Here is a 112,824-nt window from a genome sequence, read left to right as displayed (position 1 = left end):
CGATCGCGATGGTGGCGGCCACCGTGGTGCGATCGCCATCCAGCGCCGAGCATTGGACAAGCGAAACACCGAGGCGAGTGCCGGGCGCTTCGAGGTTCGCCACAAAGCTCAGCACGTTGGGAAACGCCCCTTCGACGTTCACCTGGAACGGGTAGCGCTCAATGCGCGATTCTTGCACCGACCGTTGCGGCCGGAACGACTTGAGGTTGAGGCCCTGCGAGGTGGCGGCCGTCTTCACTTCGGTAAGCACGGCGGGGCCGATCTCGGCCTCATTTTCAGTCCACAGTTGGCTTGAGACAAACGCCGATTCGGCGCTCAGTTGCTCCTTCGCCTGCTTGGCCTCATCGGTGAGCTCGACGAGCTGCTTTTGCTTGGCCGCCGGGTTGAGGGGCGACTTCGGCTTCGGCACGAAAAAGTCCAGCGCGGCAATGGTGGCCAAGAGCGCGAGGCAAACCCCAATCATGATGTTCCAGCCCTTCATGCCTTTGGCTTCGACGCCGCCCCCTTCTTCATGGTCTTAAGCGGCTCCTGCGGAGTATTCCCTACTGCGCGAGCCGTAATTGAGAAATTCACAATATCTTTATCTTCCACCTTCGAGCGGTTCGTGAAGACGAGCTTCACATCGCGCAATCGGTCGCTCGTGTTGAGCGCGTCGAGATACGCGGTGACCGCGTCTTCCGAGAGCGACGAGCCGCGAATCTGCATCGGCTTTCCGCGATCAAACGCCACGCCGATGACCCACGCGTCTTGCGGCACCATGTTGGTGACGAGCGTCAATACGTCGCCGACGGGTTGCGCCGGCATCAAAATCTGTCGCGTGCGATCGGCCAGAGTCTTCGCCTTGTCGGCGTCGGACCGGGCGTTGTCGCGAATCTTGCGCAGCTTGGCGCTCTCGGCCCGCCACTTCGCATCCTTTTTGTCCACCGCGGCTTGCGCATCACTGCGATCGAGGAACGCGAGTGCACCGGTGACCACGACCGCGGCCGCCATTAGCGCGGCGAGTCGTCCACGACCGGACGAAACCTTCGCTTCGCGGGCGGCGATTTCGCCGGGAGCTTGCATGCCCACGCCGAGCGTGCCTCGTTGAGCGAGCGCCTGCGCTGAAGTCTGAGTTGTGCGATGCGGCGTGTCGAGTTCGAGATTGCCCGCCGCAATGACTGGCACCGCTTCAACGCCCGCCGCGGCGAGCGTCATCGAAATTTCTTGGGCGAGCCCGGCGGCATCGAGTTCACGGGTCACGACGCGCGAGTACAGCAGCGCGCCATGATGAATCACGTCGATGCCGAATCCCGACTCGGCGGGTTCAACCACCACCGCGTCGTTCAGATTCAAGCCCTGCGCAATAAGGAGCGATCCCAGCGCCACCGGCACCAGACTTTCCACGCGGGACCCGGCGGGGAGAGACTCCCGCACGAGGTCCAGCGTTTCTTGCGGGGCCCCGAAAACGCTGGTCAGACGACCGTCGAGGGTTTGGTGCGAGCTTGCCAGCAGATCGAAGGCGTATCCGCCTTCGCTGGCCGGGAAAATTTTGCCGAGTTGCACTTGCACAATGCCGCGCACTTCGTTTTTGCTGGCCGCGGGCAAAGGCACCGCCTTGACAAACACGCTGCGGCGAGCAAGGGCGACCGTGAGCGGCCCGCGTACTCCCGCGCGCTCCAGCGCGGCGGCTGGGTTCTCGTCCGATACGGCGCTCCCCGCCTTGGTTTGAACAATGGCGGCTTGCGGGCTCCAGACGAGGACAGGGTTGATTTCGCGGCTCATGAATTCGTGATCAGTTCTATGTCGGCGCCAGTCTCGGCATCCCATTGCCAGCGGTTGGCTACGTCGTCTTGCGAGACAGTTTCGTAGCGCACCACTTGCGGCCCTTGGTCCGTGAGATTTACGAGAACCTCGCGCTCAATCGTTCCAGTTTGATACCGCGCTTGAATTCGCAATAAGAAACTACGAGAGTTGAGGTTGACTCGGTCGACCACATCGGCGAGAATCTGCGGCGTCATGCCCGGCAATTCGGCGATCTCTCCCATTCGCGTCATGCCTGCTTCTTGAAGACTCAGAACTCCGGCTGAAAGGTCAGACGTAAAGTTTGGCAGCGTGTTCAGTACTGCCTCACTTGCGGTGTTAAGATTTGTGCGACCACTGTAAGTCGCGGCATTGCCCACCGTAAAGCGATCCAACAATTGAGCCGCCGCGGCGACGGTCATTCCCGGCACCTCCATCACGTCGCCCATGGTCTGAAACTGCTGCCGCTGGTTGAAAATCTGGGTCGCGAGCGGCAGGTTTTGAATGACCTGGTTGATCGCCTGGGCGTTCTGGACTTGCGCAAGATTTTGGAGCGTGGCACCTTCGGGCTGAACTGGCTCCGAGGTCGCCCCGACGCTCAGCATGTCGGCCAAAATCGGCAGCTGCGTGGTGTCACCCGAGATCAGTTCGGCAGCCGCATCTTGGAGCGGCTCATACAGCGTCGCGGGGGTAAAGCCCTTCACCAAGAGCAATTCGTTGACCGTGCGGAACGGCTCCACCGCGGCGTTATAGGGGTTGGTCAGGGTGTTGTAATATTCGTCCTTGGCGCCCTGCGCGCGGGGTGCCTGGCCGGCTTCTCGCCAGTCGAGCAGCGCATCGGAAAGGTCTTCCGTGATGCCGAGCTTTTCCAACTCCTCCACCGTGATCGAGTTCAGGTCAAGCCGCGAGGACGCGTCCACGATTTCGAGCCGGAACGAGCCGGTGCCGACGATGAAATTGTCGTTGCCGCCGCTACCGAGCAAGGCCCAGTCATCGGCCAAGGTCGTGGCCGACCCCGCTTCAATCAGGTCAATCTCGGCCATGGCTCGGGCCACCGCCGATTCGTAGATCCCTTCGGCGCGCGCGAAGTCCACGCGGTTTTGGCGCGCGGCGAACACCGCTCGCTGCCGAACGGCGATGCCACCGAGCACGGCGAGCAGACCGGCCATGCCGATGAGCGCCACGATATAGACGACGCCGCGACGCTTCATGCGCCCTCCGTCGAGGTGGTTTCCGCCGGGTTATCGGTGGTCACGTCACTACTGGGAAGTCGGACCACGAACGAGTAGGTGTTCTGCGGATCGTTGACCAGTGTGTAGCTCACACGGATGGCGCTCGGCAGCCGCTTGGTGCCCGCCGTGGTCGTGTCCCAGGTTGCGGTCCACTGGAGGCCGTCCCAAAATTCAAAGCCGGTGCTCAGCACGTTGTCGGAAAACACTTCCTCCAGGCCGCCCTGAGTGTGGTCGCCGTCGCTCGGCGTTTGGGTGCGGAGGAATAAGCCCTCGCGCTGACCGGAGTCGCCGGTGGCCACCGGGCTGATCGTGTATTCGCTGATGCCGCCCTGCGGACGGTACGTCTCGTTGGCGGTTTCGAAGTCGTCGGTGCTGGCCAGGAACGCGCCGGGCAGGCGCGGAGAGTACGCCGTAAAGGTGAGCGTATCCGGCAGTTCGCCGAGGTCGCTGGCCGGGTTGGTCACCAAGGTGTCGCCTTTCGTTTCGGCGACCATATAGGTGCGCAGGTCGTCTTGGTCGGTGGAGACTGCGGCGGATTCGAGCAGCTGCGTCACACGATCTTCAAAATCGAGACGTCGCTGGAGTTGGCGGCCCTGCTCGGCGCCGAGCGTTTCGTTGCGGGTGCCGATGCTGATGGCGAAGCTAAGCGCAGCCATGAGGACCATCATGATGGCGACCACCACGATGGTCTCCACAAGAGTAATCCCGGCGCGCAGACGCATTAGTTCGTCGCCTCCGTGGTCACCGTAGGCGCAAACGCCATTTGGTCGAGCGTCGCGACGTCTTGGCCACTCGCGTCCTGAACGGTCAGCCGCAGATTGACCATGGACTCCACTTGCGCCGGTTCGCTGGTGAGGCTCCAACGCAGATTGGGCACGCCTTCCGCCGAGAAATCGCCATCCACCGGCGCGTTATTGTAATCCTGAGTCGCCACGAGTTCGCGCATTTTGCGAGTGGCGAGCACGAGTTCTTGCTCGCGGGCGCGGCCCTGCGCCTCGCTACGGTTGAGCTGAGCCATTCCGCCCAAAATCGCCGAAAGTCCGATGCCGACAAACGCGGTTGCCACCATTGCTTCCACCAAGCTAAATCCTTTGCGCTTAGCCACTGCGTACCTCCAAATCTCCCGCCGACCACGTCTCGCCTTCGCCGGTTTCGGGCGCATCGCTCGCCACAAAGTCAGCGCGGCCTTGCTTGTCCACGCGGAGGGCGCGCGGACTTCCGTCAGATTCGAAGGTCAGCGTGCCGCCATCGGAGCTACCGTCCGGGTAGTAGCTAATGACAAATCCGTCGGTCGTCTCTGTCGTCGCCTGACGAGTGGCGCTACTTAACGATACGTTGTCCGGAAGGGTCAAGGTCCGCACCGCCTGACCTTCCTCCTCCTCGGTGACGCCCGAGCGGAGCACCACGCTCTCGCCCTCCACGGTAAGGCGCAGGGTCGTGCGTTGTCGCACGGCAAGTTCGCGGCTTTCGCTGGCCAAGGCTTGCGCACGGGCGTAGAACTGACGCAGGTCCGCGCCCGTTTTCCAGCGGCCCACCGCCGGAGCAACCGCCCCGGTGATCACCGCAATAATCACAACGACCACCGACAGCTCAAGGAGCGTGAAGGCGGCGCGGCGACTATTCGCCTTCGACGATGTCACTGGCGTTGCCTTCTCCGCCCTCCGCTCCATCTTGGCCGAAGCTCATCAGCAGGTAGCTGTCGTCGCCGGCCGAGCCCGGATATTCGTACTCATATTCAAATCCCCACGGATCAAGCGGGATGGATTTGGTCGTGTACGGGCCACGGTAGCCAGTGGCGTCCGACGGCGCGGACCGCAACGATTCGAGGCCTTCTTCGGTGGTCGGGTAACGTCCCACGTCGAGTCGGAACTGACTGAGCGCGGACGAGAGCGCCGAAAGGTCACTGAGGGCCTTGGCGCGCTTGGCGTCGTCGGTTCGGCCCACAACGCGCGGCACGATCATCGCCGCGAGAATGGCGAGAATGAGGATAACGACGAGGAGTTCGATCAGGGTGAAGCCTCGGCGACGGTTACGGAATGAGTTCAACTTCATAGGATTACTTGACGAGATTTTGTGCTTGGAAGATGGGGAGCGCAATACTGAGCACCACAAAGCCGACGAACGCGCCCATGAGCACGAGGATGAGCGGCTCAATTTTGGCGACTAGGTTACGGAGGCCGACTTCGACCTCAAAATCGAGACTGGTGGCTACGCGGTTGAGAACCGCGGGCAAGTCACCGGTTTCCTCACCAATGGCAACCATATGGTGAAGAACGGGAGGAAACTCGTTGCTGTCGCGCATGGCCTGGTGAATGCGCTTGCCCTCGCGGACATCGTTGGCGACCTGCTCGCTGGTGACCTGGAACAGGCGATTTCCGCTGGCCAAACCGCTCAGGCGCAGGGCCTCAAGGATCGGAACGCCACCGAAGAGCAAGGTGCCGAGGATGCGCGCATACCGCGAAACCACCGCCTTGCCCACCACTTTGCCGATGATCGGCGCGCGCATGAGGAATCGGTCACGAGAGATCGCGCCGGCTTCGGTGGCGAACCACCCGCGCAGAATCAACACAATCGCGACCAACGCACCAAAGGCAACCAAGCCGTTCTTGGTGAGGAAGTCGGCGGTCGAGAGCAAGATCTTCGTCGAAAGCGGCAGGTCGTTGCCGAGGTCCTTGAAGATGCCGATCATGCGGGGCACGACAAACAGGATGAGGAAGAACACGACCCCGATTGCCGCGATTAAGAGAATGGTCGGGTAGATCAGCGCCGAGCTGATTTGGCTTCGGCGAGCGACTTCGGTTTCCTGCAGATCGGCGAGGCGGGTGGCGACCTCGGGAAACTGGCCGCTGGCTTCACCCGCGCGCAGAGTCTCGGTGTACTGCAACGGAAAGACCTTGGGATATTTGGCGAGCGCGGCCGAGATCGGCAAACCCGTGCGAACATCGGCGAGCGCCTGCTCCGAAATTTCGATGAGCTGCCCGGATTCGCTTTGCTCAGCAACCACCTGCAGCACGCGGTCGAGCGGGAGCCCGGCGGCGGCAAGGTCGGCCATGCGGCGTGTGAACAGCGCGACTTCTTGGCGGGAAGCTTTCTTCGTGTTCCGGACGACCGCGGTGGCCGCCTGCGGCTTGATCTCCAGGACGTAGGTGCCTTGCGCCGAAAGCTGAGCGATCGCCGCTTCCTGATCGGCGGCGTCGAGGAATCCGGTTCGCTTTTTGCCCGTCGGTTCGAGCGCGGTGTAGGCAAACGACTGCATGCGTTAGAAGTCCTCGCGCTGGCTCACGCGCATCACCTCGGCGGGGGTCGTTTTGCCTTCGAGCACGATGCGCTTTCCGTCGGCCAGAAGCGTGATCATGCCTTGATTTTGAACCGCGTGGTCGCGAATGATGCTGCTGGAAGAGCGATCCACCGTCATCCGGCGCACGGGCTCGTCTACCAGCAGAAGTTCGTAGATGCCTTGGCGACCTTTGAAACCGCTCCCTTGGCACTTGTCGCAACCGACACCGGCGACGACCTGCGCGTGCTGAAACTCTTCGCGTGTCACGCCAATTGCCTGCATTGCGTCCTCATCCCACTCGGTCGGCGCGGAACAGAACGGGCAGTTGCGGCGCACGAGTCGTTGGGCGACCACGGCCAGCAGCGAACTCGCGACCAGGAACGGCTCCACGCCCATGTCGATAAGGCGAGTGATGGCGCCCGCCGCGTCGTTGGTGTGCAGGGTGCTAAAGACCAAGTGGCCCGTGAGCGAGGCGTGAATCGCGATTTCGGCGGTTTCCACGTCCCGGATTTCACCAACCATGATGACGTCGGGGTCTTGTCGGACGATGGAGCGAAGGCCGCTGGCGAACGACAATCCGATGTTACTGCGCACCTGAATCTGACCGATGCCCGAGATTTGATACTCGACCGGATCTTCGATGGTCAGGATGTTTTTGGTCGGCGAATAGACTTCCTGCAGGCTCGCGTAAAGCGTGGTGGACTTCCCCGCCCCGGTCGGGCCGGTGCTGAGGATGATGCCGTAGGGCATGCTGATTGCCTTACTGTAACGAGCAAAGGTTGGTGCGCTGAAGCCAAGATCGGGCAAGCTGAGCATCGCCGTACCCTTGTCCAGAATCCGCATGACGCAGCGTTCGCCGAACACGGTCGGCACAATGCTCACCCGGATATCGACGCTGCGGCCCGCGAGGTTCAGCTTGATGCGGCCATCTTGCGGAAGGCGGCGTTCGGCGATGTTCATTTCGCCAAGAATCTTGATGCGCGAGATCAGCGCGGCGTGCATGCGCTTGGGCGGCTTCATCACGTCGCGGAGCATGCCATCAACGCGGTACCGAACCTTCATCTGCTTTTCGTAAGGCTCAACGTGAATGTCGCTTGCGCCATCGCGCACGGCTTGCGCGAAGATGAGGTTGACCATTTGGACAACCGACGATTCGCCGGCCAAACGCTGAAGGTCAGCGAGGTCAACGGTTTCGTCAATCTCGGTGACGCCCGCGCCTTCCTCAGCAGGGAGGTCAGCGAGCATGGATTCGAGATAACGCTCTTCGATCCGGTCGCGCAGCACCTGCGGTTCGGCGAGCACGGCGCGGGTGGACAAACCCGTGATGACAGCGAGTTCATCGACCGCGGAGAGCGATTCGATATTGCCGATCGCGACCACGAGCTCGTCGCCGTTGCGGAAGAGTGGCAGCGCTTGACGCTGAATCGCGAAGTCGCCGGGGGCCAGGGACACCACCGCCGGATCGAGCTTCGTTTCGGCTAGATCAACGGTTGGCAACAAAGAGGAAAGGGGTCCTGGCATGGAAATCTCAAGGAGGGTTTACGAAACAGATGACACTTTGTTCACCCAGCCCGCAATTCTCTACTCGGAATTTTAGCCGCTTTACGCCCGAACCTAAGTGAATCCAAAAAAACGGAGCCCCATGTTGGGCTCCGTTTATGGTTTGAGCTAAGCCAGGCTTAGGGAATGTATTCGCTGGCCGCGTCGAAGTTCGCCGCGATCTGCGTGTAGTCGGCAATGTCCACCACGCCGTCGCCAGTGATGTCGGCTTGGCTCGGCTTAAATCCATCGCCGCCGGCCGTGTTCCAGTCAGGATCACTGCTGCTCGCGTCGAACTTGGCGGCGAGGATCGTGTAATCGCCGATGTCAATAACGGCATCACCGTTGATGTTGCCGTTCAGCAAATTGACGTTGCCGAGGCTGGTGCCGCTCACCGTCGGAGTGACGCTTTGCATCCAGCGGTTCAGCGTGGAGTCGCCAACGATGACCACCGAACCCGAGGCCGGAATGGTCGTGCCGAACTCGAAATTGCCACTCGCATCCACCTTAAACGGAAGGGAGTCGGTCAGAACCCCGGCGCTATCAAAGATTTGAGCGGTGAATGTTTCGGTCGTGATGTCGCCAGCGTAGCCGCTGACGGCCAGCGTGCCCGTGAACTTCGGCAATTCAGTTACGACGACGTTATCCACGATCGCGTACTGCTTTTCGGGGGCACCAGCGACGCCGCCAAACGGATCATCGTAGCCGAACCAAACCTTGCCGTCCGTCGAAAGAATCGACGAACCGCTCAGCATCGGAGTACCGTTCATGCGCCAATAGATAACGCCATTGTTCACGATAAGATCCACGCGCGACCAGTTGCCGCTCGGTGCGCCAATGAACTCATATCCATTTACAGCCGAGAAGACCGATTGGCAAATCGGGTTCGAGACGTCGAGTCCACCCAGTTGAGTGGTGCCGCGGTAGTTCCGCATATCCGTGCCGTTAATACCGCCGTCGCCTACGTAAGTGATCCAGTTGCCGTCGCCAGCGGTGGAGCGGTTGTAATAACCGAACGGTCCGGCGCTGCCGAGTCGACTGACACCCGCATTGAACGCTTCAGTGGTGCCAACTCCAGTCGGAGCATCGCACTTCATATAGCAATCGAGCGAAAGCTTGTAGTACTTGGTCGAGACTTCAATGGGGGTACCGCTTGCGCTCAAGATCAGATTGATCCCTTGGGTGCCGGCGACCAAGTCATTCTTGTTGGCGCGGAGCATGATGCCCGTGGTTGCGCCGCCGCCCGAGATGGGACGCGGAGCTTCGGGGATGCTGATGCTCACCGGGTTGCCGAGCGAGTCGTTCAGCGTAAAGCTACCGTAGTTGACAACTTCGGCCGAGGCGTCCGGATTTTGGACGACGGTGTAGGCCGAGAGGCTCTCGCAAGGATCGGCAAAAATTTGTGCGTTTGTGACGACTGTCAGCGCGCTCAAGCCAGCCATGAGCGCAAATCGCGAATTTAACTTCATTGTTCTCCTCAAAAATCGCAAAGTGCGACGAGTTAAATATACACGTGATCCCCGGAAATGGGGATCACGTGATGCTAACCTAGCAAAACTGCTGGCCTTAGACGTCGAACTTGATTCCTTGCGCCAGAGCCGGCTTCTCCGTGCCGAAGTAGGTAGTGCTGGTTTGGCGGCGCATGTACGCCTTCCACGAGTCCGAGCCCGATTCGCGTCCGCCGCCGGTTTCCTTTTCCCCGCCGAAAGCACCGCCGATTTCCGCGCCGCTGGTGCCGATGTTCACGTTCGCGATCCCGCAATCGGAGTGCCGCTTGAAGTACTCGGCTTCGCGGACGTCGGTGGTCATGATCGCCGAGCTCAGCCCTTGCGGAACCGCGTTGTGCGCCTCCATCACCTGCGCCAAATCATCGTAAGGCATCACATAGGTCAACGGCGCAAAGGTCTCGTGATGCATGGGGTCGGCTTGCTCGTTCAGCTTCACCAACGCCGGATGCACGTAGACGCCGTCGCCCACGACCTTCAATCGCTGACCGCCCACGATCTCGCTGGCGTGGGGTTTGATAGCTTCCATCGCCGCGGCCATCGCGTCGTAAGCCATCTCGTCGATGAGCGGCCCAACCAACGTGCCGGCCTCCAGCGGATTGCCAATTTTGCTTTCGCCGATTTGCAGGAGCGCGCTCTTCAGTGTCTCGAACACCTTCTCGAAAATGCTGCGGTGAACGAACACGCGCCGCGTGGACGTGCAGCGTTGTCCCGCCGTCCCGACCGCACCAAACAGAATGCTGGGCACGGCGACCGCGAGATCCGCGCTCGGCGTGACGATGATCGCATTGTTGCCGCCGAGTTCTAGGAGTGAGCGACCAAACCGCGCGGCCACCTTTTGACCGACCGCCTTGCCCATGCGCGTGCTTCCGGTGGCGCTAATGAGCGGGATGCGCGCGTCTTCCACCATTTGGTTACCTTCCGCCATCGCGCCGATGATGATCTGGTTGAGATGCTTGGGTGCCTTCGGAAAGTCCCGGACAACTTCTTCGAAAAGGGCTTGGCAAGCAAGCGCGGTGAGCGGCGTCTTTTCGCTCGGCTTCCACAGGCACGAGTCGCCGCAAACAAAGGCGAGGGCGGCGTTCCAACTCCACACCGCGACCGGGAAATTGAACGCGCTGATGATGCCAACCGGGCCGAGCGGCAACCAGTTTTCCTGCATCACGTGGTTCGGGCGCTCGCTGGCAATGGTGAGGCCGTAGAGCTGCCGGGAAATGCCCACCGCGAAGTCGCAGATGTCAATCATCTCTTGGACTTCGCCGCGCCCTTCTTCCAGAATCTTGCCGCACTCGAGCGTGACCAACTGGGCGAGTTCTTCCTTCTTTTCGCGGAGCTTCTCGCCGTACAAACGAACCAGTTCGCCGCGAATCGGGCCGGGAACTTCGCGCCACGCCTTGAACGCGGCGACGCTGTTCTCAACCATTTGGTTAATTTCCGCTTCCGAGTGCTTGCGGAGCGAGGCAAGCTCGCTGCCATCCACGGGCGTGGTGACCACGATGTCGGAACCTCGGTAAGCGTCGAGATTGGGGATGAGTTGGGCCAACAGCGCGGCGGAATTCATCCCCCTAGTTTACTTGAGCGCCGCTTCGAGGTCGTCAATCAGGTCTTGAGCGTTCTCAATGCCAACGCTCAAGCGGATGAGCGTGGCCGGGATTCCCGCCTCAATTCGCTGCTCCTCTGTCATGGTCGCGTGGGACATTTTGGCCGGATAGCCGATCAGCGACTCGATTCCGCCGAGGCTCTCGGCGAGCAGAAACACCTTCGTGCTCTCGCAGAATCGGCGCACGTCTTGATAATCGCCCTTAATCTCAAAGCTCATCATCGCGCCGAAGCTCGTCATTTGCCGCTTGGCGAGTTCGTGATCCGGGTGCGAGGGCAGTCCCGGGAAGTGGACCCTGGCCACCTTGGGGTGCTGCGCCAAGAACTCGGCGACTAACTGCGCGTTTTCGCAGTGCTGACGCATCCGCACGCCGAGCGTCTTTACGCCGCGCAGGGTGAGCCAACAATCGAACGGGCTGGGCACGCTGCCCACCATCTTGTTCCACTCGAACATCGCGTAGCCAAGCTCATCGCTGGAGGTCACGACCGCGCCCCCGATGATGTCGCTATGGCCGCTGATGTACTTGGTGGTCGAGTGGACCACCAGGTCAATGCCAAGCTTCAGCGGATTCTGCAGCGCGGGCGAGGCGAACGTGTTGTCAAACACCGTAATGAGGCCGAGCTTCTTAGCCTCGGCGACAAGGGCCGCAATGTCCATCACCCGCATGGTCGGGTTGGTCGGCGATTCAAAAATCACCATCTTGGTGTTCGGCCGGGCCGCCGCGCGCAGCGAAGCGGGGTCGCCAGCGTCGAAGTGGCTCACCTCGATGCCTTGGTTGGGCATCATTTTTTCGCCGACGCGGAACGTGCCGCCATAAATATCGGTGGCCATCAGCAAGTGGTCACCCTGCTTGAGCAACCCAAAGCACGCAACGATTGCCGCCATGCCGCTTCCAAACAGGGTGCAGTGCTTGCCTTCTTCGAGCGAGGCGATTACCTTTTCGAGGGTTTCGCGGTTCGGGTTTTGACAGCGCGTGTAGTCAATCGGAGGAATGTCCTCCAGGCTGCGCCAGGCGAATGTTGAGGTCTGATAAATCGGTTGGGTGACGGCGAGATAGTCCTGGTCGAGCTCCTGCCCCACGCGGATCGCCTTAGTTTCGAATCGCATGGCTCATTCTACCGCAAAACATTATTAGGCAACATGACTTTCAATCGCCATGTTGCCTAATTTTATTCTGCCTTACGGCTGGTAGAGGTCGCCAAGACGGATCGTTCCGCCCGGCGCGAAGTACGAGGTTTGGTTACTGCCCGTGACCGTGGCCGAGTACACCTCATTTCCCTTGGTGTAGAAAATCATGTTCGTCACGTCGAACGTCGCATCGCCTTCAAAGTCAGTCGTGTTCGCGACTGTGGTGAGTCCCGTCGCATCCGCGTTGAGCACGGCCAAATTGCTATCGCCGGTCAGCGCCGTTTGCGCGACCACCTTGGCGCCGTCATCGCTCCAGCGACCGTTGTAGTAGTTGGCTCCGGCCGAGGTGATAAACGTCGGCGCGCCACCAATGTAGTTCACCCGCGCGAGCTGGGCAAAGCCGGTGACGTTGTAGGTGATCAGGAATTGGGCCGAGTTATCGTCGCAGTCAATGGAGGAAATTCCGGCGCCGAAGTTGCCGTTGAACACCGACTCCAGCGAGGTGCCGGTGGTGGTGAGCTTGTGCACCACATTGCCATTGTTGGCCGCGAGAATGCGGGTGCCATTGAGTTGCCAGTCGCCAAACTTGTAGCCGGTCAGGTTGGTGTAGCTACCGGTGACGGTGCTCCCCACAACGAGCACGCCGTTGATGGTCGCCAGGAACTTGGTTCCGTCCGGGCTGATGCGGATGTGCTGAGGATTAATCAGGCTACTACCCAGAATCGTGGTTGCGCCCGTGTCGATGCTGTAGCGCAGCAACGTGTTGTTGTTCTGGACGAACAACATAAACGGTCCGGCCGGGAGAGTGCCGCCGGCGCCTCCGCCGCCACAACCCGCTGTCAAAAGACCCACACCGAGGGCCAGGGCAAATCCAAAAGTCGACTTCATTGCACTTTCTTTGACGGCTGTTCTTGCTCCAAGGTTGGCAAAACCGACAAAATTAAGCACCGTACGGAACCCAAATGTTCTTGAGCTGGGTTGCTCGGCGCAAGATTTCGCCACTGGGGGCTTTGGTCCAATCGAGCGAATGACCATGCAGACACCACGTTTGCTTGAGGTTGCTCACGCTCATCTGCTCGACCTGCTCGCAGATTTCGGCGTCGGCGAAGCACCAAAGGGCATCCACACCGGCGTGACCGGCCAGGTCGGGCACCAGCTCATCGATCTGCCCCGTCACGATGTTCAGCACGCCGGAGGGAATGTCCGAAGCCTCAATCACGCGCATCATTTCCATCGCGGCGAGCGGGTTGTGCCGACTCGGGATCACGACCACCGCGTTGCCCATCGCCAGGTTTGCCGCCACCGAGCTCACAAATCCGAGCAACGGCTGCGCGTCTTCGCACACCACGCCCACCACGCCGAGCACCTCGGGGCGGGTGTACGTGACGGCGCGCAGAGGCACCGGGTGGACCGTGCCCTCGTGCTTATCCGCCCATCCGGCGAACAGCAACGCCGCGTCGATGGCCTTCGTCACTTCGTCACCGGAACCACCGCGGTCCGTGAGCGCGGTCTCAAGAGCGGCGCGATTCGCCTCCATGTTCTCCGCGAGGAAGTACAGAATCTGCGACCGGAGGTAACCGGTTTGGGCGCCCCAAGCCGGAGCCGCAGTGGCCGCGGCTTCGACCGCGTTGCGAATGTCCTTGCGGTTGCCGCGCGACACCTCGACGACTCCGCCCGAAGCAACCGGCAGTGAGATTGAATAACCGCCGTCGGGACGCGCTTGCTTGCCGCCGATGAACAGCTTGTGCGTGCGGTCGAGCGCGCCGTTGCTGGGCGACTCCTTGATCTCGGCGAGATTGCCTGCAGGCAGATAGGGCGCGCGCCACCGGAGATATTCGAACATCCCCTCGCGACCGCTCTCGCGACCGAAGCCGCTTTCGCGATAACCGCCGAAACCCGCGTTCGCATCGAACTGGTTGGTGCAGTTGACCCACACCGTGCCGGCCTTGATCTGCGCCGCGATATCGTGCGCCACGTCGAGGTTTTGCGTCCACACCGAACTGGCCAACCCGTAAACGGTGTTGTTTGCCAAAGCCACCGCTTCGGCGGGAGTGCGGAACGTCATGGCCACCAGCACGGGGCCAAAGATTTCAACTTGCGCCACCGTCGAACTCGGCTCGACATCGGTCAGCAGGGTCGGCGGGTAGAACCAGCCGCCTTCGGGGAACTTGCACTTCGGCTGGAAGCACTTCGCGCCTTCCTTCACGCCGGTGCCCACCAGCTCGGTGATGCGGGCCAGTTGAGTCGCGTCCACAATTGCGCCGATATCCACCGCCTTATCGAGCGGATCACCGACGCGTAGCGATTCCATGCGACGACGCAGCTTTTTGTAGAAGCGATCGGCGATGCTTTCCTGCACCAGCAACCGCGAACCAGCGCAGCAGACCTGGCCCTGGTTAAACCAGATCGCATCCACAATGCCTTCAATGGCGCTGTCCACGTCCGCGTCTTCGAACACGATAAACGGTGACTTTCCGCCGAGTTCTAGCGAGAGCTTTTTGCCCGTGCCTGCCGTGACGCGCCGCAGAATACGACCAACCTCGGTGCTGCCCGTAAAGGCAATCTTGTCGATACCCTCGTGCGCCACCATCGCCTTGCCGGTCTCGCCATCGCCCGTGATGATGTTGACCACGCCCGCCGGGACACCGACTTGATGGCAAATTTCGGCGAACAACAATGCGCTCAGCGAAGTGAATTCCGCCGGCTTGAGAATGACCGCGTTGCCCGCCGCCAGGGCCGGGGCGATCTTCCAACTCAGCATCAGCAGCGGGAAATTCCACGGGATAATCTGCCCGCAAACCCCCACGTTTTCGTACTCGGGAAACTCGGTTTCGATGAGCCGCGCCCAACCCGCGTGATAGTAAAAGTGTCGCGCGACCAAGGGAATGTCAATGTCGCGGGTCTCGCGGATCGGCTTGCCGTTGTCGAGCGATTCGAGGACGGCGAATAGCCGTGAGTGCTTTTGAATCTGTCGCGCCAACGCGTAGAGCACGCGGCTTCGACCCGCGGGGCCGAGTTTGGTCCAGGCTTTGAGCCCTTCCCGAGCGGCCTTCACGGCTTCGTCCACTTGCGCGCTGGAGCCCTGACCGATCTGCGCGAGTTCCTTGCCGGTGCTCGGGCAGATGCTGGCGAAATGAGATTCGGCGGGGACCCACTTTCCACCCAAGTAGTGGCCGAACTTTCGCCCGTGCTTATCCAGCCATTCGTTGGCAAAGTTCGCCGCTTCCGGCGCGGGACCGTAGTCCATGGAATCGAGAATTTCGCCAACTTGGCTCATGCCGTTAGTATACGGCGGTCGCGCAATGGAATAAACTCCGCGTACGGCATGCGTGACACTTTCGATGCGTTCGAGAATACTGGCCCCGGATTGCTGAGTGGCCTCCGCCCCGCGAGCACCCGCAGTTTGCCGAGTTTGCGCAAGGCCGTGGCCGAAATGGCCTCACACTACGCCAGCGAAGGCGGCCCGATTTCGATCAAGGTCTGCACCAACTGTTTTAGCATCGCCAGTGGGGTCGAGCCGACCCGTGAGCGCTTTGCGCTGCTGGGGCCGATTATCGAGTTGATGGATGCGCGGCGCGCTTATGGCGTCCGCACCGACGTGACGTTCATCACCTTCAGCCAGCATCGCGCGGCGGAGATCATGCACCGCATTCCCGAGCTCATGCTCGACGAGGAGATTTTCCGGTTTGGCAACGTGTGCGGCGAAGAGCTTCACGACCGGGTGCACCTGGTGGCCCACACGTGGGCAATGAGCAACCAGATTTTGCAGGCGCTCGTCGAGGAATCCGCTGGCTCTCCGGAGCTCGGGACCGTGCGACATCTGGTCTACGACGGCACGATGATGGGCATGTACGCGCAGATTGAAAATGAGGCGCACTTTACGCCATTCATCCCGGGCGTGGCCGACTACGATTGCCCTTGCGTGTATCTGTATCGGCGCGATCCGCTGTTTGAGCGGCTGAGTTTTGGCTTTGACAAAATGCTGATGCCGCCGCAGATGCCTGAGTACTACGCCCTTTGCGATGCGGTGACTCTGGAACGCCTGTTGTTGGAACACGCTCCTCGCGAAGAGGCGTGACATGGCGCTGCGCATTGCGGTCTTTTCAGACTCCTACACGCCGATTCTCAATGGCGTAAGCATTAGCATTCGCGACCAAGTCCGCGAACTTCGTAACCAGGGTCACTCGGTGCATGTGTTCACGTCGGGCGCGCCGGGCTACCAGGAGCCCGACCCAAACTGCCACCGGTTTTTTGCGTTAGAAACTCCGTGGACGCGCGACTATCCGCTGGCGATGCCGCCGTTCTACCCGATGCTGTCGCGGTTTCGACGCCAGCGCTTCGACTTGATCCACACACATACGCCCTTTACCATGGGGTTTGTGGGCTTGCGCTGGGCGCAAAGCCACGGCCTGCCGATTGTGAGCACGTATCACACTTTGTACGATAAGTACGCGCACTATATTCCCTATTTTCCGAAACGCTATATTCGTTATAAGTGCGCAAAACACACGAACTTTTACTACAGTCACGTCAATCATGTCATTACGCCCAGCGACGCCTCGGCGCGCTGGCTTCAGCGACATAGTGTAACGACGCCGATCACGGTGATCGCGACCGCGACCGCGCCGACGCAGAACCTGGAACGCGCGGCCGTCCGCCGGCAGTTGAGCATCGGCGACAGCGCCAAGGTACTTCTCTATGTGGGCCGCATCGCCCGGGAAAAGAACATCGAAACTCTCTTGGCCGCGGTGGCGATCGCCATGCAATCCGAACCCCAAGCGATGCTCGTCATGGTCGGCGATGGGCCCTTCCGCGAGGCCGCGCGACGCCTGGCCGGCGATTTGGGCATTGGGGACCGGGTTCGCTTCGAAGGTTTCGTCGCTCGCGACCAGGTAGATCGCTATTACGCGATGGCCGACGTGTTTGCGTTTGCCAGCGTCACCGAAACCCAAGGCCTCGTGGTGAGTGAGGCGATGGCTTATGGCTTACCCGCGATAGTCGCGCAAGGCGGCGGCGCGGGCGCCGCAGTTCAGCAAGGTGTCAATGGTTTCTTAGTGCGCAACCAAACTGAGGAAATCGCCGAGGCCCTTCAGTTATTGCTCAAGGACGAGGAAACTCGGGCTGAGCTGGCCGCTGGTGCCCTCGCGACTTCCGGCCAATACGATAGCCGCGCCATGATTGAGCAAGTTTTAGGCGTTTACGATCAGGTACTGAGTTCGCACACCGCGCAACGCACGCCGGTGTCCGCCGGATAGATTAGGAGTACCAAGTGTCGCGGCCCTCGCAAGCCTTGGTTCATGGTTTTCTCTACGTCTTCGGGCCGAATCTCCAGCCCGCCGGCGATCTTCACCGCATCCACCAAACGACCGGATTCGCGCACCCAAGCGCGCAAGGACTTGCGGTCGAAAGGAGCATCGTTCAGCACACGAAAGCTACTCCGCACCCACGCACTGGGCACCGGTTCGGCAGAAGTGACGTAGGTCCGGGTCGCCCAGAGAGACTGGAACCCGAGCTGCCCGGCCAAACCCAGCCGCGCCGCCGCGACATCAAGCTGGCCGATCCAGCCCAGAGCGGGTGACGCCACCGCCAGGGCGCCTTCGCGCTGAAGCCGTAGTTCGCTGTCTTCGGACAAGCAAACCGCCCACACCCCGGGTTCAGAAGCCGCGCCAAAGAGCGCCAGAACCTCGCGACATTCGTGGCGGTAGCTCACCACTTCGACAGCGGTTGCGCCCAGCGCTAGCACGTCGTCCACGTCCGCGCCGGGCCACAGCTTCATCACCAACCGCGGGCGTCCGGCGGCGAGCTCGGCCACCAAGCGCGGGTTCGGAAGGCCATCCTCCAGGCGCGCCGCGCGCTTGCCGCCAGACCGACGGGCGGGATCGGCGAACAGGCTCACCCCGGGTTGAGACGCGGCCACCTCAAGTCCGTCGCCGCAGATCACTTCAACTGCCGACCCCGCAAAGTTCGCGGCGAGTCGCTCGGCCCGAGCGGGGTCGAGTTCAACCCCCACGCTGCGACCGCGCTGGGCGATCGCCCGCAAGTCCACTCCCGCCCCTGCCGTCAGGTCAACCACGGGCTCACCCACCAGAAACTTGGATGCGTGATAACGGGCCAGCCGCGGGTGCGTGGCCATCTGCATCGTGTCGGCGTCCCAGAGCCACTCGTGCGCAAAATCGAACCGCGCCGCCGCTCGCTGCCGCAGTTGCCGTTGCTCTACCGCCGCCCGAACCACGTCCGCCGACCACCGCTCGCCCCACCGCAAAAGCGCCTTGGGAGTGGCCGCCTCGTCGCCGATCGCCGCGAGGCACGCAAAAAATTCGGCGGAGAGATGTGACATTAGTAGTGAATCTGGTGCCAGATACCGTCTATTATTTTGGTAAACAATTCGAAATGGAATGCCCCAAGTGCCATTATCGCCTCGCGCAGGCTAGCCGTTTTTGCCCCAACTGCGGTCACGGCCTCGCCGCGGCCGTCGCTCCCAAAGCGGCGGTCCCGGTAGCGCAAGCCGCGCCCGTGCCGGGTGCTTTTGTGCCGCGCAAGCAGCCGCTTTGGCCCCTCGTCCTCGGGTTCTTGCTCATTGGTGCCGGCTCGCTGTTCTTTGCGTTTCGCAGTGGATTACTCAAGGTGCCGGGCGAACCAGTCAAGCCAAAAGTGTTGCTTGCCGACGGCACCGCAAACACGGGCGAATTGCTGAAAGCCGACGGCACCGCAAACTCGGGCCAACTCCTCCGCACTGAGGGCACGGCGCCGCAAGCCGAGTTGCTCCGGGTTTACGGAACGCCACCGGCCAGCAACCTCACGCAAACCCAAGCCGAGAAGATTTCCATGCCCGCCGACGTGCTGGCCTACCTGCAACATGTCGAGCGCATCGAGGGCATGCGCGTAAAGATGTCGCGCAAACAGCTGAGCGAGGCGCTCATTATGTTCACTGAAATGAGCGGTCTGCGCGGCGGCATTGATGCCGTCCGCGACCTCGCTGACCCCGACGCTCCGACGCCCGATCCGGAAGACGCGCCTTCCAAAAAGGTGGGGCGCAGCGCCGAAGACAAGCGTCGCGATTGGCGAACTCTCGAAGAACAGTTTTTGGCGGTGAACCCGCCAGCCGAGTGCGTAACCCTGCGCAACGAATATCAGACTGCGCTCCATGAGACCGGCACCATGATCAGCGAGATTCTGGACGCCATCGAGCAAGCCAGCGAAAGTCCGGAGGCCGCGCTCACCGCCCTGCAAGGCATGCAAAACACCAGCGGTGGCCGCATTGATGTAAAGGCTCGCGCGGCGGATGGAACCGTCGCCGCGATCTGCCGCAAGTATCTCACCGACAAGTGGTTTAGCATCACCGGCGATGTCGGCGGCGGCAGCATGGTGGGCCTCGGAATCGGCGGACACTAATCGCGGGAATGGCTGACCTCGAACGCGAATCTGAGCAGTGGGTCGCCCGGTTCGCGCCGCTGATCCTCAACGACAAACCGCTGAGCGCGGAGCAACTACGCGCCCGGCTGGATTCGATTGAACAACTGAGAGTTAGCGGCAAGCAGCTTTGGTCGCAAGTTGAGGCGTCGCCCGACGTGCGCGAAGAACTCAAAACAACGCTGATGTCCGCGCTTGAGCAGTTGCCGAGCATCCGCTACGACTTGCTCGACGCGCTCGAGAACCAGCGGCAAGGACATCCGCTGAATCTCGACAAGCTCCAGGACACCCTCGCCGAGCGGGAGGCCCGTCAGGAAATGGAAGTGGCGACTTCGGTCGTGCCGAACGTTTACACGGCGGAGACCAGTTTTGGGAAAACCTCGTCGGTGTTTGGATGGCTTTTCACCCTGTTCGTGGCCGCCTTTGTCATGTTTCGATCCTGCAGCGACGAAGCGTCGGCGGCCCAAAAACTGCCGACCAATGAAATGATTCCCGTTTGGTTTGCGGTGCTGATTGTCATCGCGCTCCTTGTGCTGGCCGCCCAAACGTGGCGGGGCTGCGTGAACGAAGAGGTTAGGATTGAGGATAACACGCTGTACATTCGCCGATACTTTGGCCTTTACGACAGCACAAAGCAGTATAAACTTGGCCCTGATTCAAGGGTTGTGGATATCAGTTTTCAACAAGGTCATGAGACGGTGAATGCGCTCCGCATCACCGTGGCGAACGGCTCGGTGGTGAAGTTTGCGCACTACGCCACGAGCATCAGTCGGCGAATCGAGATCATGAACGAGATGAATAATCACATTACTCATCCGGCCATTTAACGCTCATGGATCAAAACCTCGAACGCGAATCTGAGCAGTGGATTGCCCGGTTTGCGCCGCTGATCCTCAACGACAAACCGCTGAGCGGCGACCAACTTCGCGCTCGGTTGGATTCGATTGAGCAATTGAGAACAAGCGGGAGTCAACTTTGGTCGCAAGTTGAGGCGTCACCCGACGTTCGTGAAGAACTCAAAACAACGCTCATGTCCGCGCTTGAGCAGTTGCCCAGCATCCGCTACGACTTGCTCGACGCCATGGAAAATCTGCGCCAGGGGCGGCCTCTCAACCTCAACCAGGTGCAGGATACGCTCGCTGACCGCGAGGCACGGCAAGAGATGCGACTAAGCACGTCGGTGGTGCCTAAGACCTTGCGAATCAAAACCGAAAACGCCGCGCCGGAGCGGGTGGGCGGCGCGTTCCTCGGCATCTCGATGATGATCGGCATTGCCTTCCTTGTTCGGTGGGAGTTATTCCTCCGCGCCGGTGCCACCGCGCCCACCAGTTTCATCTTGGTCGGTTGCAGCATCCTGGCGTTTGTCGGCGCGTGGGCCATGGTGCGTACGTCGCTGGACAAGTGCCAAAACGAGGAGGTCTATCTCGACGGCCAGCGGCTAACGATTCACCGCTACTTTGGACCGTTCGACACACGCCGAACCTACACGCTTGCCGAGGGGGCAAAGGTGTCCGAGATCAACTACCGCGATAGCGAGCGGCGACGCCTCCACGCGCTTGTGGTCAATGACGCAAATGGAGCCGAAATTCGGTTTGGCAGCAACCAAAACATCGTGGATCGTCGCATGCAAATCATCGAGGAGATGAACAATTACCTCTCGCATCAACAACCTTAACTAGGGACCGCAAAAATACTGTTGCAGAATCGCGTCGCTTCCCCTATAATCAAGGCATGAGGAAAGCCCTTTTTTGCTCTGTTTTTGTCAGCGCTCTTGCTAGCCAGTCGTTTGCCTACTTCCAAGACTTCCAAGCCGGGGGTGCCTTGCCCGAGTGGTCCTCAGTCAGCTACCTCGATGGCAACTCCGTCACCCGCGCCGGAGTGCGCACGCTCGGCCGCTTTGCCGACAACGCGTCCACCACGCTGACCCTCACCGGTCTCAGCGCGGGCGCCTACACGCTCAGTTTCCGCCTGTATACGATCGGCAGTTGGGACGGCCAAGGCCCGCTTGCTGGCCCGGATATCTTCGGCGTGAAGCAAGATGGCGTGACCTTCTTCCAAGAAACCTTCAACAACGTTTCGACCAACGGCGGCTCCGTGCCTTATGAGCCTTACACGTCGCAGGGTCAAAGCTTCGGTGGCCAAGGCGCACCGGTTGGCACCTACCTAGCGCGAACCGGGATGACCGGTTTCAACGGACTTGATCTGGGGCAGTTTAGCTGGGACGTTGACGCGAAGGACACATACTACGACCTGACGTTCAACCTCAACCTCAGTTCGTCCACGTTGGCGCTCAACTTCTTCGGCAACAATCTGCAAGACGCGACCGACGAATCTTGGTCGCTCGACAATGTCCGCGTGACCGCCGTGCCCGAACCGGGTTCGCTGGCCGCGTTGGCCGCTGGCGCCTTGCTCCTCGCTCGCAAGCGCCGAGCCTGAGACAGGCACAAAAAGGCCCCGCGGAAACTCCGCGGGGCTTTTTTGGTAGGTTAGCTCGCCAGAAGCTGGCGCAGCACGTACTGCAGAATTCCGCCGTGCAGGTAGTACTCCACTTCCTTCGGGGTGTCAATGCGGCAGGTCACTTGGAACTCCTTGCCGTCGGCGCGTACGGTCAACGTTTTGCCACCCGCGAAGTTGCTCGCGACGGCGTCGCCAAGCCCGACGAGTTCGAAGACTTCCTGGCCCGTGAGACCGAGCGATTCGACATTTTCGCCCGCCGCAAACTGCAGCGGCAACACGCCCATTCCCACCAGATTCGAACGGTGAATCCGCTCAAAGCTCTCGGCGATGACCATCTTGATGCCTTGCAGGTGCGGACCCTTGGCGGCCCAGTCGCGACTTGAGCCGGAGCCATATTCCTTGCCCGCCAGCACCACGGTGCCGACGTTCTGCGCCCGATACTTCATCGCCGCGTCGTAGATGCTCATCACTTCGCCGGTCGGAAGATAGGTGGTCACGCCGCCTTCCGTGCCTGGCGCCAGCTGATTCTTAATGCGGATGTTGGCGAACGTTCCTCGCACCATCACTTCGTGATTCCCACGGCGCGAACCGTAGGAGTTGAACAGGTGGGCCGGCACGTCGCGCTCGGTGAGATACGCCCCCGCCGGGCTGGTCGCCTTGATGCTTCCCGCCGGAGAAATGTGGTCGGTCGTAATCGAATCGCCGAGAATCGCCAGGCATCGCAGACCGGTGAGTTCGCTCACGCGGGTCGGCGCTTCCTTCTCCATGTCGTCAAAGTAGGGGGCTTGCTTCACGTAGGTGGAGCTATCCGACCAGTTGAACCGTTCGCCGCCCGTCACTTGGATGTTTTGCCAAGCCTCGTCGCCGGCGAAAACGCCTTCGTAGGTGCGCTGGAACATCTCGCGATTGATGCTCGCCTGGATGACGTCGGCCACCTCTTGCTGGGTCGGCCAAATGTCCTTAAGGTAAACCGAGTTGCCGTCGGCGTCGGTGCCCAGCGGCTCCTTCGTGAGGTCCGTGTAAATGCTGCCCGCGAACGCATAGGCAACAACGAGCGGCGGCGACATGAGGTAGTTCGCCTTGACGTCGGCGTTCACCCGGCCTTCAAAATTGCGGTTGCCCGAGAGCACGCTCGCCACCGCAAGGCTGTGGTCGTTGACTTCCTTGCTGATGGCTTCGGGCAGCGGGCCCGAGTTGCCGATACAGGTGGTGCAGCCGTAGCCGACCACGTTGAACCCCACCGCGTTGAGATCTTCCAACAGGCCGCTGTGCGTCAGGTACTCCGTGACGACCTTACTGCCGGGGGCGAGTGACGTCTTGACCCAGCTCTTGGGCTTGAGGCCACGAGCGTTCGCCTTGCGAGCGACCAAGCCCGCCGCGACCATCACGCTGGGGTTGCTCGTGTTGGTGCAGCTGGTAATCGCGGCGATGACGATGCTGCCATGGCTGAGCTTGCTGGGGTCGCCGCCAACCTCCGGAAACGCCGCTCGGAAGCTGCTCGGCGTATCGGCCAGGACAATACGGTCTTGCGGACGCTTGGGTCCGGCCACGCTGGGCACAACCGAAGCGAGATCGAGCTCAAGATAGCTACTGAAATCCGGCTCGGCGTAGCCGGGCTCGTGGAACAGGCCCTGAAGGCGGAAGTAATCCTCGGTGGCTTGAATCAGGCTTTCGTCTCGACCCGAAACCCGCAGATAGCGCAGCGTCTCCTTGTCCACGGGGAAGAAGCCGCAGGTCGCGCCGTATTCCGGCGCCATGTTGGCGATCGTCGCGCGGTCGGCCAGAGGCATGTTGGCGATCCCGGCGCCGTAGAATTCGACAAACTTACCAACCACGCCGTGCTTGCGCAGCATTTCGGTCACGGTCAACACCAGGTCGGTGGCGGTGACGCCTTCGCGGAGCGCGCCCGTGAGCTTGAAGCCCACCACTTGTGGCAACAGCATCGAGCTCGGTTGACCGAGCATTGCGGCTTCGGCCTCGATGCCGCCGACGCCCCAGCCAAGCACGCCGAGACCGTTGATCATGGTCGTGTGACTGTCCGTCCCGACGAGCGTGTCGGGGTAGGCGACGCCGTCCTTGTTCACAAAAACGACCCGGGCCAGAAATTCGAGATTGACCTGGTGGACGATGCCCGTGTTGGGCGGCACCACCTTAAAATTGTCGAACGCCGTTTGACCCCAGCGCAAGAACTCGTATCGCTCTTGGTTGCGCTGAAACTCGAGGTCGCGGTTGATTTGCAGAGCGGCATCGCTCCCGTACGCGTCCACCTGCACCGAGTGGTCAATGACGAGCTCGACCGGCTGCAGCGGGTTGATCTTCGCCGGGTCGCCACCGAAACGCGCCATCGCGTCGCGCATGCTCGCGAGGTCCACCACGCACGGCACGCCCGTGAAGTCCTGCAGCAGTACCCGGGCGGGGGTGAAGGCGATTTCCTTACTGGGTTCGGCTTTGGCGTCCCACTTCAGCACGCTTTCGATGTCGGTCTTCGTCACGCTCACGCCGTCTTCGGTGCGGAGGAGCATCTCCAGCAGAATCCGCATCGTCACCGGCAGGCGGCTCAGGTTGTGACCCTGCTCTTTCAGCTTGGCTAGCGAGTAGATGGTGGCGGTGGATTCGCCGGACCGAAACGAAGTTTGGGTGCCGAAGCTATTCATATTGACCAGTATACCGGTCGCTCGTTTAGCCTCAAACAAAGTGAAAGGCAACCGGAAAGGAGAAACCGGTTGCCATTTCGAGAGGTTGATGAGGAAGAACTATGAGCTTCTGATAAGGACAACAAGGCGGCTGCGGAAACAGTTCCCGACGCGCTAACTTTTTTGTAAACCGGCCTGCGCCAGTTCAATTGCGCGCAGCGATGCGCGGGCTTTGTTGAGGGTTTCCTCATACTCCTTAGTCGGGTCGGAATCGTAAACCACGCCCGCGCCCGCTTGCACGTAGGCGTATCCGTCCTTGATCACGATTGTCCGCAGAATGATCGCGAGGTCCACCTCGCCTGAGCGCGAGAACACGCCCGCCGCGCCCGCGTAGAGGCCGCGCCGATTCGGCTCCAACTCATCGATAATCTGCATGGCGCGCACCTTGGGCGCGCCCGAAACCGTGCCCGCCGGGAACGTCGCGCGCACAAGATCGAATGCGTCGAGCCCCGGTTGCAATTGCCCCCGGACGTCGCTGACGATGTGCATCACGTGGCTGTACCGCTCGATGACCATGAGGTCGTGCGGACGCACCGTCCCGGGCACGCACACTCGGCCCAGGTCGTTCCGGCCCAGGTCAATGAGCATCACGTGCTCGGCGCGCTCTTTTTCGTCGGCGAGAAGTTCTTCGGCCAGGCGATCATCTTCGGCTTCGCTCGCCCCTCGCCACCGCGTCCCGGCGATGGGCCGTACTCGAGCTTCGTCGCCGTTGAGACTCACCAAGATTTCGGGCGACGCTCCGACCAGGTCGAAGTCGCCAAACCGCATGAGGAACATGTACGGCGAGGGATTGAGGCTACGGAGCGCGCGATAGGCCGTGAGCGGGTGAGCATCCAGCTTTGTCCGCAAGCGCTGGCTGGGCACCATTTGCACGCCGTCGCCCGCGGCAATGTACTCCTTGATCGTGCGGACCGCGGCCTCAAAGTCGGCCTGCTGCACGTTGCTTTCGACCGGATGCGAGGGGTAGCGACCCTCCGGCAGCGGCGGCAACGGTTGCGCGAGCTTGGCTTCGATGCTCTGAATCTGGGCCGTGGCTGTCTCGTAGCCCTCGGCGGTAGGGTCGGCCAGCACGATCACGCGGATGAGGTTCTTGGCGTGATCGAACACCACCACCTGCGAGGTGAGCATCATCGCGAGATCGTCAAGATTGAGATCGTCGGTCGGGCCGGGGCCAAGGTCTTCCAGGTACCGCACAAAGTCGTAGCTGAGCACACCCACCGCACCACCGACAAACTTGGGCAGACCCGGCACATGCTCCACGCTCTCGCCGAGATGCTGCTTCAGAAAGTGCAACGGGTCCTGACCCTCGGGGAGGGTCTCCGATGACCCGCCTTCGATGCGGGCCTGACCGCCGCGCACTCGCGCCACGGCCTTCGGCGCGACGCCGATCATGGAGTAGCGGCTCACCTGTTCGCCGCCGGTGACCGATTCCAAAAGGAAGCTGTGGGTCTCGCCCTGCGCCAGTTTCCAATACACGCTGAGCGGCGTTTCGACATCGGCGAGAAGGTCCTGAACCAGCGGAATCGGCTTGCCCGCCGCGGCTAAGCGGAGAAAGTTTTCGCGGTCCAAGTTCACCGCCTCATTATGGCGAACGCGTCACAATAGCCGACATGAGCATCGCCGCCCGCCTTCGCGCCACGCACGAACGGATGGCGGCAGCCTGCGAGTCGGTGGGCCGGGACCCCGCAGATGTCACGCTCATCGCGGTGAGCAAGACGTTTCCGGTGGCCGCCATCCAAGCGGCGTACGACGCGGGCCATCGCGATTTTGGCGAGAGTCGCTGGCAGGAGCTAGAGCCCAAGGCGGCGCAGCTTCCCGCCGATATCCGATGGCACTTTATCGGCAAGGCGCAAAGCAACAAGATTCGCCGAATTGCCGAGGTCTGTACGCTGATCCACTCGCTGGAGAGCGAGTCCCAAATCTTAGAATTATCCAAGCGCGACGAGCCGACTAACGTGCTTTTGCAGGTGAATATCGCTCAAGAGCCACAAAAAAGTGGAATTTTTCCCGAGGCCCTTGACACCGTTATAAATACCGTGCTAACTTACGATCACGTTCGGCTAAGAGGGCTGATGACCATCGGACCCGCTCAAGCAGAACCGGAGCAGATGAGGAACCACTTTCGCAAGATGCGAAAACTCCTTGAACAGTGCCCGGGAAAGTGGTTGAGTTTGGGAATGAGTGGAGACTACGAGATGGCGATCCAGGAAGGATCTACACACATCCGAGTCGGTTCAGCAATCTTCGGCGATCGTTAGGGTCTAAGGAAGGACATGGCAATCATGGAAGAACGCGCATACGTCATCGACGAAGAAGAGGAACGTACAGGATTTTTCTCTAAATTCTCATCATTTTTTAACCGCGGTTCCGTCGTAGAAGATATCGAGGAAAACGACGTGCCTCACACCGCTCCCCGACTTCGCATCACCGAAGCACCGCAATACACCGTTGTGGTTCGTCGCCAAGTCGTGTCGTTTAACGATGCCGTGGCCGCGGCGGACGGACTGAAGCAAGGTCGCCAACAGATTCTCAATCTGTGTGCCGCCGATGCCCCCACCCGCGAAAAGATCAAGGACTTTATGGCCGGCGTGAACTACGCCCAAGAAGGCCACTGGGAAGAAGTCGGGGAGAACATTTACCTTCTCGCTCCGCGCTTCGCCCAAGTCGACTGCGTGCCGGCAACTCCGCGCATGCAAGCAAAGCTTAACTGACCTCTCCTCTCGAACAAAAAGCAACAGCACAGATGAAGTTCCCCATCCGCAAGGGTGGGGATTTTTTTGGATCGCGTAGTATGAGTTGATGGACGCCCCCTTGCCCACCGAAAAGCACTTGAAACGCCGCAAGTTATGGCGGCGGTTGGGCATGCTGTTAGGCGGAATTCTCTTGGGCCTTTACGGCGCGTTTTTGTGGCAACCCTACGAGTTTGACTTGATCAAGCGCAAACTCCCGGCGAACAATCCGCCGGTCTCGCCGGATGTCGATCGCTTGTTTGCTAAGGACACTAAGGTGCTGCTGATTACGGCTCACCCCGACGACTCGGAATACTACATCGGGAGTTTCCTCACCAAACTCGGCGAGACGGCCAAGATTCACCAGGTCATCATTTCCGACGGCGATAAGGGTTACTACGGCCCGCTGACCAACGCCGCGGAGAATCGTGTAACCCGCCGCCTCGAAGCGCAGAACGCCAGCAAAGCCTGGCGTGGGCAAGGAGTGGAATTCCTGGGCCGGCCCGATGCTCGCATCACGGTGGACGACGCCACCATCGCCGCGGTGAAGCAGGCGATTGAGCGACTGCAGCCGGACTACATCCTTGCGTTTGACTCGGATTACCCACCGCGCCTGAGCCACCGCGATCACCGTCGGGCGGGCGTGATTTCCATGGCCGCGGCCCGAGCGACGGGCCGTCCGATGTGGTGCCTGCTGTTCAGCACGATGGCACCCAACTACGGGTTCGACTCCAGCGAGTTGTGGCCGCAAAAGCAAAAGCTGCTGGCGATCCATGCCAGTCAATTCGGCACGAAATTGGATCGCATCGTCCAGTCGGTCGGCGATCAGGGCCGCAGCACCGGCAAACGATTCGGCGTGGCGATGGCCGAAGGCTTTCGCTGCGTCCAGCTGAAGTAGCCGCTACATCCGGTACATGCTGAATCCCGCTTCGGGAATCTCGAGATTTTGCGCGGCTTCGATGCCCATGGCCAACACGCGGCGCGTATCCACGGGGTCGATAATGCCGTCGTCCCACAGGCGCGCCGTCGCAAAGTAAGCGCTCGATTCGTCCTCGTACTTCTTGAGCGTCGGAGCGCGGAACTCGGCTTGTTGGTCGGGCGACATACTCTCGCCCTTGGCTTCCATTTGATCCATTTTCACCGTCAGCAACACGTTGGCCGCCTGCTCGCCGCCCATCACGCTGATGCGCCCGTTAGGCCACATCCAGAGTTGGCGAGGCTGATATGCCCGCCCACACATCCCGTAGTTCCCCGCTCCGTACGACCCGTTGATGATGACCGTGAACTTCGGCACATTGGCCGTTGAGACCGCCGTCACCAGCTTCGCGCCGTGCTTGGCAATGCCTTCGTTCTCGTACTTTTTGCCGACCATAAACCCGGTGATGTTCTGCAAAAACACAATCGGGATGCGGCGTTGGCAGCAAAGCTCGATGAAGTGCGCGCCCTTCTGCGCGGACTCGCTGAAGAGGATTCCGTCGTTCGCCAACACGCCCGCAAGGTGGCCATGAAACCGGGCGAAACCGCAGATGAGCGTCTTGCCGTAGTTGGCCTTGAACTCCTGAAACTTGCTGCCATCCACAACCCGAGCCAGCACCTCGCGCATCTGCATCGGGTGCTTGCTGTCGCTCGGCACGAGGCTGTAGAGGTCCTCGACCGGAAACATCGGGTCTTCCGCCGGATAAGGCTCGCGCGCGTCGCGCTTTTCGCCGAGCGTTTCGATGATATTGCGGATGATCTCCAGCGCGTGCTCGTCATCCTCGGCCAGGTGATCGGCCACGCCACTCACTCCGGTGTGAACGACCGCGCCGCCGAGGTCTTCAGCACTCACCACTTCCCCGGTCGCCGCCTTCACCAAGGGCGGTCCGCCCAAAAAGATCGTCCCTTGGCCGCGGACAATAACGGTTTCGTCGCTCATCGCGGGCACATAAGCACCGCCCGCGGTGCACGAGCCCATTACGGCCGCAATCTGCGGAATCTTGCGCGCGGCCATTTGAGCTTGGTTGTAAAAAATCCGGCCGAAGTGGTCGCGGTCGGGAAACACTTCGCTTTGCAACGGCAGAAACGCGCCGCCCGAATCCACCAGGTAGATGCAAGGCAGATGGTTTTCGAGGGCGATTTCCTGGGCGCGAAGGTGCTTCTTCACCGTCATCGGGAAGTAGGTTCCGCCCTTCACGGTGGCGTCGTTGGCCACCACCACGCACTCGCGGCCATGCACCCGGGCGATGCCCGTGACAACCCCGGCGCCCGGCGCGTCCCCGCCGTACATGTCCTCGGCGGCCAAGGTGGAGAACTCCAGGAACGATGCCCCTTCATCAAGAAGCCGCTCGATTCGCTCGCGGGCCGTGAGCTTGCCGCGCTTCTTGTGCTTGGCCAGCGCCTCCTCGCCGCCGCCCGCCATCGCCCGGGCCATCCGTTGCCGATACTCGGCCATGATGGCGTCCATGCGCTCGCGGTTGACACGAAAGTCCTCGTCGTTGAGGTTGACCTGCGAAGAGATCGGTTCCATTACAGCCGAGATTGTACTACCCGCCGACTCGGTGGTAGGCTTTCGGCATGAACCCCCAGGCCGCGTTGCTCTCTTTGTACGAGCGAATATTGCTGACCTTCCCCGCCATGGTCGGGGCGCTTAGCGAGACCACCTACTCGACAAGCCCGGGCGGAGTGGCCCGCGTTCCCCGCGACATCGTGTACGAATGCGCGGCGATTAATCGCCGGGCGTTCACTCGAGTCTGCAAAACCGAGCTTGCGCCTCCGCCCGAGGGTTCGCCGTGGGCCATTGCGCCCGAAGGTTACGGCGACAAGGCCGCCGGCATCGCCGACTTCCGTGCGTCGCTGCAGCCGATGATCGAGCTCATTCGTGCCACCGAAGACTTCGGCGTGGACGTGGAGATTCCGGGGCAGGACAAGCCCGATTCACTCTACGAATATTTGCAGTTCATTGCGGTGCACAACCTCTATCACATGGGCCAATTTGCGGTGTATCAATCGCTGGCCGGCGACAACGAGATGCACTGGGGATGACAAAAACACGCCTCGAGGCCTTTTCCGATGGCGTGCTCGCCATCGTCATCACGATCATGGTGCTGGAGCTCAAGGAGCCCGGCGGGGCCGAACTCAAGGATCTCTCGCACTCCTTGCCGACCCTGTTTTCGTACTTGCTTGGCTTCATTTACGTGGGAATCTATTGGAACAATCACCACCACCTGATGCAAGCGGTGAAGTCGGTGAACGGGCGCGTGCTCTGGGCCAACATGCATCTGCTGTTTTGGCTCAGCCTGTTCCCGTTTATGACCGCCTGGGTCAATGCCGAAGGACTGAACCACCGCGGTCCCGTGATCGCCTACGGAATGGTGTTGCTGATGGCCGGCGTGGCGTACTGGATTCTCACTCATGCCCTGATTTGCCATCACGGACGCGGCTCGGTGCTCCACGAGGCAATTGGCGATGACGTGAAAGGCCGAGTGTCGCTCTTGATCTACGCGGTCGGAATCGGCGCGTCGGTGTGGCAGCCAATCGTGGGGATTGCCCTCTACATTGGCGTCGCGCTCATGTGGCTCGTGCCCGACAGACGACTGGAGCGAGCGCTCCACGACGCGACCGGCAAAGATTAGCGAATCCGGTTGAGCATGTCGCTAATCGCGCGGGCCGTGAACTCGACGTAGCTGAGGTTGCGATTGTAGTTGAGGCGCGTCGGGCCGACCACGGCGACGGTGCCCGCCTCGTCGTCGCCCACGAAAAAACTGCGCCGTATGATGGTGAACGGCTGCAAGCGCTGGTCGGCGTTTTCGCTGCCGATCGTCACCTCGTGCGCCGAGTCGCCGAGCTGCTGATAGAAGCCTTCGTCATCTTGCAGCGCTTGCACGAGCAACGGGAAGAGCCGCTCGTCGCGTTGAAGCTCCGGTTGCCCCATGAGGAACTCGCTGCCCTCAGTGAGAAGCGCGCCCTTGGTGAGGTCTTTGGCGATCGTGCGAATCTGACTCAGAACCGTGGCGAGCGGTCCCACGCCGGGCGCGGCACTCTTAAGGGCCATCACCTCGCGCAGCGTCTTGCCGCTCACGAGTTCGCTCACCAAATGGTTGCATTCGCCAATTTGCTCCAGAGTGGTTCCCGCGGGAAGCTCGACCATGCGGTTTTCGACGTGCCCGTTGCTGAGCATGAGCACCAGCAGCGCCGAGCCCGGGCCAAGCGCGGAGATCACCGCGTGCCGAACTTTGATTTTGGTGTTGCGGCTAATCGTGGCTCCGCTCAGGAGCATCGTCGAGCGGCTCAGCAGGCGAATCGTGTCGCGCAGAACGGTTTGTAGGACGTCACCATCGCGAGTGACCTTGCGCATTTTCGCGTGGTCGTCGGCGCCCACGTCTTGCGGCTGCCGCATGAAATCCACAAAGTAGCGGTACCCGCGGTCGCTGGGAATGCGGCCCGCGCTGGTGTGGGGTTTGGCCAGATAACCCAACTCGCTGAGGTCGGCAAACTCATTGCGGACCGTGGCCGAGCTCACGTTCAGGTTGTACTTGTTCAGCACCGTCTCGCTCGCCACTGGTTCGGTTGAATCGATGTACTCCACCACAACCGCGCCGAGGATCATCTTCTTTCGGGGGCTAAGCTCGTCCATCGCTACTATTCTAACGTAGCAAGTTGCTCGCCAGTGCGAACACTTCCTTGGCTTGCGTCCGTCGAAATGGTATGAAGCTGCTCTCCGCTTCGGCGTTTCTAGTCTTGTTGGGCTCCGTGGGTTTCGCGCAAACGCCACCGCCAATGCCAATTTGGGCGCGAGTTCCTTCGGCAAGCGGATCGTTTATCGTTCGGCTCCCGCAACTCGTTGTTTCCGAAGCCGCGAACCTCGATGATATCCAGACAGACCTGGCGAGCATCCGCACGCTTAGCGGAAAGCAGTACGCCTACGACTTGCTTACGGGCCAACAGACCGAGATTCCTCCCGATTTCTATCTCATCGGATACTCGCGAAATTCCAAAACGCTTTTCCTTTACGACCGTGAAATGAACTACTATTCGCGGGCCTGGTCGGCAAGTGCCGCCGCTAAGTTGGCTCCCCCCGCCGACATGCCCGATAATCAGACTCAGTTCTTGATGAGCGAAGACCAGCTGATCGCCCAATCGTTTAAGAAACAAACCGCCCGCGCTTGGAGCCCCTCTGGGTGGGTCAACTACACCATGCCCATGTTGGAGAGGCCAAAGCCGGGCCCTTTAAGCGTGGTTTTCGCACCGGCGTTCGAAGGCGAGAAAAATGACCTTATCGGCAATGTCTTGCAACTCTCGACTTCGCCCGAATCCCCCGGCGCGGTCGTCGCGAGCGGCGTGATCTCGGCCATGATTTCCAGTGATGGAAAGCGACTGATCTACATGTCGCAAGCCCACGTGTTTAGCTGCGATATCAATCGACTTACGCCTGAAGAAGAAGCTGCGATGGCCAACGCCGCGGCCAAAACCAAGGCGATGTCAGACGCCAAGCAATCCGCGCTTGCCCTCCTGATTTTCCTGAGCGATAACGATGATCTGTTACCGGAGAATTTTCAGCTCAGTCAGGTTGGCCCGTACATCAGGGACCTGTCAATCCTCAATGGCTTCACGTTCACGTACAGGGGACCACGTAATTTCCTAACGATCGAAAATCCGGCGGAGACCGAACTAGGCTTTATGCCCGGCCCCGGTGGCCGCGCAGTGGCATTCGCAGACGGGCACGTGAAGTGGTTCCCCGACAAGAAGTAGCGCGCCCGGTTTCGCAACCTTAAGGGGGTCTGGTATCCTGACTCTCCGGTGAAGGCGTACTTGGTGCTGGGCACGGGCGAGGTCTTTGAAGGGGTTTCCTTCGGCGGCCAGCAAGAAACCGTTGGCGAGGTCGTGTTCAACACCGGCATGACCGGCTACCAAGAAATCCTCACCGACCCTAGCTACGCCGGGCAAATCGTCAACTTCACCTACCCGCTCATCGGCAACTACGGCATCAACGAAGACGACTTCGAATCCGATCGTCTGCAGCCGAGCGGGGTTATCGTCCGCGAAATCTGCGAGCAACCCAGCAACTGGCGCTCGAACAAAAGTATGAGCACGCTCATGGCGGAGCGCAATCTCACCGGCATCGCTGGCATTGATACCCGCGCCATCACTTTGGCCATCCGCGAGCGCGGCGCTACCATGGGCATGATCACGCCGGAGCCCGAAGGCGCGGTGGCTCGATTGCAAGGCGCACAGGCTTACCAAGACCGCGAGTACGTGCGGACTGTCACCACCAAAGTGCCGTACTCTTGGGGCTCCGTCGGACGAGAGAGCATCAGCGAATGGCAAGAGGGCCCGGCCAAGGCGCGCATCATCGCCATCGACTGCGGCCTTAAATACAACATACTCCGCCGGTTCGCCGCGCTCGGCGTGAAGACCCTCGTGGTTCCTGCGCTCACGCCCGCGGATGAGATTTTGGAGTGGAACCCCGATGCGGTATTGCTCAGCCCCGGCCCGGGCGACCCGGCCCGCCTCAACGACGTCATCGAAACCGTGCGCAGCCTCATCGGTCGCAAACCGCTGTTCGGCATTTGCCTCGGCAATCAGCTGCTATGTCATGCCGTCGGCGGAAGCACCTACAAAATGAAGTTTGGGCACCGTGGCAGTAATCACCCGGTGAAAGACCTCCTTGACGGCACGGTTACGATCACCTCGCAGAACCACGGATTTGCGGTGGACCCCGACTCGCTCGCCGGCACCGGCGCGGAGATCACCCAGGTGAACCTGAACGACGGGACGGTGGAAGGCATTCGGCTGGTCAACGAACGCGCCAGCAGCATCCAATATCACCCCGAGGCCGCGCCCGGACCCTGGGATTCGCGCAAGTATTTTCAGCAATTTATCGACAGCATCGGCTGACGGTGGAAAAGACACAAACTTCCACGTAGTTTCGCGGGTGCCTTTGAGGGATACTGTAATTCCGTAGCTGGATCGCTGGTGCTCTGGTTCAACCACGGAGAAAAAATGACAATAAAAGAAGCTGTGCAGTTCGTGCACGACAACGAAGCTCGTCTCGTCGACATTCGATTCACGGACCTCTTCGGTCAATGGCAGCACTTCACCATCGCGGCGACCGATTTCACTGAAGACACCTTTGAAGAAGGATTGGGCTTCGATGGATCGAGCATCCGCGGGTTCCAAGCGATCAACGAATCGGACATGCTGCTGATTCCGGAAGCCGACACCATCTTCATGGATCCGTTCGCCGAGCACCCCACCGCGGTCATCATCTGCAACATCGAAGACCCGATCACCCGCGAGCCTTACAGCCGCGATCCGCGCTACGTCGCCAAAAAGGCCGAGCAGTATCTGCGCACAACTGGCATCGCCGACACCGCCTTCTTCGGCCCCGAAGCCGAATTCTTCCTGTTCAGCAAGATGCGCTACGCCAACGAATCGCACGGTTCGTTCTTCGAAGTGGACAGCCCCGAAGCCTATTGGAACTCGGGCGAAGAGGACAGCATTGGCTTTACGCACCGCCCGAAGGGTGGCTACTATCCGTGTGCACCGAGCGACAAATACCAAGATGTGCGCAGCGAAATGATGCTCACGCTCCTGGACCTCGGCATCCATACCGAAATGCACCACCACGAGGTCGGCGCGGCCGGCCAAATGGAAATCGACATGCGCTTCGACACGCTGCTCACCATGGCCGATCGGATGCAGATGTACAAGTACGTCATCAAGAACGTGGCCTACAATTACGGCCTCGCAGCGACCTTTATGCCGAAGCCGGTCTTTGGCGATAACGGCTCGGGCATGCACATTCACATGTCGCTTTGGAAGAACGGCGACACGCTGATGTACGACGACGCGGGTTACGGCGGACTCAGCGACACCGCGCGCTGGTATGTGGGCGGCATCCTCAAGCATGCTCCCGCCTTGCTCGCCATCTGCGCGCCGACGACCAACTCGTACCGACGCCTGGTGCCGGGTTACGAAGCGCCGATCAACCTGATGTACTCCAGCCGCAACCGCAGCGCGTGCGTCCGCATTCCGGTGCAGAGCAAATCGCGCAAGGCCAAGCGTATCGAGTTCCGCGCTCCGGACCCCATGGCCAACCCGTACCTGGCGTTTGCCGCGTGCATGATGGCTGGCATTGACGGGATTCAGAACAAGATTGAGCCGCCGAAGCCGATGGACAAGGACCTGTACGAACTGCCCGCCGCCGAGAAGAAGAACATCGCCCAAACCCCGGGTTCGCTTCGACTCACGCTGGACGCGCTGAAGAACGATCACGACTTCCTGCTGAAGGGCGACGTGTTCACCAAGGACCTTATCGAAACCTATATCGAGTACAAGCTCAAGGTCGAGTGCGATGCGATGGACCTGCGTCCGCACCCGTACGAGTTCTATCTCTACAGCGACAACTAAGCGCAAGCTCTTCACAAACCACGAGTTCGGCGGCCAATACCCGCCGAACTTTTCTGTGCCCGCCGTAATTCTAAAAATGTTGCGAACAATCTTTGGCAGTGTTTAGGATTCGGTCCTAACGGGGTCCCGATTCCGGGCCGCAAACCAGGCTTTTGCCCCCCATGGCGGCAAAATAGTCGTCATACAACTCGGAGCTGGAAGGTTTGACACCTCTCCCCGTACAACCCGAAGGCTCCACTTGTTGACCTTGTTATCAGCACATCATGAGGAGCTAATGGCGGCCCTTACCCTCTCCGAGACGTCAGCGGCTCCTTGTGAATTGTTAAGATTTAGACAGAAATTAGGGACGCAATAACGATATTGTGGTACGAGATTAGTGGGCCGGAGTTCCGATTCACTCTCCCCTTAATCGGATTTCGGCTCAAATTGCGCTATTCAGCGCATTTGTGCCAACTTTGACCCCATGCGCTAAAATTTTCAACTAAGATATTCGTTGAATGGGCTAAAACTCAATAGGGCCCGAGGTCGACTCTCTCCCCTTGTTGACCAGGGTCCTACATAAAAAATTGAAGTTGCATCTTGCGAACATTGTTGCAAAGAATGTTAGTGAACATTTCGGAAGATCATAACGTTGTTAAGCGTTAGCCTTTTTTTGTTCGGGCAAGTCCCAAAGTTTTAGAATTCTCTGCCAATTCCCGGTCAAAAAACGGCAATACTGAAAGTGGACCTGATGTTGGCGCTCTCTCCCCTTGCTGACTAGGGTCCGCTTTTTGTTAGCCCGCAGGGTGGATGTACCGGCGCGGCACCCGGCTCATGATACGGGTGATGACCTCGTGCGAATTGGTCTCCAACTGAGCCGCGAGCTCGGGCACCAAGATTGACTTCCCCAAGAGTTCGGCGTCATCGCCGACTTCTGCCGCCACATCGGTGACGTCCACCAGGATCTGGTCCATGCAAACCAGCCCGAGGACCGCGCATCGCGCTCCACCGACCAGCACCGCCCCGGTGTTGCTGAGCCCCCGCGGATAGCCGTCGCCGTAACCAACGCCGAGCGTCGCGATCCGGGTGTTCCGATCGAGTTGCCGCGTGCTGCCGTAGCTCACCCAAGTCCCGGCGGGACGAGTCCGGATTCCCATAATGCGCGCCTTCCAGGTCATCACCGGAACGAGCGGCTGGGCCACTTCCAGCCCGTACGGATTGATGCCGTACGCCGCGATACCGACGCGAACCAGTTGCTGCCGAGCGGCAGGAAATCGAATCGTCCCCGCGCTATTCGCCTCGTGAATCACGCGAAAATGAATGCCCTGCGAGCGGCACACATCGAGCACCGCCTGAAACTTGCGCATCTGCCCCGCCGTACGCTCGGGGTCGTTCGCGGAGTCGGCAAAGTGCGTGCTGATACCCTCCAGGTCGATCCCTTCGGTGCGGCTGATGGCGATCGCGAGGTCACTCGCTTCGACCGGAGTCGCGCCGAACCGGCTAATCCCGGTGTCCACCTTCAAGTGAACGTGCGCCTTGGTGTCCTGGCGGAGGGCCGCCTCGCTGAGGGCGTCCACCACGAGCATGTCTTCCACCTGCACGCGCAAGCGGTAGAACACAGCCTGCTCGGCCTCAATGGGCAAGATCGGGCTAAGCACCAGCAGCGGAGCTTCGATGCCCGCGTCGCGTAGCGCGATGCCTTCTTGCACGGTGGCGACGCAAAGCCAGTCCACCCCGTTTTGAATGGCGAACCGCCCGACTGGCACCAGTCCGTGGCCGTACGCGTCGGCCTTGGCGACCAAGCCGAGTTTGTGGTCGGCCCCAATGGTCTGTCGAATCACCGCCACGTTATGGCGCAGGGCGGCCAAGTCAACTTCCATCCAGGTGCGGGGATACGGCTTCACGAGCGAACCCCTATTATGACTGCGCCAACAGCTCGGACAACGAATTTGCTCCGCGCTGCTTCATCACGTCGAGAATGTCGAGCAGGATTCGGGGACACGTGCCCGGCCCGCCGTACACCCAGCCCGTGTAAAGCTGCACCAGGCTTGCGCCCGCGCCCAGGCGATTCAGCACGTCGGCCGCCGAAAAGATTCCGCCCACGCCGATGATCGGCAGGTCCGTGTGTTGCCGCGCTTGCTCCAAGACTTGCTGGGCGAAGTCACGGAGCGGGCGTCCGCTCAGGCCACCCGCCTCGCCGGGGTCGCGACTCAGCAGGTCGCGGCGAATCGTCGTGTTGCTGAGAATGAGTCCGGCGAACCCCAGCGAGCGCGCGGATTCACAGATTTCCTTGATTTCGGGCGCGTCTAAATCGGGCGCAAGTTTGAGCAAGATCGGTCGCCGGATGTCGCTGGCCGAGTGCATCGCCTCGACGATCGCGCGCAGCACGCCGATGTCTTGCAGCGAGCGCAATCCCGGCGTGTTCGGCGAACTCACATTCACCGTCACGTAGTCGGCGTGCGAGGCCAGGGCCGCGTAACCGCGGGCGTAATCGCTCGGCGCATCCGCCTCGATGGTCGCTTTGTTCTTGCCGAGATTGATGCCCAGCGGCAGTTTGCCGCGACCCGTCGCCAACCGCCGCGCCATCGCCTCCGCGCCCTCGTTGTTGAAGCCAAACCGGTTGATCACTGCCTGCTCTTCGGGAATGCGGAACAAGCGCGGTTGCGGGTTTCCGGGCTGCGCGAGCGGGGTGACGGTGCCGATTTCCACGTGCCCGAATCCGAGCTGGTGCCAATGGTTGACGGCCACCCCGTTCTTGTCCATCCCGGCGGCCAACCCGAGCGGATTCGCAAAGTCGAGACCCAGGACCGAAACCCGCAGCCGCGGGTCCGAAACTAACTTTGTGCGGACCAGCCCCTGCGCTACGGCGGCAAGCCCCATGTTGTGCGCCCGCTCAGCATCGAGGCGAAACAGAACCGGCCGCAAAAGTTTTTCGTACATGGGCGAACTCTAGTATGGGCAAAAGGGGTTACATGAGACATGCGACGGTTTGCGATTCTTGTTTCTTGTGGGTGCGTCGGCGCCTCGGCCTCGGCCTGTTGCGCCGTCGGCACAGTCGCCGACGATATTCGCTTTGCCAATCAGCGGAACATCATCATCTGGGACCCGGCCACCAAAACCGAGCACTTCATTCGCCGTGCAAGGTTCTCAACCGGCGAGTCCGAATTCGGGTTTATCGCGCCGACGCCGACCGTGCCCGAGCTTGGAGAAGCCAAGGAGGAGGCATTCGAAGTGGGGCCGCTGGCCATCAATGCGTACCATGCCGCCTTGAGGAATGCCGAACTGCTTCCGCGAATCAGTTGCTCCAAATCAGAAGATCTTGCGGCTGCGGGCGAGGCGAAAGGCGTTGAGATTCTGCAGGAGCAAGATGTGAGCGGTTACCGCGCGACCACCCTGCGGGCTCGCGATGCCAACGCCTTTCGCAACTGGCTGGCCAAACACAAGTTCGTCACCGACGACTCGATTGAAACCTGGATTCAGTTTTACGTGAAGAAGGATTGGGTGTTCACGGCGTTTATCGTCAAGGGCGACGGCGAAGCCGCGGCGACGATTCCGGTGCGCATGTCTTTTAAGACCGATCGCCCGTTCGCTCCCTTTTACGTCCCCAAGGTAAACCAGTCGGAGGCAGGCGGCGGTCTCGCCGTGCACTTCTATGGCCCGGGAGCCTACAAGTCAAACATCGAGGGCGCGACATACCCGTTGCAAACCAGCTCGATCAACGCGCTTCGCCTCCACACTGGCGTCAGCGACGTGCCCAAGAACCTGGCGCTTACGACGTTCGGAACCGGCGACTTTCCGAGCCGAACGGCGAAGGACGACCTGTACTTCGATCGAAGCGGCGACGCCCCTCGCTGGCCGGTCAACTATAATCCCGCAAAGCCCTACGTGGCCGGTGCGATCGTGGGTCTTGTGGCCTACCGAGCGATCCGCCGACGCCGCACGCCAAAAATTTAGGAACAATCACCGGCCCCCAACTGTCGCAGAGTCATTGATTTTTGAGGCATCTGCCTTATACTTTGCCGGAGAGTTTGAGGAAACGATGGTTTTGAAGAAATTGGTGTTGGTGGCCGCGGCGACGTTGGCCCTGTCCGTGGGGGCGTTGGCCGGGGTTGCCTCGGGGGAGAAGGATCCTGCCGCGCCCCGCTATGCTCCCGGCAAACTGATGGTCAAGTACGCGCCGGGCATGCTGCAACAAGCCCGCGTCAACAATCTGCAGATCGCGCAAGAACTGAGCATCGCGGTGCCCGGCGCGACCTTCCGCAACCAGCTTGGCAAGTCCGACTGGGCGCTTTGGACGTACGACGAGCGGATTGATCCGCTGGTCGCTGCTCGCCTGATGGCGAAGCAAGAAGGCGTCATCTTCTGTGAACCCTCGCATGAGGTCCGCGCGCTGCTCACCACGCCGAACGATGGCGACTGGGGCGCGACTGAGGACGACGAGGAGTGCTACCTCATTCTCGATCCCGACGAACAGTTTGACCCGTTCAATCGCCTGTGGGCACTCGACGATGTGCAGGCCTTCACCGGCTGGACGCACTGGCCCAATCAGTGGTACACCGCGGCCAATAAGCCGCAAGATGCGCCGCTCATCGCCGTCATCGACTCGGGCGCAGACATGAACCACCCCGACTTCATCAACGCGGGCGGTTCGACCTCAAACGTCACCGGCGGCGGGCAGATCAACCACGCGCTTTCGCATCGCTTCCGCTTCGGCACGATTGACACCGCGAATCCCGACCCGGATGACGAAAACGGCCACGGCACCCACGTGCTGGGTACGGCACTCGCGGCGGGCAACAACGGCTCGTTCAACGGTCACGGCCACATCGGCACCGGCTACGGCTGCCAAGGCATGGTGCTCAACGTCATTGAGGGCAACGGCTCCGGCAACGACGCCGACGTCGCGGCGGCGATGTATTACGCGGCCGACCAAGGCGCGGACGTGATCAATCTGAGCCTCGGCACGCAAAGCTTCGCCTACTCGCTGCAAGACGCGGTGACTTACTGCCTGCAAAAAGGCACCCTTGTGGTGGCGGCCTGCAACGAATCCGGTTCGCCAAGCGGCACCTTGCCACCGATCTACCCCGCCGCGTGTTCGGGCGCTTTTGCGGTTACTGCTGCAGGACCTCTGGGCAACGTCCCGACCTCTTATACGACCGCGGGCGAATACTTTGACATGGCCGCTCCGGGTGGAGACCTCGCCGCCGACAGCTACGCCAACTTCCTACTCGTGTTTGTCTGGAGCACGATGCCGCGCGGCGAGTTTGCGCTGCAGAGCCAAACCTATATCCCGACGATCAAGAACGATTACAGCCAGATCATCGGAACGAGCATGGCCACCCCCCACGTCAGCGGCGCGGCAGGCATGTGGCTCGGCAAGGCGGGTCTGCGGCAAACCAGCGGGTTCACCAGCTTCCGCACGATGAACGAGCTGCACCGAACGGCCCTCACCGACACCTTCGCCAACCCGAACGGCACCTGGGATGCGGGTATGGGGTTTGGATTCCTGGATATGGAAGCCTTGCTCGGCGGCAACGCGACCAAGACACCTGTTGGCGGCACCATGGAGGGCATTGTCTACAGCAACGGCATCGCCGCGAGCAACGCCCAAGTTGTCGCTCGAAAGGGCGCGGCCACGATTAGCACCACCGCGGATACGCGCGGCCAGTATCGGTTTGCTCTGCTTCAGCCGGGCACCTGGACGGTGACCGCTACCACCCAAAACGGCACGAAGGTCCGCAAGGTCGAAGTGGTCGCGGGCCAAGAAACTCCGGGCGTGGACTTCCGCGCCGGAACGAGCTACGATACAACTGCCCCGGTACTCGCCCGCCTGCAACTCGCCTCGGCCCCTTCAGCCAGCACGGTGACGCTGCGTCACTGGGCGTTGGACACCGAAACGGGCGTTGACAAGCTGATTGTGCGCATCGGTACCACGCCGGGCGCGAGCAACACCAAGGCCGACACCGAGCTCACCTGGACCGGCGACACATTCGCCGTGACCGGGCTCAGTTTGAGCGCGGGCACCACGTACTATCTGCGCGCCACCTACACCAATGGCGCAAATCTCTCGACCGCGCGGATTATCCCGTTCACCACCGGCGGCACGATGCGCACGGTCAGCGGCACGGTGACCCTGAACAACTGGCTCAAGACGCGAAACCAACGCCTCGGTTGGGCGGAATTCCGCAACCCGACCACGGGCGCGGTGCTCGCCCAACACCCGCTCATCATCGATCGTCTCGGTCGTTACACGATCCAAACGAACCTCGCGGGCAACCTCGATATCGCGATCAAGACCAGTCACTGGCTGAGCAAGCGGCGCAATATCGGCACCACGAGCAATGCGGTGAACCAGAACGTGAGCCTGACCAACGGCGACTGCAATGAAGACAACATCGTGGACATCGCGGACTACTCGATTCTGGCCACGGCGTTCGACTCGCAGCCCGATTCGCCGAACTGGGACGAGCGCGCCGACCTCAATGGCGACGACATCGTAGACATCGCCGACTACAATCTGCTGGCCTCGGCTTTCGACCTGGCCGGAGAATAAGCGAGTCGCCCTAAAGCGGCTGGACGACGGCGCGACGCGCTTGCTCGACCAGCCGCTTGGCGATTTTTTCGGTCAGCGATTTTGGGCGCCACGTCGGCGTGCGCTTGGGTCCGGCGATCTCAAAGTACAGTCCGGCGGCCGCCAAAAACGACCCCGCTTCGCTCGCATGGTTGCCGTCCTCGGCCCATAGGGCGAGGTCCTTAAACTCGGCCAGCACGGGCTTCCACGCCTGATTCAGGCGACTGACCGGAATGTCCGTCGCGTCCGACGTGGCGCGGTATTCGCTGAGAATCCATTGCGATTCGTCCCAGCCCCGGCGAGGCCATTCGGCGAAGAACACCACCTGCTCGGCGTTGACCTTGGCTAGTTTGCCGATCGTCACCGCGCCCGCGTGGTCGTAGCGGTACTTGTGCGAGCTGCTAAGCTTGAGACCCTGAAGAACGATGGCGCGCCACTTGCGCGACTTGACCAAGCCCTGGATTCCAGTGTGCGACCCAAATGACTCCAGATATTCCAACCCGCGCGACTCAACGAGCACGGTTCGCTTGGAGCCATCTGACTCGAGCAGTCGCCGAAGCATGCCCGGCAGGTCGTTGCTCATGGTGTGCGAGTTGCCGAGCATGAGAATCGGCAGCGGGGCGAAAAGCGTGGCAAGAATCATGGCTCAGTTTCGATGGGTGGCGGTCCGGTCACGCGCTTGGTCGCAAAAGGAACCAGCAACACACCCACCAACCAGCTACCCAAGATGGAGTAGTTGAAATCGCGATAGGTTCGGCTGAGTTCGGCGTAGCTCGTCACTACCGGACTTGGGTACTGCGGCGGCGCGGCCATGGCGTTGTCGCGGTTGCGAATGGCGTTGGCCACGTCCTGGGGAATCATGTCGGGGACGGTCATGCCGCGTCGCCGCAATTCGCGTTGCTCGCTTTCCATTTGGTAGAGCATGTCGCTGGTGATTCCGCGGTAGCGCATGGGCACCTTTTCGGCGAGTTGGCGGGCATTCTCCCGCCGCTGGCTCTCGACAACGGCCGTTCGCTGATAGTCGTCGCGCATGGACTTTTGCATGAGATCCTGCGCTTGCCAAATGATCAGTAACACCAACAAGACTTCTGGCCCCAGGCTCATCGCGACTTTACGGTACGGTCGTCGTAGCCAACTGGCTTGCACTGCCCCGCCGACCAACGCCACGACAAATGCGGACGCCAAACCGAGCGCGACGAAGATCAACACGGTCATCGCGTTCATCGCGGCGTCGCCGCCCTTGGTGAATGTGGCGAAGATCAACAGCAGCATGGCGATGCCGCTTAGCGCCAGAACGCCGTATGAAATGACCTGTCCCGCCTTTGACACTGAGGTCCAAAATCGACGGCGCAACCCAAACCCAATGGCCGCGACAAGCACGCCGATGACGACGCCGACCAGGTTCATTTTTGCAGGCCTTTGCGCAGGTCCTCAATCGGTGATTGATCGTTCACGAGCAAGCCCGAGAGCGGTCGATCGAGATCCAAAATGGTGTACACAACTCCACTGACGAGTACGGCGGTGAGAATGGTACTCAGCCCCAGCCGGCGTCCATGGATGCCCGAGCTCAGCCCGAGCAGCACATGCCCTAGCCCGGCGGAAAAGAACAGCAAGATGTAAATCGTGGTCGGCACCCGATTGCGGCGGTTTGCCACCCGCTCGCCGTGAAGGTCAATCAGGTCGTTCATCGCCGAAACAAACTGTCCCGTGGGCACCGGCTCTGGTCGCAGCTTTTCGGCGGCGACCACGGTTTTCCAAAGACTGCGTTGCAAGCGCACAAACTCGGCTTCCATGTCCTTGGCGTCGGCGGCATTGTGGCTCCGACCAAACCGCGAGCAAACCATGATGTAGCTCTCCAAGTCCGTTCGCGCTCGCTCATTCAACGGCGACGGCAACATTTCGGCGCGCAACAACGCGGTGCCAATGGCATTCGCCTCGCGGACCACGAGCTTTTGCCGCGCCTCGAAACGCCCGGCGGCGAGGGCAAACGTAAAGCCCAAAAGCAGCGCCATAAGGCCGAGCATTGCGCCCAAAACGTTGCTGAGGTGCGACTTTTGGTCGGCTTCGTCGCCCGGCTTCTGGCGCTCGTAATGGCCCGAGAGCATGCCGACGAACGCGCAGACGAGCAGAAATCCGCCCAGGCCCAGCGCCACCGTCAGCGGCTCCGCGTCGTACAGCCAACTCAGATAAATCACCCAAATAGCATACGCCTTTGCGAGGGGGCCGGGTAACATTCCTTGTCCCGCACGCGCTCCCGCGCGATTTTCCGCGAGACTAGGTTTCGAGCGATGACGAAGTACATCTTTGTAACGGGCGGGGTTGTAAGCTCCATTGGCAAAGGCATTGCCACCGCAAGCCTCGGACGGCTCTTGCGGAATCGCGGATTCTCGGTGGCGCCCGTCAAGCTCGACCCGTACCTCAACGTGGACGCCGGGACGATGAACCCGTATCAGCATGGCGAAGTCTTTGTCACCGAAGATGGCGCGGAAACCGACCTCGACTTGGGCCACTACGAGCGGTTTATGGACGTCGCTTGTTCGGAAGGCTCCAGCATCACCGCGGGCAAAGTCTATCGGGGCGTGATCGAGCGCGAGCGTCGCGGCGACTACCTCGGCGGAACCGTGCAAGTCATCCCGCATATCACCAACGAGATCAAAGATCGCATCAAGGCGATTGCCCAACAGCAAGAGGCGGACATCGTCATTGCCGAAGTCGGCGGCACCGTCGGCGACATCGAGAGCCTGCCGTTTATGGAGGCCATCCGCCAAATGCGCAAGGACGTCGGCGTGGAGAACACGATGTACGTGCACGTGACGCTGGTGCCGACGATCGGCCCGTGGGGCGAAATCAAGACCAAGCCCACCCAACACAGCGTCATCAACCTCCGCGAAATCGGGATCAGCCCCGACGTGCTGATTTGCCGCACCGAAGAGCCGCTGCCTTCCGACGTGAAGGACAAGATCAGCCACTTCTGCGACGTGCCGATTGAGGCCGTCATTGACTCGCTGACCGTGCAAACGATTTACGAAGTGCCGATCAAGTACGAGGAAGTTGGCCTCGGCCAGCTCGTGTGCGATCGCCTGAACCTGGAGCAGCGCGCGAACAGCTTGGCCGAATGGCGCAAGATGGTGGACACCCTGAAAAACCCGACCGACACGGTGCGCATCGGCATGGTCGGCAAGTACACCGACAACGGCGACGCCTACAAATCCATCGGTGAATCGCTTATCCACGCCGGAATTCCGCACGAGTGCAAGGTGGAAATCGAGTGGATCGAAAGCGACCTCTTTGAGCAGATTGAAGACCCCGTTTCCTTGGTCAAAAACCTCGACGGGCTCGTCGTAGGTCCGGGCTTTGGCTCGCGCGGCATCGAAGGCAAAATCGCCGCCGTGAAATACGCCCGCGAAAACGGTTTGCCGTTCCTCGGCATTTGCCTTGGCATGCAGATGGCGGTCATCGAGTTTGCCCGCAACGTGTGCAGCATGAAGGGCGCGAACTCGGAGGAAATGGATCCCGAGACCCGCTACCCGGTGGTGCACCTGTTACCCGATCAGCATGGCGTGACCACCAAAGGCGGCACCATGCGTCTGGGCAGCTTCCCTTGCCACGTCACGGTTGGCACTCTCGCCCACAAGCTGTACGGCTCCACCCGCATCACCGACCGGCATCGTCACCGCTACGAGCTTAATAACGAGTTCCGCGAGGACCTCATCGAAAAGGGCTTGGTGATGTGCGGCGTGTCGCCCGACTATCGGTTGGTGGAAATGATCGAGCTCCCCACGCACCCCTACTTCATCGCAACGCAAGCGCACCCCGAGTTCAAGTCGCGGCCCAACCGTCCGCACCCGCTGTTCAGCGGCCTGGTCGAATCGGCCCTCAACCGCAAGAAGCAAACCGCGAGCGCCGATGTTCAGTAAGCAAGCTCTCGACGCTCGACGGCAACGCGTCGCCGACCACCTCGGTTTGGGCGACCAAACGCTGGTCATTCACGCCGGGACGCCCATCGGCATTCCCGCGCACATGGACCAGACCTACAACTTTGTGCCGCACTCCGACTACGTGTGGCTGACGGGTTTGCGCCGTCCCGGCGGCGCGATTGTCTTTGATCGCGCGCGAGGCTGGGAACACTTCGTCGTGCCCGTAAGCGAGGCCGAACGCGTATGGGAGGGCGTCACGCAAGAACCCGAAGGACGCAACATTACCGAGCTTGACCATTACGTGTCGGGCGGCGGACGCGCCATCCATTTGGGCGGCCACGACACCTCGCCGACGCGCGAGTTCGAAGCCGAGCTTTGGCACATCCGCCGCCCGAAAGACGGCGAAGAGATTGCCCTCATGCGACAAGCCGCCGAGGCGACTCGGGCGGGCCACGCTCGCGCGGCCGAACTCGCCCACCCCGGCATCACCGAGCATCAGCTCAAGGTCGAGATGGAATCGGAGTTCATGCGTAACGGCGCAACCGGCACCGGCTACGGCTCAATCGTCGGGTTCGGCGACCATGCCGCCGTGCTGCACTTTCAACCCACGCATCGTCAGTTGCGAGACGAGGAACTCGTGCTCATTGACGCGGGCGCCCAGGCGCACGGCTACGTGATTGACGTGACGCGCACCTACCGGTGCAACTCGGCCACGCAGCAAGAGCTCTACGCGATTGTCCGCCAGGCGCTCACTGAGTGCAACGCCATGTGCACCCCCGGAACCGAATGGGTGGACGTGCATCGCCATGCGAACATGGTGATCGCCGACGGCCTGCATCAGATGGGCGTTCTGAATGTAAACGCCGAACTCGCCTGCGAAAGCGGCGCGGTGGCCACGTTTATGCCGCATGGCGTCGGGCACGCGGTGGGGTTAGGCGTGCGCGATTGTAGCGGACCGCTCCCGGGTCGCGAACCGGGCAGCGCATGCGGCAGCAATGTCCGCTGCAACTTCCCGCTCGCGCCGGGCTATGTCATGACCGTGGAGCCGGGTTGCTACTTCGTCGCGCCGCTCTTGCACAACGCAGAGCGCCGCGCGAAATTTGCCACTGAAATCAATTGGGATCGCGCCGAATCGCTCATCCCACTCGGCGGAGTGCGCCTTGAGGACAATCTGCTCGTCACCGAAGGCGAGCCGCAGAACCTGACTAGTTCGATCCCGTTGTAGACGCGGCCTGATCGCGATACCACTGGCTTCCGGTGGACGTCGCGTTCGGGCGTGGCTTGCGCGGGGGCGGGGGAGCCTTCGCGGCCGGATCCAAAGCGATCGGACGGTTGCCAGCCTTCTTCATTTCGGCCGCAGCCGCGGCCATCGAAGCTTTCTTGTCATCGGAATTTGTAGGCGTGGCCACGTTGGTCGGCGCTTGTTGCTCGTGACCGTGGTCATCCACGATCTTCTCGGCCTGGGGATTTTTGTTGAAGAAGCCCTGGTCCCGGAGTGACATGGCCATGGCGATGCCGGCAAAGACCAGCAGTCCGATCCACATCGCCATCTGGTTGTTTCGCTTTTTCTTCATAATCCTAGAATTCTCGGTTGATTATACGCCCCGAGCCACGAGTTCTATGTCAAATCCCGTGATTGCAATTGATGCGCGCCTATGTGGGACGCAGAACACGGGCGACTCGGTCCATTGGAACGGCATCCTGGCCGGGCTTAACGAGCTCAACCTCGCGGCGACGTTCCTCCTTTTTGTCAACCACGAGCCCGCGCCAACAGTTCCCCTCGGACCCGACTTTCGCGTGGTGCGGGTGCCAGCCCGCAATTCTCGCTGGTGGAGCTTGTGGACGTTTCCCATGGCGGCGCGGCGCATGGGCGCGCAAGTGCTGCACACCCAATACTCGCTGTCGCCCTTGGCCCGAGGTGGCGTTTCCACTATCCACGACATGAGCGTGTTCGCCGGCCCGGAATGGTTTTTGCCCCGCGACCGCATGATTCTGCAGCGCAGCATCCCGGCCGCGGTGCGCACTGCCAAGGCGGTGGTCGCCGTCAGCCACACGAGCCTCGCCGAACTGGAGAAGTACGTGCCCGGAGCGGGGGCCAAGACTTCGGTCGTTTACAACGCGTTGCCCGTCGGGTTTCGGCCCATCCCGCGCGAGGAGGCCAAGCGGATAGTGGCCGACAAGTTGGGCATTACCGAGCCGTTCTTGCTCACCGTCGGCACCCGCTGGCCGCGCAAAAACATGGCGTTGGCCATCCAGGCGTTTACCCTCAGTGAGCGCGCACAGCACCTTGTCGTGACGGGCAAGGCGGGTTGGGGAGAGGAGAACATTCCGCCACGTACCACCGTGACCGGTTACGTGCCCGACGAGCTGATGCCCGCGCTTTACGCCGCCGCCGACCTTTATCTCGCGCCGAGCCGCTACGAGGGCTTCGGCATTCCGCTGCTGGAGGCATGGGCATGCGATTGCCCGGTGCTCTGCAGCGCGGGGCCGGGATTCCCGGAGGTGGCGGGCGACGCCGCGGCCATTGAGCCAAGTTGGGAGGCTCGCGACTGGGCGGCAAGAATCGACACGCTGCTCGCCGATTCCGGTACAGTTCAAGCATTGCGCGAACGGGGTCGCGCTCGCCTCGCCGAGTTTAGTTGGCGAACGAGCGCCCAGGTGCTTTGGGAAACATATGAACGAGTCATCCGCGCTCAAGCCTGAGTTGTTGAGCGTCCTCGCGTGTCCGCGTTGCGATTCGCGGCCCGCGCTCCGGCTCGAAGGCGAGGAGCTTGTGTGCTCGCTCTGCGCTACCCGCTACCCCATCGTCAACGGCATTCCGCATTTGATTCCGCCCGAACTTTCGTCCGAAAACCATGGCCACCAATAACGTCAAAATCCTTATCCTGCACGGTCCGAACCTGAATCTCACCGGGTTCCGCGAGCCCGACCTTTACGGCAAGATTCCGCTCGAAGACGTGGACGCCATGATTCAAGAGGCCGCCGCGACCATGCAAATCGAGGTTCGGATTCTGCAATCCAACCACGAAGGTGTGCTGATCGACGCGATTCAGGACAGCCGCAAGTGGGCCAACGGCATCATCATCAACGCCGGCGGATTGACGCACTATTCGATTAGCCTACGCGACGCCTTGGTCAGCGTCCGCATGCCGGTCGTCGAGGTTCACCTTAGCAACATTCACAACCGCGAGGAGTTCCGCCGCCACAGCGTCATCGCGCCGATCAGCATTGGACAAATTGTAGGTTTCGGCGGCAAAGGCTATGTGTTGGCTCTCGAAGCGCTGCGCGACTTCGTAAAGGAGGTGGTATGAGCAGCAACCTGGAACGAACCCTCGCCCGCATGGCGGACAACAACGTGGAGGCCATGTTGGTCTCCGACATCGGCAACGTCCGCTGGCTGACCGGCTTCACGGGATCATTTGGCTTCGCGGTTTGCTCGGCCAACGGCAACATCTTTATCTCCGACGCCCGCTACTCGGTGCAGGCTCACGAGCAGGTGACAAACATGGAGGTGGTGATCTTCGCCACGCCGCAAAAAGTGTTGGACGTGCTCGCCGCGGCCGTGAAGAAACTCGGCGTCAGCAAGCTGGGTTTCGAAGGTTCGGTGACCTACGCGACTTGGGCCGAGTGGACCAAGGGACTCGGCGGCGTTACGCTGGAACCTCAAAGCAACATCATCGCGCCGTTGCGGATGATCAAGACCGCGGACGAGATTGCCGCGGTTACGGAAGCCTGTAAACTCGCCGACGCGTGTTTCGACCACGTGCAGCGCATGCTGAAGCCGGGCGTGGTGGAGTTTGATATCGCGCTCGATATCGAGTTCTTTTTCCGCCGGCACCGCGCTACGCTGGCGTTCGATGTCATCGCCGTGAGCGGCCCCAACTCGGCGAAGCCGCACGGAAAGCCCACCGAGAAGAAGCTGGAAGTCGGCGACTTTCTCACCCTCGACTTTGGCTGCGGCATCCGCGGTTATCACTCGGACATCACCCGCACGGTTGTGATCGGCGAGACTAGCGACAAGCACAAACAGATTTATAATCGCGTCCTGGAGTCGCAGGTCGCCGCCATCGAGGCGATGCGTCCCGGCGCCAACGGCCGCGATGTAGACATTCTGGTTCGCGAGATTTTGGACAAGGACGACCTAAGCCAATATTTTGGTCACGGACTTGGCCACGGATTGGGCAGCGCGGTGCACGACATGGGTCGGCTCAGCATGACCACCGATCAACCGATTGAAGTGGGCCAAATTTGGACTATCGAGCCCGGCGTCTACCTGGATGGTTGGGGCGGCGTGCGGATTGAAGACGACATCGTGATCACCGAATCGGGCTGCGACATCCTCACCACTTCGCCGAAAGAACTCATGGTCTGCGGCTAACCCGCGTGGACGCGCTCGCCGTTGTCGACCGGATTACGCTCCGCGCAGGCGGACGCGAGATTTCGGGTCGCCTCGAAGTCGGGTCGCTCGTGGCCGTGCTCAGCCCGCAGGACGCGACTGCGCTTCGGTTTTTGGAAGCTCTTGCGCTCGACGACCGCGTGTTTCGCTACGGACGATTCGCGACTCCGGCGACCGACTTTGCGCCGCGGATGACCGTGCAGGCGGCGGTCGCGAAGGCAGGCGACCTCGCCGTGACTCGGATTGAAGTCAGCGAAGCGCTGGTGCTGGCCGGAGTGGATGGCATCCGCCGGCAACACGCGCGCGAGCACAAGGGTCCGCGGCTGGAACTCGCGCAGGCGGTGACCAATCGGGCCGACCTGATGATCCTGCCCTATTCGCTGGACACGCTCACGCCGTGGGAGCTTGAGCCGGTCCTCGCCGCCGTGCGCGGGGATCGCTCCGTCCTGGTGGCCACGCGCCGCCTGGACGTGTTAGAACTCGCCGACACCGTGATCGTGCTGCACGAGGATCAACTCGCGTTCTGGGGGAGCCTCGACCAATTGCGGCGGGCCGTGTTGCCCCCGACCTACCGGCTTGTCGCCAAGGACGCCAGCGCCGCGCGCGGCATCGTCGAATCGTTCCGCGTGCAGATGACCGAAACCCCCGACGGCTGGGTGTTTCGCAGCGAGCATGGCCAGGAGATTGCCGCCAAACTCCTCACCCAAGGGTACGGTCGCATCGAAGCGGTCATCGAGCGATTGCCAAGCCTCAAAGACGTGCTCCAAGCGGTGATTGAGCACGCCGAACGCGGGGTCCCCTTGGGCCGAAAAAGCCGCCCCTCGGGTATCATTTGAACTGAAAACGGTTGTCCATCCTCGGACAACGGAGTCTTCGAGGACCTATGAAATTCACTTATGCTGTGCTCGGCGCGGGCATGCAAGGGACGGCTGCGGCCTACGACCTTGCCAAGTTCTGCGACGCCAAGTTGATCAAAATGGGCGATACGTCCATGGACCAGGCCAATAAGGCCACTGCCCGCGTGAATATGCTCACCGGCACCGCCCTCTGCGAAGCATCGCAGGTGAATGCGCTGGACCCCGCCAGCCTTGGCAAGTTTCTGGAGGGCGTTGACGTTCTCCTTAGCTGCGTTCCTTACTGGATGCACCCGAAAATCGCGAAGATTGCGATTGAGTGCGGCGTGAGCATGTGCGACCTCGGCGGCAACACCGAAGTCACCATGGAAACCCTGCACATGGATGCCGCCGCAAAGTCGGCCGGCGTGACGCTGGTGCCGGACACCGGCCTTGCTCCCGGTCTCGTCAACTCGCTTGGCCTCGCGCTGATCGAGCAAATGGACGAAGCCGACGACGTGCGCATGTACTGCGGCGTCCTTCCGCAAAACCCGGTTCCGCCGCTGAACTACAAGGTCACCTTTAACGTGGAAGGCCTGGTGACGGAGTACGACTACGAAGCCGTCGCGCTGCGCGATCGCGAGATCACGATGGTGCCGACGCTCACCGAACTGGAAGAGCTCGACATCAAGGGCGCCAAGATGGAAGCCTTCGTGACCTCTGGTGGCACCTCCACCGCGCCCTACACCCTCAAGGACCAGGGCAAGGTGAAGAACTACCAATACAAAACGATCCGCTTCCCGGGTCACTGCGAACGCATTAAGCTGTTCAAGGACTTCGGCTTCTGGAACGAAAACGAGATCGAAGTGAAGGGCGTGAAGGTTCGACCGAAGGACGTGTTCAACGAAGTGTTCGGCCCCGAACTCGCGAAGTTTGTTGACCGCGACCAGTGCTTCGTGCGGGCCGTGGCGCATGGCAAGAAGGATGGCAAGGACGTCACCAAGCAGATTGACATTCACGACAAGGAGTGCGAGCGCACCGGCTTTACTTCGATGGAGCGCCTGACCGGCTTCTCCATGGCGATCTACGCCAAGGAAATCGCCGAGAAGAACGTTCCGGCGGGCGCGATCCGCTACGAAAACGCGGTCACGGGCACCAAGTTCGTGGAAGAAATCCAAAAGCGCGGCGTCGAGCTGACGTTTAGCTAACCATTTGGTTGATTATCCCTGGCGAAGTTCGCCAGGGATTTTTGTTTTATGATCGACACCCACTGCCACCTTTACATGGCCGACTACTTTCCCGATCCCGCGCGGGTGGTGGATGAGGCGGCGCAGGCCGGTGTTCACCAAATGGTTGTCATCGGCATCGACTCGGAGACCAGTCGCCAGGCCGTGGAGTTAGCCGACCGTTTCCCTGAAGTTTATGCAACCGTGGGTTGGCATCCAACCAACGCCGCGACTTACACGAGCGCGGAATTGCGGGTGCTGGAGGAACTTGTCGGGCACGAAAAAGTGGTGGCCGTCGGCGAGATTGGCTACGACTTTTATTGGGATAAGGCGACCCCCGAGGAGCAGGATGTCTGCTTCGCGGAGCAGTACGAATTCGCGATGTCAGTTCAAAAGCCGCTCATTTTCCATTGCCGCGAGGCTTACGCTTACCAAATCGAACGGCTGGAGCGATTGCCGCCGCACCCCTTCGTCTTTCACTGTTTCGCCGGAGACGCGGCGCAAGCGCAGTGGACGTTCGATCGAGGCGGCTACATCGGCGTGGATGGCCCGATCACCTATCCCAAGTCGCAAGACCTGCGCGACCTGATCCAATCCGCGCCGCGCGATCGCGTGCTCATCGAGACCGACGCCCCGTTTTTGTCGCCGCAAAAGTTTCGCGGCAAGACCAATCAACCGGCATACGTACGGTTTGTCAACCAAATGGTGAGTAATCTGTGGGACGTCCATCCGGACGAAGGCGAAAGAATTCTCGACGGCAACGCTCGTCGCTTCTTCGGAATCTAGCGCTCGTAGCTACGAGGCGATTTCTTGTCGTCGGAGTTGGCTTCTTCCAGTTGGCGCTTTACGGCCTCGGTGGTAGATTCCACTTTTTCGATCACTTGGGTCTCGCCGAGCTTGGGGCCCACGTAGAAGTATCCTGCCGCACCAAGGGCGGCCGGAACCACAATCCACTTGACTAAACCGATGACGACGCGACGACCTTCCATAACGACTGGTACATTAGTTTAACTCCAATGCCCGTTCAAGTGTTTCCCGATGTGCTCGATTGCGAGTTAGAAGTCGCGCGCGTGGAGAGCGGCGTTCCCGCCGCAAACTGGACGAACTACCCCTTTCCGCCGGTCGTGGGCACCGGGCAATCTGGCCCGCAAAGCATCCGAACGGTCGTTTTGGAAAACGAGCTACTTCGCGTGACGGTGGCCGTGGACTTGGGTGGTCGCATTTTGGAGGTGCTCGATAAGCGCACCGGCACCGAGCTGCTGCCAAAGGTCAATGCGCTGACTCTGGCCGGACTCGCGACCACGGGCGTGCAGTGGGCAGTCGGCCCAGATGTCCGCCCGACCGCCACCGGCCCGATGCACTGGATGATGCAAGAGCCCGAAGACGACGACGACGCGGGCGAACTGCGGCTCTTCGAACTGATTCCGGGCGCTCATCTGAGCCTCGCCGTGACGCTCACTTTGCAGCCCGAGGAAGCGGTTTTGGCTTGGGAGATGCGGGTGCACAACCGCGGATTTCGATCGTTGGAGATTTGGCCGGGCCTGAGGTTTCCGGGGGAAACGAGCCTCGATAGTAAGCGACGAGCCGGGTTCGCGGTGGTTGATGAGGATTGCGCATTCGACCAGCCGTACCAACGGCACCAGATGCTAGGGCCGCGGGAAAGCGCGGTGCTACGCGCTAAGTTGGTCGCCGTTTCCGGGACGAGCGAATTGAGCGAGGTCAATCTCGCGGGCTCAATCCACCTGCAAGCCGACCAAGTCTTTGTGCAGCTCAGCTGGCCACCCGAGGACGCGGAACTGCACTTGCAAGCGCGTAGTCATCAGGCGTTCAAATCTCCCCTGCAACTGGACCAGTCGCTCACCGCCCGGATTCCGCTGACCGGCGATGTGGCCAACCCCGCGCGCGTAATTGTCACGGCCGGGGGGCAGCCGATTCTCGGCGCGACGCCCGAAAGCCGCCCGCTAAGCCCCAACCGCAAACCCGCCTTGCAGCCTGCCATCCAAACGCCCGAGACCGAAGAAGAACTGTCGATTGCCACGCGCGAGGCAGGCCTCCGCGGCGCGGCTTATGCGCGGCTGGGGCAATTGGCCGCCGCCGCCGAAAACTGGCCGCTGGCCGCCGAGCGATTTGAGGCCGCGCTGATGTTCAACGGCGACGACCCACTCGCGTGGGCGGATCGCGCGCTGTGCGACCGACATCTTGCCCCCGACGAGCAATCGCAGGCGCTGCTGAACGCGCACTTCCTCAGCCCGATGGAGCCGATGCTCCGAGCGGCGGCGTTTTTGGCGCAGCCGGGCGGTTTCAGCGCTGATCCGCATCCTCTGGTTGCGCCGCTCGCCGAAGATCCCGAAGCGCTCATCGATGTCGCGGTTAGGCTGCTGGAACTCGGTCAGTGGGTGGACGCGGGCCGATGGATTGATGAGGCCCTCCGGCATCGTCCCCTGGCCCTGCTCAAGATTCTGCAGGCATACCTGCTGCAGTTCCGCAGTAACATGGCCGCCGAGGCGGCGGGGCTTGTTCGTGACTTGGAAACCCTGCCGATCGAGCCGCCCTACCCGTGGCACCCGACGGTGCTAAGCGCCCTCAAAGAACTGAGCGACAAGTTTCCCGACTCGCCAGCCCTGCAAAAGTGGGTCAAAAAAGAATTCTGAGACCGTCGTAGGCGAGGCTGATTCCCGCCGGAAGTTCGGCGGTCACCACCTGGTAGTCGTAATCGTGACTCAGGTGCGTAAAGTAGGTTTGGCGGGCACCGAGTTGCCGAGCCACCTCCACCGCCTTTTCAAAATGAAAGTGGTTTGGGTGCGGCTTGTACCGCACGGCGTCCAAAATCAACGTGTCCAAGTCTTGCAGTCGTGCCCACGCCGCGGGTGGGATGTCGCTGACGTCGGTCACGTAGGCAAAGCCGGCAACGCGCAGCGCCACGCACCGCATGGTGGGGCCATGCATCACGGTAAGAGTTTCGATCTCCATGCCGCCGACCTCAATCACGGCGGGCACATCTTGCAGGTCAAACCGCGGCACCTCCACTCCTACCGGAAAATCGGCGAACGCATAAGGGTAAATCCGCCGAATATCGGCTTGAACTTCCGGCCACGCGTACACCGGAAAGGGCCGTCGGTACTTGAGCGAAAACGAGCGCAGATCATCCATGCCCATGATGTGATCGGCATGCGAGTGCGTGATCAGCGCGGCTTCGAGATCAGAAATTCCGGCTCGCAACAGCTGGATCCGGAAATCGGGACCGCAATCCACCTGAAAGTTCCCCGTCGGACCGCACAACAGAATGCTGGGGCGCAGGCGGTGGTTGCGCGGATCAGCGAGAAAACTCGCCGGGTAATCGAAGCCAAGGACCGGGACCCCAGTTGAGGTTCCCGATCCCAGGATGATGGCTTCGCCTTGCGGATTCATGAGTGGCGGGGCGTGCGCCCCACCATTCAATTATCCCCGCTCAGATCGAACGATGTCGCAAGGATGGTGTAGTCGGCGATGTCCACCAGGCCGTCGCCGTTCAGGTCTTCCGGTCCGGACGTCGCCAGGTCGAAGGCCGCTGCGAGCAGCGAGTAGTCGGCAATGTCAACGATGTTGTCGCCATTCACGTCGCCGTTCGTCAGGGTTCCGTTGAGGCCACTTGCCGCCGTCGCCGAGAAGGCTCGGTTGGTCAGTCGCTTGGCCAACCAGTGCGAACCCTTGACGCGGACGTCGTAGTTGCCGGCTGCCAGCGGCGAACCGAGGGTGAACGAGTAGTTCCCCGAACCATCGAGCACCGCCGAACCGCTTCGCAGCACGGTGTTTCCACCCACGGCGTACACTTCAATCGTGATCAGTTGACCGGCCGGACTCACCGAGAACTGGTCGAGCGTAATGTTGCCCGTCAGCACTTGGTCGGAGGCGGGAACGGTCAGATTCACGGTCGTGATTCCGCTGTTCAGCGCCGTATCGGTGGCTCGGTAAGTGAACGAATCCACGCCCGAGAAACCGCCGTTCGGCGTGTAGGTGAACTGGCCGTTCGTACCCAGCGAGAGGGTTCCGTTCGGAGTGGTTGAGACCAGCGTCGCTTGCAGCGGGTCGCTGTCCGGATCAGTGTCGTTGGCCAAGACCGAAATGGCCGAATTGTAGGTTGCGGCGCTCGGCAAGGTGTAAGCGTCGTTGTTACCCACCGGAGTGCCATTCGTGCGGAGCGCAAACGTCGTGGTCTTGCTGTAGCTTTGACCCGTTCGTGTGAGCGTCAGGGTCACGGTGCCGCCCGTTGCCGGACCGGTGGTCGTGATCGCGAAGTTCTTGCTGGTTTCGCCGGCGGCAAACACCACCGTGGCGGGGACCGTCACGTTCGCGTTGTTATCCGAAAGGTTAAACGTGAGTCCACCTGTCGGAGCCGGACCACTGAGGTTCACCGTACCCGTGCCGCTTGCACCCGCCAAGATCGTGGCCGGAGCCGCGGTGATGGCAACCGAGTTGCTTTCGTTGATCGTCAGGGCGGCATTGTTCACATCAAAGAAGATGTTGCCGACCGCTTCGACCGAGAAGCGACCCGTAGTCGTGGCACCCCAAGGAGCATTGATCGTTTCTGATCCGTCGTTCGGCGTGCTGGCGATAATCGTCTCGACGCCGGTACCCGAATCGAAGTTAGTCCCGCTGGTTCGCGAGAACACGATGCGAACGTTGCTGGCGACCGAGCCGCCACCCACGTTCCAGGTGATCGTTTGCGGAGTACCTGCATTCCACGTCGTCGCCGTATTTTGCGAGGTCACGCTAAACGCGGTGCCCGTTGCGGTGATCGTTGTCGAGTCTTGGTTATTCTCGCCGCCACCTGCCCGGTTATCGCGGACCAAGCAACGGAAGATCATGGTGCGAGCGACCGTTGGCAAGACTTCCCATGGCGTGGCTGAATTATTCAGAATCGCCGTCAAATTCGGGAAGGTGCGATAAGGATTCGTGCTCGGGTTGAAACTTCGGAACAGCACGCCCGTGCTGGTGTTGGTTGCCGCGGTCGTGCTGCCGAGGTTGTACTGTTCCCAACAATAGGTCAACGCGTCGCCATTAGCGTCGGTAGCCGAACCGGTCAAGCGGAAAGGCGTGCCCAGCGGGATCGTGTAGTCAGCACCAGCATTTACTACCGGAGCGGCGTTGCCGTTGGCCGCGGCGCTACCGCCCGACCCAGCGTTATTGCGCCAAGCTACGATTTGGTCCACGCTGCGCGTGTGGAAATAGGCGTCCGAGTTCGTTTGCAGGTCATCGGTTCCGCAGATGCCAGCATAGGCCATGATCGTCGAACCAGAACCCGGTTCGTATGCACTCGATGCCGAGCGGTTGCCGCCCGCGCAACTGCCTACAGAACCGTTAAACGTATGCGCGCCACCGAATTGGTGCCCCATTTCGTGGGCAACGTAATCAATGTCAAACGCGTCACCCGTTGGGGAGGGTCCCCCGGTGACGCCGCGCGCCTTATTGCCGGCGACGCCGACAACCCCAAGTCCAGCGACGCCGCCGCCACCCGTGCTGAACACGTGACCAATGTCGTAGTTAGCTGTTCCCGGGTTTGTGTCGCACTGCGTTTGGTTCTGACCTAACATGGTCGAACCGTTGGTGTTGGTGAACGGATCCGAGCCGATGAACGGATTGAGCAGGTTCAACGACATGCGGATGCCGAAATCCTTTTCGTAAATGCCATTCACGCGGTTCATCGAGACCGTCATCGAACTTTGAGCCGAAGCAACTGTGCCACCGCGGGCCGCGGTGTACTCAATGGTGCCGTTCAGTGCCAGACGGTAAGTCTTGAGGTTGCTGCCGACCGCATCAAAGTGGATGGTGCCGGTCGCCGGGTTTGGTGCGAACGGATCGTTCTCGGAAAGGTCGATCTCGTCGGTCACGCCGCAGATTAGCGAGTTGGTTCCGCGTCGCAGGTTTTTGCGATTGTAGACGTAGTAGTCGCTCGTGTTGCCCCAGGCCACCGGGTCGATAAATTCGTCGCCATTGACCGCGTCAATGGTCGAGTGGAAGCCAATGTCGGTAAAGCCAAGGCGCACGGTTTCCACCGGGTTGGCCGGATTGTAGCCGTAATAAAACTTGTAGGTCGGATGCTGCTGTCGCAGTTCGTCGGAGAGCAGGTTGTACTCCGTGACCAAGAACGTGCTGGTGGTGCCATCGGCCCGCGGAACGGAGATCGCCTTGGGCTTGCCCGTTGTGTGACCACCGCGGTCGAACGCCGCGCCAGCCACTGAATCCCGCAACGATTTGAGGTCAGCCGTAACAAGACGGTAACTCGAAAGGCGGCTGATCGTCTCACTTGCATTGGCAGGCGGCAGGTTCAGCTGGGTGTCTCGCCACCCCTTACCCTCTTGTGCGGACGCGATACTCGCGAGCGCAACTAAGCACATCGGAAACAAAAATTGCTGATTCATGGACATATTGACCACCTTTTTGTGAGGTTCGTTCAAAAGTTTACGGCAAAAAACTAGCCAACGCAAATTTCGCCATACTAGGTTTTGAGGAATGCAAGGCAAATCGGTTCGATGGCCCATCAAGGTGTGGTTCGTGTTTCACGCCGTGCTCATCACGCTTTGGAGCATCCCGAAAGCGCCGCCGCCTCTGCGAATTCACAACGACCCCCTTGCCACCGCGGCCGAACGGCAGCGCGCGCCGCAGCCTAATCTGCAAGAGCAGATGTACCTGTGGAATGACCGCGTCATCCGCGCCGGTCCGCTTTCCTACTACATCATCTCGACCGGCTTTTGGCAGTACTGGGACATGTTTGCGCCCAACCCCTCGAACATGGATTGCCACATGGAGTACGAGGTCATCTACACCGACGGCTCCTCTGAGCGGCGGAATTTCTACCGCATCTACGCCATGGGGCAGATCGACAAGTTTCTTCACGAGCGATTCCGCAAGTACGTCGAGCGCTTGATTCCGGAAAGCGCGTTTTACCTATGGCCTGGCCTCGCCAAGCGACTGGCGTACGAGTCTTACGAACGCCGTCGCGTGATGCCCTCACGGGTCCGACTCATCCTCGTCACGAGCAACGTGGCCTACGGTCGCCCGAAGCCTCCAATGCGCGAGATCGAGTTCTACCACCACGTGGTGAACCCCAAGGACGTACTGGGCATGGAGTACCGATGAAGGCAATTCTGGCCAAGCTGGACGAAGGTCTCTTCGGCTGGGGATCGCCCTTGGCGATGGGCGTGTACCGGATCTTGCTTGGCGTTGCGCACCTCGCTAACTGGGCGATCATCGGCCAGCACTTTGAGCAATTTTTCACCGAAAAGGGCTTGGTGACCAAGGACCTTGCCGCCCGATTCAACGGCGATGTATGGCGATTCAACCCGCTCATGAGCACGCCCGACAACGTGACCCGGCTGCTTTACGTGGTCATGATCCTCAGCGCGGTTTGCGTGATGATTGGGCTGTTCACGCGGGTTAGTTCGGTGCTTCTGGCGTTGCTGACCATCGCGTTCCATGTGCGGAATCCAGTCCTGCTGCACGGCGGCGACACGCTGCTGCGCAACATGACGATCCTCATGGCGCTTGCCCCGGCCGGAGCCGCGCTTTCCGTGGACGCCTTCCTGCGTCGCCGCCGAGGTGAGGAGCCGATTGGGTCGGTCAGCCTTTGGCCGCAGCGAATGATGGCCTTGCAACTGGCTGTGGTGTATGTCACCTCGGTCGTGCAAAAGTGGAACGGCGAAAGCTGGAAGAACGGCACCGCCACCTGGTACCCGCCGCAGCTCACCGAATTCCAGCGCTTCCCCGTTCCCGCCTTCCTCGACACGCAGCCCTGGCTGACCATCACGAGCTACGGGACCATGCTGTTGGAGGTCGCCCTGGGGACGCTCGTTTTTTGGAAACCAGCGCGCCGATACGTCGTGCTCGGTGGTCTGTTACTGCACGGTAGTATTGAATGGAGATTTAATATTCCGCTTTTTGCGTTCACCATCTGCTCTTGCTACGTTCTTTATTATTCGGGGGAGGAGTGGAGTCAGACCCTGATGAGAATTCGAAAGCGTTGGAATCGAGGAAATGAACAAGCTCCGTCAGATGTTCCGCTTTAGCAAGCCGGCGACGCCCGGGTTTGGCATCAGCAGCGGCTTCTATCTGATGACGTTCATTCCAACCACGGCTCTGCCCACGCCGCACCAACTGGCCAATCCCGAAGGCGCCGATGGCGCGGAAGTCGGCCTGATTGTGCCGCTCGAGCATGGCGCGGTGAAGACTTCTCTGACCCAGCCGATGCACGTCGGCAGCTACGGCATCGTGAGCCCCGACAAAAAGTCCATGCTTCACATGGCGATCACCAATTTGGGCCAGAGCACCGGTTTCGACCCGCGCGTGGCAGCCGACACGCGCGAAGCCGGGCACTTGCTCTCGCCGGAAGTGCGCGAAGTGATGCGCGCCACCTGGCTGATTGCTCAATTCAAATTCAAGTCACACGACGCGATGGTTCGCCCGGCCATTCGGCAGGTGTATGGACTCGCCGCGCGCCTGGCCGAACTCACCGGCGGCATCGTCTGCGACCCGCTGGCCCAACGCTACAGCATGGGCCCGGATGCCCGCGTGAGCGAGGACCTCTACCCCTCGGAACTCTTGTCTTTTCACGAGCGTAACGGCAAGCTCATGACCAAGGGCATGTCGAAGTTCGGGCTCCCGGAAATGAGCATCGCGGGGTATTCGGAAGAGAATCGCGAGCGCGCCCGCGAAACCCTCGAGTGGTGTTGCCTGAAGTTTTTCCGCTCGCTGCCTCTGTCGGTTGGCGACCGCCCCAAGGGGCACAACCACACCTTCATGGTGGTGCAGGACGCCGACGTCCCCGCCGGGGGCTACCCCACCTTGGAACTGATCCCGCACTCCGCCACGTCGGTGGACGAAGTGCTGGAAGACTTCTTTAGCGCTTAGCTCGCGTAGAACTCGCGGATGCAGTGCGTGACCCACTCCACCTGCTTGTTGGTGAGGTGCGGATGGATCGGCAAGCTGAGGCATTGCAGCGAAATGCGCTCCGTCTCGGACAGATCGCCCTTGCCAAAGCCCAGGTATTTGTACGGCTCGTGGTAGTGCAGCGGCACCGGGTAGTAAATCATCGAGTCGATTTCCTGCTCCTTGAGGAACGCTTGCAACGCGTCGCGGCGGTCGCTGAGAATCGTGTACTGGTGGTAGCAGTGGTTGTTGCCGGGCAGAATCGTAGGCTTGACCACGTCGGTGTGCGCTAGGTCTACATCGTAGATCTTGGCGAGCTCTTGGCGGCGGGCCGTCCAGTGCGGAAGGCGCTTAAGCTTGTGTCGCAACACGCACGCTTGCAACTCGGCCATGCGGCTGGTGTAGCCAATGGCGTCGTAGTAGTAGCGCTCCTTGCCCATGCCGTGGATGCGCAGCGAGCGGCAACCCTCGTTGATCGCGTCGGAATCGGTGAGGATCAGACCGCCATCGCCAGCCGCGCCGAGGTTCTTGGTGACGTAAAAACTGAGCCCTCCGCCGACGCCCCAGCAACCCGCATAGCGGCCGTTGTGGTGGCTTTCCATGGCTTGGGCGGCGTCTTCCACCAGCACCAATCCGCGCTCCTCGCAAAGAGCCGCGATCGGAGCAATATCGCAAAGTTGGCCGAACAGGTGGACGGGCATAACCGCCTTGGTCCGCTCGGTAATCGCCGGCTCGATGGTCTCGCGAGTGATGGCGAAGCTCTTCTCATCGATGTCCACAAACACCGGTCGCGCGCCGACTTGGATGATAGTTTCGATCGTCGCTACGAAGCTAAATGCGCTCGTGATGACCTCGTCGCCGGGGCCCACGCCCGCCGCTTGAAGCAGAATCCGCAGAGCGTCGGTTCCCGAGTTCACCGCGATGCCGTGCTTGGCGTGGTGCGAGGCCGCAATTTCCTCTTCCAGACCCTTGTTGTGCTTGCCCACGACGTAGGCGGCCGTGCGCAAAATCTCAAGAATCTCCGGCTCGCCTTCGGATTGGATTTCCGAATATTGGGCGGGTAGGTCAAGGAAAGGAACTCGCATGGTGAAATTGTGACACTTTTCCGAGAGTCGCCCCGGCCATACTTTCGGGGTGCGCCCCCCGAACCTGAAATGGCCCGTCATCCTCGCAAGCGGATCGCCGCGACGCCGCGAGTTGCTCGCTTCGCTGGGCGTGGAATTCACCGTGGTTTCGCCCGAAGTGGACGAAACGCAGTTGGCGGATGAGGCACCGGCCGCGACCGCCGCACGGCTGGCTCGGGACAAGGCGTTTGCCGTGTTCGACGCGCACGACGACAGCCTGGTGATCGCGGGCGACACCGTGGTGGAACTCGACGGCGAATCCCTGGCCAAACCGACTGACGCCGCCGACGCGGCGCGTATGCTGAGCTTGCTTTCGGGTCGGACCCACCGCGTCACGACCGCGCTGGTCCTGCGTTGGCCCAAGGGATTTCAGGCGATTCAGGATACGACCGAAGTCACGTTTCGCGAACTAACCGCCACGGAAATTGAGAGCTACGTGGCCACCGGCGAACCGCTCGATAAGGCGGGCGGCTACGCGATTCAGGGCGGTGCGCGCAAGTTCGTCACCGAAATCCGCGGCTCCGAATCGAACGTGATCGGCCTGCCGATCGAGCTGCTGCAGGACGCCCTGCGCGACGTGCGTTAGGCGCGTTCGCGGGTGGTCAGGCGCTCGATTCGCTTTTCGTAGTTGGTGCCTACGATCAGGCGATCGACGTAGATACCCGGCGTGTGAATGTGGTCCGAATCGAGCTCGCCGACCTCGACCAATTCCTCCACTTCGGCCACGCAAACCTTGCCTGCCGTCGCCATCATCGGGTTAAAGTTGCGCGCGGTCTTGCGGAACACCAGGTTCCCCGAGCGGTCGGCCTTCCACGCCTTCACGAGGCTGAGATCGGCGCGCAAACCGCTTTCCATGACGTACCATTCACCATCAAACTGGCGCGTTTCCTTGCCATCGGCAACCACGGTGCCATAACCGGTTTTGGTGAAGAACGCGGGAATGCCCGCGCCCCCGGCGCGGATCCGCTCGGCCAATGTGCCCTGCGGATTGAACTCAAGTTCGAGTTCGCCGCTCAGGAATTGCCGCTCAAACTCGGCATTCTCGCCGACATAGCTTGAGATCATCTTGCGAATCTGGCGGGTTTGCAAAAGCAAGCCCATCCCGAAGTCATCCACGCCGCAGTTGTTGGAGATGACAGTGATGTCCTTGACGCCCGTGTCGCGCAACGCGACGATCAGGTGCTCCGAGATTCCGCAGAGGCCGAAGCCGCCGCTCATGACGGTCATGCCGTCGAAAACCAGCCCCTCCAGCGCGGCGGTGGCATTGGGAAACAGCTTATTCATGCCGTTATTATGGGCCGGGTATACCGGGCTTAGCATGGAGCGCATTGTTTGCTTTGACCTGGGCGGGGTCATGATTCAGATTTCTCGAACCTGGGGGGCCGCCGCCGAACGAGCCGGCGTGCCGTTAGCCGAAAGCTTTCGCGGCTGGGCATTCGCTCAGGCATCTTCATTCGATCCATTTCAAGCCGGTCGAATCTCGCTGGACGAATACTACGCCGGGCTCCAACGAGACCTACAATTGGGTTCTTTAGCCGAAGCCATGGCCATTCACGCCGGCATTCTGCGCGACGCCTATCCGGGAACCCTCGCCCTGGTCACCGAGCTTCACGAAGCGGGCATCCGCACGGGATGCCTGAGCAACACGAATGCGCCTCACTGGCAAGTGATGAATAGCTTGGAGCGGTATCCGAACATCGCTTTGCTCGAAGTCCCGGTGCTGTCTCATGAGGTTGTCTTGGAAAAGCCGGACCAAGCGATCTTCGCGAGATTCGAACAAGATGCCAATGCGCAACCTTCACAAATCCTCTTTTTCGACGACACGTCGGTAAACGTTATGGCGGCCCGCGAGCGCGGCTGGGCGGCGGAATTGATTGATCCGCACCAGGACACGGCCGCGCAAATGCGCGAACACATCAATCATTGGATGGGAAAGTGAGACGGCTGGGGCTCGAACCCAGGACCCACGCCTTAAAAGGGCGTTGCTCTACCGACTGAGCTACCGTCTCAAGCCGCCAGATTCTACCCGGGTTTTTGCGACCGGGTATTGTCTTGGCTATGTCTGAAGAACCGCTGAGCTACGCCGTCGCGGGGGTCGATATTGAGGCCGCGCAACGCTCTCTTCGCTCGGTTCTCCCCGCCATCACGGCCAGCCATGGCCCCGAAGTTTTGGCCGGCGTGGGTGGCTTTGGCGGCCTGTTCAACGCCGCTTTTGACATCCCCGAACCGGTCCTGGTGAGCTCCATTGATGGCGTCGGAACGAAGACCAAAGTCGCCGCGATGGTGGGCGACTATTCGGGCTTGGGCGCGGATATCGTCAACCACTGCGTCAACGACATTCTCTGCCAAGGCGCGCGGCCCCTGTTCTTTATGGACTACTTCGGGTGCAGCCATCTGGAGGAGCCGGTGTTTGCCGATGTTGTTCGCGGCGCGGCGGAGGCTTGCCAAGCGGTGGGCTGCGCGCTCATTGGCGGCGAAACCGCCGAAATGCCGGGCGTCTACCACGACGGCGAAGTTGATTTGGTCGGCAGCATCGTCGGGGTTGCCTCGCGAACGAACATCTACCCGAAGCTCACGGTGGAGCCGGGCGACAAGGTGATCGGCATCGCGAGCTCCGGGCTCCACACCAACGGCTACTCGCTGGCGCGGCGCTCCTTGCTGGAAGTCGCGGGGCTCAGTGTCCGCGACGAAGTGCCGGGCATCGGCTCGACCATCGGCACCGAATTGCTGCGGCCGCACCGGTGTTACTTCAACGCCGTGTACCCCTTGCTGCAAGAGGAAATGGGCGTGCAAGCGGTTGCGCACATCACCGGCGGCGGTCTCTACGACAATATTCCGCGGGTTTTGCCCCACGAATGCCGCATCACAATCGACCGGCGGACGTGGACTCCGCTCCCGATTTTTGACCTCATTCAAACCTGCGGCAACATTGCCTGGCCCGAAATGTACCGCGCCTTTAACATGGGCATTGGCATGGTGCTCGTCGTAAAAAACGAGATGACTAGCGCGGTTGTGCAAAGGATTGCGCAGGCGGGCGAGATGGCGAGCGTGATCGGCGAAGTCGAGCGCGGAGCCCGCGACGTGCAGATCGTCTAAGCGCTTTCCCGGCGGGCGCGTAGCCAGCCAATCAGGATCGTCACATCCGACGGCCGCACGCCGCTAATGCGCGACGCCTGGCCAACGGTTTGCGGTCGCAAGCGCGACCACTTTTCGATGCTTTCGTAGCTCAGGCCCTTGGTCGCCTGGTAGTCGAAATCGGCCGGGATCAGCACATCGTCGAGCCGACGAGTTTCCTTGGCCTGGCGCTCCTGAATCTCGACGTAGCCCTGATAGATGGCGGCCAGTTTCAGCTGCTCTTGAATCTCGTGATTCAAGCGATCCTCATCGGAAAAGCGCGGCACATCGAGCAGCTTGGGCAAGGTCTCCCACGTGATTTCAGGCCGACGAAGGAGGTCGAAAAGGTTCGTCCGATTCTTGATGGCGGTGCTTCCGAGAGACTCCATGCAAGCGCTTGCATCAGGCCCAACCGAGTTTGCGGTGAGCCAAGCCTTGGCGGCGGCCATGCCCTCGGTCTTCGCCTGGAAGCGCGCCCATCGCTGGTCGCTACACGCGCCCACCTCGCGGGCAATTGGCGTCAGGCGTTGGTCGGCGTTGTCGTGCCGCAGCAACAGACGGTGCTCGGCGCGCGCGGTCAGCATTCGGTAAGGGTCTTCCACGCCCTTGGTGACGAGATCGTCAATCATGACGCCGATAAACGACTCGGCGCGAGAGAAAATGATCTGCTCGCGATCCTGGGCAAGTCGCGCGGCGTTCATGCCAGCCACCAGACCCTGCGCGGCGGCTTCCTCATAACCCGAAGTCCCGTTGATCTGCCCCGCCAAGAACAAGCCTTGCAACTGCTTGGATTCGAGCGTCGGGTGAAGCTGCATCGGGTCGGCCATGTCGTATTCGACAGCGTAACCGGCGCGTAGGAAGTCGGCGTTTTCGAGGCCACGAATCGTGCGAATCGCCGCCAGTTGCACGTCTTCCGGCAGCGAGGTCGAGAACCCTTGCACGTAGATGCTCTCGGAATCCCACTCCTCCTGCTCCAAGAAAATCGGGTGCGCATCCTTCTCGGCAAACCGAACCACCTTGTCCTCGACGCTCGGGCAATAACGCGGTCCGACGCCCTGAATTTGACCGGAAAACATTGCGCTTTTGTGCAAGTTCTCCTTCAGCAGGTTATGCGTTTCTGTGTTTGTCGCGGTTTGCCAGCACGGCAGCAGCTCCCGCTTGGCATAACCTTGCGGGTGCAGAAAACTCATCGGCGCCGCGTCGGGCTCGCTCTCCTGGGTTTCCAGTAGGTGCAGGTCCAAGGTGCTCTTCTTCAGGCGGGGCGTGGTGCCCGTCTTAAAGCGGCGCAAGTTGACGCCAATGCTGCTGAGAAACACCGACAGCCCGAGCACGGCCTGATCGCCTTCGCGAGCCGCGACGGTCAGCTCGGTCCCCCGATGGCAGAGCCCGTTGAGAAACGTGCCGGTCGTGAGTACGACCGCTCGGGTGGAAATCAATTGCGGCTCCGTCGCGTCACCGGTCACGACCAAGACTCCGGTTGCGCAACCGTTTGCATGAGTCACCGTGAGCACCTGCCCCTCCAGGATTGTGAGGTTGGGCATCTCCGCCAAGTGCGCTTGCATCCAAGCCGGATAATCGGTCTTACAGACGTGCGCGCGCACGGTTTGGACGGCCGGGCCCTTGCCGGTGCCGACTCGCCGAATGTGGGTCATCGTGTAGTCGGTCGCCACCGCCATAAGGCCGTCGAGTGCATCAACTTCGCGCGCGAGGTGCCCCTTCGCCGGTCCGCCGACGCTGCAATTGCAGGGCAAGTGGCCAATGCGATCGGCGCGTAGCGTGACGCACAGGGTGTTGAGGCCCATGCGCGCCGAAGCCGCCGCCGCCTCAATCCCCGCGTGGCCAGCCCCGACCACGATCACGTCAAACCCTTGCATTTATCCAACCAGTGTACCGCCGGGGCGGGTTCGCGCCAAAACAGAACTGCTAAACTCACCTTATGGTCACCGCTGCGCGAGCCCTTCTGGAAGGCGTTTTCGACTACGCCGGTCTGTTTCCGCCCGCCAGCCTGCGCATGGCCGAGGCCGGCGAGCTCTACCTGGGCCACCTCGCCGGAACCGAAAGCTGGATCGTGGATCGGTTCATTTGCCCGGTCGGCCGCCTCAACGAACTAGGGCGATTTCTAGCCGAGCAAACCGAGGACGAGCCATGGAGCATCGCCGTCACTGGGACCGATATCTCGACCGTGAAGGATGACCTCCAGGCGATTGAGACCTTTGAATTCGCGGATCATGTCGAGATCAGTTGCTACGAGGTTCGCGCACCTGAAGGCATCTCGAAATCTGCCATGAAAGCGCTTGCGCAACTGGACAGCGATGTCTATGTCGAGTTCCCGCTGGACGACCAGTTTAGCGATCGCGTCTCGCAATTGGCTGAGAGCGAGATCGTCGGCGTGAAGGCGCGGCTCGGCGGAGTCACCCCCGACGCCTTCCCCACCGTCACGCGTGTCGCCGAGTTCATCAAGCTCACTTCCGATCTCGAACTCCCCTTTAAACTCACCGCCGGATTGCACCATCCGATGCGGCATCTGGACCCCGCGCTAGGCATGATGCACGGATTCCTCAACTGCCTTTTGGCGGCCGCCTTCACCGCGCACTTCGACCTCACCACGGTTGAAGTCGGCATGATTCTGGACGAGCAAGATCCGATGCACTTCGAGTTCGCGGAGGATCGAATCATGATCGGCGAACTGGACCTGGAAATCGAGGATATCCTCAGCTTCCGCATGCTGCTTGGCGGCATTGGTTCGTGCTCCATCACGGAGCCCTACGAAGGGCTTAGCGGCATCGGTCCCGGCGCGGCCAAAATATTCTCGTGAAACGATTCCTGATTAGCCCGACGGCAAAGAGTTGGTTGCCCGTCCCCAAAGACACCCACTTCCCGATTCAAAACCTGCCGTTCGGAGTCGCGCTTCTTGAGGAAGAGCAGACCTCGGTGGTGGTCCGGCTCGGCGACCACGTGATCGCCCTGCTGCCGCTGCAGCAGGAAGGGTTGCTCGCCGACGACATGCCGTTGCTGGAGGACCTCACCGAGTTCTCACCCAGCGACCTTAGCGAGTTGCGCAAACAGGTGTTCGATCTGCTCCGCGAGGGCAGCCCGAAACTCCGCGACAACCGCGAAATGCGAACGATGTGCATCGCACCAATTGAGGAGGTTTTCCTTGTCCATCCTATGCATATCGCGGCATTTGTGGACTTTTACTCGGGCATCAATCACGCCAGCAATGTCGGCAAAATGTTCCGCCCCGACATGCCGCCCTTGCTGCCAAACTATCGCTGGTTGCCGGTGGCTTACAACGGTCGAGCCAGCTCGGTTATCGTGAGCGGAGTGGATGTTCCGCGGCCGAGCGGTCAGCGCAAACCAGCCGAAGGCGATCCCACTTACGGCCCAACCAGAGAACTTGATTTTGAGCTCGAAATGGGATTCTTTGTCGGGCGCGACACGGACATGGGTCAGACCGTCAAGATGGACCAAGTGGACGAATTCATGATGGGCATGGTGCTGGTCAACGACTGGTCGGCGCGCGACGTGCAACGCTGGGAATACCAGCCGCTCGGCCCGTTCCTGGCTAAGAGCTTCGCCACCAGCATCAGCCCGTGGATGGTGACCCTCGACGCGCTGGAGCCGTTCCGCGTGCAAGGCGAGACACAGGATCCGCCCGCGCTGGACTACCTCGCGCAGCGGGGCAAGCAGCACTACGACATCCAACTTGAAGTCTTTTTGCAGACGCCCAAAATGGCCGAGCCCGAGCGCATCTGCCTGAGCAATGCGCGGCATCTCTACTGGAGTTTCGCGCAGCAATTGGTCCACCAGGCCAGCAACGGCACGGCGCTGGAGCACGGCGACCTTTATGGCAGCGGCACGATCAGCGGCACCGAACCGAACTCCTACGGCTCGATGCTCGAACTCACATGGCGCGGAGCGAACCCGATCAAGCTCAGTTCCGGCGAGGAGCGCACCTTCCTGGAGGATGGCGACACGCTGATCATGACCGGGTTTGCCCAAGGCGACGGCTTCAAGATCGGGTTCGGCGAAATTCGCACGACCATCACGGCCGCGCCGAAAAGCTAACTCAAGAACTGCCTCGGATCGGTGAACTTGCCGGTGAGGGCGGTGGCCGCCGCCGTAGCCGGCGACACCAGGTGCGTGCGCGAGCCCGGACCCTGACGACCTTCGTACGGTCGGTTGCTCGTGCTCGCCGATCGCTCGGTCGGACGAAGGATATCGCCGTTCATGCCGAGGCACATGGAGCAGCCCGCTTGGTGCCATTCGAAGCCCGCGTCGGTGAAGATTTGTGCAAGTCCTTCCTCTTCAGCTTGTCGTTTTACTGTCGCGCTGCCCGGAACAACCATCGCGCGTACGCCGTCGGCGCGGCGCCGACCTCGGACGACGGCCGCGGCCTCTCGAAGATCCTCGATGCGCGAGTTGGTGCACGAGCCGATGAACACGGTGTTCACCGCCAGCTCGTTGACCCGCATGCCCGGCGTCAGGCCCATGTACTTTTGCGCACGGATTTCGCCGTCGTCCTTCGGCTCAGGAATCTGGCCGCTCACGTCGGCGGTCATCGCCGGGGTGGTGCCCCACGAAACCTGCGGTTCCAAGGTGCTGACGTCGAGCGTTTCCAGGCGGTCAAACGTGGCGTCGGTGTCGGTGCGCAAGCGCTTGCATCGTTCAGCCAAGGCGTCAAAATCCGCGCCGCGAGGCGCAAACGGTCGGTCACCTTCGGCGACGAAATCGAGCGTCGTTTGGTCGGGCGCGATCATGCCGGCGCGAGCCCCCATTTCGATGCTCATGTTGCAAATCGTCATGCGGCCGCTCATGGGGAGCGCCTCAATGGCTGGCCCGAAGTACTCGGCGACAAACCCGGTTCCGCCGCCCGCGCCCAGCTTGCGAATGATGGCGAGGATCAAATCCTTGGCGGTGAGGCCAAAGCCCAACTCGCCATCCACCAGGATGCCGAGCGATTTCGGCTTCTTCGGCGAGCGCAGAGTTTGCGTGGCGAGTACGTGCTCGACTTCCGTCGTGCCAATGCCAAAGGCCAGCGCGCCAAACGCTCCGTGGGTCGAGGTGTGCGAGTCGCCGCACACGATCGTGAGGCCAGGGAGCGTAATGCCAAGCTCGGGCCCGATCACGTGCACGATGCCTTGCCGCACGTCGCCGTAGCCAAACAGCGGCACGCCGAACTCTTTGCAGTTGCGGCTGAGGGCCGCGAGTTGCTGGCCGCTTAGGCTTGTCTCGTCGATGGCGCGGCCGTCGGTCGGCACATTGTGGTCCACGGTGGCAAAGGTCAGGTCACGACGCCGCACGGGTCGGCCTTGCTCGCGCAGACCATCGAAAGCTTGCGGCGAGGTGACTTCGTGCACGAGGTGGCGGTCGATGTACAGCAACGTGCCGCCGCCGGGCAGATCCGTCACCACGTGATCATCCCAAACCTTGTCGAAAAGCGTCTTTGCCATTAACTAGTATTCTATACCCATGGCCCAGCCGATTGAAAATCAGGATCAAGCGCGGATCACGCTGACGATGGTGCGTGAAAACCGGAAGGTGCAAACGCTGATCACCGACGCCAACGAGGTGCTGCGCGCGATGGGTTACACCGAGCACGGACATCGTCATGCGGGCATCGTGAGTTCTATCACCCGGTACATCTTGGAGAACCTCGGCGTGATTGGGCGCGAGGCTGAACTGGGGCAAATTGCGGCTTACCTGCACGACATCGGGAACGCGATTAATCGGCAAGGTCACCCCATGTCGGGCGCGAATCTGGCCTATCACCTGCTCACCGAAATGGGCATGGACATCGCCGAGATCACGCCGATTATCGCCGCGATTGGCAACCACGAGGAGCTGAGCGGCAACCCGATTTCGCGCATGTCGGCGGCCCTGATTATCGCCGACAAGAGCGACGTGCACTGTTCGCGCGTGCAGGAAACCGACCTTTCTAAGTTCGATATTCACGACCGCGTGAACTTTGCGGTGAAGAAAAGTCGGGTGGACATGGATCGCGACGAGCGCACGATACGCCTCGCGATTGAGATCGATCAGTCGTTCGCGACGGTGATGGAATACTTCGAAATCTTCCTCAGCCGCATGGTGATGTGCCGCGCCTCGGCCAAGATTTTTGGCTATCGTTTCCAGCTAGAGGCCAACGGCACCCTGCTCGAGTAGCGTCACCTCGACCGTGCGCCCGCCCTCGATAAAGTCGAATTTGAACACGTGGGTGTAGGGCAATTCGGGCATGCGATCGGGCCATTCCACCAGGCAAATGTGCGTGCCCAAGTAGTCGTTCATCTCGTCGAATCCGCCCGCACCTAGCCGGTAGAGATCGGCGTGCAGCACCGGAGGAGTGGTCTCGAACACCTGCACGAGGTTGAACGTGGGCGACTTGATCCAGCGCTCCACGCCGAGCGCTTGCAACACGCCGCGCACAAACGTGGTTTTGCCCGCGCCGAGTTCGCCGACCAAGCCGACGGTGTCACCGGCCTGTAGCCTGGCGGCCCACTCCGCGGCGAACGCGAGCGTGGCTTCCGCGCCAAAGAGGTCAGTTCGCATGGCCGAGAAGCGCGAGGCGCACGAGGTTTAGGGCGGCATGCGCACTACGTTCGCGGACGGTGTTGCGAGCGCCGCGCAGCCGCAGTTCGCGGACGATCGTTCCCTCAGCGGAGGCAAGCGCCAGAAAAACGAGGCCGACCGGTTTGGCGTCGGTGCCGCCGCTCGGCCCGGCGATGCCCGTGATTGAGATGGCGTAGTCGGTTTTTAGGCGCTCGCGGGTTCCCTCGGCCATGGCGCGGGCGCACTCCTCGCTGACGGCGCCGTGGGATTCCAGAAGTGTCAGAGGCACTCCAGCGAGCTGATGCTTGAGTTCATTGGTGTAGGTGACGAAGCCCCCCGCGAAAGCCGCGCTCGACCCCGGCACACTGGTGAGGCGGCTGCCCAGCAGACCGCCGGTACAAGACTCGCAAACCGCAAGCGAGGCGCCTTTGTCAACCAAAAGGTTGATCACAGTCTCCTCAAGAGTTTCTTCGTCTTCTCCGTACACGGCCTCGCCGAGGATCGCGCGGACATTCTTGACCATCGGGTTGATTGCAGCCTCAACTTCGGACTGCGAGTTGCCAAACGAAGTCACGCGCAGATGAACCTCGGCGGTTTTGGCGTAAGGCGCGACGGTCGGGTTGGCCGAGTTCATCAGCTCGCCGAGATTCTTCTCGACGATGCTCTCGCCCAGGCCCACGATTCGAAGGGTGCGGCTGAGGCTGACCGCGCCGTTCGGAGAAAGCTCCAGAAGTGCCTCGCGCACGCGACCGCGCAGCATCGGAACGAACTCAAACTTCGGGCCAGGCATGGCGATGACGGTCTTGCCATCCTTTCGGCAAATGAGTCCGGGGGCGGTGCCGACGGGATTGGCGATGACCTCGGCGCAAGGCGGCCGCATCGCCTGACGGACCTGAGCCTCGGTCCATGTCAGCCGACGCGAGGCGAAAATCTCCCGCAGGATGGCCAAAGAGTCCTCGTCCACGATCATGGTTTCGCCGAGCGCATCGGCGATCCCGTCGCGGGTCAGGTCATCCAACGTCGGGCCAAGCCCGCCGATGGTGAACACGACATCCGAGCGACTCAGGGCCAGTCGCAAGGCCTCAACGAGTCGCTCACGGTTGTCGCCGACGGTCTGCCGATGGGTGTGAGCGATGCCCAGTTCGGCCAGCATCACGCCGAGTTCCGCCGCATTAGTGTCGACAATCTGCCCGAGCAGAATCTCGGTTCCGACAGAAATGATCTCGGCGCGCATACCCTGAGTATTGCGCGTTCGCTTCATACTAGTTCGGTGCAGCCTCTCCTGCGGACGGAAAATTTGGGCAAGCGATTTGGCGATCGCTGGATTTTTCGCAACCTCAACATGGAGCTAGTTGCGGGCCAAATTTTGGTGGTGCGCGGCTACAACGGATCGGGCAAAAGCACGTTGCTGCGCTGCCTTTCTGGCTTGCTACCCGCTTCGGCCGGTAGCGTCACTCGCGAGAGTCTCGGCTACTATGGGCTCGATCTGGCCCTGTATCCCGACCTCACTCCCGCCGAGCATGCCGACCTGATCGGCATGACTTCGCTTGACCTGTTTGAGCGCGTTGGGTTGAAACAGGCTCTTCACCAAAAGGTGAAGGAGTTCTCCACGGGAATGCGTGGCCGGGCAAAGTTGGCGCTCAGCTTGGCGGATTCACCCACCATTTGGTTACTCGATGAGCCAACGGCCGCCCTCGATGAGCATGGGCAGGCTGCGCTGGCGCAATTGGTGCAGGAGCAGGCGACCCGCGGGGCCGTGATTTTGGCGACCAACGCCGAGGTGGACGCGAATTGGGGGACGCATGAACTCGTCCTGGATTAACGTCCGGCGATTGCTCGCGAAGGAATTCCGCACCGAGTTCCGGTCGCCGACCAACCTTTGGACGGCGCTGATTCTCAACTCGGCTTGCGCCACCGCGCTTGGGCTCGCCGCCAACCGCGAGTTCCCGGGCCGCGAACTGCTCGCCGGCATGCTGGTCGCCTTGCTCATTTTTTCGGCGGTTAGCGTGCTGCCGCGGCTGATCATTGCCGAGGGCGACCAGGGCACCTATGACTTTTTGCGGCTGCATTTTCAGCCGGAAGAGATTTTCTGGGGCAAGTTTCTCTATGCCGCGCTCGTGCAGTTCGCCGGCGGGGTGCTCATCACCACAATCCTCGTCGGCATGAGCGGGCGTCCGGTGGAGCAGGCCGCATTCCTCCTGCTGGGAGTATTGCTGGAAACCCTTTGCTTCGCGGGGACCCTTATCCTCTGCGGATGTTTTGCGCTGGGCGCCTCCGCGCGCTGGACGCTCGCGGGGATGCTCGCGATACCCTTGCTCCTACCGCAATCCATCGCCGGGCAAGGGGTGTTTCGCCATGCGTTCGGCGCTGGATTGCCGAGCACGGCGTGGGTGAACGTGGGCGCTCTGGCCGGATACGTGCTCGTGCTGGTGGCGGTGGGGCCGCCGCTCTGCCGCGCCGTTTCCTCCCTCGGCGCGGACAAGTAAACTGTCGGCATGAAGGTTCTTGTTGCCGACAAGTTTGAGAAGTCTGGGCTCGATGGAATCGCGGCCCTCGGTTGCGAAGTGGTGTCCATGCCCGACCTCGCCGGGGATACGCTGCGCGAGGCGATTGCTGCCGAGAAGCCACAAGTTCTGGTCGTCCGTTCCACCAAAGTGACCGCCGAGATGATGGACGGCTCCACGCTGGGCCTCATTATTCGGGCTGGCGCGGGCGTCAACACCATTGATGTGGCCGGCGCAAGCGGACTCGGCATCATGGTCGCCAACTGCCCGGGCAAAAACGCGCAGGCGGTTGCCGAACTTGCATTCGGCCTGATGATCGCTTGCGACCGGCACATCCCCGACAACGTGGCCGAACTGCGCGAGGGCAAGTGGAACAAGAAGCAGTTTAGCAAGGCGAAGGGCCTTTACGGCCGCACGCTGGGCTTGGTCGGCATGGGCAAAATCGGTCAGGAAATGGCGGTCCGGGCCAAGGCGTTTGGCATGAACGTGCTGACCTTCAGCCGCTGGATGACGCCGGAAGTCGCGGCTCACCTCGGCGTCGGCCGCGCGAGTTCCCTGCTCGAACTCGCGCGCCAAAGCGATTTTGTCAGCGTCCACGTGAGCTACACGCCGGAGACCAAGGGCCTCATCGGCGAGGAATTCTTTGGCGCGATGCAGCCGGGCAGCGTGTTCATCAACACCAGCCGCTGCGAAACGGTCAACCAAGCCGCGCTCGAAAGCGCGGTCAACGCGGGTCGGATTTCCGCCGGTCTGGACGTGTTTGACGACGAGCCAAGCGGCGGCGAAGGCGAGTTCAACGGTTCGGTGCGCTCACTGCCCAACACCTACTGCACGCACCACATCGGCGCGAGCACCGACCAGGCGCAGGAAGCCGTGGCCGACGAAACGGTGCGGATTGTGCGCGAGTACAAGCTGACCGGTGTCGCCCCGAACGTCGTGAACGTGCAAGCCGAAGGCGTCGCCTCGCACCTGCTGGTGGTTCGCCACCTCGACCGCGTCGGCGTTCTTGCCCACGTGCTCACGGTGCTGAAAGATGCCGGCGCGAACGTGCAGGAAATGGAGAATATTGTGCTGGGCGGCGCCAAGGCGGCGATCGCACAAATCGGCATCGACAAGGAGATTCCGGGCGATGCGCTCACCAAGATTAAGAGCAACGTGAACGTGCTCGACGTTAGCCAGTCCGCAATCTAAGCTTCGACAAAATCGAGGTCGCGGCCATAGGTTTCGGGGAGCACCCAAAGCGCCCAAAGCGCGAGGGCCAGCACCACGCCACCGATGAGTTTGAGCGAGCCCAAGTAGCCAATCTTGGGCTCCAGCACTTGCCGGGCCATGGTCATGGGGATGACCAATCCGCGCACGAAACTCGGCGCCGTTGTGGCCACCGTGCCACGGCAGTTGGTGCCAAAGGTCTCGCCCGCGGTTGTGACGAACACAGCCCAATAGCCGGCGCCGAGCCCGCAAAAGAACATGAGCCAATAAAACGTGCCGCGATCTTTGGCGAGGGTGAAGATGCCGATGACGCCGAGCGTCATCCAAGCGAAGGCCAGCAGAAAGGCACGCTTGCGGCTCTTCATAAGCTGGCTGAGGCCGCCAAACAGCACGTCGCCGATACTGAGACCCAGGGCCGCGATGGCAATGACCTTGGGCGCGGCGAAGGGGTCGGTGATGCCGAGTTCCTTTTGCAGCGCGTCGCCGAAAACCATGATAAGCCCCGCGAAGTACCACACCGGCGCGCCGACCAGCGTGGTGGCGAGGAACCGACGGAACCGCTCACCGCTGCGGAACAGCATGCCAAAGTCGCCGCGCTTCACGTCGTCGCGATCTTTCACTTTGTCGAACATGCCGCTTTCAAAAACGCCGATCCGCATGGCGAGCAGCGCCAAGCCCATGCCGCCGCCGATCCAATAGTTCACGCGCCAATCGCCGACCAATTGAGCGACAATCGGGGCGGCCACCGAACCCAAAACGCCGACGGTCGCCACAAAGGTGGTCGCCCAGCCGCGGGAGTTTTTCTCCACCAACTCGCTGACCAGAGCCACGCCCGCGCCGAGCTCGCCCGCCAGCCCAACCCCGGCGATAAACCGCCAAAACGCGTAGGCGTCCACGGAATGAACAAAGCCGTTGGCGATGTTGGCGATGCTGTAGACCAAGATGGAACTGAACAACACCGCGAGACGCCCGCGTTTGTCGGCGATCACACCAAACAGAATCGCCCCGAGAATGAAGCCGCCCATCTGCCAGTTCTGCAGGAACTCGCCGACGTGCTTCATGTCGGCTTCGCTCACACCCAGCCCGGCAAGGCTGGCTTTGCGCACGCTGGCGAACAGCCAGATGTCGTAGACATCGACAAAATATCCCAGCGCGGCCACCAAAATGGCGACCCACGGCGCGCGGCCCGAACCCGAAATCGACTTCATTGTCTTGGGCTAAGGGACGCGCCAACCGGGCCGAAAAGTTGCGCTTAGCTTCGCGGCGTGTAGTATTCGAAGTAGCCGAGCATCATTTCCTCGTAGGTTTGATCGCCCCAGCGGACAGTCGCGTTCGGGTCGGGGTTCGCGGCGTTCTTCTCGCTGTTGTCGTACCACGCGGTGAATCTCATGCGGCTGCGCGGAGTGACACGGATCGGCTGCTTGAGCTCATAGCGGAGCTGCCAGTTGAAGTCGTAGCGCGGAATGTTGAGGACTTTCTCAAAGCCCGCCGCCCCTTCTAGCTCGTAGCGAGCAGCGGAGCCGCGCACGTGCATGTGCGGCATAAACGCCATGAGGTAGCCGTCCACGCCGAGCCGGTTTTCGGCCACAACTTCGTGCTTTTCGGCATGCGGCGGAATGGCAAAGTTGAAGCGCAGCATCGCGTTGGTCTTCACCTCGTTTTTCACCTCGCCGGTGGCAAACTTGAGGCCCAGTTGCACTTGATCGTTGGTGGCTTTGCCGTTCGGAGTGTAGTGAATTTGGAAGCGGAACTTGCTGCCTTTGGGGAGGAACTTGGCGAACCCGGTTGGGTAAATCACGTGATCCTGGCCAGGCACATAACCGGCGAAGAAAGACTTCGCGTCTTGCAATTCTTGCAATAGCGGGTTCTTGCGATCCTGATTGGGCGTTTCGAGGAACACAAGCACGTGGTGCACCACCGAGCGATCGGTCGGCTTGATCTCCAGCCCGGCGATCCAGCGGTCCTCGGGCACGTCGGCGGTTACGGTTCGGTACTGATAGTCCATGAAGCCATCAGCCTTCACCGCGATGGCCTCCGGAATCTGAACCAAAAGGTCAGGTTTGCCGATCTTCCAGTTCTTGTCAAACTTCGGAGCGGCCGGCATGTCGGCTGCGTCGCCCTTGGGTTTGTCGGATGCTAACCATTTGGTGAACGTCGCCAGTTGCGCCTCGGTGAGCGCCTTCTCGTCCTTCCACTTGCTATCGAGCGAGGGCTTGTCGTCGGCGAACCACGGCGGCATGATCTTGTTTTCGATCACGTGCTTGATCATGCCCGCGCGGCCCTTCACGGCTTCGTAAGAGGTAAGCGAGAACGGCGCTACGCCGCCGTCGCGGTGACAGGTCACGCACTTTTCGTTGACAATCCGCGCGATCTCGCGCGTGTAGACCGGCTTCTCTTCCGGCGTCTTCACTTCGCTAAAGTCGAGCACGCATCCCGGCGCTTCGGTGGTGCGCAGAGCGGGTTCCTCGCCGGCCCGAATCGCGCGCAGTGCGTCGGCCACGTAGGTTTGGGTCGCCTCGGATTTGGTGGTGGTCACGCCGTATTGATTGTCAAAGGCGCCGCGATACTTCAGCGTCATGTTGGCGTCGAACACAAACACTTCGGCGGTCGAGCGAATCGCCAGCTGCGCGGCGAGACTCCCTTTCGGATCGAGCAGATACGGCGCGCGCAAACCGTTGGTCGTCGCCATGTCGCGCATCTCCTTGCCCGATTCGTGCTCGGTGGGATTCAAGTAGACGATGTTGACGTCGGGGTTGGCCGCCTCAAACTTGGCCAGGGTCGGGCCGTACTTTTTGCAGACCGGGCAGGTCGCGCTGGTGGTGACGAGCACGAGCGGCTTACCGCGAAACTTGCTCAGCTCAACCAGTTGTCCACCCAGCGATTTCAGCTTGGCAGCGGGCAACATCACCGGGCTCGACGCGACTCGCGGAGAGTCGGCGTTTAAGGCGAGCGATGCCAGAACCGGCAACAAGGCAAGCGCGACAATCTTCATACCTTGATTGTACGCAAGCCTCGCCGAAAAGGATCACCCGATTTTGCGGGTGGATTCGCCTTGCATGTGTTCGTAGGGGATCGCGCCGTGATGCCGGATGCTGTGCGGCTGCGTGGCCATGGCGTCGAGCGCCAGCACCGCGCGCTCGGCGAGCGCCTCGGCCGGAAACGCCACCGTACTCAGCGGCATGCTCGGCGTCACTTTTTCGGCGAGCCACCCCATCACGGCGATGTCGCCCGGAATTCGAAGGCCGGCCTCGTTGATCGCAACCAACGCGCCAATCGCCATGTCGTCGCGGCGGCAGAGGATGCCATCAAACTTCTCGCCGTTTTGCAACGCGTGGCGCACCGCCTGATACGCCGCGAGGTCGCTGTCGTCGCGGGTGAAAATGTACTTCGGCTGCTGACCAAGCGCCACCAACGCGTCGCGGTAGGCGATCATTCTGGGGGTTTCGGCGCGGTGAAAATCTTCCTCGGTGATGACGTAGCGCAGGTCGCGGCACCCGCCGGCAATGAGGTGCTCCACGCTTCGGCGCACCGCGCGAGCCACGTCAAAACTCAGGCAGTTGACGTTCGGCACCACGGTGTCATCTACGATCAGGACGCGGCTCCGAAACTCGGGGTGATCGGCGACGTAGTTCAGGGCAAAATTCGTGCAGCTAAGGCTCAGATACCAGTCGGCGGGCACGGGGTTCAGTTGGAGCTCCGGCACGAGCGGCGACGTGTCGAGAATGACCTGCCCGCCGAGTTTGCCCGCCATCTCGCGGGTGATCGCCGCCAAAAAGCGGGTGGAGGTGACCGTGGTCTCGGGGTGCGGCACCATCCAGATTCCGAGCGTTCGCGTGCGACCTGCGGCCATCGCCCGGGCGACGGGGTTGGGAACGTAGCCCAGTTCCTGCGCGGCCAAGTTCACGCGATCGGCGGTTTCTTGCGTAATCCGAACGCCTTCTTTGCGGTTGAGCACTCGACTGGCGGTGGCCACCGACGTCCCGGCACGGGCGGCAACTTCGGACAACGTAATCATCCCCCGTAGTTTATCCGGGGGATGCGGTGGGAATCGCGCCTATCGGCCGCCAAATCCGCTCAACGTTACGCCTTCGACAAAATACTTCTGACCGAAGAAGAACAGCAACAAGACCGGTATCACGGCCATGGTGCTGAACGCCATCATCAGCGCATAGTCGGCTTTGTGCGCGCCCTGGAACAGTTGCACGGCGTACGAAATCGGCATGAGCTCCGGCGAGTTGATGTAGATGAGCGGGCCTTGGAAGTTGTTCCACGTGCCCATGGCGGTGAAAATCGCGACGGCGGCGAGCGCGGGTTTGATCTGCGGCGCCATCACCTTCCACAACGCTTGCCAGTAGCTGCAGCCGTCGATCTTGGCCGCGTCCTCCAGTTCCATCGGAATGCTTTTGAAGAACTGCTGGATGAGAAACACGTTAAACGCACCGGCGAAGAACGATCCGACCCATAGCGGGTACAGCGTATCCACCGCGCCGAACGTGCGCCAGATGAGGAACACCGGCAGCATGGTCACCGCGCCCGGCAGCATCATCGTCGTCATGAGGGTGCTAAATAGGAAGTTGCGGCCCGGGAATCGTAGCCGCGCGAAGCCATAGGCCACGAGCGTGCAGCTAAACAGCGTGCCGACGATGTTCGCCGCGACCAGGAAAAGCGTGTTGCGCAGGAACACCAAGCCCATGTTTGTCTCCACCGGCAGCGATTCCAGCGCCTCGACGTAGTTTTCGGTCTTGAGGCCGACCTTGCGAACTTCGGGCAGATTGGCCAAAAGATCGCTGAACGTGCGTCCCTTGAGGCTCGCGGGTTCGCGGATTTCGACCGTGCGGGTGCCGTCGTCCTTTTCTTCGGTCACGATGCCGAGCACGTCTTGGCCCTCAAACTTGCCTTCGACCAGCGGCACCATCTTCGGCACCTCCTTCATTTGGCTGGCATTCGCCAGGTCAAACGTTTTGCCGCGGAGGCTAAACGGCTTGACGACGTCCATGCGGACCGAGCCATCGGGCTTGCGCTCGATAATCTGGGCGCGCACGGTTTGGCCTTCGAAGCGGGTCTCGAACTCGGGTGCCTTGGGGTCGAGATAGGGCACCTTCACCGCGACCTTGGGGATGAAGCTCAGACCCTGTTGACTCACGATATCCTTGTCTTCCTTGAACGACGTGGACAAGAGCCAAGCGAACGGGATGCCGAACACGATGGTGCCGGCAATGAGCGTCAGGTGGGTGAAGAAGGTTCGGGTGACCTTGCGCGCGCGGAACGACCGCTCCATGCGCGCCATCACAAAGTACGCGAGCACCAAGAGCGCGACGGCGATCAGCGCCTTGGTAAGGCTCACGTCCATGGTGCCGCGGAACATCTCGACCTTGTGATCGCTCGCCTGCCAAAACGGCTTGCTCATCTGCGGATTGCCGCGGAAGAGCGCGTAGCTCACTCCGGCAAAGGCGAACCAGCCGAACGCCAACTTCGCTTTTTCGGCTTGATTGAGATGGGTGACCGCCGCTTGCGCGAGGCGCACAAGCCCGACGATGAGACCGACCAGGGCGAACCACGCCGTGAACGGCATGCTCACCCAAACCAGAGGAATCTGTAGACCCGGTTTTGGTGCCGCGCCGGTGTCAATCACCTGGGCGAACCCCAGGCAAAGCGCGGCGCCGAGCGCCGAGCGACCCAGCTTGGGCAACAAGCTGTCGCCCTGCGAGTTCTGAACTCCCGCCGCCACGCGGACCAGGGTGAGCACCAATTGCAAGGCAAAGAACCAGCCCAGCAGTGTGGCGAGCACGCCGAGAACGGCGACCAAACCGATCGGGACGATCACTTATCCACCTCGTAGTGAACCCAGCGAGGCGCGAGCTTCCACTGGATAAACGTGAGCGCGCAGATGATCAGGAAGATGAGCCAAGCCAGCGCGCTGGCGTACCCCATCTTGAAGTAGCGGAATCCGTTTTGGAAGAGCAGATAAACCGGCGTGAGCAGCGAGTCGGAAGGGCCGGCGTTCGCGCCGCCGGTGATGATATACATCCGGTCGAACTCTTGGAACGCGCCGATGACGCCCATGATCGTGTTGAAGAAGATAATCGGCGAGAGCTGCGGGACGGTGACTTTCCAGAACTGCTGGCTCGGCGTCGCCCCGTCAATACTCGCGGCTTCGTAGAGCGATCCGGAGATGCTTTTGAGTCCGGCTAGCCACAAAATCATGCCGCCTCCGGCTCCCCACAGCCCCATGAGGATGACTGACGGCTTGGCCCATTGCTCCACGGCGAGCCAGCCCGGCAGCGCAAACCCAAACCACTGCTGGATCGTTTGCGACCACATATTGTTGAGCAGCCCCTTGCCCGGGTCCGAATCCAGAATGAACATCCACAGCACCACCGAGGCCACGGCGGGCACGATGCTGGGCAAGTAGAACGCCGTGCGGTAGAACTTCATCCCGCGCACCGCGGAGTTCAGGAGCAACGCGATGGCGAGACCCGTGACCAATCCGAGCGGCACGCCGATGCCGCCGATGTACAACGTGTTCATGAACGCCTTGGCGAGCAGTTGCTGCTCGTCTCCGCGCAACTCGGCGAAGTTCTTGGTGCCCACCCAGCGCGCGTCGTTCAGCACGTTGTAGTCGGTAAAGCTAAAGAACAACGAGGCGATCATCGGGCCGATGGTGAACACCAGGAACCCGACGAGGAACGGCGCGAGGAACAGGAATCCGGCCTTCGCCTCGATTTTGCCGAGCGGACCCAGCGGCTGACGCCGGAACCACATAACAAAAAGGATCACGCCGAGCACCGCGCCGCCGAGTCCGAGACCGGCCGGCACCGCCATGTTAATCGGCGCGTACTTTTCGCGGCTATACACCGCGTCGAGTTCCTTTTGGACGACGGCTTGCGAAATCGTCAGCGATTGCTTGGGGCTCATTTCACCGCGCGCGGCTCGCTCGAAGGCACGAATGTGCTCGTCCCACAGAATCTGGCCGACCGGCGTCGCGGGGCGAATTCGCGAGACGGCCATCAGCTCGGAGTGCATCTTGTACGCCCCGGCAAATCGCGGATCGGCGGGCAGAAACTCCTTCTGATTCAGCTCCTCGATTTCGCGGTTCGCGTTGACGCGGGGCACCAACAGGCGGCCTCGCTGCCGCTCCCAGGCTTGTTGCGCACGGTAGTCAATCGCGTACGCCTCGGCGCTGGTCATGAACTTGAGGTAACGCCACGCGCCATCGAGGTTGCGGGCGCCCTTCGGAATCGCCAGCGAGAAGCCGCCGATCCAAGTGATGAACTGATCTTTCTCGTTGGCGAAGGCGCCGCGCTTGTAGTAGCGGTCGTCGGGCACGGGCGGCGGTGCCACCGAAAAATCGAGTCGGGGCCCGAAGCGCGCGAGGTCTTTGATGATCCAGTCGCCGTCGATCTTCATGGCCACACGGCCGGTGATGAACGGGTCGTTTTCGCCACCCGCCGTGGTCGCCTTAAACTTTTCCGCCTCGTCGTAGCCACCCAGCTGCTCGTAACCCTTGACCATAAAGTCGAGGGCGGCCACATTTTCGGGTGAGGCAAGCGTGCAGGTGCGGCCATCTGGCGAGAGGAAGCTGCCGTTCATCATGAACGAGTAGATGTAAAGCCACGAGTTGCCGTAGTTGGGCAAGAATCCGACCTTGTCGAGGCGGCCATCTTTGCCCTTTTTGGTCAGGACTTTGCTGTAAGCCAGCACCTCACTCCAGGTGCGCGGCGCGCGCTCGGGGTCGAGTCCGGCGCGGCGGAGGGCGTCACCGTTTTCGCGGAACACGCCACGGTTCCAGTAGAGAATCCGGTCGTCGGACCCCATCGGAATGCCGTAGAGCTTGCCTTCGTAGCTGGCTTCTTCCCAGGCGGCGGGATAGTACCGCTCGGGCACGGGCGTGCTCGGGTCCACGTCTTTGTCGCGGGCGATGAGCTCGTCCAGAGATTGGAATGCGCCGCGCGCGGCCCAGTCGGAAATCGTAAAGCGGTCTTGCCGAATGACGTCGGGCGGAGCGCCACCGACGATGGCCGTCATCAGCTTTTGCGGGTTCATTTCACCCGCGCCCATGCTGAGGATACGCACCCGGAGATCGGGGTTCCTTCGCTCAAACTCGCGCACGGATGCTTCGAATCCCTTGGAATCGGGACCGAGGCTTTCACCCCACACGACTAAATCCTTCCTCTGCTGCCCGAACGCCGCGGCGATGAGGCCGAGAAGCAGGACCACGGACACAAGCCGGGTCTTCATTGTCCTCGCATTCTACACCGGATTTTCTTAGTTTGGTTGAATGATGAATACGTATTCATGACAATTTCTTTGGTGAACTTTGAGACAGGTAGGTATAGTCCCTTCAACGTGAGTAAGCAACGCGACTGGTTGGGCGCCCTGGTGGGTTTGGCCGTTTTCCTCGGTGGCATTGCGATTATCTTCTGGGCGTTTCAGCAAGCCTACTCGCTGTTCGGCACTCCGCCCGAGACCGTGTTGGGTGTGAAAAAGGGCGAAACCCTCGACCTCAACCGAGCCGGAGCGAACGGCATTGGCCTGGTCACTCGTTGCCTCCTGTTGCTGGTGATCTCGATCATCGGGTCGGTTATCGCGAACCGCGGCATTAAGCTCTACAGCGAGTCGCAACGCGTTCTCGGCGAGCCCGCTCCGACGCCTGCGCAAGAACCCAAAAAAGACTAGCGATCGGTCCGCGCGTCGGGCATTGATTTTGCGTGCGCATCCAAATACAGCCGGTTGCGGCGCGTGGTGTGAGGTGCCTTGCCGCGCTGATCCGGCTGCACGGTGGGAATCGTTTTCGGGAAGTACGGGTCCACCATGAGTTCTAAGTCCGCCACGCCCTCGGGCATGCCGATGGTCGGATTGTTGGCCTCGCGCGCATCGTGCAGCGCTTCATCGGGTGTTTTGCCCCACCAACTGTCCAGCGCGATGGTCGCGTCGGCGCGGTCGAACCGCCACGCCCAGTAGCCCGCTTTGCCTTGCCGAATTTGCGGCCATGTTTTTGGCCACCCCGCGACCGTGTTGCAGATCCAAATGTCGTCGCCGCCCGCGTAGGGCTTGAGCACGGAGACGCTCCAACCCAAGCGTGGGTCGCTCGGCGGCCAACTCGTCCACGGCCGGTAATCCAGCGCTTTGAGGTCGCGGCGGTCGGGCAGCCGATCGTCCGCGTCGTTCAGGTACATCTGCCAGCCAAACCCAAGCTGCTTGAGGTTGGACAGACATTGCGTCGCCTTGGCAACACTCTTAGCCCCGGCGAGCACCGGAAAGATGATCGCCGCGAGGACGGCGATGATCGCGATCACCACCAACAGTTCGATGAGGGTGAACGCGCGGCGCATGATTAGCTGACGCTAAACTCGGCCCACGAGTTCGGGGTCTCCCACACGCGAAGCCGCTCCAAGCGAAGCCGCCCGGCGGGGATTTCGTAGACATGGCCGTTGGCCGAAGCACCCGAGAAGCCTTGCGCCAGAACCTCGGCTGCTTGTCGAAAGAGTTCTTCGGCGATGACCTCAGTGGTCGGGTCGCGATCGAACACGATGAGCGAATCGGGGTGAACCGCCGCCATCGCCTCGCGCAAAGGGTCGTCGCGATGAATCGCCATGCGATGATCAAAGCGGTTGATCGCCTCGCCGAGCGCCAGTTTCAGCGCCTTAAAGTCCACCACCATGTCGTTGGCGTCGAGGGTTTCGCTGGCCACCACCACCTCGATGCGGCGGGTGTGGCCATGCGGAAAACGACATGCTTCACGGTGTTTGTGAAGCATGTGTCCGGACTCAACCGTGAACGTGCGGCAGACGCGGTACACCGGCGTGCCTTACAGCGGCCAGGTGGTCAGCTCGGCCGACGTGATGATGGCGGCGTGCTCTTCCAGCGGATTGTCGCGGTTATCCTTGGGCAGGTTGGCGATCTTGTCCACGATGTCCAGCCCTTCCACCACTTGCCCGTAGACCGTGTATTGGCCATCGAGGTGCGGCGAGGTCTTGTGCATGATGAAAAACTGACTGCCCGCCGAATTGGGGTCGTTGGTGCGGGCCGCGCTCAGGATTCCCGGCGTGTGCGGGATGCTGTTGAATTCTTGGTTGAGCGTGTAGCCCGGGCCGCCGGTGCCGTGCAGATGGCGGGTCGCGCCGTCCTTCGAGTTGGGGTCGCCGCCTTGGATCATAAAGCCGGGGATGACGCGGTGGAACCGAACGCCATTGTAAAAGCCTTCGGTCACGAGCTTTTGAAACGCCTCGGCGTGCTTCGGCGCGACCTCGGGGAAAAACCGCAGGGCGATGCGCCCGTGGGTGGTGTTCAAGATGGCGATGACGTCGCCGTCATTCGGCTCAGGGGAGGGGGAAATGTCGCTCACGACTCTCATTTTACCTTGAGGGTCAAGTCACCCAAGGTGATATTTTGTGACTGGCAAGAGGTCGGGTTCTAGTAAACTGGGAACTTCAATGGCCGACGACACAAAGAAGCCCTTTTGGCGGCGTATTGCCCAGACACTGCTGGTGATAGTCTGTATTCTCTTCGCGTGGTTGGTGTTTGATTACTTTATGGCTCTCGGGGGCGTGGATATCTGGCCGAGCGGTAAGGAAGTCAATTCCTTGACGGGCAACGCCCAGGGCCATGCTATCTCGGCGGCGGTTGGTTGGATCGCCGGCTCTGTGGGCCTGGTCACCTTCTTTTTGAATCGGAGCCAGAAAGACCAACACCATGTTCAACAGCTCAAACAAGCCCGCGAGTTTGAGAATGAAAAGGAAAGGCGAGAACGCGAGCTTGCGGAGCTAAGCCGCTTGGAGACACTCTTTGCCGAGCTTGCCGAAGACTTCTCTTCCGCCTCGACTCTCGAACGGATTAATGCCGCCATTGGCTTAGCAGAACTTGCGCAAACACCAGACCCCCGCAGAATGGGTCCAGATGGCGAACCCCCTGAAGCGCCTTACGGTGACCACAAATCGGCAAAATGTAAGGACAATTACCCATACTTTTTGCGTGCCGCTAACCGACTCGCTGCCGCCCTCCATCAATGGGAGGAGCAGTCTGCGCTGGACGAGGTGCGAAAGGCACTGCGGCAGATGGCAACCTTTGCAAATGATGAAGGTACTCTAGAGCCGCTTCTACACCACTTAGCAAACACGCTGGCCGATGCAAATCGGACAGCACTTAGAGTGTTTGTAAGTGTTCTTGCTGAAGGGTTAGCGTTTTCCAATCCTCTTTTGCTTCGCAAACTCAGTGCGTTCTGCGCCTTCCTACCTACCACAACCGGCAACGCACGCTGCCTGAACCAGCTACGGAAAACCATGCAAGCAAAGCAAGCATTTGGTCATTTATTGGCAGCGCGCCAGGCACTCAAACTACCAGGTCAGAACCAAGTCGATACAAGATACTTAAATCGATTTGCTTCGGCGGCAAAGTTACTTTGTGAAGCTCGCGACGCATTGGCGGAATGCTTACAGCTTCTCTCAGAACCACCTTACTTGAGATCACTTGCGGTCCGTGACCACCCGGTTGACACATCTACTCGTCACAGAATGATTGAAATCCAACACGACCGACGCGGGCTCTATCTTGAGGAAACCTTTCTGGCCGGAGCAGTTCTCACAGAAGCAAATTTGCAATCATCCATCCTAAGTGGCGCCGATCTCCAAGAAGCTGAGCTTTCATTGGCAAACTTACAAGCAGCTTGGCTCCGCGATACAAACCTGAATCAAGCGCAACTAACAGGGGCATCGATGCAAGACAGCGCAATGTCAGGTGCCCGCCTTTGCGGAGCGACTCTTTCGTGGTCATCACTTCAAGGTGCTGAGCTCACGCGTTCACAGCTTCAAGGAACGAATTTACATGGAGCTCAATGTGGTCAAACGGCAGGTGATCCACGAGCGTCGTTTGACCCGGGCGGTTGGCAACTCGCAGATTTCTCCGACCCCTACGGTGGTGACAGTACTTCAAGTGAAGATATCACACTTCGAAAATGGCTAAAGAAAAATTTTCCGCCTCGCCAGCAGTCGTAGCAGTGCGAAAAGCGTGTGCATCCTGTTCAACTAATCACAGTTTCACGATTATTTCAATATGTCCAACCATCGAGTTCGCTTGTTTAAGTGATTGAACTTATGTCTGGATGGCTCTAGTCGTCGAAGAAGCCGTAGAAGCTTGAGCTACCGTACACTCGCAATTCGTCTTTGAGTTTCGTCACATTCAAGCGGAAGCAATGGCGACCAGCCTTGTAGACCCACATAGGGTGGGCGAAATTGCCAAACTTCGCTTTCGCTTCCTCATAATCGTAGTTAAAGGTTGTACAAATTTCGAACTCCACCGCGGAGATTTTGCGGTACGTGAATCGGTCGGCCGGTAACGTGGCATGTGCGGCGCTTACAAGACCCGACCAGGATGGATAATTCTGAATTGCGATCGCGCCACCGCCCTTGGCTGCGTTTTTCGCATCCTCAGCGATCTTCAGCGCAATATCAGTGACATCGATCAGAGTGTGGCGGTCGAGATTCAGTCCGCGATTTTTAACCGGGGACCCGATGACGACAAAGGCAACTCCGACTACCGCGATTACAACCACCGAAAGTGCGATCCCGGCGATGCGATTAGGATTTTTCATGGTTGACCTCAGATCCGGCGAAAGGCGCCCGTAACCAATAGGAGTAATACCAAGTCGCCAAACCCACAAGTAAGGCCGTGATGAGAAGTTTAGCGAAACTATTCGCAAGATCGCCCCGGCCCATAATGGCATCGATTACCAAGATCACCGTGCGATAGAATACGGTCGCGATACCAAATGCGAGCAAAAGCCCAACGATCCATTGCCGAAACGGGGCGTTCGGTTGTGAAACGCCCGTTGCGAGCCGCCGGTTGAGCACTTTCATCACCCACAGATAGAGCGGTGCGCCGACAATCACGGAGCCTAGGTACTCCAGGTTCAATCGGTCATATCCTTGTCGGCGTGCCTCCATGGGCAGAGCCGTATCAACCATCCCGCTGAGGACGATAATGAGCCCCACAAGCGTGGTGATGAGGAACAAGCAGGCTAGCACGTTCAGACAGATATCCACCCCAAACGAGCCCTGACTGCGCCGGGAACGAGGCGCCGCTAGCCCTTTAGACTCCGCGTAGTGGCGAGCCAAAACCCGGCTCGCCTCTTTGCGAGGCCAACCAGAATCTTCCAGCAAAACCAGAATGCTCTCGTCGGGGACCGCCTGCGATTTCGCGTTGGCGATAAAGGCGAGGGCCTCGTCATCGTGCGCCATATCTCGCAGTGTAGCCTACTTTTTATGTCCCCACGGCAAAAATGGCAAAACGGCTTTTCGCCAAATCGCATAACCATCGGGATTCATGTGCAAACGATCCGATTGGTAAAGTTCCGGCCGGTGCTGTCCTTTAGCATCGAGCATCAGAGGAACAATGTCAATGAACGCCATATTTTCGCTCTGATTGCAGAACCACCGAATCATACGGTTTGCCTCCCGATCAACCTCTAAAAACTTTGCGCGCGACGGCGCGGGCGAAATCGAGATAAACGCGATCCGGGTCTTCGGCAGTTTTTCGCGAACCTTGCCGACAAACGCCTGAAAATCAGCGAACACGGTCTCCGCCGACTTCCCCGCCGATATGTCATTGGAGCCGGCAAAGAACACCACCATTTCCGGCTTGTAGGGCGTAACAATTCGCTGAGCGTAGCGCACCGAATCGGCGATCACCGAACCGCCAAACCCGCGATTGATCACGTTGTGGTCGGGAAAATCCTTGGCCAACGTGCGCCAACCCAATATGCTGGAGCTCCCGATAAACACAATGCCGCCCGGCTTCGGCGGATTCTTCTTGTCGTCCGCCTCGAACTTAAGAATCGCATCTTCGAACGGCGGCTTCTCGGCCACCTGCATGGCAATCGGAGCGGTGAGCACGAGCAAAGCAGCAAGTTTCATGGCCTCAAGGCTACCTTTGGAACTTCGACCCGCGGGGCGACTGTACAATGGGAACTATGCCCATCTCGGTTTTTCTGGCCGCCGTCGCCCTGTCGCAACCCGTGGCCGCCCAGGCCGCGGACGACTACGCCGCGCTTTTCACCCGCTCCACGGACATGATCAACCGCATGTTTTACGATGCCAGCCGCAAAGATGAAAAGGTGCGCACGTTCGCTAAGTACAAGGATATCGCGGGTAAGGCTGCCAGCCGCGAGGAATTTGGCGAGATCATGAACCGCATGATTGAGGAATTCAACGACTCGCACTTTGCCTTTTTGGGCAACGACGAGCAGGGCTACTACACCTTCGACGGCTTGCAAAAATCCTTGAGCGCGAACGGCATCAACGCGGGCGCCGCGATGCCGCACATCGGCGCGTGGTTCCGACGCGATGGCAACCGCTACTTTGTGCAGATGATCGTCAACGGCGGCGAAGCCGAGCGGGCCGGACTGCGCAAGGGCGACGAACTGCTGACGGTGGACGGCGGCAAATTCAAGCCGATTCGCCCGTTCGAAGGCGCGATCGGCAAGGAAGTGATGATTGGCTACCGGCGCGGCACCAAGGAAGCCGAGGTCAAGGTCAAGGTGAATTCCGAACCCGCTCTACGCATGTTTCTGAATGCCAGCCGCAACTCACGCCGCGTGATTGAGCAAGGCGGTAAGCGGCTGGGCTACTTCCACTTGTGGACGCAAAGCTCGGAAGACTTCATCACCGCCACGCACAGCGCGGTGGCCTCGCTGCAAGATACCGACGCGTTTATCCTCGATCTTCGCGATGGCTTCGGCGGTCGTCCGGAGCGGTATGCGGACCCATTTTTCCGACCCGGCACCAAGTTGGAGTGGACCACGGGCGGCGCGACTCAGACGCAATATTACGGCTATAGCAAGCCGCTGATCGTGCTGATCAATGAGGGTTCGCGATCGGCCAAGGAGGTGCTTAGCTACATTCTCAAGTCGAGCGGCCGGGCCACATTGGTCGGTCGAACCACGGCCGGGGCGGTGCTCGGCACCACGCCGCTGCGCCTCAACGATTGGGCCTTCCTCGAGATTCCGATGGTTCGCCTGAAGGTGGATGGTCAGACTCTCGAAGATAAGGGTGTGGACCCGGACATCGCCGTGAAGGACGAGTTCGACGCCACCGGCAAGGACCTGATTCTCGAGAAGGGAATTGAAACCGCGCTCAGCAAGCTGAAATGATTTGGCCGGCGGCCGTCACCCCGTTCGATGATCGCGGGCGGATTGATTTTGTTTCGCTGGCTCGGCTGCTCGCCTTTTTCGAGGCCGCCGGCTGCGATGGCGTGGTGTTGGCCGGGACCAACGGCGAGGGCCCTTCGCTGGCCGCGGTCGAAAAGCGCGACTTGCTTCGCGAGTCGGTGCGGCTGCGCGGCAAGCTCAAGGTCATTCTCGGGCTCGGCACCAACAGTCTCGTGGAAGCGGTTTGGCTGACCAAGCGCGCCGAAGAATTCGGCGCGACCGCGGCGCTGGCGTTGCCGCCGAGCTTCTTTCCGCCAACCGCGGGGACGGGTCTTCGCGATTGGTACTTGCAGTTGATGGATCAATCGCCGGTGCCGATTTTGGTCTATCACCACCCGGCGATGGTGCGGCACGAGCTCTCGCCGGAGCACCTGGCCGAAGTCGCCCAGCATCCGCTGTTCGCGGGAATCAAGGCGAGCAGCGGCTTTGATGTCGGGTTGGCAACTTGGCCGGGGGTGTTCCCGGACAAGCTCCTACTGATGGGCGACGAGAGTCGCTTGGTGGATGCGCTGGCGGCGGGTTGGTCGGGCTCGATTTCGGGTTGCGCGAACCTGATTCCGCATTGGCTGGTGGCGACGGAACGCGATTTTGTTGAAGACCCTGAGGCGGGCCGTCGCAAGCTGGAGTTGTTGCGACCGGTGATGGCCGCGATGCGCCAAGCCGGAATGCCGTCGGTGCTGAAGGGTGTCCTCGCCGGGTGGCGGATTCTCGACAACCCCGCCGTTCGCGTGCCGTTGGAGGCGCGCGACCACGAAAGCGTGCGGCAACTCCTCGAAGATCAGCTCGGCATGAGCGCGGCCAACTTAGGGCTGCCTCGCCCGCTGGCCGCAACATAACCTACAATAGAGGCATGGACGAGCGCACCTACACCAGCGAAGAAGCCGAGGCGATTTTGCTGCACGCCAACCGGGTGGACCCGCAGACCGTGGCCGCGCCGGTGAGCGGACCGGTCAGTAGCGAGCAACTGCGCTCGATGGGCGAGGAAATTGGCCTTACGCCGGAGCAGATTCGTGCCGCGGAAGACCAGTATCTGCGCGAGAAGGTGGGCTCGGTGCAAGGCGGAAGCCAGTTTGCGCAGTTTCTTGAGCAAGCCAAAGAGCGCACCAAGGCCAAAATCCGAAACTTTGTCGGGTTCGCGGTGATGATGCTTGGCATCAATGCGGTGACGAGCCCCGGCACATGGTGGTCGCTGCTTCCCGTCGGCATCGTGGGCGCCATCACGGCCTCTGACATCATCAAGAACGGGATCGGCAAGCCGACCGAAAACTCACGCGAGTTTGAGCGTTGGCGGCAACGACAAAACCGCTCGAACCAGGACCGGTACGTGCGCAACCGCCAAGCCGAAGAGCAGTTGGACGCCTACTTTAAGGACAATCCCAGTCGCGATCGCATTCGTGCGGTGGAATTTTTGAACGCAAACCACGGCTTTGAGATTGAAGAAGCCAAGGATGCGGTGGACGATTATTGGCGTCGGCGAGCCTGGTAGGGCGCGGTACACTGCGGGCAACGGCCCCGTAGCTCAGTGGATAGAGCAACAGCCTTCTAAGCTGTTGGCCGCGCGTTCGAGTCGCGCCGGGGTCGCCAACGCTCCTAACGCGGCGCGATGGGGCGAGCGAACACAAACCCTGGGCACTTGGATTGTTTCGCCGCGTAGGCGGCCAGGTCGGGGTCGCGGACGACTTTCTTTTGGGTGGAGCTGGCGTGCCAAAACTCGACCCTTCCCGATTTGACGCCCGCGATGAGCGCGACGTGCGAGTAGTCGAGTCCGGCCACGGTCGTGGCGAAGCAGAGAATGTCGCCCGGGCGCAGGTCTTTCGCCACGCTGGTGAGGCGGTCCTTCGGCACCATTTTCAGGTTGGTCTTGGCTAGCTCGCGCTCGGTCGCTTGGATCGCCGGGATCCACTCGGGATGCGCTTTCAGTTGCGGGTACTTGTCGGCATGAGTGGACATAAAATCAAGCTGGTTTGGCGCGGGTTTGGCCCCCTTGTTGTTTTGGAATAGCAGGTTAATGCGACCCGCATTTGCGTTGTTGACTAACCATGAAGTCGTGTAGTGATTTCTTGTGATGTAGCTAACTTCCAAGTTGGCGTAGCGAGTCGTTTTGACTTCTTGTTCAACCGTTGTTCCCGTAATTTTTGCCCGGGCTCTCGCGAGCGATAACTCCATGAAGGTTACGCAATCCAAGCCGTCCTCGCGGCACACAACTGCCTCGTTGTTGACGTCCTTATCTAACGTGTTGCCGACGTAGGGAACGCCGAGAAACTTCTCCGCCTCGGCGAGAACCAACGTGCCGAATGCTTTCGCGACTACCAGCGCGGCGATCACTCGCCGACTCCATCGAAGTTCGCGGCGAGAATTGTGTAATCGGCAATGTCCACAATCTGGTCGCCATTGAGGTCGGCGTTAGGGTTCCAGTTTCCGCTCGTCGGTATGGCATCAAACGCTGCCGCGAGGATCGAGTAGTCGGCAATGTCAATCACGTTATCCGTCAACGAACAGTCGCCATTCGTCATGGCGTCCGTGCCCGCTGAAGCTCCAGTGAGGCCTACCGAACCCGAGTAGACAACCCGGCGGAGCCAGTGCGAAACCTTGACCTTTACGGTCAGCGGCACATGCAGGAGATTTGGATCGATCGGGATTGAATACGCTCCCCCCGTGGCTAAAGCGACCGAACCCTGTTGCACCAAAACATTGCTGGAGTTGAACACTTGATAAGTTGCGCTTTGCGTGGCCGCGTTCCCGACGAAGTTGCCGAGTTGAGCGGTACCCGTCAGAAAATGCGATGGCGCGGGAATGCGCGCAAAGTACACATCTTGCCCACCCGTAAACGTCGCGGGAAAGATCACGTTGGCATGATCATTGGTGGAAATAATGCCCATGTAATCGCCAATTTTGTTCTGTTGCGGATAACCAATCAGCGGATTGAATGCCGGCGAAATCGCTTCATTGGCCGACCAAGTTGTGCCGCCATCCAGCGAGTAGCTGTAGTACAACTGCGAGAGGTTGCGGTTGACATCGTTTCGAGTATCCAGCCACACGCAATCTAAACGGCCATTCTTGGCGACGTTCATCACGGCAAACCAGTGAAAGTGACCTTGTGCAAGAGCATCGTCGTTCACCCGAATCGGCGACGAAAACGTTGCACCCTGGTTTACCGACCGACTAAAAATCACATCGAGGTTGCCGTTGTCGGTCCGCACGATACTGCTCAGCAGATACACCGTCCCCGCATAAGGGCCGTTGCCGGTATCGGCGACGCAGCTCACCTGGCCGGATAGCCCGCCCGGATTGATCGCGAGACCGTTCGAAATGTCGCCCAGCATGTTCGGTGTGACCGAGGAAAAGGTCGGTGTCACCGCGCCATTGTTGGCATTGAGACTACGCACCACGCGGAGCCCCGGCGCGCCCGAGGCGGTGCCGCCGAGGTAAATCCGACCCGCCGCATCCACGGCAATCGTCCCCCATATCGGGCGATTCGTCACGTTGATCGGGTCGCTCCACGTGAGGCCACCGTTGGTTGATCGCGAATATTGGCGCCCGCCGTAGTTGTTTCCGGCGGTGCTCCACCATTGGTGAATGAACCCAAAACCGGTGGAAGACGGGGTCTTGTCAATGGCGATCCACTGCTTGTCGCCGCCGGTCGCGGGGTTCGGCGCACCCCATGTCATGCCGTAGTTGGTCGAAATCAGTTCGTCGGAATAGAAGGTCTGTTGCAACGAATTGTAATGGAACGTGCCGCTGGTGGTCGTCTCCAGCACTGGGTCGCTTCGAAACAGCGTCGGATCGTAGGTGTTGGCCGTCCAGGTCTGCCCGCCGTCCGAACTGTAGGCGTAACCCGCCTGTCGAAAATTGCTCGCCACGTTGGCAAATTGCCGCCAACCCACCGCGATGCGATTGCTGTTGTTGGGGTCCATGGTGATGCTCGGCTCGTTGGCCGCATCGTTCAAAATGTTCTGCCCGGCGCCGTCCACGTTCACCTGCACAATCTGCACGCCGCCGCGGTTGAGAAAGGTCATGGCGGGCGAGGTCAGGATGATCGGCTGCGCCATGTAGGGCATGTCGAGGCGCTCGTCGTGCCCCTCGCCCTTGTCCTCATCGGCCCACACGAGCAGCGGCACCATCGCCAGGGCCAACCAGAGTAGCTTCTTCACACTCGTAGTATAAGGCAATTTTTGGGAGCTTGCGGAAAAGCTCTGGCGTTGCGGTAAGGGCCATGGGTCAAACCAACCTAACCAGTGATAGGTGGGCACTAAACTAAGTCGCTTTAGCACCCGAGAATAAATTGGGCCTTGCCCTTATTGGAGCCTTGACAGACCTATGAAAAAGCTTTCAATTCTTCTCGGAGTTGCAATCGTCCTTGCGAGTTCTGCGCAAAGCCAAACATCAATCATCCAAACGGCTGGCTCCGGTCTTTTTCACTGGGGTAGCTCGCAATTCTCGCAGACAGTTACACTTCCTTCCTCAGGAGCCGGAGCCTTAGAGACTGGGTACATGCTGCCAGAGGTCAATGGCAACATCATGAATAGGATGGGTTGGTGGTACAGAATTGCGGATGACACCAGGGAGCGAGAGTTTGTTGTCGAATCGACTGATACGCAGTTTGAGAGATTCACGGGACGTCTTTTTGATAACAACGGCAGCAGTCCGTTGAGGATGAACGTGGATATCTCCTATGGACACATTTTCCTCGCAAGTATCCAAAGGCTGAACCAGCCCCCGTATTCACTCTTCAACTTCTCGGTGTTTTGGTATGTTGAGTTCAACCTTGGCGGAACAAGCGGGTCGACCCTTGAGCCCCTGAACAGCTACGTCAATCCATCTGGGGTGCCAGCTCCGGTTAACCACTATCACATCAAGGGTCAGGACGGAAACCGGTTTGAGGGTCTAGCGATCGGCATGACCCGTAAGTCGGCTGCAGGGCCAGCCGCTGAAATCCTTGGAACCATGCAGGATTCTTCGGCCACAGACCTGACAACGGATACGCTGATCAACGTTGGAACTTCGTCCAACTATGCGTTTCTGTTCCAGTTCGACTTCACAGTACACCCTGGGCGGGCAATCAGCTCTTGGCATGCTCCTGGATACATTGGAATTGCTCCCGAAGGCTCTGCTATTCCAGTACCCGAGCCATCTTCTATGGCGACTCTCGGCGTCTTGTGCGTTGCTGCCCGACTTCGCAGCCGGCGGCAGTAACCAGCAATTTCGTTCATCGGCAGGTGGTGCTCGCCACCTGCATTCTCCGCCGTGTAAGAGATTTCCTACTGCCGGAGCGGCCTCGGAGGACGTCTTATAGATTGACGTCTAATCTTTGCGGATCACGCAAGGAGCGGGGGACCCATTTGAAATCGGGGTGAACTTCCTCACGGAACCGAGTACTTTCGGCTCGAACCCGCCAGCTAACCTCGTCGACCCATCGAAAGAGAAGACAATTCTCCCTGACCACGACACCACGGAGGTGAAGTATGAAACTGCTTGAAAAAGCCGAAAGCGCGTTTAAGCACCGCATTGTGCAGCGCGCCCACGAGATTGTGAACTCGGGCCGGGAGCCCTACGAAAAGATTGCTCAGTTGGAGCTGGAGGCGGGCGACCATCGCCGGCGAGCTCGGCACCTGCTAACCCGCAATCGCGACGTGGCCGAGGCGCGCGCGCATAAGGTGAAGCGTGTGGCCGACCTGAGAATCCGTGCCGCCAACCATTTGCGAGCGACCGCCAATTTTGTGCGCTCGCAGATTGACAATCCGTTGAGCTTGCGAACCATGCCGACCGCCTTTGCCGAAGCCAACTGGCGGCGCAAACGACTTAAGCCCTCAAGAAAGGAGACCCCTGAGATTCCGTTTATGGAATTCTCGTCATGATCATCGGCCAGCCGCTTTCGGCTGGCTATTTTTTTGCCTAGGCGAAGTCGGCGGGGACCACGCACCGCAGCGCGCCGGGCAACACCTTAAACTCCTTTGGTGTGCGACCGATGATTTCGCCATCGAGATTGACCTTGCGCGGCGGCCAAGTTTCCAGCCGACAGGTTTGCCCACTATACACTGGCACCTCGTTTAGGTCAACATGTTTGCCGCCGGGCAGGCGCAGGGCAGCCCGAAACAGCGCGCTCTTTTGCTCGCCCGTAATGGCGTAGATGTTGAGTCGGCCATCGGTAATCTGCGCATTCGGTGAAACCGGGAACGGCCCGGCATGATAGCGTCCGTTGCCGATGACCACTTGCAGCGCCGTAAACTCATGCGGCGATCCGTCCACAGTGAGTTTGCAACGGAACTTCTTGAGCCTCGCCAAGCCCTTGACGAGCGCGATAAGATACGCCGCGCGACCGAGAATCCGCTTTTGATCGCCGGTGAGAGCAAGGGCGATTTGGGTGGTGAGCCCCACCGAAGCGACGTTCAAAAACATGCGATCGCCGGACTGCGAAACGTCGATCTCGCGCACTTTTCCGTCGCGGATAATGTGCGCCGCCGCCTCCACTTGCGAGGGGATCTGCAGGTCGCGGGCAAAGGAGTTGCCGGTGCCCAACGGCATGACGCCCATGATGGTTTCCGACTCCAAAAAGTAGGGCGTGACTGCGCTGAGCGTGCCATCGCCGCCGCCGACAATCACCAGCGGATCGCCACGATCGATGGCGCTTTTTACGCCGCGCTTCAGCTGATCCACCTTTTGGCAGGTCTTGCTTTCGATGAGTTCGAACCCGGTTGCGCGGAGCGCGGCGATGGCGGGTTCACACCACTGCTGCCCGCGGCGACTCCCGGCATTCATAAACAGGGAGCCGCGCGCGGGCACAGTTTCGGTGGACATCGAAAGGATGTTACTTCTTGATGACCAGGTTGTTTTGGAACGTGTGCGAAGACTTCGTGTCTTTCAGCACTTCCATGGCCAGGTCGCCGGCCGTCATCTTCTGCTTTTCGGTCATCACGTGACCCTCCAGGGTCACCTTGTCGGCATCGGATTCCACATTGATGAGCAGGCCATCTTCGTTGGTGATTGGGTTCGCGATCAGCGCCGTTTTGATACGCGCCGTCAGGCTGGTTGCCGAGACATCGGCGGCGGCTTCGCCCACATTTTCGGCGGCCTTTTCGCCGGCTTTTTCCACGGCCGCGACATTTTCCTTGGTGTCCTCGGCCATGCCTTGGGCGGTGTCGTTACAGGCGATCATGCCCAGCGACGAGAGAAAGATGCACGCTATGGTCAGAGTTTTCTTCATGTTTACCTCCATCGTTTTTGTTGATCGTCCGGGAATCGCGGCGGGGTTTCAGAATTTCTGAGGTTTGCATAAGAAATCTTTGACGCCTGTTCCGTTGGGGCTCGGTTTGACGAAGAGACTAATGTGCTGATTTACGAACCACATTCGTACTTGGATGTTGAAACTCCGCTCGGTCGCGGGAACGTTTGGCTCGTGAAAGATTACGGGCTTGAGATGGATACCTTTTACACCGTGATCATCCGCGAAGGCGATCACGCGGGGCAGATTTTCGACTTCAGTAACAGCGACGTGCGGGTGACGGCGAACTACACGCTGCATCGCGGGAAGTGGCGCGATCTCGCGGAGAAGATTAGGAAGGCAGAATCCAAGTAACTGCGTGATGTTGCGGCCCAAAAGAAATGATCGTGTTGCTATCAAGTTAAAGAATTACTGCTTGCAACCGACTTAACGCCTTCTACTGGCAAGTGTGCCTCTGGAGAATCACCAGGGTATACGAGACCAACTTAAGCATGCGCGAACGATTTGGCGTTCCCGAGCACAACAGTGCTGCAATCTCTAGGTTTGGAAAAGATCGCAACCGAAATGAAAATGGCTGCCGCAACAGGACTCGAACCTGTGACCCGCTGATTAACAGTCAGCTGCTCTACCAACTGAGCTATGCGGCAACGTCGATAGGGTTATACCCCACCGCCGAAGATTATTGGCGGCGGCGAGGCAATTCATCAGGCCTGCGTTTTCCAGCCGTACTTCATGTACTCGTGCCGGAACGTGCCGTCCCGGAACAGGTCGATCACCGAGTAGCCGTAGGTGCATTCGTAGTAGTCGCCGCCCCACCAGCCGCCGCAAACCGCGCCCGCGCACACATAGGTCACGCCGTTGTAAAGAATCTGGTCGTGCAGGTGCTCGTGGCCGCTCACGCACAGTTTCACGTTCGGATGCTTGGCGAAGAGGTCCTTAATGCGGCGCGCGTCAATATGCATCCAAGCGCCGGGGATCACCCAGTTGCCGGTCTTTTCGTTCTCACCATCGAACATGCTGCACACCGCCAAAATTGGGATGTGGCTGAGCACGAAAATCGGCGTCGTCTTCGGGGTTTTGGCGAGGTCGTCGGCTAGCCAGGCAAACTGCTCGTCGTCCAACCGCGCGGTGTAGCCATTGCCCTCGGTCTTGCGGTGAGTGCTGTCGAGCACCACAAAATGCCATCCCGCGCGGTCGAAACTGCGATAGGGCTGGGCGAGTTCCAGACGGTCTTGCGCGTAGGCCTTGCCAAACTTGGGCTCGTTGCCATATTTGCCAATGTCGTTCCAGCCCCACACATCGTGGTTGCCCAGGCAGTGCTCCACCGGCAGGCTACAATTTTGCCGAAACACCGAGGTGAAAATATCCCACTGCTGCTTCAGGCGGGCGGGGTCCGCGCCCAGGCTGTCCATCACCAAATCGCCGCCGGTCATCACCAAGTTTGGCTTGTCCTTGAGCGATTGCGCGTGCGCCAAACACGCCTCCAAACCCTGTTGCGCCTTGCGTTCGGGCTGCACATGAATATCCGTCAGGTGCGCAATACGCAACGCTCGCTTGGGCGCGGCCAAGGTCGGCGTGGCCTGGGCAAGGGCGGGGATGGCGGCCGAGGCGACAAGGAATTCGCGACGATTCATGTTCGCAGTATAGCCAGCCTTAGGCGGTAAATCGGTAGCCGACGCCACGAATCGTAATGATCCGCACCGGATTGGCGGCATCCGGCTCGATGCGTTGCCGCAACCACCGCACGTGCACGTCCACGGTTCGCGGACTCACAAAGGCGTCCTGACCCCACACGCGGTCGAGAAGCGTGTCGCGACCAAACACCTGGCCGGGATAGCGCATTAGAAAGTAGAGCAGCTGAAACTCCTTCGGCGAAAGGTCCAGCGGCTTGCCATCCATCATGGCCTCGTGTCGGCTCGGATCCAGGCGCAGGTTGCCGCTTTCGACGGCGTCCACGGGCTTGTCCGAATTCGTGCGCCGCAGCACGGCCTTCACGCGGGCCGCGAGCTCGGCCAGATTAAATGGCTTGGTGATATAGTCGTCGGCGCCCATTTCCAGGCCCGTCACGCGGTCGGAATCGCTGGCCCGCGCGGTGAGAAAAATGATCGGCACCTGGCTCTCTTTGCGGATGGCGCGGCACAGTTCAAAGCCGCTGCGCTGCGGAAGCATGGCATCCAGCAGCAGCAAGTCGGGTTTCACCTGGCGATGAATCCGCATGCCTTCCTCGGCGGTCGGGCACGAAAAAACCGTGTACCCTTCGCGGCGAAGCTTCAGGGACACGGTTTCTACGATGGTGGGTTCGTCTTCTACGAGCAGGACTTTCATGTCGCGATAATCTCAACATTGGCGCGCGGCACTAGGGCCTCGTCACCATTGTCGAGCTTCGCTTGCAACACCCGTACTTCTGTCCCCGACTCCACCACCATGAGCTGCGCAGGCAGCCCGGTGACGGTTCCGAGGCGACCGAAATACGGTTCGCGAATCACCCGGATCGGCGTACCGATCTTTAGTTCCAAGGCGCCCCCTGCTGCGCGGGCATCTCCAGATAGCGAGGAATCGGGGCTAATCATTTCCGGTCGGATAACACCCGCTCGAATCTGAGTCGCACCATTGATGCTCGCTGTTCGCCCTTCCATCGATTGGAGTAGCTTGAACGTCCGATCTGCCATGTTGAGGTAGCCGAAGCCTTCAGTCACCACGAGCGTGGTGTTGATGGGCTCTTGGCCGGTGATGGCCACGCCAATGTCGTAGCCTAAAAAGTGGGTGAGGTCGCTATCCTTGATGCCGCCGACAATGATGCCGATGACGCCGAGCTCGTCGGCCTTCTTCATCGCGCTGAACGTGATTCCCGCGCCGCCGATAAGGATCTTGCCCTTATCCGTGTCGTGGATGTGCTCGGGCTCCAGAATCTGGTCTGGCCCGCTGGCCGCGCACCGGATCGGGCCGTTGCGTTCGCCGCCGATGCCAAAGATTCCTTGCACCAGTGCGCCGCGCGTTTCGATAATCGCGCCTTCGCCGTCAATCACCTCGGCGACCTTGCCATCGACGTAGGCGGAAATGTCCACCGGAATCGGGGCCTCGCGAATCAGCATGTTGCCGGTGATATCCGACATGGATTCGATGGTGCCTTCAAACTCGGCCAGCACCTTGCGTTTGCCGAGGCCGAAGAATCCCTTGGTTTCGCAAAGCAACTGCCCTTTTTCGAGCTTGTCGCCTTCCTTCACTTCGAGAAATGGCCGCGCTTCCTTGGCTTCTACCCCGAGGAGGTCGGCGATCTTCATCGTCTGCAAGAGGCCTGGCAAGAGGGCTCGCGCCACAGCCGAGTCGCTCGTCACATGGTCGCCAACTTTGACCAAGACTTCCCCCTTAATCGGAAGACGACGGACGCGGCGGACAATGACGTCTCCGCTGACGGTTAAACCTGGCGTGTATGCGCTACCCAATGTGAACTCCTACTAGAGTTCGCATTTTACATGGAAGATCGGTTGTCAAGCTACGCCGCCCAACGAAAGGGCTGAATTCACTGTACTAACCGATGGTTAAGGCGGGGTTAAGCCACCGATTCTTTTCGCTGGTCAAAATGCGTGACTTGGTTTCGACCACCCGCCTTGGAGGCATACAGCGCCTGGTCGGCATCGCGAATCAGCTCGCTCGGCTGCGAGTAGGCCGCGCCAAGCGTGGCCACACCAAAGCTCGCCGTGACTTCTCGGTTCGGCCACGTCGCCTGCTCCAGAGCTACTCGGGCGAGTTCCGTCACTTGCATCGCGGTCTGGGCCGGCATGCCGGGCAGAATCACGACAAACTCTTCGCCACCGTAGCGGGCCACGTAGCCTTTGTCGCCGATGGTTTGGGCGAGAATCTTGGCGACTTGCCGCAATACGGCGTCGCCGGCGGGGTGACCAAACTCGTCGTTAAACTGCTTAAAGCGGTCCACGTCCAGCAGCACAAGGCTCAGATCGCCGCTCGTGACTTGCGTCTCCTTGTAACTGCGCTCGAGGGTCTCTTGGAACGCGCGGTGATTCATGAGGCCGGTCAGGCCGTCGGTGGTCGCGAGCGCGGTCAGCTTAAGGTTGAGCGTGCGCAGTTCTTCGCGGCTCTCGGCGAGTTCGTGCTCGCGAATCTTCAGGGCCGTGATGTCGGCGTTGGCGATGATGACGCTGCTGATGGCGCCGCTTGCGCCCTTCATCGGCAGCAGGTTCACCATGGCGGTGTAGCGGCTTCCGTCCTTGCGGGTTTCTTCCATCTCGACGCCGTTGATTTCTTCGCCCGCCATCACGCGGTCAATGTAGCCGCGGATCAGTTGGTGATCGCCGCCGGCATACACTGTTTCGTAAATGGACTTCATGTAGACCTCAAACGGCGCGAAACCGGTAAGTTGTTCGGCGGCGGTATTCCACTCGTAGATCACCCCGTGCGCGTCGCAGGTAAAACATCCAATCGGCAGACCGGCAAAAAGTTGTTCAAAGCGGCGACTCGCCATGTGCGAGAGGTTAAGCGCCGTCTTGGCCTCGCTAAGCGAATCGGCCAGTTTGCCCTTCGCGCCTTCGAGCTCACGAATCGCCCGGTTCAGGCGAGCAAGGTTGCCCTTGGTCATCACGAACACGATAAACAAAAGCGTGATGATGATCGGCAATGAGCACGCGACCGTGATCTTGGCGTAGAGCGCGTCGCGCTTCTTGATTTCGCCTTCCATGACGTCGGCGACCTTGCGCAGCGAGTCGCGGAACGGGTCGGTGACCTTGGCCATCTCGGCGAGTTTCGAGCGCAAGGCCGGCGTGTCGCCGTCAGCGGTCGGGTTCTCGCGCAGGAAGGTAAAGCCCTCGACGAGCTTGGCGTAATACTTGTCGCTCTCGGCGAAAGCCGCGCCAAACAAGGTGCTGGGCGGCGTTTCGAGCCCGATGCTGGCATCACCCAGCACTAAAATCTTTTGGCGGCTTTGCCACTCGCCGAGTTCGCTCACGAACTTGTCGAGGGTCTTGGCGCCGTACTTGGGCGTTACTGCGACGCCGCGAGTGCGCGGCGATCGGCGCGATTCCGAAACGACCATGGCTTGCTTGCTCAGGCGTTCGGCCCCGGCGTGTTGTCGCTCCAAGAGGGTGAGGAATTTGGCTTGGCTGTGGCTGGTTCGATTGAACCAAAGCGTGGTCAGGCCGAGCACCGCGAGACTCGCAATCAGGGTTGCCGTGGCCAGGATGCTGAGATAGCCCAATAGCCGCGCCTGTTTGCGCTCGTCCGGAATCTTCGGGGTTTGTTTTGCCATTCCTTGCAGTTTATTGTTGGCGCGTTTTGCGCGGAATCTTAGCCAAACGGTAAAACTCGGAAAGTGAGGCGGTTTTTTGCCCGATGGCGCATGTTCTCGTGGCGCGCCGTGAACATTCTGCTGGTCGCCTGCGGTGTGCTCAGCCTCAGCGGCGGATGGCAGCTTTGGAAACAAGAAGACGGCCCCACGCCGATGAGCATCATCATGCTCCTAGCGGGGGCCTTCCTTTCCGGGTCAGGAATCCGAGCGCTTTGGCGCGCTTAGTGTTTGTCCGTTTTCGCGGTCGCCGGGACGAGATTGATCGTGCCGGTCTCGGTGAACACGGTTTGTAGAGTTAGGGCTTCGGTGATCATCTTGAGGCCGTAACCGAGCGATGACTTCTTCAGCACGAGGTCGAGCGCGTACTTCGGCACGTCCGCGTGGATCGTAATCGTCACGCCCGTTTGCTTGCCAAGTTCCGCCGCAATCGTGCGCAGGTCCGTCCGCAGAAAGTTGGTGTTCACCGTTTTCTTGAGCACCGTTGCGTTAAGGCGACCGGTCGGTTTGGCCGCCGGGGCTGCCGTCGTCGGCGCGTGCGGGCTGGGCTTGTTGCCCGCCTTTTGCGTGAAGAAGTAGATGTCGTTTTTGAGCGTGTAGTCCAAACTCGACTGCTTGCAAATCACCTCGAGAACCTCGTCAAACTCCATGCCTCGCAGAGCGAGAAAAAGCGAGCCTTTGACGTTGTGCTCGACCACGTAGCTGCGGCCCGCTTGAATAAAGAGGTCGTGCAGAATCTCACGGACGTCGCGGCCTCGCGAGCTGATGGTGATCGTGCCCTGGTCAATCTTGACGTCGGCTTGAGCGAGCCCAGCGCCGGCCGACATGGTCAGCGCGAGCAGGGCAATGAACTTGGTTAGAGTCTTCATGAGGTTAGTTGATCGGATTCCCGTGTTCGTCGTAAATCTTGAGTCCGCCGCCTGAGGGTTTCGGTGCGCTCGGCTTTTTGGCGACGGGCTTTTTGGCCGTCGTTCGCTTGGGCGCGGCGTGAGAGGTGGCCGGTTTGCGACGCACGCTGGTCTTCGGCGCGGTCGGTTTGTGGCTGACTTCCTTCTTGTGGCCAGTTTGCGGTTTGTGGGTTGTGCTGCCTTCGCGAGCAACCATGTAGCTGTTCTCCTGCGAGACGCTCGGCGTGGCCTTGGGCGCCTTCTTTGGCTCCGGAGCGTGCTCATCGCCGTGAGCGGTTTCGGCAGCAGCCGCCTTTTCCGAGGCACTGGCAAACTTGTTCATGCGCGCTTTCATGGCGGCGCTGGGGTCTTCTTCGGCGTGCGGATCGGCTTCGGCGTGAGCGTCGGTTTTCACCGGCTCTTCGGCATGCTCGTCCGTTTTTGGTTCCGTCGCATGCTCATCCGTTTTGGGCTCAGCGTGCTCATCGGTTTTCGGCTCTTCACCGTGAGCATCAGTTTTGGGTTCGGCATGCTCGTCGGGTTTGTGCTCGTCGGGCTTGTGTTCGTCAGTCTTCGGAGCTTCCTGACCGTGGGCAGCGCCATCTGTCGGCGGCACTGCGCGTTCACCGAAAATGGTGCTCGGATTCTTGGCGAAGGTCGTCATGGCGACCAGCACCAAACCGAGGCTGGCCGAATAGGCCATGGTCTTGAGATTCTTGCCAAGCAGAATAGGCAACCCTTCCACACGGATGCGAACTTTGGGCTTTTCTTCCTTCGGCTCTTCCGGGGCTTCGGCCACCACCGGAATGGCGTCTTCGTTGGCCACCGCAACTTCCTCCACCACCGGAGCGGCGACGGGTAGCGGAATGTTGGCGAGCAAATCGTCGAGGTGAGAATCGTCAATCCCGCCATTCAAAATCGCGTCGGTTTCGGCGTCGCTCACGGTCGGAGTCACCGGCGCGGGGGCCGCGGCGACCACGGGCTCAGGAGCGGCGGCGACGTTCGCCGTGGGCAATTCTTCTTCGTCGAAAACAATCTCCACCGCGCTGTTGCTCGTGGCGGTGATGGGTTCGGGTTCGAGCATGGCCGCAATCTGGTCGGCGCTCAGAGCGGTATTGTCGGCGACCGGCTCCGCGTTCGCGGCGTCCATCATCGCCGCGATCTGGTCCGGCGTCAATACAGCGTTGTCATCGACATCCGGGAGTGGATCAGCGACCGGGGCGGCGTTGGCGGCATCCATCATCGCCGCGATTTGATCGGCGCTGAGGACCTCGTTTCCGTCGGAAATAGGCTCGGCAGTGGCGGGCGAAGGCGTGGCCGAGTCGTTGTTGTTGGCGAGCTCTCGCATGAGCTCTGCGCGCTTTTCCTCAAGCAAGGTCGTGCAATCCGGACACGCCGCGAGGTGCGTTTCCAACTCGGATTGTTGCTCCGCCGGCAGGTCGTCACCCGCCAGATAGCGGCCAACCAACGCTTGCGCGGCGAGACATTCGAACTTTTCGGTATCCATTCCTAAGAATCCACTTGAGGTTTTTTGCCTCCGAGTAAACGGGTGCAATTCAGATTCTTGGGCATTTATCGCGGTTTCTTTAGGGCGGTATTCTCGACTCGTGCAATCCGCCGAGACTTTGCCCCGGCCCGAGTGGGGTCGCTACTTCGCCCTCATCGGGGGTCTGTTTGTGCTCCGTCTCATCGTGGACCAAATAGCCGTCACCAACCCCGTGGTGGCGCACATCGGTCAGGTGCTGGTCACCGCGCTCTTTTTGATCGGGCCGATCGTAGCCACATTTGTCGCCGCGCGGTGGCTCAACGTGAGCCGCTCGTTGGTTCTGTTCCTCGTCGGAGTGGCGCTGCATGTGCTTGGCGTGTTGGCGAGTCAGGCCATGGGCAAGCAGCCGAGCTTCGGCAAGGTCGTGCTGGAATCGTTGGCCATGGCCGGGCTGAGTTGCTGGACAACCGGTCTCGGCGGCCTCGTCGCCTCGATCATCAAAGACAAGAACCTGATTCCGCCGATCGCGATTTTCCTCGCCGGGTTCGACATGTTCCTGATTTTTAACCCGACCTCGATTACGCAGGTCATTCTTAAGCAAAAGCCGGAGGTGTTTCAGGCGGCGGCGTACCAAATTCCCACGTTCGGCATCGGCCCGGCGGCGTACGTTGGCCCCGCCGATTTCTTCATCATCGGCCTGCTGTTCGTCACGATCTTTCGGTTCGACATGCGCGCGCGCGCCACGCTCAAGTGGACGTGCATCACGCTGTTGGCCTATATGCTGATCGTGCTGTACCTCGGCGAGTTCTCGCTGGGGCCGGTGAGCCTGGGGCAACTTCCGGCGCTGCTCCCCATCGGCCTCACGTGCCTCATCGTCAACTGGAAGGAGTTCCGCATGGCACCCGCTGAGCGCGGAATGACGGCCTTTGTCGCCGTCATCGCGATGGCTCTCGCCGGATACGGCATCTACCGGGCGAGCCAGCCCGCGCCAATTGTGTCGCCCGCGCCGGTCAACCAAGTAAAATAGAGGGCATGTCTCTCGCTCCCCAAAAGCCCAGCGTTCCCTTTTTTAACTACCGAGGTGCCTTTGCCAAGGACCGCGAAAAGTTCATGGAGATCATGGGCGACGTGCTCGATCGCGGCGCGTTCATCATGCAAAAGGATGTCTTCGATTTCGAGGCAAACCTTGCGAAGTTTGTCGGCGCAAAGCACGCGTTTGGCCTGGCCAATGGCACCGACGCGATTCAGATTGGCCTGATGGCCGGGGGCCTCAAGCAAGGCGACGAAGTCCTGTTCCCGAGCCACACCATGGTGGCCACGCCCAGCGCGATCGCGATGGCGGGCGGAGTGCCGGTGCCGGTGGAAATGGGCGCCGACCACATGATGGATCACACCGATCTGGAGCGCCATATCACCAGCAAAACCAAGGCGATTTGCCCCGTCCAAGTGAACGGCCGCACCTGCAATATGGACGCGATTCAGGCAGTGTGCGATCAGCACGGCTTGTTCATTGTCGAGGATGCCGCGCAAGGACTTGGCTCCAAGTGGAAGGGTCGCTCGGCGGGTACCTTCGGCGCGGCCGGCACGTTTAGTTTCTATCCGGCCAAGGTGCTCGGGTGCTTCGGCGATGGCGGCGGACTCGTCACCAACGACGACGAGGTCGCCGATAAGGTGACCATGCTTCGCGACCACGGTCGCCGCGCGGATGGCGAGATTCGCACGTGGGGCTTCAATTCGCGCCTGGATAACATGCAGGCCGCGATTCTTAACTTCCAACTCGCGACCTACGACGAGGTCATCGCGCGTCGCCGCGAAATCGCCGGGCTCTACCAGTCGCTGTTGGGCGACATGGAGCAACTGACCTTGCCGCCCGCGCCCGACGCCGACCCGGACCACTTTGACGTTTACCAAAACTACGAAATTGAAGCGGACCGCCGCGACGAGCTTAAAGCACACTTGGGCGAAAACAATATCGGCACGCTCATCCAATGGTCGGGCAAGGCGGTGCACCAATGGCCGGGCCTTGGCTTCAAGGTGAGCCTGCCCAAAACCGAGCGGTTCTTTGAGCGCTGCCTGATGATTCCGATGAACATGACGATGACCAACGACGACGTTGCCTACGTCGCCGAGACGATTCGCGGGTTCTACTCGGCCTAGGTTTCGCTGAGGATATTGTGGATCCTCTCCGCCAGCCCCTTCGTCATGGTGGGGACGGCGGCGAGGTCATCCACGCTCGCCCTTGAGATCGCGTCGAGCGACCCGAACGTTCGCAATAGCAGCCGCAACCGGCGCGGGCCCACGCCCGGAATCTCCTCTAGCGCGGAACCGGTCATGCGCTTGCTGCGAACCTTGCGATGGAACGAAAGCGCGAATCGGTGCGCCTCGTCGCGCAAGCGGCGAAGCAACAGCAGGCCGGGCGACATCATCGGCAACTCAACGTCGCTGTACTCATACTTCCCTTCGCCAACCGCGAACGGAACGATAATGAGTTCCAAACGCTTGGCCAGGCCGACCATGGGTACCGTGAGGCCGAGTTCGTCGCGAGCCTTGAGTGCCGCGCCGAGCTGGCCTTGCCCGCCGTCGATCATGATGAGGTCGGGCAGCGGGGCGAATTTGGGATCGCCATCCAAGAACCGGCGCAAACGTCGCATGAGCGTCTCGTTCATCATCGCAAAGTCGTTCGGCGTCTCCGGCTGATACTTGATCGCGAACTTGCGATACTGCGATTTCGCGGCCTCGCCGTTTTCGACTACCACCATGCTGCTGACCGGGGCTGTGCCCTGCACGTTCGAGATGTCGTAGCCCTCGATGCGCATGGGCGGAGTCGGCAGCCCCAACACCTCGGCGAGTTGTGTTGTCGCTTCTTCGACCCAGGCTTCTTTTTGCTCAGCTTCTTGCCGATAGCTCGTGAGCGCCTGCTCGGCATTGTCGGCGGCCATCTCCAGCAGGCGCAGCTTCTCGCCGCCCTGCGGAACCTCCACCGTGATCGCCGAACCGCGCTTTTGGCGAAGCCACGCCTGCACGATTTGGCGCTCCTCAATTTCGACCGGCAGCAAAACCTCGCGCGGGACCTCGGGCGCTTGGGCGTAGTATTGCTTCACAAACTCTTGAACGGCTTCGCCCGGCGAGGCTTCCTGCGCGCCATCGAGAATGAATTGCCGGGTACCGATGAGCTTGCCATTGCGGATGTAGAGCATCTGCACCGCCGCGCCGCGCTCGTCGTTGACAACGGCGATGACGTCGCGGTCCTTGCCGTCGGCGGAGAGCACCTTCTGCCGCTCTTGCACCTGCTCCACCGCTCGAATGCGGTCGCGGAGCTTGGCCGCGAGCTCAAAATCGAGGTCCTCCGAAGCCTTGCGCATCTGCTTTTCGATGCGGGTGACCAGGTCGTCGTGCTTCCCCGCCAAAAACCGCTCGACCTCGGCGATGATCTCCTCGTACTGCTTGCGGTCGGCCAATCCGGCGCACGGCGCAAGACACTGGCCCAGATGATAGTAAAGACAGGGGCGTTGCTCGTCGCGGCCACTCCAACTTTTGCCGCACGGAATCAGCGGGAAGGTCTTGTGCAGAAACTGCAGCGAATCGCGCACCGCCCATGCGCTGCTAAACGGGCCGAACACGCGCCCCGCGCCGCGACGGGGGTTGCGGGTGAACAGGACGCGCGGAAAGTTCTCCTTCGTGATCATCACGTAGGGGTAGCTTTTGTCGTCGCGCATCCGCACGTTGTACGGCGGGCGATGCTGCTTGATGAGGTTGCATTCCAGCACCAGCGCTTCGAGCTCGCTCGCCACGATCACCGTTTCGATGTCGCGCACCTTGTGAACTAGGCGCTCAATGCGCGCGCTGTGGCGCGCGGAATCTTGGAAGTAGCTACGCACCCGCGACCGCAGATTGATCGCCTTTCCCACGTACAGCACATTGCCATCCTCGCCGCAATAGATGTAGCAGCCGGGCTTGGTGGGCAGGTTCGCCAAGCGTTCTTGCACTTGGTCGGTGAGTTTGCGCTTTCGCACGAGTGTTCTACGCTTTAGTCTACATGAACGCGCGACCTAAAATCGCGTGCGAAATGCGTGAGTGATCGCGATGGCCAGGGCGTCGGCCACATCGTCGGGCTTGGGTGGCGCGGGCAGGCTCAGCAACCGTTGCACCATAAACTGCACCTGCTTTTTGTCGGCATTGCCATTGCCCACCACGGCTTGCTTGATCTCCGGCGGCGAGTATTCGGTCCACGGCAGCCCAAACTTGCTGATGACGAGCAGAGCCACGCCGAGCGCCTTGCTCACATCCATGGCCGTGGTCTTGTTGACCGTAAACAGCAACCGCTCGGTTGCGACGGCGTCCGGTTTGTGCGCCGCGATGACCGCGGAAAGCTGCTCTTCGATGAGGCGCAGACGATCCGGCAATTGAATCTGCGGCGTCTTGACGAGCTCGTGATGCACGTTCTCGAGCCGCGAACCCACGCGCCGGACAAGGCCGACGCCCATGCGCTCCAGACCGGGATCGATGCCAAGAATGACCACGGCGCCTAGCTCAGCGCGGCGGCTGTGGGTGGCGCGAGGTCTTCCACTTCGCTGGCTGGTTCCGCCACCTGCATCTTGGCGAGCTTGGCTTCGAAAATCGCCGCCGCGCGCCCGTCGAGGCCGTGAGGCTTGCCGGCGATGAGGTTCGCCAAGGCGGCAGATTCGGCTCGGCTGAACTTGACGCTGCCCACCAGATGTTCTTCGAACGCTTCGTAGGCGAGTGGCGCGACGGCTTGCGCGCACGTGGCCATGGCTTCGGCGAACACCCGGATTTCGTACTGCGCGTGCGCATCGAGCCGCAACCAAAGGAATCGGAACAGGTTGTGCAGGTCAATTTGCCAATACCACTCGGTGTAGAGCGACAGCGGCAAGTTTGCGCGCGCGACTTCGCGGGCGAGTCCGCTCTCCATCATGCCCGTGTAGTGGCTGTAGAGTTGGCGCTGATCGGCGGCCATTTCGTCGATCATGGTTTGGGCCAGCGCCGGGTCGAGTTGCTCGTCCGAACGCGCTTGCTTGTTACTTTCACTTTGGAAGCTCATCTGCCCCGGCTCGGGGACATAGAACTCGTCGCGCATGATGGAGTACCGGCCGCTGATTTCGTTGAGGCGGGCCGTCCGGTGTCGCACCCATTGGCGCGCCACGAAAATCGGCATCTTGCAGTGGAAGGTCAGCACAACTTGCTCAAACGGCGAGGTGTGCTCGTTGCGCAGCAGGTAGTGGATGAGGCCACGGTCTTGGCGGTAGCTCTTGGTGCCCGCGCCGTAGCTGACGCGCGCCGCCTGGACGATGCGCTCGTCGCCGCCCATGTAGTCCACCAGCCGAACAAATCCCTTGTCGAGGCACCGGAGTTCTTTCTCCAGGAGGGCTTCTGCTTCGGGGACGACAATGCGCGACATGACCTAATCATAGGTCGCCCCAATGTTTATAACCTGGGGAATGATGACCACAAAAATTTGAAAATTGAAATGGGGCGGATAATGGGTCTCGAACCCACGACCTCCTCTTCCACAGAGAGGCGCTCTAACCCCTGAGCTATACCCGCCGAGCTACGCTCATTATGACCGAACTGACGGCTCTAACGCACACCCCATTCCCAAAATCCGAACGCAACTTTGTCGCTGAGCGGGTGGCCGAGCTGCCGCAAAGCCAGCTCAACCTGCGCCCGATGGAAGGTCTCGTGCGAGATGAGATAGCCGAGGTAGCCCATGGGGTGCGGCTTGAATCCCTTGACTCGCCCCGACGCCAACCCTTGCTCCAGCAGCACCGTCATGGCGGCGTCGCTCGCCGTAAGCTGGGCGCGCACCTCCTCCATGGTGGGGTCTTCCAGTTTGTCCAGGCCCTCCAACTGCTCGGGTGCCGCCGACTTGAGCCACATCCGTCGCACGTTGTGAATGTGCGCGAAGTGCCCCGCCGGCGACTTGGACTTCGGCACCTTGAGCAGCCACGCCTCGGGCGCGATGCCATCGAGCATGTAGTGATTCAGGCGGGCGCTGATGGCCCAGGTTTCGAGATAATGCGCTTCTTCGAGCATGGCGATAGGCCAATTATGGCTCTTATACCAACCGGTCAAACCACATAAATTTCGCCGCCGCTCCCCTAAGAAATCCGTGAGAATCGGCCCTGCGCCGGTTCGAGAGTCGTTTAACTAAGTGGAGGTATGAAGAAATGAAGTTTTCGAATACGATAACCAAATCGATCGCGCTGTTGAGCGTGTCGAGTATGTTGCTGACGGCGGTGCCCACCACCGCGATGGCGCAGAGCCGCGAGGAGAAGCGGCGCGAACAGAAGAAGGAAGAGTGGAAGAAGATCGGAATTGGTTCCGGCTTGCTGGGCCTAGTTGGCTTGGTGACCAAAAACGGGACCCTAACATTCCTTGGTGCGGGTGGGGCCCTATATTCGGCCTACCGATACGAGGAAGACCGCAAGAGCAAGAACCGCGCCGCTCAGGCTCGCTACAAGGCTTATAACCGGTCCACCGTGTGGCACAACGGTAAGAAGTATGTGCGCAAGACAACTTGGAAGAACGGCAAGAAGTATTACTACTTCGCTCGTGCCTAGTAACCCTCTGACCACCGGCGGCGGGACCTCTCCCCCGCCGTCTTTTTTGTGCAAGTTTGGTAGACATGTCCTCACTTTTTCTGGGTTGGTTGGACGGCC

At 60.6% G+C, this 112,824-nt stretch carries 109 protein-coding genes and 4 tRNA genes (1 of these 113 only partly in view); 51 read left to right on the top strand and 62 right to left on the bottom strand.

The features are described from left to right. The 14 genes from pilO to JNJ45_01050 all read right to left on the bottom strand — a co-directional run. Positions 1-481, bottom strand: the 5' portion of a protein-coding gene (gene pilO / locus JNJ45_01115) for a type 4a pilus biogenesis protein PilO (GenBank protein ID MBL8047257.1). 116 nt of this gene lie to the left of the window's left edge; the window shows 481 of its 597 coding nt (coding positions 1-481); its start codon is at positions 479-481; its stop codon lies beyond the left edge, outside the window. Next, a complete protein-coding gene (locus JNJ45_01110) occupies positions 478-1,761 on the bottom strand; it encodes a PilN domain-containing protein (protein MBL8047256.1) in 1,284 nt (427 codons plus the stop codon). The genes pilO and JNJ45_01110 overlap by 4 nt, the downstream gene beginning before the upstream one ends. Next, on the bottom strand, positions 1,758-2,990 hold the full coding sequence (locus tag JNJ45_01105) for a general secretion pathway protein GspK (protein MBL8047255.1): 1,233 nt from the start codon (positions 2,988-2,990) through the stop codon (positions 1,758-1,760). Before JNJ45_01105 ends, JNJ45_01110 begins: the two co-directional genes overlap by 4 nt. Next, a complete protein-coding gene (locus JNJ45_01100) occupies positions 2,987-3,733 on the bottom strand; it encodes a prepilin-type N-terminal cleavage/methylation domain-containing protein (GenBank protein ID MBL8047254.1) in 747 nt (248 codons plus the stop codon). The genes JNJ45_01105 and JNJ45_01100 overlap by 4 nt, the downstream gene beginning before the upstream one ends. Next, on the bottom strand, positions 3,733-4,116 hold the full coding sequence (locus tag JNJ45_01095; protein MBL8047253.1) for a prepilin-type N-terminal cleavage/methylation domain-containing protein: 384 nt from the start codon (positions 4,114-4,116) through the stop codon (positions 3,733-3,735). Before JNJ45_01095 ends, JNJ45_01100 begins: the two co-directional genes overlap by 1 nt. Beyond that, positions 4,109-4,651, bottom strand: coding sequence for a prepilin-type N-terminal cleavage/methylation domain-containing protein (locus JNJ45_01090; GenBank protein ID MBL8047252.1), 543 nt, complete (start codon positions 4,649-4,651; stop codon positions 4,109-4,111). Before JNJ45_01090 ends, JNJ45_01095 begins: the two co-directional genes overlap by 8 nt. After that, on the bottom strand, positions 4,629-5,063 hold the full coding sequence (gspG, locus tag JNJ45_01085) for a type II secretion system major pseudopilin GspG (GenBank protein ID MBL8047251.1): 435 nt from the start codon (positions 5,061-5,063) through the stop codon (positions 4,629-4,631). Before gspG ends, JNJ45_01090 begins: the two co-directional genes overlap by 23 nt. 4 nt (positions 5,064-5,067) lie before the next feature. Beyond that, a complete protein-coding gene (locus tag JNJ45_01080) occupies positions 5,068-6,267 on the bottom strand; it encodes a type II secretion system F family protein (GenBank protein MBL8047250.1) in 1,200 nt (399 codons plus the stop codon). A 3-nt stretch (positions 6,268-6,270) separates the two neighbouring features. Further along, positions 6,271-7,785: a Flp pilus assembly complex ATPase component TadA gene (gene tadA / locus JNJ45_01075; GenBank protein ID MBL8047249.1), complete on the bottom strand. Its 1,515-nt coding sequence runs from the start codon at positions 7,783-7,785 to the stop codon at positions 6,271-6,273. Positions 7,786-7,967: 182 nt separating this feature from the next. Continuing rightward, positions 7,968-9,269, bottom strand: a complete 1,302-nt coding sequence (locus JNJ45_01070) for a hypothetical protein (GenBank protein ID MBL8047248.1) — start codon at positions 9,267-9,269, stop codon at positions 7,968-7,970. Between the two features lie 124 nt (positions 9,270-9,393). Then, positions 9,394-10,893, bottom strand: a complete 1,500-nt coding sequence (locus tag JNJ45_01065) for an aldehyde dehydrogenase family protein (GenBank protein ID MBL8047247.1) — start codon at positions 10,891-10,893, stop codon at positions 9,394-9,396. Between the two features lie 9 nt (positions 10,894-10,902). After that, complete coding sequence (locus tag JNJ45_01060) at positions 10,903-12,039, bottom strand: PLP-dependent transferase (GenBank protein MBL8047246.1); 1,137 nt, start codon at positions 12,037-12,039, stop codon at positions 10,903-10,905. A 72-nt stretch (positions 12,040-12,111) separates the two neighbouring features. Further along, complete coding sequence (locus JNJ45_01055; GenBank protein MBL8047245.1) at positions 12,112-12,948, bottom strand: hypothetical protein; 837 nt, start codon at positions 12,946-12,948, stop codon at positions 12,112-12,114. A 52-nt stretch (positions 12,949-13,000) separates the two neighbouring features. Continuing rightward, entirely contained in the window at positions 13,001-15,337 is a 2,337-nt protein-coding gene (locus JNJ45_01050) for an aldehyde dehydrogenase family protein (protein ID MBL8047244.1), read from the bottom strand. A 48-nt stretch (positions 15,338-15,385) separates the two neighbouring features. Between JNJ45_01050 and JNJ45_01045 the strand changes: the two genes are divergently transcribed. Together JNJ45_01045 and JNJ45_01040 are read left to right on the top strand one after the other, a co-directional pair. After that, the gene (locus JNJ45_01045; GenBank protein MBL8047243.1) at positions 15,386-16,138 is read left to right on the top strand and encodes a hypothetical protein; all 753 of its coding nucleotides are present in this window, start codon (positions 15,386-15,388) and stop codon (positions 16,136-16,138) included. A gap of 1 nt (position 16,139) precedes the next feature. After that, a complete protein-coding gene (locus JNJ45_01040; protein ID MBL8047242.1) occupies positions 16,140-17,315 on the top strand; it encodes a glycosyltransferase in 1,176 nt (391 codons plus the stop codon). Here the strand turns inward: JNJ45_01040 and JNJ45_01035 are convergent. After that, entirely contained in the window at positions 17,264-18,397 is a 1,134-nt protein-coding gene (locus JNJ45_01035) for a hypothetical protein (protein MBL8047241.1), read from the bottom strand. The two genes, JNJ45_01040 and JNJ45_01035, sit on opposite strands and share 52 nt — an antisense overlap. A gap of 53 nt (positions 18,398-18,450) precedes the next feature. Between JNJ45_01035 and JNJ45_01030 the strand changes: the two genes are divergently transcribed. Genes JNJ45_01030 through JNJ45_01015 form a run of 4 tightly spaced genes read left to right on the top strand, consistent with a single transcriptional unit; the run spans position 18,451 to position 21,906 of the window. Then, positions 18,451-19,452: a hypothetical protein gene (locus JNJ45_01030; protein MBL8047240.1), complete on the top strand. Its 1,002-nt coding sequence runs from the start codon at positions 18,451-18,453 to the stop codon at positions 19,450-19,452. A gap of 8 nt (positions 19,453-19,460) precedes the next feature. After that, a complete protein-coding gene (locus JNJ45_01025; GenBank protein MBL8047239.1) occupies positions 19,461-20,297 on the top strand; it encodes a hypothetical protein in 837 nt (278 codons plus the stop codon). A gap of 5 nt (positions 20,298-20,302) precedes the next feature. Further along, a complete protein-coding gene (locus JNJ45_01020) occupies positions 20,303-21,145 on the top strand; it encodes a hypothetical protein (protein MBL8047238.1) in 843 nt (280 codons plus the stop codon). A 56-nt stretch (positions 21,146-21,201) separates the two neighbouring features. Continuing rightward, positions 21,202-21,906: a PEP-CTERM sorting domain-containing protein gene (locus tag JNJ45_01015; protein ID MBL8047237.1), complete on the top strand. Its 705-nt coding sequence runs from the start codon at positions 21,202-21,204 to the stop codon at positions 21,904-21,906. Between the two features lie 50 nt (positions 21,907-21,956). On the opposite strand, the gene acnA is transcribed toward JNJ45_01015, so the two are convergent. Further along, complete coding sequence (acnA, locus tag JNJ45_01010) at positions 21,957-24,581, bottom strand: aconitate hydratase AcnA (GenBank protein ID MBL8047236.1); 2,625 nt, start codon at positions 24,579-24,581, stop codon at positions 21,957-21,959. 153 nt (positions 24,582-24,734) lie between these two features. Then, the gene (gene trpE, locus JNJ45_01005) at positions 24,735-26,195 is read right to left on the bottom strand and encodes an anthranilate synthase component I (protein ID MBL8047235.1); all 1,461 of its coding nucleotides are present in this window, start codon (positions 26,193-26,195) and stop codon (positions 24,735-24,737) included. Positions 26,196-26,230: 35 nt separating this feature from the next. Between trpE and JNJ45_01000 the strand changes: the two genes are divergently transcribed. The 3 genes from JNJ45_01000 to JNJ45_00990 all read left to right on the top strand — a co-directional run bounded on the left by JNJ45_01000 (position 26,231) and on the right by JNJ45_00990 (position 28,247). After that, positions 26,231-26,878: a YggS family pyridoxal phosphate-dependent enzyme gene (locus JNJ45_01000; GenBank protein ID MBL8047234.1), complete on the top strand. Its 648-nt coding sequence runs from the start codon at positions 26,231-26,233 to the stop codon at positions 26,876-26,878. Positions 26,879-26,902: 24 nt separating this feature from the next. Then, positions 26,903-27,331 (top strand): cell division protein SepF, encoded by a 429-nt coding sequence (locus tag JNJ45_00995; GenBank protein MBL8047233.1) that lies wholly within the window; start codon positions 26,903-26,905, stop codon positions 27,329-27,331. A gap of 88 nt (positions 27,332-27,419) precedes the next feature. Continuing rightward, complete coding sequence (locus tag JNJ45_00990) at positions 27,420-28,247, top strand: PIG-L family deacetylase (GenBank protein ID MBL8047232.1); 828 nt, start codon at positions 27,420-27,422, stop codon at positions 28,245-28,247. A 3-nt stretch (positions 28,248-28,250) separates the two neighbouring features. Here JNJ45_00990 and JNJ45_00985 read toward each other — a convergent pair whose 3' ends face one another. Further along, positions 28,251-29,855, bottom strand: a complete 1,605-nt coding sequence (locus JNJ45_00985) for a methylcrotonoyl-CoA carboxylase (GenBank protein MBL8047231.1) — start codon at positions 29,853-29,855, stop codon at positions 28,251-28,253. Between the two features lie 47 nt (positions 29,856-29,902). Between JNJ45_00985 and JNJ45_00980 the strand changes: the two genes are divergently transcribed. Continuing rightward, positions 29,903-30,370, top strand: coding sequence for a hypothetical protein (locus tag JNJ45_00980; protein ID MBL8047230.1), 468 nt, complete (start codon positions 29,903-29,905; stop codon positions 30,368-30,370). Next, on the top strand, positions 30,367-30,960 hold the full coding sequence (locus tag JNJ45_00975) for a DUF1211 domain-containing protein (GenBank protein MBL8047229.1): 594 nt from the start codon (positions 30,367-30,369) through the stop codon (positions 30,958-30,960). Before JNJ45_00980 ends, JNJ45_00975 begins: the two co-directional genes overlap by 4 nt. Here JNJ45_00975 and hrcA read toward each other — a convergent pair. Beyond that, positions 30,957-31,961, bottom strand: coding sequence for a heat-inducible transcription repressor HrcA (gene hrcA, locus JNJ45_00970; protein MBL8047228.1), 1,005 nt, complete (start codon positions 31,959-31,961; stop codon positions 30,957-30,959). The genes JNJ45_00975 and hrcA overlap by 4 nt on opposite strands. 143 nt (positions 31,962-32,104) lie before the next feature. On the opposite strand from hrcA, the gene JNJ45_00965 reads away from it, so the two are divergent. From JNJ45_00965 to glnA, 3 genes are all read left to right on the top strand, one after another. Further along, on the top strand, positions 32,105-33,076 hold the full coding sequence (locus JNJ45_00965) for a hypothetical protein (GenBank protein MBL8047227.1): 972 nt from the start codon (positions 32,105-32,107) through the stop codon (positions 33,074-33,076). 48 nt (positions 33,077-33,124) lie between these two features. Further along, a complete protein-coding gene (gene carA, locus JNJ45_00960; GenBank protein ID MBL8047226.1) occupies positions 33,125-34,222 on the top strand; it encodes a glutamine-hydrolyzing carbamoyl-phosphate synthase small subunit in 1,098 nt (365 codons plus the stop codon). A 105-nt stretch (positions 34,223-34,327) separates the two neighbouring features. Further along, complete coding sequence (gene glnA, locus JNJ45_00955; protein MBL8047225.1) at positions 34,328-35,737, top strand: type I glutamate--ammonia ligase; 1,410 nt, start codon at positions 34,328-34,330, stop codon at positions 35,735-35,737. Positions 35,738-36,510: 773 nt separating this feature from the next. Here glnA and alr read toward each other — a convergent pair. Beyond that, positions 36,511-37,620 carry an alanine racemase gene (gene alr / locus JNJ45_00950; GenBank protein ID MBL8047224.1) on the bottom strand — a complete coding sequence of 370 codons (1,110 nt, stop codon included), beginning with the start codon at positions 37,618-37,620 and terminating at the stop codon, positions 36,511-36,513. 13 nt (positions 37,621-37,633) lie between these two features. Beyond that, complete coding sequence (locus tag JNJ45_00945; GenBank protein MBL8047223.1) at positions 37,634-38,656, bottom strand: quinone-dependent dihydroorotate dehydrogenase; 1,023 nt, start codon at positions 38,654-38,656, stop codon at positions 37,634-37,636. A gap of 39 nt (positions 38,657-38,695) precedes the next feature. Here JNJ45_00945 and JNJ45_00940 point away from each other — a divergent pair, with 39 nt between their 5' ends. Together JNJ45_00940 and JNJ45_00935 are read left to right on the top strand one after the other, a co-directional pair. Further along, entirely contained in the window at positions 38,696-39,670 is a 975-nt protein-coding gene (locus JNJ45_00940; protein MBL8047222.1) for a DUF2330 domain-containing protein, read from the top strand. 91 nt (positions 39,671-39,761) lie between these two features. After that, positions 39,762-42,269, top strand: a complete 2,508-nt coding sequence (locus JNJ45_00935) for a S8 family serine peptidase (protein ID MBL8047221.1) — start codon at positions 39,762-39,764, stop codon at positions 42,267-42,269. Between the two features lie 10 nt (positions 42,270-42,279). Here JNJ45_00935 and JNJ45_00930 read toward each other — a convergent pair whose 3' ends face one another. The 3 genes from JNJ45_00930 to JNJ45_00920 are packed head-to-tail and all read right to left on the bottom strand — an operon-like array spanning position 42,280 to position 44,482. Further along, entirely contained in the window at positions 42,280-42,930 is a 651-nt protein-coding gene (locus JNJ45_00930; GenBank protein MBL8047220.1) for a hypothetical protein, read from the bottom strand. After that, a complete protein-coding gene (locus tag JNJ45_00925) occupies positions 42,927-43,694 on the bottom strand; it encodes a hypothetical protein (GenBank protein MBL8047219.1) in 768 nt (255 codons plus the stop codon). The genes JNJ45_00930 and JNJ45_00925 overlap by 4 nt, the downstream gene beginning before the upstream one ends. Next, complete coding sequence (locus JNJ45_00920) at positions 43,691-44,482, bottom strand: hypothetical protein (GenBank protein ID MBL8047218.1); 792 nt, start codon at positions 44,480-44,482, stop codon at positions 43,691-43,693. The genes JNJ45_00925 and JNJ45_00920 overlap by 4 nt, the downstream gene beginning before the upstream one ends. 93 nt (positions 44,483-44,575) lie before the next feature. Here JNJ45_00920 and JNJ45_00915 point away from each other — a divergent pair, with 93 nt between their 5' ends. Together JNJ45_00915 and JNJ45_00910 are read left to right on the top strand one after the other, a co-directional pair. Continuing rightward, a complete protein-coding gene (locus tag JNJ45_00915; protein ID MBL8047217.1) occupies positions 44,576-46,204 on the top strand; it encodes a CTP synthase in 1,629 nt (542 codons plus the stop codon). Continuing rightward, on the top strand, positions 46,194-47,429 hold the full coding sequence (locus JNJ45_00910; GenBank protein MBL8047216.1) for an aminopeptidase P N-terminal domain-containing protein: 1,236 nt from the start codon (positions 46,194-46,196) through the stop codon (positions 47,427-47,429). The genes JNJ45_00915 and JNJ45_00910 overlap by 11 nt, the downstream gene beginning before the upstream one ends. Here JNJ45_00910 and JNJ45_00905 read toward each other — a convergent pair. Then, entirely contained in the window at positions 47,410-47,778 is a 369-nt protein-coding gene (locus JNJ45_00905) for a hypothetical protein (protein MBL8047215.1), read from the bottom strand. The two genes, JNJ45_00910 and JNJ45_00905, sit on opposite strands and share 20 nt — an antisense overlap. Before the next feature lie 58 nt (positions 47,779-47,836). On the opposite strand from JNJ45_00905, the gene JNJ45_00900 reads away from it, so the two are divergent. Genes JNJ45_00900 through JNJ45_00870 form a run of 7 tightly spaced genes read left to right on the top strand, consistent with a single transcriptional unit; the run spans position 47,837 to position 53,445 of the window. Continuing rightward, entirely contained in the window at positions 47,837-48,907 is a 1,071-nt protein-coding gene (locus JNJ45_00900; GenBank protein MBL8047214.1) for a glycosyltransferase family 4 protein, read from the top strand. Then, positions 48,879-49,073, top strand: coding sequence for a hypothetical protein (locus tag JNJ45_00895; GenBank protein ID MBL8047213.1), 195 nt, complete (start codon positions 48,879-48,881; stop codon positions 49,071-49,073). Before JNJ45_00900 ends, JNJ45_00895 begins: the two co-directional genes overlap by 29 nt. After that, positions 49,060-49,515, top strand: a complete 456-nt coding sequence (gene aroQ / locus JNJ45_00890; GenBank protein MBL8047212.1) for a type II 3-dehydroquinate dehydratase — start codon at positions 49,060-49,062, stop codon at positions 49,513-49,515. The genes JNJ45_00895 and aroQ overlap by 14 nt, the downstream gene beginning before the upstream one ends. Continuing rightward, positions 49,512-50,582 carry an aminopeptidase P family protein gene (locus JNJ45_00885; protein MBL8047211.1) on the top strand — a complete coding sequence of 357 codons (1,071 nt, stop codon included), beginning with the start codon at positions 49,512-49,514 and terminating at the stop codon, positions 50,580-50,582. The genes aroQ and JNJ45_00885 overlap by 4 nt, the downstream gene beginning before the upstream one ends. 5 nt (positions 50,583-50,587) lie before the next feature. Beyond that, on the top strand, positions 50,588-51,436 hold the full coding sequence (locus tag JNJ45_00880) for a hypothetical protein (protein ID MBL8047210.1): 849 nt from the start codon (positions 50,588-50,590) through the stop codon (positions 51,434-51,436). A gap of 47 nt (positions 51,437-51,483) precedes the next feature. Next, positions 51,484-52,641, top strand: coding sequence for a saccharopine dehydrogenase NADP-binding domain-containing protein (locus JNJ45_00875; protein ID MBL8047209.1), 1,158 nt, complete (start codon positions 51,484-51,486; stop codon positions 52,639-52,641). Positions 52,642-52,689: 48 nt separating this feature from the next. Continuing rightward, the gene (locus tag JNJ45_00870) at positions 52,690-53,445 is read left to right on the top strand and encodes a TatD family hydrolase (GenBank protein ID MBL8047208.1); all 756 of its coding nucleotides are present in this window, start codon (positions 52,690-52,692) and stop codon (positions 53,443-53,445) included. Here JNJ45_00870 and JNJ45_00865 read toward each other — a convergent pair. Next, a complete protein-coding gene (locus tag JNJ45_00865) occupies positions 53,442-53,648 on the bottom strand; it encodes a hypothetical protein (protein MBL8047207.1) in 207 nt (68 codons plus the stop codon). The genes JNJ45_00870 and JNJ45_00865 overlap by 4 nt on opposite strands. A gap of 27 nt (positions 53,649-53,675) precedes the next feature. On the opposite strand from JNJ45_00865, the gene JNJ45_00860 reads away from it, so the two are divergent. Beyond that, on the top strand, positions 53,676-55,310 hold the full coding sequence (locus tag JNJ45_00860) for a DUF5107 domain-containing protein (GenBank protein MBL8047206.1): 1,635 nt from the start codon (positions 53,676-53,678) through the stop codon (positions 55,308-55,310). Here the strand turns inward: JNJ45_00860 and JNJ45_00855 are convergent. Both JNJ45_00855 and JNJ45_00850 read right to left on the bottom strand, forming a co-directional pair. Next, positions 55,294-56,067 (bottom strand): MBL fold metallo-hydrolase, encoded by a 774-nt coding sequence (locus tag JNJ45_00855; GenBank protein MBL8047205.1) that lies wholly within the window; start codon positions 56,065-56,067, stop codon positions 55,294-55,296. The two genes, JNJ45_00860 and JNJ45_00855, sit on opposite strands and share 17 nt — an antisense overlap. Positions 56,068-56,093: 26 nt before the next feature. Beyond that, positions 56,094-59,057, bottom strand: a complete 2,964-nt coding sequence (locus JNJ45_00850; protein ID MBL8047204.1) for a cadherin-like domain-containing protein — start codon at positions 59,055-59,057, stop codon at positions 56,094-56,096. Positions 59,058-59,148: 91 nt separating this feature from the next. Here JNJ45_00850 and JNJ45_00845 point away from each other — a divergent pair, with 91 nt between their 5' ends. The 3 genes from JNJ45_00845 to JNJ45_00835 are packed head-to-tail and all read left to right on the top strand — an operon-like array spanning position 59,149 to position 61,542. After that, positions 59,149-59,775: a hypothetical protein gene (locus tag JNJ45_00845; protein ID MBL8047203.1), complete on the top strand. Its 627-nt coding sequence runs from the start codon at positions 59,149-59,151 to the stop codon at positions 59,773-59,775. Further along, positions 59,772-60,701, top strand: coding sequence for an HTTM domain-containing protein (locus JNJ45_00840; protein ID MBL8047202.1), 930 nt, complete (start codon positions 59,772-59,774; stop codon positions 60,699-60,701). The genes JNJ45_00845 and JNJ45_00840 overlap by 4 nt, the downstream gene beginning before the upstream one ends. Continuing rightward, positions 60,670-61,542: a hypothetical protein gene (locus JNJ45_00835; protein ID MBL8047201.1), complete on the top strand. Its 873-nt coding sequence runs from the start codon at positions 60,670-60,672 to the stop codon at positions 61,540-61,542. The genes JNJ45_00840 and JNJ45_00835 overlap by 32 nt, the downstream gene beginning before the upstream one ends. Here the strand turns inward: JNJ45_00835 and JNJ45_00830 are convergent. Continuing rightward, positions 61,539-62,645: a DegT/DnrJ/EryC1/StrS family aminotransferase gene (locus JNJ45_00830; protein ID MBL8047200.1), complete on the bottom strand. Its 1,107-nt coding sequence runs from the start codon at positions 62,643-62,645 to the stop codon at positions 61,539-61,541. The genes JNJ45_00835 and JNJ45_00830 overlap by 4 nt on opposite strands. A 49-nt stretch (positions 62,646-62,694) precedes the next feature. Between JNJ45_00830 and maf the strand changes: the two genes are divergently transcribed. Further along, positions 62,695-63,270, top strand: a complete 576-nt coding sequence (maf, locus tag JNJ45_00825; protein MBL8047199.1) for a septum formation inhibitor Maf — start codon at positions 62,695-62,697, stop codon at positions 63,268-63,270. Here the strand turns inward: maf and JNJ45_00820 are convergent. Continuing rightward, positions 63,267-63,968, bottom strand: a complete 702-nt coding sequence (locus JNJ45_00820; GenBank protein MBL8047198.1) for a CoA transferase subunit A — start codon at positions 63,966-63,968, stop codon at positions 63,267-63,269. The genes maf and JNJ45_00820 overlap by 4 nt on opposite strands. Positions 63,969-64,002: 34 nt before the next feature. Between JNJ45_00820 and JNJ45_00815 the strand changes: the two genes are divergently transcribed. Further along, the gene (locus JNJ45_00815; protein MBL8047197.1) at positions 64,003-64,623 is read left to right on the top strand and encodes an HAD-IA family hydrolase; all 621 of its coding nucleotides are present in this window, start codon (positions 64,003-64,005) and stop codon (positions 64,621-64,623) included. On the opposite strand, the gene JNJ45_00810 is transcribed toward JNJ45_00815, so the two are convergent. Further along, positions 64,621-64,693, bottom strand: a tRNA-Lys gene (locus JNJ45_00810). The genes JNJ45_00815 and JNJ45_00810 overlap by 3 nt on opposite strands. A gap of 49 nt (positions 64,694-64,742) precedes the next feature. Here JNJ45_00810 and JNJ45_00805 point away from each other — a divergent pair. Then, the gene (locus JNJ45_00805) at positions 64,743-65,780 is read left to right on the top strand and encodes a phosphoribosylformylglycinamidine cyclo-ligase (GenBank protein ID MBL8047196.1); all 1,038 of its coding nucleotides are present in this window, start codon (positions 64,743-64,745) and stop codon (positions 65,778-65,780) included. Here JNJ45_00805 and mnmG read toward each other — a convergent pair. Then, positions 65,777-67,672, bottom strand: coding sequence for a tRNA uridine-5-carboxymethylaminomethyl(34) synthesis enzyme MnmG (gene mnmG, locus JNJ45_00800; protein MBL8047195.1), 1,896 nt, complete (start codon positions 67,670-67,672; stop codon positions 65,777-65,779). The two genes, JNJ45_00805 and mnmG, sit on opposite strands and share 4 nt — an antisense overlap. Before the next feature lie 62 nt (positions 67,673-67,734). Here mnmG and JNJ45_00795 point away from each other — a divergent pair, with 62 nt between their 5' ends. Together JNJ45_00795 and fahA are read left to right on the top strand one after the other, a co-directional pair. Next, positions 67,735-68,613: a hypothetical protein gene (locus tag JNJ45_00795; protein ID MBL8047194.1), complete on the top strand. Its 879-nt coding sequence runs from the start codon at positions 67,735-67,737 to the stop codon at positions 68,611-68,613. Beyond that, positions 68,610-69,866 carry a fumarylacetoacetase gene (gene fahA, locus JNJ45_00790; protein MBL8047193.1) on the top strand — a complete coding sequence of 419 codons (1,257 nt, stop codon included), beginning with the start codon at positions 68,610-68,612 and terminating at the stop codon, positions 69,864-69,866. The genes JNJ45_00795 and fahA overlap by 4 nt, the downstream gene beginning before the upstream one ends. Here the strand turns inward: fahA and leuC are convergent. After that, entirely contained in the window at positions 69,863-71,251 is a 1,389-nt protein-coding gene (gene leuC / locus JNJ45_00785) for a 3-isopropylmalate dehydratase large subunit (GenBank protein ID MBL8047192.1), read from the bottom strand. The genes fahA and leuC overlap by 4 nt on opposite strands. Positions 71,252-71,270: 19 nt before the next feature. On the opposite strand from leuC, the gene JNJ45_00780 reads away from it, so the two are divergent. Continuing rightward, positions 71,271-71,963: an HD domain-containing protein gene (locus tag JNJ45_00780; protein ID MBL8047191.1), complete on the top strand. Its 693-nt coding sequence runs from the start codon at positions 71,271-71,273 to the stop codon at positions 71,961-71,963. Here the strand turns inward: JNJ45_00780 and tsaE are convergent. After that, a complete protein-coding gene (tsaE, locus tag JNJ45_00775) occupies positions 71,934-72,347 on the bottom strand; it encodes a tRNA (adenosine(37)-N6)-threonylcarbamoyltransferase complex ATPase subunit type 1 TsaE (GenBank protein ID MBL8047190.1) in 414 nt (137 codons plus the stop codon). The genes JNJ45_00780 and tsaE overlap by 30 nt on opposite strands. Beyond that, positions 72,337-73,581: a competence/damage-inducible protein A gene (locus JNJ45_00770; GenBank protein MBL8047189.1), complete on the bottom strand. Its 1,245-nt coding sequence runs from the start codon at positions 73,579-73,581 to the stop codon at positions 72,337-72,339. The genes tsaE and JNJ45_00770 overlap by 11 nt, the downstream gene beginning before the upstream one ends. 36 nt (positions 73,582-73,617) lie before the next feature. Here JNJ45_00770 and JNJ45_00765 point away from each other — a divergent pair, with 36 nt between their 5' ends. From JNJ45_00765 to JNJ45_00755, 3 genes are read left to right on the top strand one after another with little or no spacing between them, the layout of a single operon-like run. Next, a complete protein-coding gene (locus tag JNJ45_00765) occupies positions 73,618-74,169 on the top strand; it encodes an ABC transporter ATP-binding protein (protein ID MBL8047188.1) in 552 nt (183 codons plus the stop codon). Next, a complete protein-coding gene (locus JNJ45_00760; protein ID MBL8047187.1) occupies positions 74,150-74,833 on the top strand; it encodes an ABC transporter permease in 684 nt (227 codons plus the stop codon). The genes JNJ45_00765 and JNJ45_00760 overlap by 20 nt, the downstream gene beginning before the upstream one ends. A gap of 9 nt (positions 74,834-74,842) precedes the next feature. Then, the gene (locus JNJ45_00755) at positions 74,843-76,042 is read left to right on the top strand and encodes a hypothetical protein (GenBank protein ID MBL8047186.1); all 1,200 of its coding nucleotides are present in this window, start codon (positions 74,843-74,845) and stop codon (positions 76,040-76,042) included. On the opposite strand, the gene JNJ45_00750 is transcribed toward JNJ45_00755, so the two are convergent. From JNJ45_00750 to JNJ45_00730, 5 genes are read right to left on the bottom strand one after another with little or no spacing between them, the layout of a single operon-like run. Beyond that, positions 76,039-77,268 (bottom strand): MFS transporter, encoded by a 1,230-nt coding sequence (locus JNJ45_00750; GenBank protein MBL8047185.1) that lies wholly within the window; start codon positions 77,266-77,268, stop codon positions 76,039-76,041. The genes JNJ45_00755 and JNJ45_00750 overlap by 4 nt on opposite strands. Before the next feature lie 44 nt (positions 77,269-77,312). Further along, positions 77,313-79,052 carry a redoxin domain-containing protein gene (locus JNJ45_00745; protein ID MBL8047184.1) on the bottom strand — a complete coding sequence of 580 codons (1,740 nt, stop codon included), beginning with the start codon at positions 79,050-79,052 and terminating at the stop codon, positions 77,313-77,315. A 33-nt stretch (positions 79,053-79,085) separates the two neighbouring features. Next, positions 79,086-80,075, bottom strand: coding sequence for a LacI family DNA-binding transcriptional regulator (locus JNJ45_00740; protein MBL8047183.1), 990 nt, complete (start codon positions 80,073-80,075; stop codon positions 79,086-79,088). A gap of 39 nt (positions 80,076-80,114) precedes the next feature. After that, the gene (locus JNJ45_00735; protein ID MBL8047182.1) at positions 80,115-81,884 is read right to left on the bottom strand and encodes an ABC transporter permease subunit; all 1,770 of its coding nucleotides are present in this window, start codon (positions 81,882-81,884) and stop codon (positions 80,115-80,117) included. Continuing rightward, positions 81,881-84,298 (bottom strand): extracellular solute-binding protein, encoded by a 2,418-nt coding sequence (locus JNJ45_00730; GenBank protein MBL8047181.1) that lies wholly within the window; start codon positions 84,296-84,298, stop codon positions 81,881-81,883. Before JNJ45_00730 ends, JNJ45_00735 begins: the two co-directional genes overlap by 4 nt. A gap of 108 nt (positions 84,299-84,406) precedes the next feature. Between JNJ45_00730 and JNJ45_00725 the strand changes: the two genes are divergently transcribed. Then, on the top strand, positions 84,407-84,736 hold the full coding sequence (locus JNJ45_00725; protein MBL8047180.1) for a hypothetical protein: 330 nt from the start codon (positions 84,407-84,409) through the stop codon (positions 84,734-84,736). Here JNJ45_00725 and JNJ45_00720 read toward each other — a convergent pair. From JNJ45_00720 to JNJ45_00710, 3 genes are read right to left on the bottom strand one after another with little or no spacing between them, the layout of a single operon-like run. Continuing rightward, a complete protein-coding gene (locus JNJ45_00720) occupies positions 84,733-85,392 on the bottom strand; it encodes a prepilin-type N-terminal cleavage/methylation domain-containing protein (GenBank protein ID MBL8047179.1) in 660 nt (219 codons plus the stop codon). The genes JNJ45_00725 and JNJ45_00720 overlap by 4 nt on opposite strands. 2 nt (positions 85,393-85,394) lie before the next feature. Further along, positions 85,395-85,817: a 6-carboxytetrahydropterin synthase gene (locus tag JNJ45_00715; GenBank protein ID MBL8047178.1), complete on the bottom strand. Its 423-nt coding sequence runs from the start codon at positions 85,815-85,817 to the stop codon at positions 85,395-85,397. Between the two features lie 51 nt (positions 85,818-85,868). Beyond that, positions 85,869-86,405: a peptidylprolyl isomerase gene (locus JNJ45_00710; GenBank protein MBL8047177.1), complete on the bottom strand. Its 537-nt coding sequence runs from the start codon at positions 86,403-86,405 to the stop codon at positions 85,869-85,871. A gap of 88 nt (positions 86,406-86,493) precedes the next feature. Between JNJ45_00710 and JNJ45_00705 the strand changes: the two genes are divergently transcribed. Further along, positions 86,494-88,050 (top strand): pentapeptide repeat-containing protein, encoded by a 1,557-nt coding sequence (locus tag JNJ45_00705; protein MBL8047176.1) that lies wholly within the window; start codon positions 86,494-86,496, stop codon positions 88,048-88,050. A 113-nt stretch (positions 88,051-88,163) separates the two neighbouring features. Here the strand turns inward: JNJ45_00705 and JNJ45_00700 are convergent, their stop codons facing one another. Genes JNJ45_00700 through JNJ45_00690 form a run of 3 tightly spaced genes read right to left on the bottom strand, consistent with a single transcriptional unit; the run spans position 88,164 to position 89,967 of the window. Next, positions 88,164-88,646: a hypothetical protein gene (locus JNJ45_00700; GenBank protein ID MBL8047175.1), complete on the bottom strand. Its 483-nt coding sequence runs from the start codon at positions 88,644-88,646 to the stop codon at positions 88,164-88,166. After that, complete coding sequence (locus JNJ45_00695) at positions 88,633-89,292, bottom strand: hypothetical protein (GenBank protein ID MBL8047174.1); 660 nt, start codon at positions 89,290-89,292, stop codon at positions 88,633-88,635. Before JNJ45_00695 ends, JNJ45_00700 begins: the two co-directional genes overlap by 14 nt. 15 nt (positions 89,293-89,307) lie before the next feature. Continuing rightward, entirely contained in the window at positions 89,308-89,967 is a 660-nt protein-coding gene (locus JNJ45_00690; protein MBL8047173.1) for a hypothetical protein, read from the bottom strand. A 56-nt stretch (positions 89,968-90,023) separates the two neighbouring features. On the opposite strand from JNJ45_00690, the gene JNJ45_00685 reads away from it, so the two are divergent. The 4 genes from JNJ45_00685 to JNJ45_00670 all read left to right on the top strand — a co-directional run bounded on the left by JNJ45_00685 (position 90,024) and on the right by JNJ45_00670 (position 92,843). Next, entirely contained in the window at positions 90,024-91,202 is a 1,179-nt protein-coding gene (locus tag JNJ45_00685; protein MBL8047172.1) for a PDZ domain-containing protein, read from the top strand. Next, on the top strand, positions 91,199-92,095 hold the full coding sequence (locus tag JNJ45_00680; GenBank protein ID MBL8047171.1) for a dihydrodipicolinate synthase family protein: 897 nt from the start codon (positions 91,199-91,201) through the stop codon (positions 92,093-92,095). The genes JNJ45_00685 and JNJ45_00680 overlap by 4 nt, the downstream gene beginning before the upstream one ends. A gap of 14 nt (positions 92,096-92,109) precedes the next feature. Beyond that, positions 92,110-92,745 carry a hypothetical protein gene (locus JNJ45_00675; protein ID MBL8047170.1) on the top strand — a complete coding sequence of 212 codons (636 nt, stop codon included), beginning with the start codon at positions 92,110-92,112 and terminating at the stop codon, positions 92,743-92,745. A 22-nt stretch (positions 92,746-92,767) separates the two neighbouring features. Further along, positions 92,768-92,843: transfer RNA gene (locus tag JNJ45_00670), tRNA-Arg, on the top strand. A gap of 6 nt (positions 92,844-92,849) precedes the next feature. Here JNJ45_00670 and JNJ45_00665 read toward each other — a convergent pair. Both JNJ45_00665 and JNJ45_00660 read right to left on the bottom strand, forming a co-directional pair. Next, positions 92,850-93,584 carry a DUF1460 domain-containing protein gene (locus JNJ45_00665; protein ID MBL8047169.1) on the bottom strand — a complete coding sequence of 245 codons (735 nt, stop codon included), beginning with the start codon at positions 93,582-93,584 and terminating at the stop codon, positions 92,850-92,852. Further along, positions 93,581-95,410, bottom strand: coding sequence for a hypothetical protein (locus tag JNJ45_00660; protein MBL8047168.1), 1,830 nt, complete (start codon positions 95,408-95,410; stop codon positions 93,581-93,583). Before JNJ45_00660 ends, JNJ45_00665 begins: the two co-directional genes overlap by 4 nt. Positions 95,411-95,750: 340 nt before the next feature. Here JNJ45_00660 and JNJ45_00655 point away from each other — a divergent pair, with 340 nt between their 5' ends. Together JNJ45_00655 and JNJ45_00650 are read left to right on the top strand one after the other, a co-directional pair. Beyond that, entirely contained in the window at positions 95,751-96,452 is a 702-nt protein-coding gene (locus JNJ45_00655; protein ID MBL8047167.1) for a hypothetical protein, read from the top strand. 269 nt (positions 96,453-96,721) lie between these two features. Beyond that, complete coding sequence (locus tag JNJ45_00650) at positions 96,722-97,114, top strand: hypothetical protein (GenBank protein ID MBL8047166.1); 393 nt, start codon at positions 96,722-96,724, stop codon at positions 97,112-97,114. Between the two features lie 37 nt (positions 97,115-97,151). On the opposite strand, the gene JNJ45_00645 is transcribed toward JNJ45_00650, so the two are convergent. Both JNJ45_00645 and JNJ45_00640 read right to left on the bottom strand, forming a co-directional pair. Next, on the bottom strand, positions 97,152-98,054 hold the full coding sequence (locus JNJ45_00645) for a YegS/Rv2252/BmrU family lipid kinase (GenBank protein ID MBL8047165.1): 903 nt from the start codon (positions 98,052-98,054) through the stop codon (positions 97,152-97,154). Between the two features lie 10 nt (positions 98,055-98,064). Further along, positions 98,065-98,460: a BON domain-containing protein gene (locus tag JNJ45_00640; GenBank protein ID MBL8047164.1), complete on the bottom strand. Its 396-nt coding sequence runs from the start codon at positions 98,458-98,460 to the stop codon at positions 98,065-98,067. Positions 98,461-98,583: 123 nt separating this feature from the next. On the opposite strand from JNJ45_00640, the gene JNJ45_00635 reads away from it, so the two are divergent. Then, the gene (locus JNJ45_00635) at positions 98,584-98,832 is read left to right on the top strand and encodes a hypothetical protein (protein ID MBL8047163.1); all 249 of its coding nucleotides are present in this window, start codon (positions 98,584-98,586) and stop codon (positions 98,830-98,832) included. 217 nt (positions 98,833-99,049) lie between these two features. On the opposite strand, the gene JNJ45_00630 is transcribed toward JNJ45_00635, so the two are convergent. From JNJ45_00630 to JNJ45_00610, 5 genes are all read right to left on the bottom strand, one after another. Next, positions 99,050-99,125 (bottom strand) — tRNA-Asn (locus JNJ45_00630). Between the two features lie 57 nt (positions 99,126-99,182). Further along, the gene (locus JNJ45_00625; GenBank protein ID MBL8047162.1) at positions 99,183-100,112 is read right to left on the bottom strand and encodes a metallophosphoesterase; all 930 of its coding nucleotides are present in this window, start codon (positions 100,110-100,112) and stop codon (positions 99,183-99,185) included. Positions 100,113-100,131: 19 nt separating this feature from the next. Beyond that, positions 100,132-100,803, bottom strand: coding sequence for a response regulator transcription factor (locus JNJ45_00620; protein MBL8047161.1), 672 nt, complete (start codon positions 100,801-100,803; stop codon positions 100,132-100,134). Further along, a complete protein-coding gene (locus JNJ45_00615) occupies positions 100,800-101,921 on the bottom strand; it encodes a hypothetical protein (protein ID MBL8047160.1) in 1,122 nt (373 codons plus the stop codon). The genes JNJ45_00620 and JNJ45_00615 overlap by 4 nt, the downstream gene beginning before the upstream one ends. A 107-nt stretch (positions 101,922-102,028) precedes the next feature. Beyond that, positions 102,029-103,738 (bottom strand): sensor domain-containing diguanylate cyclase, encoded by a 1,710-nt coding sequence (locus JNJ45_00610; GenBank protein ID MBL8047159.1) that lies wholly within the window; start codon positions 103,736-103,738, stop codon positions 102,029-102,031. A gap of 63 nt (positions 103,739-103,801) precedes the next feature. Between JNJ45_00610 and JNJ45_00605 the strand changes: the two genes are divergently transcribed. Next, positions 103,802-104,002, top strand: a complete 201-nt coding sequence (locus JNJ45_00605) for a hypothetical protein (GenBank protein MBL8047158.1) — start codon at positions 103,802-103,804, stop codon at positions 104,000-104,002. Here the strand turns inward: JNJ45_00605 and JNJ45_00600 are convergent. Beyond that, positions 103,999-104,643, bottom strand: coding sequence for a hypothetical protein (locus JNJ45_00600; GenBank protein ID MBL8047157.1), 645 nt, complete (start codon positions 104,641-104,643; stop codon positions 103,999-104,001). The two genes, JNJ45_00605 and JNJ45_00600, sit on opposite strands and share 4 nt — an antisense overlap. Before the next feature lie 4 nt (positions 104,644-104,647). Continuing rightward, positions 104,648-106,168: a zf-HC2 domain-containing protein gene (locus JNJ45_00595; protein ID MBL8047156.1), complete on the bottom strand. Its 1,521-nt coding sequence runs from the start codon at positions 106,166-106,168 to the stop codon at positions 104,648-104,650. Between the two features lie 100 nt (positions 106,169-106,268). Here JNJ45_00595 and JNJ45_00590 point away from each other — a divergent pair, with 100 nt between their 5' ends. Together JNJ45_00590 and JNJ45_00585 are read left to right on the top strand one after the other, a co-directional pair. Next, the gene (locus JNJ45_00590) at positions 106,269-107,174 is read left to right on the top strand and encodes a hypothetical protein (GenBank protein MBL8047155.1); all 906 of its coding nucleotides are present in this window, start codon (positions 106,269-106,271) and stop codon (positions 107,172-107,174) included. A gap of 5 nt (positions 107,175-107,179) precedes the next feature. Further along, positions 107,180-108,304 carry a DegT/DnrJ/EryC1/StrS family aminotransferase gene (locus JNJ45_00585; GenBank protein MBL8047154.1) on the top strand — a complete coding sequence of 375 codons (1,125 nt, stop codon included), beginning with the start codon at positions 107,180-107,182 and terminating at the stop codon, positions 108,302-108,304. On the opposite strand, the gene uvrC is transcribed toward JNJ45_00585, so the two are convergent. The 5 genes from uvrC to JNJ45_00560 all read right to left on the bottom strand — a co-directional run bounded on the left by uvrC (position 108,301) and on the right by JNJ45_00560 (position 112,198). Further along, positions 108,301-110,160 carry an excinuclease ABC subunit UvrC gene (gene uvrC / locus JNJ45_00580; GenBank protein MBL8047153.1) on the bottom strand — a complete coding sequence of 620 codons (1,860 nt, stop codon included), beginning with the start codon at positions 110,158-110,160 and terminating at the stop codon, positions 108,301-108,303. The genes JNJ45_00585 and uvrC overlap by 4 nt on opposite strands. A gap of 36 nt (positions 110,161-110,196) precedes the next feature. Then, positions 110,197-110,667: a crossover junction endodeoxyribonuclease RuvC gene (gene ruvC, locus JNJ45_00575; protein ID MBL8047152.1), complete on the bottom strand. Its 471-nt coding sequence runs from the start codon at positions 110,665-110,667 to the stop codon at positions 110,197-110,199. 5 nt (positions 110,668-110,672) lie between these two features. Continuing rightward, positions 110,673-111,563, bottom strand: coding sequence for an FAD-dependent thymidylate synthase (locus JNJ45_00570; protein ID MBL8047151.1), 891 nt, complete (start codon positions 111,561-111,563; stop codon positions 110,673-110,675). A 70-nt stretch (positions 111,564-111,633) separates the two neighbouring features. Beyond that, a tRNA-His gene (locus tag JNJ45_00565) sits at positions 111,634-111,709 on the bottom strand. Between the two features lie 33 nt (positions 111,710-111,742). Then, the gene (locus JNJ45_00560) at positions 111,743-112,198 is read right to left on the bottom strand and encodes a DinB family protein (GenBank protein ID MBL8047150.1); all 456 of its coding nucleotides are present in this window, start codon (positions 112,196-112,198) and stop codon (positions 111,743-111,745) included. Between the two features lie 134 nt (positions 112,199-112,332). On the opposite strand from JNJ45_00560, the gene JNJ45_00555 reads away from it, so the two are divergent. Then, positions 112,333-112,725, top strand: a complete 393-nt coding sequence (locus JNJ45_00555; protein ID MBL8047149.1) for a hypothetical protein — start codon at positions 112,333-112,335, stop codon at positions 112,723-112,725. Positions 112,726-112,824: the final 99 nt, after the last annotated feature.

This window comes from Chthonomonas sp., assembly GCA_016788425.1.
Taxonomy (GTDB): Bacteria; Armatimonadota; Fimbriimonadia; order Fimbriimonadales; family Fimbriimonadaceae; genus JAEURQ01.
This window is presented reverse-complemented; position numbering and strand designations above follow the sequence as displayed.

Bases quoted from the DNA above. Each gene is read 5' to 3' on its own strand.
- JNJ45_00915 (MBL8047217.1), top strand. From the start codon at position 44,576: ATGACGAAGTACATCTTTGTAACGGGCGGGGTTGTAAGCTCCATTGGC.
- glnA (MBL8047225.1), top strand. From the start codon at position 34,328: ATGACAATAAAAGAAGCTGTGCAGTTCGTGCACGACAACGAAGCTCGT.
- JNJ45_00860 (MBL8047206.1), top strand. From the start codon at position 53,676: ATGCCCGTTCAAGTGTTTCCCGATGTGCTCGATTGCGAGTTAGAAGTC.
- JNJ45_00560 (MBL8047150.1), bottom strand. From the start codon at position 112,198: ATGCTCGAAGAAGCGCATTATCTCGAAACCTGGGCCATCAGCGCCCGC.
- JNJ45_01065 (MBL8047247.1), bottom strand. From the start codon at position 10,893: ATGAATTCCGCCGCGCTGTTGGCCCAACTCATCCCCAATCTCGACGCT.
- JNJ45_01050 (MBL8047244.1), bottom strand. From the start codon at position 15,337: ATGAGCCAAGTTGGCGAAATTCTCGATTCCATGGACTACGGTCCCGCG.
- JNJ45_00745 (MBL8047184.1), bottom strand. From the start codon at position 79,052: ATGAAGATTGTCGCGCTTGCCTTGTTGCCGGTTCTGGCATCGCTCGCC.
- JNJ45_00760 (MBL8047187.1), top strand. From the start codon at position 74,150: ATGAACTCGTCCTGGATTAACGTCCGGCGATTGCTCGCGAAGGAATTC.
- aroQ (MBL8047212.1), top strand. From the start codon at position 49,060: ATGGCCACCAATAACGTCAAAATCCTTATCCTGCACGGTCCGAACCTG.
- JNJ45_00910 (MBL8047216.1), top strand. From the start codon at position 46,194: ATGTTCAGTAAGCAAGCTCTCGACGCTCGACGGCAACGCGTCGCCGAC.
- JNJ45_01060 (MBL8047246.1), bottom strand. From the start codon at position 12,039: ATGCGATTCGAAACTAAGGCGATCCGCGTGGGGCAGGAGCTCGACCAG.
- tsaE (MBL8047190.1), bottom strand. From the start codon at position 72,347: ATGCGAACTGACCTCTTTGGCGCGGAAGCCACGCTCGCGTTCGCCGCG.
- JNJ45_00600 (MBL8047157.1), bottom strand. From the start codon at position 104,643: ATGAAGACTCTAACCAAGTTCATTGCCCTGCTCGCGCTGACCATGTCG.
- JNJ45_01045 (MBL8047243.1), top strand. From the start codon at position 15,386: ATGCGTGACACTTTCGATGCGTTCGAGAATACTGGCCCCGGATTGCTG.
- JNJ45_00685 (MBL8047172.1), top strand. From the start codon at position 90,024: ATGCCCATCTCGGTTTTTCTGGCCGCCGTCGCCCTGTCGCAACCCGTG.
- JNJ45_00770 (MBL8047189.1), bottom strand. From the start codon at position 73,581: ATGCGCGCCGAGATCATTTCTGTCGGAACCGAGATTCTGCTCGGGCAG.
- JNJ45_00555 (MBL8047149.1), top strand. From the start codon at position 112,333: ATGAAGTTTTCGAATACGATAACCAAATCGATCGCGCTGTTGAGCGTG.
- JNJ45_00700 (MBL8047175.1), bottom strand. From the start codon at position 88,646: ATGAAAAATCCTAATCGCATCGCCGGGATCGCACTTTCGGTGGTTGTA.
- JNJ45_01055 (MBL8047245.1), bottom strand. From the start codon at position 12,948: ATGAAGTCGACTTTTGGATTTGCCCTGGCCCTCGGTGTGGGTCTTTTG.
- JNJ45_00780 (MBL8047191.1), top strand. From the start codon at position 71,271: ATGGCCCAGCCGATTGAAAATCAGGATCAAGCGCGGATCACGCTGACG.
- JNJ45_00740 (MBL8047183.1), bottom strand. From the start codon at position 80,075: ATGATTACGTTGTCCGAAGTTGCCGCCCGTGCCGGGACGTCGGTGGCC.
- JNJ45_00845 (MBL8047203.1), top strand. From the start codon at position 59,149: ATGCAAGGCAAATCGGTTCGATGGCCCATCAAGGTGTGGTTCGTGTTT.
- mnmG (MBL8047195.1), bottom strand. From the start codon at position 67,672: ATGCAAGGGTTTGACGTGATCGTGGTCGGGGCTGGCCACGCGGGGATT.
- JNJ45_00895 (MBL8047213.1), top strand. From the start codon at position 48,879: ATGAACGAGTCATCCGCGCTCAAGCCTGAGTTGTTGAGCGTCCTCGCG.
- JNJ45_00795 (MBL8047194.1), top strand. From the start codon at position 67,735: ATGGTCACCGCTGCGCGAGCCCTTCTGGAAGGCGTTTTCGACTACGCC.
- JNJ45_00585 (MBL8047154.1), top strand. From the start codon at position 107,180: ATGTCTCTCGCTCCCCAAAAGCCCAGCGTTCCCTTTTTTAACTACCGA.
- JNJ45_00940 (MBL8047222.1), top strand. From the start codon at position 38,696: ATGCGACGGTTTGCGATTCTTGTTTCTTGTGGGTGCGTCGGCGCCTCG.
- JNJ45_00695 (MBL8047174.1), bottom strand. From the start codon at position 89,292: ATGGCGCACGATGACGAGGCCCTCGCCTTTATCGCCAACGCGAAATCG.
- JNJ45_00755 (MBL8047186.1), top strand. From the start codon at position 74,843: ATGAAGGTTCTTGTTGCCGACAAGTTTGAGAAGTCTGGGCTCGATGGA.
- JNJ45_00925 (MBL8047219.1), bottom strand. From the start codon at position 43,694: ATGAACCTGGTCGGCGTCGTCATCGGCGTGCTTGTCGCGGCCATTGGG.
- JNJ45_00690 (MBL8047173.1), bottom strand. From the start codon at position 89,967: ATGAAACTTGCTGCTTTGCTCGTGCTCACCGCTCCGATTGCCATGCAG.
- JNJ45_00625 (MBL8047162.1), bottom strand. From the start codon at position 100,112: ATGAATCGTCGCGAATTCCTTGTCGCCTCGGCCGCCATCCCCGCCCTT.
- JNJ45_01110 (MBL8047256.1), bottom strand. From the start codon at position 1,761: ATGAGCCGCGAAATCAACCCTGTCCTCGTCTGGAGCCCGCAAGCCGCC.
- JNJ45_01100 (MBL8047254.1), bottom strand. From the start codon at position 3,733: ATGCGTCTGCGCGCCGGGATTACTCTTGTGGAGACCATCGTGGTGGTC.
- JNJ45_00885 (MBL8047211.1), top strand. From the start codon at position 49,512: ATGAGCAGCAACCTGGAACGAACCCTCGCCCGCATGGCGGACAACAAC.
- JNJ45_00715 (MBL8047178.1), bottom strand. From the start codon at position 85,817: ATGCTTCACAAACACCGTGAAGCATGTCGTTTTCCGCATGGCCACACC.
- JNJ45_00645 (MBL8047165.1), bottom strand. From the start codon at position 98,054: ATGTCCACCGAAACTGTGCCCGCGCGCGGCTCCCTGTTTATGAATGCC.
- JNJ45_00720 (MBL8047179.1), bottom strand. From the start codon at position 85,392: ATGCGCCGCGCGTTCACCCTCATCGAACTGTTGGTGGTGATCGCGATC.
- hrcA (MBL8047228.1), bottom strand. From the start codon at position 31,961: ATGGACGAGCTTAGCCCCCGAAAGAAGATGATCCTCGGCGCGGTTGTG.
- JNJ45_00805 (MBL8047196.1), top strand. From the start codon at position 64,743: ATGTCTGAAGAACCGCTGAGCTACGCCGTCGCGGGGGTCGATATTGAG.
- JNJ45_00730 (MBL8047181.1), bottom strand. From the start codon at position 84,298: ATGAAGACCCGGCTTGTGTCCGTGGTCCTGCTTCTCGGCCTCATCGCC.
- JNJ45_00675 (MBL8047170.1), top strand. From the start codon at position 92,110: ATGGACGAGCGCACCTACACCAGCGAAGAAGCCGAGGCGATTTTGCTG.
- JNJ45_00705 (MBL8047176.1), top strand. From the start codon at position 86,494: ATGGCCGACGACACAAAGAAGCCCTTTTGGCGGCGTATTGCCCAGACA.
- JNJ45_00945 (MBL8047223.1), bottom strand. From the start codon at position 38,656: ATGTACGAAAAACTTTTGCGGCCGGTTCTGTTTCGCCTCGATGCTGAG.
- JNJ45_00655 (MBL8047167.1), top strand. From the start codon at position 95,751: ATGCTGCCAGAGGTCAATGGCAACATCATGAATAGGATGGGTTGGTGG.
- JNJ45_00870 (MBL8047208.1), top strand. From the start codon at position 52,690: ATGATCGACACCCACTGCCACCTTTACATGGCCGACTACTTTCCCGAT.
- JNJ45_00840 (MBL8047202.1), top strand. From the start codon at position 59,772: ATGAAGGCAATTCTGGCCAAGCTGGACGAAGGTCTCTTCGGCTGGGGA.
- JNJ45_00610 (MBL8047159.1), bottom strand. From the start codon at position 103,738: ATGGCAAAACAAACCCCGAAGATTCCGGACGAGCGCAAACAGGCGCGG.
- JNJ45_01080 (MBL8047250.1), bottom strand. From the start codon at position 6,267: ATGCAGTCGTTTGCCTACACCGCGCTCGAACCGACGGGCAAAAAGCGA.
- JNJ45_00835 (MBL8047201.1), top strand. From the start codon at position 60,670: ATGAACAAGCTCCGTCAGATGTTCCGCTTTAGCAAGCCGGCGACGCCC.
- JNJ45_00980 (MBL8047230.1), top strand. From the start codon at position 29,903: ATGAACCCCCAGGCCGCGTTGCTCTCTTTGTACGAGCGAATATTGCTG.
- JNJ45_01070 (MBL8047248.1), bottom strand. From the start codon at position 9,269: ATGGCTGGCTTGAGCGCGCTGACAGTCGTCACAAACGCACAAATTTTT.
- JNJ45_00850 (MBL8047204.1), bottom strand. From the start codon at position 59,057: ATGAATCAGCAATTTTTGTTTCCGATGTGCTTAGTTGCGCTCGCGAGT.
- JNJ45_00595 (MBL8047156.1), bottom strand. From the start codon at position 106,168: ATGGATACCGAAAAGTTCGAATGTCTCGCCGCGCAAGCGTTGGTTGGC.
- JNJ45_01040 (MBL8047242.1), top strand. From the start codon at position 16,140: ATGGCGCTGCGCATTGCGGTCTTTTCAGACTCCTACACGCCGATTCTC.
- JNJ45_00965 (MBL8047227.1), top strand. From the start codon at position 32,105: ATGCCAATTTGGGCGCGAGTTCCTTCGGCAAGCGGATCGTTTATCGTT.
- JNJ45_00650 (MBL8047166.1), top strand. From the start codon at position 96,722: ATGAAACTGCTTGAAAAAGCCGAAAGCGCGTTTAAGCACCGCATTGTG.
- JNJ45_00815 (MBL8047197.1), top strand. From the start codon at position 64,003: ATGGAGCGCATTGTTTGCTTTGACCTGGGCGGGGTCATGATTCAGATT.
- acnA (MBL8047236.1), bottom strand. From the start codon at position 24,581: ATGAATAGCTTCGGCACCCAAACTTCGTTTCGGTCCGGCGAATCCACC.
- JNJ45_00875 (MBL8047209.1), top strand. From the start codon at position 51,484: ATGAAATTCACTTATGCTGTGCTCGGCGCGGGCATGCAAGGGACGGCT.
- JNJ45_00570 (MBL8047151.1), bottom strand. From the start codon at position 111,563: ATGTCGCGCATTGTCGTCCCCGAAGCAGAAGCCCTCCTGGAGAAAGAA.
- JNJ45_01015 (MBL8047237.1), top strand. From the start codon at position 21,202: ATGAGGAAAGCCCTTTTTTGCTCTGTTTTTGTCAGCGCTCTTGCTAGC.
- JNJ45_00620 (MBL8047161.1), bottom strand. From the start codon at position 100,803: ATGAAAGTCCTGCTCGTAGAAGACGAACCCACCATCGTAGAAACCGTG.
- JNJ45_01105 (MBL8047255.1), bottom strand. From the start codon at position 2,990: ATGAAGCGTCGCGGCGTCGTCTATATCGTGGCGCTCATCGGCATGGCC.
- JNJ45_00985 (MBL8047231.1), bottom strand. From the start codon at position 29,855: ATGGAACCGATCTCTTCGCAGGTCAACCTCAACGACGAGGACTTTCGT.
- JNJ45_00865 (MBL8047207.1), bottom strand. From the start codon at position 53,648: ATGGAAGGTCGTCGCGTCGTCATCGGTTTAGTCAAGTGGATTGTGGTT.
- JNJ45_00820 (MBL8047198.1), bottom strand. From the start codon at position 63,968: ATGAATAAGCTGTTTCCCAATGCCACCGCCGCGCTGGAGGGGCTGGTT.
- JNJ45_01000 (MBL8047234.1), top strand. From the start codon at position 26,231: ATGAGCATCGCCGCCCGCCTTCGCGCCACGCACGAACGGATGGCGGCA.
- JNJ45_00975 (MBL8047229.1), top strand. From the start codon at position 30,367: ATGACAAAAACACGCCTCGAGGCCTTTTCCGATGGCGTGCTCGCCATC.
- JNJ45_01035 (MBL8047241.1), bottom strand. From the start codon at position 18,397: ATGTCACATCTCTCCGCCGAATTTTTTGCGTGCCTCGCGGCGATCGGC.
- JNJ45_00680 (MBL8047171.1), top strand. From the start codon at position 91,199: ATGATTTGGCCGGCGGCCGTCACCCCGTTCGATGATCGCGGGCGGATT.
- gspG (MBL8047251.1), bottom strand. From the start codon at position 5,063: ATGAAGTTGAACTCATTCCGTAACCGTCGCCGAGGCTTCACCCTGATC.
- JNJ45_01030 (MBL8047240.1), top strand. From the start codon at position 18,451: ATGGAATGCCCCAAGTGCCATTATCGCCTCGCGCAGGCTAGCCGTTTT.
- JNJ45_00750 (MBL8047185.1), bottom strand. From the start codon at position 77,268: ATGAAGTCGATTTCGGGTTCGGGCCGCGCGCCGTGGGTCGCCATTTTG.
- JNJ45_00830 (MBL8047200.1), bottom strand. From the start codon at position 62,645: ATGCGAGTTCCTTTCCTTGACCTACCCGCCCAATATTCGGAAATCCAA.
- leuC (MBL8047192.1), bottom strand. From the start codon at position 71,251: ATGGCAAAGACGCTTTTCGACAAGGTTTGGGATGATCACGTGGTGACG.
- JNJ45_01020 (MBL8047238.1), top strand. From the start codon at position 20,303: ATGGATCAAAACCTCGAACGCGAATCTGAGCAGTGGATTGCCCGGTTT.
- JNJ45_00905 (MBL8047215.1), bottom strand. From the start codon at position 47,778: ATGAAGAAAAAGCGAAACAACCAGATGGCGATGTGGATCGGACTGCTG.
- JNJ45_00640 (MBL8047164.1), bottom strand. From the start codon at position 98,460: ATGAAGAAAACTCTGACCATAGCGTGCATCTTTCTCTCGTCGCTGGGC.
- JNJ45_00990 (MBL8047232.1), top strand. From the start codon at position 27,420: ATGGACGCCCCCTTGCCCACCGAAAAGCACTTGAAACGCCGCAAGTTA.
- JNJ45_00855 (MBL8047205.1), bottom strand. From the start codon at position 56,067: ATGAATCCGCAAGGCGAAGCCATCATCCTGGGATCGGGAACCTCAACT.
- JNJ45_01025 (MBL8047239.1), top strand. From the start codon at position 19,461: ATGGCTGACCTCGAACGCGAATCTGAGCAGTGGGTCGCCCGGTTCGCG.
- JNJ45_00930 (MBL8047220.1), bottom strand. From the start codon at position 42,930: ATGATTCTTGCCACGCTTTTCGCCCCGCTGCCGATTCTCATGCTCGGC.
- JNJ45_00995 (MBL8047233.1), top strand. From the start codon at position 26,903: ATGGAAGAACGCGCATACGTCATCGACGAAGAAGAGGAACGTACAGGA.